This window comes from Rhizobium sp. FKY42, assembly GCF_005222835.1.
Classification (GTDB): Bacteria; Pseudomonadota; Alphaproteobacteria; order Rhizobiales; family Rhizobiaceae; genus Neorhizobium.
Window position 1 is genome coordinate 397,038 of the sequence record NZ_STGA01000029.1, and the last position, 112,752, is coordinate 509,789.

General features: G+C 59.0%; 110 protein-coding genes, 1 tRNA gene and 3 pseudogenes (2 of these 114 running past the window's edge). 64 read left to right on the forward strand and 50 right to left on the reverse strand.

The features are described 5' to 3' along the window. Together E8M78_RS12745 and E8M78_RS12750 are read right to left on the reverse strand one after the other, a co-directional pair. A protein-coding gene (locus E8M78_RS12745) for a type II toxin-antitoxin system prevent-host-death family antitoxin (protein ID WP_137135383.1) crosses the window boundary here: on the reverse strand, positions 1-79 show its beginning. Its footprint begins 176 nt before the window's first position; only the first 79 of its 255 coding nucleotides appear in the window; it begins with the start codon at positions 77-79; its stop codon lies beyond the left edge, outside the window. A gap of 48 nt (positions 80-127) precedes the next feature. Further along, positions 128-715, reverse strand: a complete 588-nt coding sequence (locus tag E8M78_RS12750) for a YqaA family protein (protein ID WP_137135384.1) — start codon at positions 713-715, stop codon at positions 128-130. A 134-nt stretch (positions 716-849) separates the two neighbouring features. Here E8M78_RS12750 and E8M78_RS12755 point away from each other — a divergent pair, with 134 nt between their 5' ends. Further along, positions 850-1,227, forward strand: a complete 378-nt coding sequence (locus tag E8M78_RS12755) for an MbcA/ParS/Xre antitoxin family protein (RefSeq protein WP_137135385.1) — start codon at positions 850-852, stop codon at positions 1,225-1,227. Next, the gene (locus E8M78_RS12760; protein WP_137135386.1) at positions 1,187-1,948 is read left to right on the forward strand and encodes an RES family NAD+ phosphorylase; all 762 of its coding nucleotides are present in this window, start codon (positions 1,187-1,189) and stop codon (positions 1,946-1,948) included. The genes E8M78_RS12755 and E8M78_RS12760 overlap by 41 nt, the downstream gene beginning before the upstream one ends. Here the strand turns inward: E8M78_RS12760 and E8M78_RS12765 are convergent. Continuing rightward, positions 1,941-2,258: pseudogene (locus E8M78_RS12765) on the reverse strand (MarR family transcriptional regulator); the annotation flags it as partial. The gene E8M78_RS12760 and the pseudogene E8M78_RS12765 sit on opposite strands and share 8 nt — an antisense overlap. Here E8M78_RS12765 and E8M78_RS12770 point away from each other — a divergent pair. Further along, a pseudogene (locus E8M78_RS12770) lies at positions 2,255-2,584 on the forward strand (DUF899 family protein); the annotation flags it as partial. The pseudogenes E8M78_RS12765 and E8M78_RS12770 sit on opposite strands and share 4 nt — an antisense overlap. Before the next feature lie 23 nt (positions 2,585-2,607). Next, a pseudogene (locus E8M78_RS12775) lies at positions 2,608-3,024 on the forward strand (VOC family protein); the annotation flags it as partial. Between the two features lie 18 nt (positions 3,025-3,042). On the opposite strand, the gene E8M78_RS12780 reads toward E8M78_RS12775, so the two are convergent. From E8M78_RS12780 to E8M78_RS12800, 5 genes are all read right to left on the reverse strand, one after another. Next, a complete protein-coding gene (locus tag E8M78_RS12780; protein ID WP_137135389.1) occupies positions 3,043-4,440 on the reverse strand; it encodes an ATP-binding cassette domain-containing protein in 1,398 nt (465 codons plus the stop codon). Further along, entirely contained in the window at positions 4,437-5,270 is an 834-nt protein-coding gene (locus tag E8M78_RS12785; protein ID WP_137135390.1) for an ABC transporter permease subunit, read from the reverse strand. Before E8M78_RS12785 ends, E8M78_RS12780 begins: the two co-directional genes overlap by 4 nt. After that, a complete protein-coding gene (locus E8M78_RS12790) occupies positions 5,267-6,199 on the reverse strand; it encodes an ABC transporter permease (RefSeq protein WP_348640117.1) in 933 nt (310 codons plus the stop codon). Before E8M78_RS12790 ends, E8M78_RS12785 begins: the two co-directional genes overlap by 4 nt. After that, on the reverse strand, positions 6,199-7,704 hold the full coding sequence (locus E8M78_RS12795) for an ABC transporter substrate-binding protein (RefSeq protein WP_246658308.1): 1,506 nt from the start codon (positions 7,702-7,704) through the stop codon (positions 6,199-6,201). Before E8M78_RS12795 ends, E8M78_RS12790 begins: the two co-directional genes overlap by 1 nt. Before the next feature lie 117 nt (positions 7,705-7,821). After that, on the reverse strand, positions 7,822-9,108 hold the full coding sequence (locus tag E8M78_RS12800) for an MFS transporter (RefSeq protein WP_170973414.1): 1,287 nt from the start codon (positions 9,106-9,108) through the stop codon (positions 7,822-7,824). Between the two features lie 152 nt (positions 9,109-9,260). On the opposite strand from E8M78_RS12800, the gene E8M78_RS12805 reads away from it, so the two are divergent. Together E8M78_RS12805 and E8M78_RS12810 are read left to right on the forward strand one after the other, a co-directional pair. Further along, on the forward strand, positions 9,261-9,611 hold the full coding sequence (locus E8M78_RS12805; protein WP_137135394.1) for an HNH endonuclease: 351 nt from the start codon (positions 9,261-9,263) through the stop codon (positions 9,609-9,611). Positions 9,612-9,739: 128 nt separating this feature from the next. Beyond that, complete coding sequence (locus tag E8M78_RS12810) at positions 9,740-10,042, forward strand: alkylphosphonate utilization protein (protein ID WP_062552930.1); 303 nt, start codon at positions 9,740-9,742, stop codon at positions 10,040-10,042. Here the strand turns inward: E8M78_RS12810 and E8M78_RS12815 are convergent, their stop codons facing one another. From E8M78_RS12815 to E8M78_RS12825, 3 genes are read right to left on the reverse strand one after another with little or no spacing between them, the layout of a single operon-like run. After that, positions 10,043-11,044, reverse strand: a complete 1,002-nt coding sequence (locus tag E8M78_RS12815; protein ID WP_137135395.1) for a hypothetical protein — start codon at positions 11,042-11,044, stop codon at positions 10,043-10,045. Beyond that, positions 11,041-11,292 (reverse strand): acyl carrier protein, encoded by a 252-nt coding sequence (locus tag E8M78_RS12820; protein ID WP_170973415.1) that lies wholly within the window; start codon positions 11,290-11,292, stop codon positions 11,041-11,043. The genes E8M78_RS12815 and E8M78_RS12820 overlap by 4 nt, the downstream gene beginning before the upstream one ends. A gap of 10 nt (positions 11,293-11,302) precedes the next feature. Continuing rightward, positions 11,303-12,886, reverse strand: a complete 1,584-nt coding sequence (locus E8M78_RS12825; RefSeq protein ID WP_137135397.1) for an AMP-binding protein — start codon at positions 12,884-12,886, stop codon at positions 11,303-11,305. Between the two features lie 277 nt (positions 12,887-13,163). Here E8M78_RS12825 and E8M78_RS12830 point away from each other — a divergent pair, with 277 nt between their 5' ends. Beyond that, positions 13,164-13,979, forward strand: coding sequence for a calcium-binding protein (locus tag E8M78_RS12830; protein ID WP_137135398.1), 816 nt, complete (start codon positions 13,164-13,166; stop codon positions 13,977-13,979). Between the two features lie 70 nt (positions 13,980-14,049). Here E8M78_RS12830 and E8M78_RS12835 read toward each other — a convergent pair whose 3' ends face one another. Then, positions 14,050-14,805 (reverse strand): hypothetical protein, encoded by a 756-nt coding sequence (locus tag E8M78_RS12835; protein WP_137135399.1) that lies wholly within the window; start codon positions 14,803-14,805, stop codon positions 14,050-14,052. A gap of 78 nt (positions 14,806-14,883) precedes the next feature. Continuing rightward, the gene (locus tag E8M78_RS12840; RefSeq protein WP_137135400.1) at positions 14,884-16,479 is read right to left on the reverse strand and encodes a helicase HerA-like C-terminal domain-containing protein; all 1,596 of its coding nucleotides are present in this window, start codon (positions 16,477-16,479) and stop codon (positions 14,884-14,886) included. A 132-nt stretch (positions 16,480-16,611) separates the two neighbouring features. Here E8M78_RS12840 and E8M78_RS12845 point away from each other — a divergent pair, with 132 nt between their 5' ends. From E8M78_RS12845 to E8M78_RS12855, 3 genes are all read left to right on the forward strand, one after another. Then, a complete protein-coding gene (locus E8M78_RS12845; RefSeq protein ID WP_246658309.1) occupies positions 16,612-17,583 on the forward strand; it encodes a YihY/virulence factor BrkB family protein in 972 nt (323 codons plus the stop codon). Positions 17,584-17,698: 115 nt separating this feature from the next. After that, entirely contained in the window at positions 17,699-18,088 is a 390-nt protein-coding gene (locus E8M78_RS12850; RefSeq protein ID WP_137135401.1) for a hypothetical protein, read from the forward strand. Positions 18,089-18,284: 196 nt separating this feature from the next. Further along, positions 18,285-19,724 carry a serine hydrolase gene (locus E8M78_RS12855; RefSeq protein WP_137135402.1) on the forward strand — a complete coding sequence of 480 codons (1,440 nt, stop codon included), beginning with the start codon at positions 18,285-18,287 and terminating at the stop codon, positions 19,722-19,724. A gap of 67 nt (positions 19,725-19,791) precedes the next feature. On the opposite strand, the gene E8M78_RS12860 is transcribed toward E8M78_RS12855, so the two are convergent. The 4 genes from E8M78_RS12860 to E8M78_RS12875 form a co-directional block, all read right to left on the reverse strand. Beyond that, the gene (locus E8M78_RS12860; protein ID WP_137135403.1) at positions 19,792-20,721 is read right to left on the reverse strand and encodes a pyridoxal-phosphate dependent enzyme; all 930 of its coding nucleotides are present in this window, start codon (positions 20,719-20,721) and stop codon (positions 19,792-19,794) included. 143 nt (positions 20,722-20,864) lie between these two features. Beyond that, entirely contained in the window at positions 20,865-21,578 is a 714-nt protein-coding gene (locus E8M78_RS12865) for a L,D-transpeptidase (RefSeq protein WP_137135404.1), read from the reverse strand. 192 nt (positions 21,579-21,770) lie between these two features. Then, a complete protein-coding gene (locus E8M78_RS12870; protein ID WP_137135405.1) occupies positions 21,771-22,589 on the reverse strand; it encodes a L,D-transpeptidase in 819 nt (272 codons plus the stop codon). 132 nt (positions 22,590-22,721) lie between these two features. After that, positions 22,722-23,675 carry a prolyl oligopeptidase family serine peptidase gene (locus E8M78_RS12875; protein WP_137135406.1) on the reverse strand — a complete coding sequence of 318 codons (954 nt, stop codon included), beginning with the start codon at positions 23,673-23,675 and terminating at the stop codon, positions 22,722-22,724. A 301-nt stretch (positions 23,676-23,976) separates the two neighbouring features. Between E8M78_RS12875 and E8M78_RS12880 the strand changes: the two genes are divergently transcribed. Continuing rightward, positions 23,977-26,202 (forward strand): methyl-accepting chemotaxis protein, encoded by a 2,226-nt coding sequence (locus E8M78_RS12880; protein ID WP_137135407.1) that lies wholly within the window; start codon positions 23,977-23,979, stop codon positions 26,200-26,202. 55 nt (positions 26,203-26,257) lie between these two features. On the opposite strand, the gene E8M78_RS12885 is transcribed toward E8M78_RS12880, so the two are convergent. The 3 genes from E8M78_RS12885 to E8M78_RS12895 all read right to left on the reverse strand — a co-directional run bounded on the left by E8M78_RS12885 (position 26,258) and on the right by E8M78_RS12895 (position 30,747). Then, positions 26,258-27,910: a cisplatin damage response ATP-dependent DNA ligase gene (locus E8M78_RS12885; RefSeq protein ID WP_137135408.1), complete on the reverse strand. Its 1,653-nt coding sequence runs from the start codon at positions 27,908-27,910 to the stop codon at positions 26,258-26,260. A 271-nt stretch (positions 27,911-28,181) separates the two neighbouring features. Then, positions 28,182-29,192, reverse strand: a complete 1,011-nt coding sequence (locus E8M78_RS12890) for a ligase-associated DNA damage response exonuclease (protein ID WP_137135409.1) — start codon at positions 29,190-29,192, stop codon at positions 28,182-28,184. Between the two features lie 40 nt (positions 29,193-29,232). Continuing rightward, entirely contained in the window at positions 29,233-30,747 is a 1,515-nt protein-coding gene (locus E8M78_RS12895; RefSeq protein WP_137135410.1) for an MDR family MFS transporter, read from the reverse strand. A gap of 114 nt (positions 30,748-30,861) precedes the next feature. Between E8M78_RS12895 and E8M78_RS12900 the strand changes: the two genes are divergently transcribed. After that, entirely contained in the window at positions 30,862-31,374 is a 513-nt protein-coding gene (locus tag E8M78_RS12900; protein ID WP_137135911.1) for a MarR family transcriptional regulator, read from the forward strand. 55 nt (positions 31,375-31,429) lie between these two features. Here E8M78_RS12900 and E8M78_RS12905 read toward each other — a convergent pair whose 3' ends face one another. Beyond that, positions 31,430-31,879: a GNAT family N-acetyltransferase gene (locus E8M78_RS12905; RefSeq protein ID WP_170973416.1), complete on the reverse strand. Its 450-nt coding sequence runs from the start codon at positions 31,877-31,879 to the stop codon at positions 31,430-31,432. 248 nt (positions 31,880-32,127) lie between these two features. On the opposite strand from E8M78_RS12905, the gene E8M78_RS23310 reads away from it, so the two are divergent. The 4 genes from E8M78_RS23310 (at position 32,128) to bioB (ending at position 34,973) form a co-directional block, all read left to right on the forward strand. Beyond that, the gene (locus E8M78_RS23310) at positions 32,128-32,301 is read left to right on the forward strand and encodes a hypothetical protein (RefSeq protein ID WP_170973417.1); all 174 of its coding nucleotides are present in this window, start codon (positions 32,128-32,130) and stop codon (positions 32,299-32,301) included. Between the two features lie 37 nt (positions 32,302-32,338). Then, positions 32,339-32,791, forward strand: coding sequence for a MarR family transcriptional regulator (locus E8M78_RS12910; RefSeq protein ID WP_137135412.1), 453 nt, complete (start codon positions 32,339-32,341; stop codon positions 32,789-32,791). Positions 32,792-32,825: 34 nt separating this feature from the next. Beyond that, positions 32,826-33,572, forward strand: a complete 747-nt coding sequence (locus E8M78_RS12915; RefSeq protein WP_205910237.1) for an alpha/beta hydrolase — start codon at positions 32,826-32,828, stop codon at positions 33,570-33,572. A 387-nt stretch (positions 33,573-33,959) separates the two neighbouring features. Continuing rightward, positions 33,960-34,973 (forward strand): biotin synthase BioB, encoded by a 1,014-nt coding sequence (gene bioB, locus E8M78_RS12920; protein WP_137135414.1) that lies wholly within the window; start codon positions 33,960-33,962, stop codon positions 34,971-34,973. Between the two features lie 35 nt (positions 34,974-35,008). Here the strand turns inward: bioB and E8M78_RS12925 are convergent, their stop codons facing one another. Next, on the reverse strand, positions 35,009-36,553 hold the full coding sequence (locus E8M78_RS12925) for a diguanylate cyclase (protein ID WP_137135415.1): 1,545 nt from the start codon (positions 36,551-36,553) through the stop codon (positions 35,009-35,011). A gap of 241 nt (positions 36,554-36,794) precedes the next feature. On the opposite strand from E8M78_RS12925, the gene E8M78_RS12930 reads away from it, so the two are divergent. Together E8M78_RS12930 and E8M78_RS12935 are read left to right on the forward strand one after the other, a co-directional pair. Further along, complete coding sequence (locus tag E8M78_RS12930) at positions 36,795-38,180, forward strand: TIGR03808 family TAT-translocated repetitive protein (RefSeq protein ID WP_281405063.1); 1,386 nt, start codon at positions 36,795-36,797, stop codon at positions 38,178-38,180. A gap of 98 nt (positions 38,181-38,278) precedes the next feature. Next, a complete protein-coding gene (locus E8M78_RS12935; protein WP_137135417.1) occupies positions 38,279-38,944 on the forward strand; it encodes a glutathione S-transferase family protein in 666 nt (221 codons plus the stop codon). Here E8M78_RS12935 and E8M78_RS12940 read toward each other — a convergent pair. The 3 genes from E8M78_RS12940 to E8M78_RS12950 all read right to left on the reverse strand — a co-directional run bounded on the left by E8M78_RS12940 (position 38,892) and on the right by E8M78_RS12950 (position 41,630). After that, positions 38,892-39,596, reverse strand: a complete 705-nt coding sequence (locus E8M78_RS12940; protein WP_137135418.1) for a DUF2087 domain-containing protein — start codon at positions 39,594-39,596, stop codon at positions 38,892-38,894. The genes E8M78_RS12935 and E8M78_RS12940 overlap by 53 nt on opposite strands. A gap of 165 nt (positions 39,597-39,761) precedes the next feature. Further along, positions 39,762-40,685, reverse strand: a complete 924-nt coding sequence (locus E8M78_RS12945) for a LysR substrate-binding domain-containing protein (protein ID WP_137135419.1) — start codon at positions 40,683-40,685, stop codon at positions 39,762-39,764. 324 nt (positions 40,686-41,009) lie between these two features. Further along, positions 41,010-41,630 carry a glutathione S-transferase N-terminal domain-containing protein gene (locus E8M78_RS12950; RefSeq protein ID WP_137135420.1) on the reverse strand — a complete coding sequence of 207 codons (621 nt, stop codon included), beginning with the start codon at positions 41,628-41,630 and terminating at the stop codon, positions 41,010-41,012. Between the two features lie 219 nt (positions 41,631-41,849). On the opposite strand from E8M78_RS12950, the gene E8M78_RS12955 reads away from it, so the two are divergent. After that, entirely contained in the window at positions 41,850-42,203 is a 354-nt protein-coding gene (locus tag E8M78_RS12955) for a hypothetical protein (protein WP_137135912.1), read from the forward strand. 15 nt (positions 42,204-42,218) lie between these two features. Here the strand turns inward: E8M78_RS12955 and E8M78_RS12960 are convergent, their stop codons facing one another. After that, entirely contained in the window at positions 42,219-43,226 is a 1,008-nt protein-coding gene (locus tag E8M78_RS12960; protein ID WP_137135421.1) for an asparaginase, read from the reverse strand. Between the two features lie 91 nt (positions 43,227-43,317). Between E8M78_RS12960 and E8M78_RS12965 the strand changes: the two genes are divergently transcribed. The 4 genes from E8M78_RS12965 (at position 43,318) to E8M78_RS12980 (ending at position 45,543) form a co-directional block, all read left to right on the forward strand. Next, the gene (locus tag E8M78_RS12965) at positions 43,318-44,064 is read left to right on the forward strand and encodes a DUF3750 domain-containing protein (protein WP_137135422.1); all 747 of its coding nucleotides are present in this window, start codon (positions 43,318-43,320) and stop codon (positions 44,062-44,064) included. A gap of 54 nt (positions 44,065-44,118) precedes the next feature. Then, entirely contained in the window at positions 44,119-44,346 is a 228-nt protein-coding gene (locus tag E8M78_RS12970; protein ID WP_137135423.1) for a CopG family transcriptional regulator, read from the forward strand. Beyond that, positions 44,330-44,599 carry a type II toxin-antitoxin system RelE/ParE family toxin gene (locus E8M78_RS12975; protein WP_137135424.1) on the forward strand — a complete coding sequence of 90 codons (270 nt, stop codon included), beginning with the start codon at positions 44,330-44,332 and terminating at the stop codon, positions 44,597-44,599. The genes E8M78_RS12970 and E8M78_RS12975 overlap by 17 nt, the downstream gene beginning before the upstream one ends. Before the next feature lie 440 nt (positions 44,600-45,039). Then, positions 45,040-45,543, forward strand: coding sequence for a hypothetical protein (locus tag E8M78_RS12980; RefSeq protein WP_137135425.1), 504 nt, complete (start codon positions 45,040-45,042; stop codon positions 45,541-45,543). Between the two features lie 72 nt (positions 45,544-45,615). Here the strand turns inward: E8M78_RS12980 and E8M78_RS12985 are convergent, their stop codons facing one another. Further along, positions 45,616-46,629, reverse strand: coding sequence for an NAD(P)H-quinone oxidoreductase (locus tag E8M78_RS12985; protein WP_170973420.1), 1,014 nt, complete (start codon positions 46,627-46,629; stop codon positions 45,616-45,618). 154 nt (positions 46,630-46,783) lie between these two features. After that, a complete protein-coding gene (locus E8M78_RS12990; RefSeq protein WP_246658310.1) occupies positions 46,784-48,589 on the reverse strand; it encodes an EAL domain-containing protein in 1,806 nt (601 codons plus the stop codon). Positions 48,590-48,817: 228 nt separating this feature from the next. Here E8M78_RS12990 and betI point away from each other — a divergent pair, with 228 nt between their 5' ends. The 3 genes from betI (at position 48,818) to betA (ending at position 53,021) form a co-directional block, all read left to right on the forward strand. Further along, a complete protein-coding gene (betI, locus tag E8M78_RS12995; RefSeq protein ID WP_137135427.1) occupies positions 48,818-49,429 on the forward strand; it encodes a transcriptional regulator BetI in 612 nt (203 codons plus the stop codon). Beyond that, positions 49,426-50,889 carry a betaine-aldehyde dehydrogenase gene (betB, locus tag E8M78_RS13000; protein WP_137135428.1) on the forward strand — a complete coding sequence of 488 codons (1,464 nt, stop codon included), beginning with the start codon at positions 49,426-49,428 and terminating at the stop codon, positions 50,887-50,889. Before betI ends, betB begins: the two co-directional genes overlap by 4 nt. A 479-nt stretch (positions 50,890-51,368) precedes the next feature. After that, the gene (gene betA / locus E8M78_RS13005; RefSeq protein ID WP_137135429.1) at positions 51,369-53,021 is read left to right on the forward strand and encodes a choline dehydrogenase; all 1,653 of its coding nucleotides are present in this window, start codon (positions 51,369-51,371) and stop codon (positions 53,019-53,021) included. Positions 53,022-53,025: 4 nt separating this feature from the next. On the opposite strand, the gene E8M78_RS13010 is transcribed toward betA, so the two are convergent. Then, positions 53,026-53,391, reverse strand: a complete 366-nt coding sequence (locus E8M78_RS13010) for a type II toxin-antitoxin system VapC family toxin (protein ID WP_137135430.1) — start codon at positions 53,389-53,391, stop codon at positions 53,026-53,028. Continuing rightward, positions 53,385-53,606 (reverse strand): CopG family transcriptional regulator, encoded by a 222-nt coding sequence (locus E8M78_RS13015; protein ID WP_137135431.1) that lies wholly within the window; start codon positions 53,604-53,606, stop codon positions 53,385-53,387. The genes E8M78_RS13010 and E8M78_RS13015 overlap by 7 nt, the downstream gene beginning before the upstream one ends. Positions 53,607-53,829: 223 nt before the next feature. Here E8M78_RS13015 and E8M78_RS13020 point away from each other — a divergent pair, with 223 nt between their 5' ends. From E8M78_RS13020 to E8M78_RS13055, 8 genes are all read left to right on the forward strand, one after another. Continuing rightward, entirely contained in the window at positions 53,830-54,381 is a 552-nt protein-coding gene (locus E8M78_RS13020) for an RNA polymerase sigma factor (RefSeq protein ID WP_137135432.1), read from the forward strand. Beyond that, positions 54,374-54,685, forward strand: coding sequence for a hypothetical protein (locus tag E8M78_RS13025; RefSeq protein WP_137135433.1), 312 nt, complete (start codon positions 54,374-54,376; stop codon positions 54,683-54,685). Before E8M78_RS13020 ends, E8M78_RS13025 begins: the two co-directional genes overlap by 8 nt. After that, positions 54,682-55,134, forward strand: a complete 453-nt coding sequence (locus E8M78_RS13030) for a periplasmic heavy metal sensor (RefSeq protein WP_137135434.1) — start codon at positions 54,682-54,684, stop codon at positions 55,132-55,134. Before E8M78_RS13025 ends, E8M78_RS13030 begins: the two co-directional genes overlap by 4 nt. Before the next feature lie 76 nt (positions 55,135-55,210). Continuing rightward, positions 55,211-56,731, forward strand: coding sequence for a DUF1800 family protein (locus E8M78_RS13035; RefSeq protein ID WP_137135435.1), 1,521 nt, complete (start codon positions 55,211-55,213; stop codon positions 56,729-56,731). Positions 56,732-56,733: 2 nt separating this feature from the next. Beyond that, positions 56,734-57,957 carry a DUF1501 domain-containing protein gene (locus E8M78_RS13040; RefSeq protein WP_137135436.1) on the forward strand — a complete coding sequence of 408 codons (1,224 nt, stop codon included), beginning with the start codon at positions 56,734-56,736 and terminating at the stop codon, positions 57,955-57,957. A gap of 602 nt (positions 57,958-58,559) precedes the next feature. After that, positions 58,560-59,594 (forward strand): TRAP transporter substrate-binding protein, encoded by a 1,035-nt coding sequence (locus E8M78_RS13045; RefSeq protein ID WP_137135437.1) that lies wholly within the window; start codon positions 58,560-58,562, stop codon positions 59,592-59,594. Between the two features lie 89 nt (positions 59,595-59,683). Then, positions 59,684-60,226, forward strand: a complete 543-nt coding sequence (locus tag E8M78_RS13050) for a TRAP transporter small permease (RefSeq protein ID WP_137135438.1) — start codon at positions 59,684-59,686, stop codon at positions 60,224-60,226. Continuing rightward, a complete protein-coding gene (locus E8M78_RS13055; RefSeq protein WP_137135439.1) occupies positions 60,226-61,536 on the forward strand; it encodes a TRAP transporter large permease in 1,311 nt (436 codons plus the stop codon). The genes E8M78_RS13050 and E8M78_RS13055 overlap by 1 nt, the downstream gene beginning before the upstream one ends. Before the next feature lie 681 nt (positions 61,537-62,217). On the opposite strand, the gene E8M78_RS13060 is transcribed toward E8M78_RS13055, so the two are convergent. Further along, positions 62,218-63,525 (reverse strand): phosphatidylglycerol lysyltransferase domain-containing protein, encoded by a 1,308-nt coding sequence (locus E8M78_RS13060; protein ID WP_246658334.1) that lies wholly within the window; start codon positions 63,523-63,525, stop codon positions 62,218-62,220. 175 nt (positions 63,526-63,700) lie between these two features. Further along, a complete protein-coding gene (locus tag E8M78_RS13065; protein ID WP_137135440.1) occupies positions 63,701-64,156 on the reverse strand; it encodes an Rrf2 family transcriptional regulator in 456 nt (151 codons plus the stop codon). A 301-nt stretch (positions 64,157-64,457) separates the two neighbouring features. Between E8M78_RS13065 and E8M78_RS13070 the strand changes: the two genes are divergently transcribed. From E8M78_RS13070 to E8M78_RS13085, 4 genes are all read left to right on the forward strand, one after another. Beyond that, positions 64,458-65,198, forward strand: a complete 741-nt coding sequence (locus E8M78_RS13070; protein ID WP_137135441.1) for a phosphoadenylyl-sulfate reductase — start codon at positions 64,458-64,460, stop codon at positions 65,196-65,198. Positions 65,199-65,301: 103 nt separating this feature from the next. Continuing rightward, positions 65,302-66,258, forward strand: coding sequence for a sulfate adenylyltransferase subunit CysD (cysD, locus tag E8M78_RS13075; protein ID WP_137135442.1), 957 nt, complete (start codon positions 65,302-65,304; stop codon positions 66,256-66,258). Between the two features lies 1 nt (position 66,259). Beyond that, positions 66,260-67,747 (forward strand): sulfate adenylyltransferase subunit CysN, encoded by a 1,488-nt coding sequence (gene cysN / locus E8M78_RS13080; RefSeq protein WP_137135443.1) that lies wholly within the window; start codon positions 66,260-66,262, stop codon positions 67,745-67,747. A gap of 208 nt (positions 67,748-67,955) precedes the next feature. Further along, positions 67,956-68,231 carry a hypothetical protein gene (locus E8M78_RS13085; protein ID WP_137135444.1) on the forward strand — a complete coding sequence of 92 codons (276 nt, stop codon included), beginning with the start codon at positions 67,956-67,958 and terminating at the stop codon, positions 68,229-68,231. A 66-nt stretch (positions 68,232-68,297) separates the two neighbouring features. On the opposite strand, the gene E8M78_RS13090 is transcribed toward E8M78_RS13085, so the two are convergent. Beyond that, entirely contained in the window at positions 68,298-69,317 is a 1,020-nt protein-coding gene (locus E8M78_RS13090; protein WP_137135445.1) for a LacI family DNA-binding transcriptional regulator, read from the reverse strand. Between the two features lie 427 nt (positions 69,318-69,744). On the opposite strand from E8M78_RS13090, the gene E8M78_RS13095 reads away from it, so the two are divergent. From E8M78_RS13095 to E8M78_RS24045, 5 genes are all read left to right on the forward strand, one after another. Beyond that, positions 69,745-70,098, forward strand: coding sequence for a hypothetical protein (locus E8M78_RS13095; RefSeq protein WP_137135446.1), 354 nt, complete (start codon positions 69,745-69,747; stop codon positions 70,096-70,098). A gap of 119 nt (positions 70,099-70,217) precedes the next feature. Continuing rightward, positions 70,218-71,129, forward strand: coding sequence for a CehA/McbA family metallohydrolase (locus E8M78_RS13100; protein ID WP_137135447.1), 912 nt, complete (start codon positions 70,218-70,220; stop codon positions 71,127-71,129). 83 nt (positions 71,130-71,212) lie between these two features. Further along, positions 71,213-71,428, forward strand: a complete 216-nt coding sequence (locus tag E8M78_RS13105; RefSeq protein WP_137135448.1) for a hypothetical protein — start codon at positions 71,213-71,215, stop codon at positions 71,426-71,428. A gap of 244 nt (positions 71,429-71,672) precedes the next feature. Continuing rightward, positions 71,673-71,906 (forward strand): hypothetical protein, encoded by a 234-nt coding sequence (locus E8M78_RS23815; protein WP_281405064.1) that lies wholly within the window; start codon positions 71,673-71,675, stop codon positions 71,904-71,906. Between the two features lie 16 nt (positions 71,907-71,922). Continuing rightward, positions 71,923-72,327 carry a hypothetical protein gene (locus E8M78_RS24045; protein ID WP_281405065.1) on the forward strand — a complete coding sequence of 135 codons (405 nt, stop codon included), beginning with the start codon at positions 71,923-71,925 and terminating at the stop codon, positions 72,325-72,327. A gap of 709 nt (positions 72,328-73,036) precedes the next feature. Here E8M78_RS24045 and E8M78_RS13120 read toward each other — a convergent pair. Continuing rightward, on the reverse strand, positions 73,037-75,292 hold the full coding sequence (locus E8M78_RS13120; RefSeq protein ID WP_137135451.1) for a heavy metal translocating P-type ATPase: 2,256 nt from the start codon (positions 75,290-75,292) through the stop codon (positions 73,037-73,039). Between the two features lie 247 nt (positions 75,293-75,539). On the opposite strand from E8M78_RS13120, the gene E8M78_RS13125 reads away from it, so the two are divergent. Continuing rightward, complete coding sequence (locus tag E8M78_RS13125; RefSeq protein ID WP_137135452.1) at positions 75,540-75,884, forward strand: hypothetical protein; 345 nt, start codon at positions 75,540-75,542, stop codon at positions 75,882-75,884. A gap of 35 nt (positions 75,885-75,919) precedes the next feature. Here E8M78_RS13125 and E8M78_RS13130 read toward each other — a convergent pair. Next, a tRNA-Gln gene (locus E8M78_RS13130) sits at positions 75,920-75,994 on the reverse strand. A gap of 173 nt (positions 75,995-76,167) precedes the next feature. On the opposite strand from E8M78_RS13130, the gene E8M78_RS13135 reads away from it, so the two are divergent. Then, positions 76,168-77,082, forward strand: coding sequence for an MBL fold metallo-hydrolase (locus tag E8M78_RS13135; protein WP_137135915.1), 915 nt, complete (start codon positions 76,168-76,170; stop codon positions 77,080-77,082). Between the two features lie 31 nt (positions 77,083-77,113). On the opposite strand, the gene E8M78_RS13140 is transcribed toward E8M78_RS13135, so the two are convergent. Further along, the gene (locus tag E8M78_RS13140) at positions 77,114-78,088 is read right to left on the reverse strand and encodes a DUF1499 domain-containing protein (RefSeq protein ID WP_137135453.1); all 975 of its coding nucleotides are present in this window, start codon (positions 78,086-78,088) and stop codon (positions 77,114-77,116) included. Positions 78,089-78,202: 114 nt separating this feature from the next. Here E8M78_RS13140 and E8M78_RS13145 point away from each other — a divergent pair, with 114 nt between their 5' ends. After that, the gene (locus E8M78_RS13145) at positions 78,203-78,394 is read left to right on the forward strand and encodes a hypothetical protein (RefSeq protein WP_137135454.1); all 192 of its coding nucleotides are present in this window, start codon (positions 78,203-78,205) and stop codon (positions 78,392-78,394) included. 93 nt (positions 78,395-78,487) lie between these two features. Continuing rightward, entirely contained in the window at positions 78,488-79,585 is a 1,098-nt protein-coding gene (locus tag E8M78_RS13150; protein WP_137135455.1) for a glycosyltransferase family 4 protein, read from the forward strand. 48 nt (positions 79,586-79,633) lie between these two features. Here E8M78_RS13150 and E8M78_RS13155 read toward each other — a convergent pair whose 3' ends face one another. The 5 genes from E8M78_RS13155 to E8M78_RS13175 all read right to left on the reverse strand — a co-directional run bounded on the left by E8M78_RS13155 (position 79,634) and on the right by E8M78_RS13175 (position 89,201). Further along, positions 79,634-80,878, reverse strand: a complete 1,245-nt coding sequence (locus tag E8M78_RS13155; RefSeq protein ID WP_137135456.1) for an MFS transporter — start codon at positions 80,876-80,878, stop codon at positions 79,634-79,636. Between the two features lie 337 nt (positions 80,879-81,215). Beyond that, positions 81,216-83,882 carry a pyruvate, phosphate dikinase gene (ppdK, locus tag E8M78_RS13160; protein WP_137135457.1) on the reverse strand — a complete coding sequence of 889 codons (2,667 nt, stop codon included), beginning with the start codon at positions 83,880-83,882 and terminating at the stop codon, positions 81,216-81,218. Positions 83,883-84,543: 661 nt separating this feature from the next. Next, positions 84,544-84,963 (reverse strand): Ivy family c-type lysozyme inhibitor, encoded by a 420-nt coding sequence (locus tag E8M78_RS13165; protein ID WP_137135458.1) that lies wholly within the window; start codon positions 84,961-84,963, stop codon positions 84,544-84,546. Continuing rightward, positions 84,963-88,424 (reverse strand): chromosome segregation protein SMC, encoded by a 3,462-nt coding sequence (gene smc, locus E8M78_RS13170; RefSeq protein WP_137135459.1) that lies wholly within the window; start codon positions 88,422-88,424, stop codon positions 84,963-84,965. Before smc ends, E8M78_RS13165 begins: the two co-directional genes overlap by 1 nt. 75 nt (positions 88,425-88,499) lie before the next feature. After that, on the reverse strand, positions 88,500-89,201 hold the full coding sequence (locus E8M78_RS13175; protein ID WP_137135460.1) for a DsbA family protein: 702 nt from the start codon (positions 89,199-89,201) through the stop codon (positions 88,500-88,502). 183 nt (positions 89,202-89,384) lie between these two features. Here E8M78_RS13175 and E8M78_RS24050 point away from each other — a divergent pair, with 183 nt between their 5' ends. Next, complete coding sequence (locus E8M78_RS24050; protein ID WP_281405066.1) at positions 89,385-89,513, forward strand: hypothetical protein; 129 nt, start codon at positions 89,385-89,387, stop codon at positions 89,511-89,513. 42 nt (positions 89,514-89,555) lie between these two features. Here the strand turns inward: E8M78_RS24050 and E8M78_RS13180 are convergent, their stop codons facing one another. From E8M78_RS13180 to E8M78_RS13190, 3 genes are all read right to left on the reverse strand, one after another. Continuing rightward, complete coding sequence (locus tag E8M78_RS13180) at positions 89,556-90,059, reverse strand: DUF721 domain-containing protein (RefSeq protein WP_137135461.1); 504 nt, start codon at positions 90,057-90,059, stop codon at positions 89,556-89,558. A gap of 3 nt (positions 90,060-90,062) precedes the next feature. Next, the gene (locus tag E8M78_RS13185; protein WP_137135462.1) at positions 90,063-91,295 is read right to left on the reverse strand and encodes an O-antigen ligase family protein; all 1,233 of its coding nucleotides are present in this window, start codon (positions 91,293-91,295) and stop codon (positions 90,063-90,065) included. Between the two features lie 79 nt (positions 91,296-91,374). After that, positions 91,375-92,112 carry a glycosyltransferase family 25 protein gene (locus tag E8M78_RS13190; protein ID WP_170973421.1) on the reverse strand — a complete coding sequence of 246 codons (738 nt, stop codon included), beginning with the start codon at positions 92,110-92,112 and terminating at the stop codon, positions 91,375-91,377. Positions 92,113-92,184: 72 nt separating this feature from the next. Here E8M78_RS13190 and mutY point away from each other — a divergent pair, with 72 nt between their 5' ends. Next, positions 92,185-93,264, forward strand: coding sequence for an A/G-specific adenine glycosylase (gene mutY, locus E8M78_RS13195; protein WP_137135464.1), 1,080 nt, complete (start codon positions 92,185-92,187; stop codon positions 93,262-93,264). Between the two features lie 32 nt (positions 93,265-93,296). After that, positions 93,297-93,911 (forward strand): HAD family phosphatase, encoded by a 615-nt coding sequence (locus E8M78_RS13200; protein ID WP_137135465.1) that lies wholly within the window; start codon positions 93,297-93,299, stop codon positions 93,909-93,911. 48 nt (positions 93,912-93,959) lie between these two features. Here E8M78_RS13200 and E8M78_RS13205 read toward each other — a convergent pair whose 3' ends face one another. Beyond that, positions 93,960-94,883 (reverse strand): LysR substrate-binding domain-containing protein, encoded by a 924-nt coding sequence (locus E8M78_RS13205; RefSeq protein WP_137135466.1) that lies wholly within the window; start codon positions 94,881-94,883, stop codon positions 93,960-93,962. A 79-nt stretch (positions 94,884-94,962) separates the two neighbouring features. Here E8M78_RS13205 and E8M78_RS13210 point away from each other — a divergent pair, with 79 nt between their 5' ends. Together E8M78_RS13210 and E8M78_RS13215 are read left to right on the forward strand one after the other, a co-directional pair. Continuing rightward, complete coding sequence (locus tag E8M78_RS13210; RefSeq protein ID WP_137135467.1) at positions 94,963-96,138, forward strand: MFS transporter; 1,176 nt, start codon at positions 94,963-94,965, stop codon at positions 96,136-96,138. A gap of 35 nt (positions 96,139-96,173) precedes the next feature. Continuing rightward, positions 96,174-96,458 carry a putative quinol monooxygenase gene (locus E8M78_RS13215; RefSeq protein ID WP_137135468.1) on the forward strand — a complete coding sequence of 95 codons (285 nt, stop codon included), beginning with the start codon at positions 96,174-96,176 and terminating at the stop codon, positions 96,456-96,458. A gap of 209 nt (positions 96,459-96,667) precedes the next feature. On the opposite strand, the gene E8M78_RS13220 is transcribed toward E8M78_RS13215, so the two are convergent. Beyond that, the gene (locus tag E8M78_RS13220; RefSeq protein ID WP_137135469.1) at positions 96,668-97,798 is read right to left on the reverse strand and encodes a site-specific DNA-methyltransferase; all 1,131 of its coding nucleotides are present in this window, start codon (positions 97,796-97,798) and stop codon (positions 96,668-96,670) included. 259 nt (positions 97,799-98,057) lie between these two features. Between E8M78_RS13220 and E8M78_RS13225 the strand changes: the two genes are divergently transcribed. Then, positions 98,058-98,747, forward strand: a complete 690-nt coding sequence (locus tag E8M78_RS13225; RefSeq protein ID WP_137135470.1) for an HAD family phosphatase — start codon at positions 98,058-98,060, stop codon at positions 98,745-98,747. A gap of 80 nt (positions 98,748-98,827) precedes the next feature. On the opposite strand, the gene E8M78_RS13230 is transcribed toward E8M78_RS13225, so the two are convergent. Further along, on the reverse strand, positions 98,828-99,454 hold the full coding sequence (locus E8M78_RS13230; RefSeq protein WP_246658313.1) for a PilZ domain-containing protein: 627 nt from the start codon (positions 99,452-99,454) through the stop codon (positions 98,828-98,830). Positions 99,455-99,656: 202 nt separating this feature from the next. On the opposite strand from E8M78_RS13230, the gene thrC reads away from it, so the two are divergent. From thrC to E8M78_RS13255, 5 genes are all read left to right on the forward strand, one after another. Then, the gene (gene thrC, locus E8M78_RS13235; protein WP_137135471.1) at positions 99,657-101,054 is read left to right on the forward strand and encodes a threonine synthase; all 1,398 of its coding nucleotides are present in this window, start codon (positions 99,657-99,659) and stop codon (positions 101,052-101,054) included. Between the two features lie 46 nt (positions 101,055-101,100). Further along, the gene (locus E8M78_RS13240; protein WP_137135472.1) at positions 101,101-102,399 is read left to right on the forward strand and encodes a pitrilysin family protein; all 1,299 of its coding nucleotides are present in this window, start codon (positions 101,101-101,103) and stop codon (positions 102,397-102,399) included. Between the two features lie 54 nt (positions 102,400-102,453). Then, positions 102,454-103,071 carry a GNAT family protein gene (locus tag E8M78_RS13245; RefSeq protein WP_137135473.1) on the forward strand — a complete coding sequence of 206 codons (618 nt, stop codon included), beginning with the start codon at positions 102,454-102,456 and terminating at the stop codon, positions 103,069-103,071. Beyond that, positions 103,068-105,974 (forward strand): EAL domain-containing protein, encoded by a 2,907-nt coding sequence (locus E8M78_RS13250; protein ID WP_137135474.1) that lies wholly within the window; start codon positions 103,068-103,070, stop codon positions 105,972-105,974. Before E8M78_RS13245 ends, E8M78_RS13250 begins: the two co-directional genes overlap by 4 nt. A gap of 177 nt (positions 105,975-106,151) precedes the next feature. Continuing rightward, positions 106,152-106,991 (forward strand): DUF1003 domain-containing protein, encoded by an 840-nt coding sequence (locus E8M78_RS13255; protein ID WP_246658335.1) that lies wholly within the window; start codon positions 106,152-106,154, stop codon positions 106,989-106,991. A gap of 6 nt (positions 106,992-106,997) precedes the next feature. Here the strand turns inward: E8M78_RS13255 and E8M78_RS13260 are convergent, their stop codons facing one another. From E8M78_RS13260 to E8M78_RS13270, 3 genes are all read right to left on the reverse strand, one after another. Continuing rightward, positions 106,998-108,059, reverse strand: coding sequence for a putative zinc-binding metallopeptidase (locus tag E8M78_RS13260; RefSeq protein ID WP_137135476.1), 1,062 nt, complete (start codon positions 108,057-108,059; stop codon positions 106,998-107,000). 95 nt (positions 108,060-108,154) lie between these two features. Next, the gene (locus E8M78_RS13265; RefSeq protein WP_137135477.1) at positions 108,155-108,346 is read right to left on the reverse strand and encodes a CsbD family protein; all 192 of its coding nucleotides are present in this window, start codon (positions 108,344-108,346) and stop codon (positions 108,155-108,157) included. Positions 108,347-108,467: 121 nt separating this feature from the next. Then, on the reverse strand, positions 108,468-109,070 hold the full coding sequence (locus E8M78_RS13270) for a YqgE/AlgH family protein (protein WP_137135917.1): 603 nt from the start codon (positions 109,068-109,070) through the stop codon (positions 108,468-108,470). Positions 109,071-109,243: 173 nt separating this feature from the next. On the opposite strand from E8M78_RS13270, the gene E8M78_RS13275 reads away from it, so the two are divergent. The 6 genes from E8M78_RS13275 to E8M78_RS13295 all read left to right on the forward strand — a co-directional run. Beyond that, on the forward strand, positions 109,244-110,083 hold the full coding sequence (locus E8M78_RS13275; protein WP_137135478.1) for a protein-disulfide reductase DsbD domain-containing protein: 840 nt from the start codon (positions 109,244-109,246) through the stop codon (positions 110,081-110,083). A gap of 53 nt (positions 110,084-110,136) precedes the next feature. Next, complete coding sequence (locus tag E8M78_RS13280; RefSeq protein ID WP_137135479.1) at positions 110,137-110,622, forward strand: peroxiredoxin; 486 nt, start codon at positions 110,137-110,139, stop codon at positions 110,620-110,622. 150 nt (positions 110,623-110,772) lie between these two features. Continuing rightward, positions 110,773-110,895, forward strand: a complete 123-nt coding sequence (locus E8M78_RS24055; protein ID WP_281405067.1) for a hypothetical protein — start codon at positions 110,773-110,775, stop codon at positions 110,893-110,895. After that, on the forward strand, positions 110,892-111,632 hold the full coding sequence (locus E8M78_RS13285; RefSeq protein ID WP_137135480.1) for an ABC transporter ATP-binding protein: 741 nt from the start codon (positions 110,892-110,894) through the stop codon (positions 111,630-111,632). Before E8M78_RS24055 ends, E8M78_RS13285 begins: the two co-directional genes overlap by 4 nt. Beyond that, on the forward strand, positions 111,629-112,501 hold the full coding sequence (locus tag E8M78_RS13290) for a metal ABC transporter permease (protein ID WP_137135481.1): 873 nt from the start codon (positions 111,629-111,631) through the stop codon (positions 112,499-112,501). The genes E8M78_RS13285 and E8M78_RS13290 overlap by 4 nt, the downstream gene beginning before the upstream one ends. Before the next feature lie 16 nt (positions 112,502-112,517). Beyond that, positions 112,518-112,752: the start of a metal ABC transporter substrate-binding protein gene (locus E8M78_RS13295; RefSeq protein WP_137135482.1), read on the forward strand. The gene runs 662 nt beyond the window's last position; 235 of the gene's 897 nt are visible here — the first part of the coding sequence; it begins with the start codon at positions 112,518-112,520; its stop codon lies off the right edge, out of view.

The window sequence follows — 112,752 nt, forward strand, 5'->3', positions numbered from 1 at the left end:
GCGGCGCACGCGATTCAAGAACCGCATCAAAATGCGAGGCGAAGTTCTGGCGAAATTCTGTAAAGCGAACGTGGGGCATAGATCACCTTTTATGTACAGAAATATGTACATAAAAGGCAGCTATACGTCAACGCAGGAAGTGGTAGGCCAGATACACCGCAATCAAAAGAATGGCCGCGATACCGGTGATGAGGCTGAGGCGTTTTTCGATGAAGTGGCGCATTTCCTCACCATAGCGGTTCAACAGCCATGCCAGCGCGAAGAAGCGCGCGCCACGGGCGACAACGGCCGAGACGGTGAACCAGAACAGGCTGAAGTTTGCTACGCCAGAGAGGATCGTCACCACTTTGATCGGCGGCAGGTGCGCTGCACCAGACGTGACCAGCAGCAGGAGGATGGTTTCCCAGTTTACCGATGCCGCAAGCTCATCAAACGTATCGAGCTTGCCATAGAGAGCGAGGACCGGCTTTGCCACAGTCTCAAAGGCATAATGGCCGATCATCCAGCCCAGAATACCACCCAGCACCGAGGCCACCGTTGCGATGGCCGCATAGAGAAAAGCACGCTTTGGCCTTGCCAGGACCATAGGCACGAAGAGCACATCTGCCGGTACGAGGAAGAAGGAACTTTCCACGAAGGCGATTATGGCGAGCCACCAGGCGGCAGCCTTGCGGGCAGCGAGCGCCATGGTCCAGGCATAGAGTTTGCGCAGCATGGAGGTTCCTTAAGAAGATGACCCCGCCGCATTAGAGGGTGATGAAGGGGGTTGCAAGGTGGTGGGGGCCAAGCCGGATGCACTTGCAAAGACCAAGGGACTGCATTATCTTTCATGTGAAAGGAACAGAAACTATGCTTTCACATGAAAGAGAGAATACGGCTGAAAGAGGCGCGGTGGTTTCCAAGGCGGCGCTGCGTGCCTGCGAACGGCTGGAGATACGCGGTCGTCTGCTGGGCCGCATTCTGGGCCTATCAGAGGCGTCCGTATCGCGGTTGAAGCGTGGCGACCTGACGCTTTCGCCCGATGAAAAACCATTTGAGCTGGCGCTGATGTTCATTCGCTTGTTCCGCTCGCTCGATGCGATTACCGGCGGCGACGAGACCGTGGCGCGCGCGTGGATGCGCAATGAAAACAGCGCGCTGGGTGGTGCGCCGATAGACCGAATTCTGACCATTGCAGGTTTGACCGATGTTCTTGCCTATCTGGACGCCCGACGCGCTCTCGTCTGAGGCCCGCCCGATAGAAGGGCGATTCTGGCGGCTGGTAGAAGCGCAACATCAGGTGTCCACCATGAAGCTGGTGGATACGGTGGATGAACAGGCGCTTCTGGAAAGCCTGCTGGAGGAAACCAAGCCCGCCCTGCCACCCGAAGCGCTTGGGCTGGATTATCTGCTGGCAACGCCTTTTCGCTATGGCGCGATCTATCCGCACGGTTCTCGCTTTCGTCGCGCAGGAAGAACACCAGGTGTTTTTTATGCTGCAAGGGCCGTCTCTACCGCCGTGGCCGAGATGGCGTTTTACCGGCTTCTGTTCTTTGCCGAGTCACCCCAGACTCCACTTCCCGCCAATGCGGCAGATTATACTGCCTTCGCCGCAGAGATCGGCACCGCAGCCGGTCTGGACCTGTCCGAGCCACCTTTGGTCAAGGATGATGCGGGTTGGACGCATCCAACCGATTACGGCGCCTGTCAGGCATTGGCAGAGGCTGCTCGCAGCGCCGGGATCGAGGCCATACTGTATCGATCGATCCGCGACCCGGCTGGCGGCATGAACATCGCGCTGCTGACGGCCAAGGGTTTCAAACGACGCGAGCCGGTGGAACGGCAGAGCTGGCGCATACATCTGGCCACCCGCCACGTTCAGGCACTATGCGACTTTCCCCGCCAGCGCATCGGCTTCCAGCTAGAGGATTTCGCGCAGGATCCGCGCATTGCCAGCCGCCTCACCTGATCCTTGCCATTCCCTCCCTCAATGCATCGGAACCGCCCTCGCCCAGCGCCTTGTCAATCTCCTCATGGGTTGCCGTCCAGATCGGCAGAGCACGCTTGAGGGTGAGAAGCCCGTCCTGCGTCAATTTCAGCAGACGGCTGCGGGCATCCTTCGGATCGGTCAGCACCTCGATCAACCCCCGTCGCTGAAGGGGTTTCAAGGCAGCGGTCAATGTGGTGCGGTCCATGTCAAGCACCGAGGTGACTGAACTCATCGTTGCCGGATGCGGCCTGTTGAGGGACATCAGCATGGAAAACTGGCCGTTCGTCAGCCTTCGGGTCGCACTTCAACTATGATTTCGGCGTTTCGTTTACGCCCGAACAGCTGGCATCGGGATCGGTGTTCTATAACTTCCGCGAGACGCCGACGGCGCAGGCGCATGATGAGCTGCCCGGTCAATCCGCCTTCTATCGGGATGGTCAGGGGCAGATTTTCCATACCTATTCCTCCTACGCGCGCGGCGGCGAGGAATGGCTGGCGACGATGATGATCCTCGATACGGCGCCGCTTGGCCGCAACGAAAGTTCCACCATGAACTTCATCAAGCGTCATGACGAGTATGAGACAGCGACGAAAACCAGTGGCTGCTGCCATTGAAACAAGAACGGGAGGAGAGTGACATGCCATCGACAACCCATGGAAAATTCATCTGGTGCGAATTGATGACCACCGACATGCAGGCCGCCAGCGACTTCTATTCGAAGGTCGTGGGCTGGAAAGCCAAGCGCATGCCGATGCCCGGCGCCGAGGGCTTCGACTATGGCATCTTCGACACGCGCGCAGGCGACGAGGATTGCGGCGTGGCCGGCTTCATGACCATTCCGCCGGAGATGGCAGGCCATATGCCGCCGAACTGGACCGGCTATGTGGGCGTGGACGACGTGGATAAGACCGTCCGGCAGTTCGAAGCGGAAGGCGGTTCCGTTCGTCGTCCAGCAGAAGATATTCCCGAAGTCGGTCGCTTTGCGGTGGTGGCCGATCCGCATGGAGCGGTGATCTGCATCATGACACCGACGCCGATGGACAACCCGCCGCCCATGGCGGCCATGGTTTTGTCAACCGATCGAGATCGTGCGATCGCAGGTCTTTTCAATCAGTGCCGTATCGTGGCTGACAAGCAGCAGCGCTGAGCTGCGCTCCCGCGCCAGCTCCACCAGAAGCGCGATGGTTTCCTGCTGGGTTATGAGATCGAGCCGCGATGTAGGCTCATCGGCAAACAGGAAGACGGGATCGAGCAGCAGTACCCGCAGAAGCGAGAAGCGTTGCAGTTCTCCACCTGAAACCTGATCCGGCCTGCGGTCCAGCAGGTGCTCCCCAAGGCGCAGCCGCCGCATGAGCGGCGCTATGCGGGCCTCCTCCAGCCGATGCAGGGCCAGAAGATCGGCAAGGCTTTGCTTGAGCGTGGCACGCGCCGGAAAGGCAGCGGGCGGATCCTGATAGAGCTTCTGGTAGCGGTGAACGGAAATGCCATCCGCGCGGCGTACTGTGCCCGTATCGGGTTTCAGGAGGCCCAGCAGGAGATCCCCCAGCGAGCTTTTCCCGGAGCCGCTTGGTCCCGTCACACCAATGATTTCGCCCGGATGGATGGCCAGATCAATATCGGCAAACAAGCGCTTGCCGCCGCGGGTCTTGCCGAGCCCTGTGGCGGAGAGGACGCAGGAGGCCGAGGTCGATGGTTCGGCTTCCAGCTTTTCCCAATTCTGCGGATCGGCGGCGATCAGGCGTTTTGTATATTCATGCTGAGGCTCTGCCAGAACGTCGGCAGCCTGCCCCTGCTCCACGATCCGGCCCTCCAGCATCACAGCAAGATCACCGCCCATCTGGCGGGCGAGCGCCAGATCATGGGTGATAACCAGCACGGTTCCGCCGGCCCTCACCTCCCGCATCAGAAGATCGATCACCTCATCGCGGCGGGCAATATCGAGCCCCTTGGTCGGCTCATCGGCAATGACGATGCGCGCACCGCCCGCACGCGCTGCCGCGAAGGCCACGCGCTGGGCCATGCCGCCGGACAGCTGGCCGGGAAGTTTGCGCGCCGCTTCGGCGACACCCAGATCCTGAAGATCGCGGTCGGCTGACTGTCGGGCCTGATTGGTCTTTTCGTTGCGCAGGAAGCGATAGCTTTCTTCCACTTGAGACGAGGCGGCCATGATGGGGTCCAGCGCTAGCCAGGGCTCCTGCGGCAGAATACTGACCTTGCGGCCCCAGAGGGGTTTCTGAACGCCGGGAACCGAAAGATCGAGCGTCTGCCCCTCGATGAACAGCTGGCCGCTTGCCGTCAGGCCATCGGGCAGAAGGCCCATCAGTGCCTGTGCCAGCAGGCTTTTTCCTGAACCGGTTTCACCGAGGATCGTGAATGGCCTGCCCGCCTCCAGCGAGAAGGAAAAGGGCTCGACAAGGCGCCCGCCCGACCCGTGCACGGCGGCACCCTGTACCTTCATCAGCGTGCTCATACCCTCTCCTTTCCGGGCTTTTCCCTTGCCGCAAGCAGTTGAAGGGCCAGAACCATCAGGAAGATCACGGCAATGGGTTGCAGCAGGGCGTGGGGTGCTTCCTCATAATAGGGCAGAAGCTCGATCATCATGAGCCCGAGTTCCGGAGTTGGCGGACGCACACCCACACTGACGAAGCCGAGCGCGGCAACGGCCATGATGGCGGAGGCTCCACCAAAGGCGCCGAGGCGCAACAGGATGGCGGCAATTTCCGGCCAGACATGGCGTTTGAGAATATAGACCGGACCAAAGCCCAAAAGGCGCGAGGCTTCTACCGCAGGCGACTGGAGAATGGGGCGTGCCAGTGCCCTCGTCACGCGGAAATACTCGATCCACAGCACCAGCGAAATGCCGAGATAGAGCATGGCCGGATTATCCGGCACGATGGCCGTCAGCATCAGAACCAGCAAGAGGCCGGGAAGCGCCAGAAGCGATTCCGATACGGCACCGATGGCGCGATCTATGAACCCGCCACGCCATGCGGCCAGCACGCCGAGCAGGATGCCGGGCACCATGGCCGTGACAACCGAGAGCAGCGCCAGCCCCAGCGAGAGACGCAGCGCCGCAGCAAGCCGCGCCGCCATGGAACGGCCCAGGTGATCGTAACCGAACCATGCGGCGGACGATGGCGGCTGAAGCGCGAGGCGCAGGCTCTGTTTCAGTGGATCGGCTCCGCCAATGACCAGCGGCAGAAAGGCGAAGACCACCAGCCCCGCCAGAATGGCAAGACCAAGCGTTTTGCGCGGGGAAAAGCGCACGGAAAATGGTTGCACGGAAACAAGGCTGGTCATGCATCTCTCCGGCGCGGATCGATGATATAGCAGAGGCCATCGACAGCCGCATTGAGGGCTACGAACATGAGGCCCATGACCAGCGCCGTACCTTGGATGACCGGCACATCACGCCCGAAAATAGCATGCACCAGCGCATGGCCAATGCCCGGCCAGGCAAACAGGCTTTCGACCACCACCACGCCTTCCACCAGATAGATGAACTGGACACCGAGATAGGTGACGATAGGCACTGCGACATTGCGCAATCCGTGACGGGTAAAGACCTGCCCTTCCGGGAGGCCCTTGGTGCGGGCAAAACGATAAAACTGCGATTGCTCCACATCCACCATGGCATCGCGCGCCACTTGAGCCGACACAGCCGCAAGACCAAGCGCCAGCGTGACGGCAGGCAGAATGAGGTGGCTGCCATGGGTGTGGCCTGCCGTTGGCAGCAGGTTGAGCATCAGCCCGAAGATGACGATGAGGCCAAGGCCCACGACGAATTGCGGCAGCGCCCGCAGTGCCGTGGAGACGAGCATCAAGCCACGATCCAGAAAGCCACCGCGATTGAGACCGGCGAGAATGCCAAGCGGCGGCCCAATCAGAAGCGACAGAAAGATAGCCGTCACCGCCAGTTGCAGCGTGTGGCCAAGCTGCATGACCAGCTCATCCCAGACCGGCTCGCCACTCACCAGCGAGGTGCCGAGATCCAGCCGCAACAGATCGTAGAGCCATAGGCCGAGCGCCTGAATGGCGGGCTTGTTGAGATCCAGTTCGGCGGCCACTTTCGCAGCCGCCGCACTATCCACCACATCATAACCATAGCGCCCTGCGGCAATGCGATAGGCCACATCGCCGGGCAGAAGGCGGATCATGATGAAAGTAAGCAGACCGACCGTGAAGGCAACCAAAACCGCCTGAAGCAGACGGTTGAGGATCATTCTCATCACTTGCCCCACCGCATGGTTTCAAGGCCGAAGGTGCGCTCGAATGGATCAATGCCTGCCTTTTCCAGCTTGGGCGAAACGGCGACCGTCTGCTGATACCAGGCGACCGGAATGACCGGCAGATCCGCCTGAATGGCCGCAACCGCCTGACGGCGCAGCGTTTCGCCCTGGCTGACGTCCGCAATGCGCGTCAGGCCATCCAGCGCCTGCTGGAAGCCAGGGTTCACCCAGTTCATGGCACCCCAGTCACCGCCGGCCGGGCCATAATCGGAGAGCATGGTGCCAATCGGGTCCGGCACCAGCGCGAAGTTGCGCGCCATCAGCGCCAGTTCCAGCGTGCCGTTCTGGTGCTTGGCCGGAATTTCGCTGGAATTGGTGGAGTTGATCGTCACCTCGACGCCGATCTCTTTCCACTGCTCCTGCAAGACAGCCGCCAGCAAAGGCAGTTCCGGGCGATCCGGATAGGTGGTCAGGGTCAGCGCAAAACGCTTGCCATCCTTGGTCAGAATGCCATCGGCACCCTTTTTCCAGCCAAGGCCGGTGAGCAAAGCCTCTGCCTTTTCCGGGTCATAGCTGAGTGGAGAGAGGGAGGCATCATGCCAGATGCCAAGGCTTGGCGGGAAAAGCTGGGTCGCGGCTGCCGGATAGCGCAGGATGGCAGTGGCCACACCTTCGCGATCAATGGCAAGGCTCAAGGCTTCACGCGCCTTCACATCGCTGAGCAGCGGATGACCTGCATTGAGCTTGATGAGAACGCTGCGGGGAATGGAAACCGAAATGAGCTTCACCTTGTCGCTCTTGGCAAGGCGGGTACGGCTGGCGGGATCGAGGTTGAACACGTAATCCGCATCGCCGCTTTCGGCCATCAGGGCGCGGGTTTCGGCGCGACCGACAGCGAGATAACGGGCCTGCTCGATCTCTGGCTTTGCGCCCCAATAGCCATCGAAGCGCTCCACCGCGAGGCTCTGCGGCGCTTCCAGCTTGGTGAGCTTAAAGGGGCCACTGCCGATGATGGATTTCACCTCCGCCCCTGCATAGGACGCAGGTGCCAGGATTTGTGCCCGACTTTCCGCCAGGAAGGCCAGAAGCGGCGCAAAGGGCTTCGACAGCGTGATCTTCACCACCGCATCACCATCGGCAGCAATCGCCTCAATCGGCGCTTTGCTCAGAAGACCCGGCTTGGCGCGCGCCACATTCAGCGCGGAGGCCACCGCCTCTGCCGTCAGGGCCGAGCCATCGTGAAAGCGCACATTCGGCTGAAGGGTGAAAAACCATTGCTTGCCGTCTTCCGAGACCGTCCACTGCTTTGCCAGTGCGGGGGCAGGCTTGCCTTGCGCATCCGCCTCGACCAGCGTCTCCACGATGCGCATGCGTAGGAAAACATCGCCGGATTTTGCCGGATCAAGTCCGGTGATCTCAAAGGGAGCGACCACATCCACAACGCGGTCTTCTGCTGCGGACGCCGGTGAACTTGCTAAAAGAAGACCGACCGCGACGCCTGCCATGAGGTTTCTAAACATGAGCCACCATAAATGTTATACAATTACGCCGCTCATAGACAGCAAATCAGGCGTTGTCCATGGGGTGAAATCCGGGAAAATGTGGATAGCGATTGCGGGTTGTCAGTCCTGGCGCAGTTTCACCGTCACGCCCTTGGCCGCAAGGAAGGCCAGACCGGAAAGGCAGGCGGACGCACCCCATAGGTAAAAGATGGCGGCTGTCGGGGTTTGCGCTGCCAGGAGCGATTGCGCGCCGAGGAGAGAGGCAAGCCCACCGATGACGCTGGAGCCGAAGACAAAGCCGCTGGTTTCCAGAGAGGGCAGAAGCGCACTCGTGGTCATGCGGTGTTCGGGATCGGCATCCTCGATCACCGCATGGCTGGCACTGGCGAAGGCCATGGCAAAGCCGACGCCATTGAACACCTGCCCGACCAGAACCAGCGGCAATATCAGAGTGTAGAGGCCCGTCGAGACAAGGGCCGCGCCGCAGATCTGCAAGAGCGGCCCAAGCCTCATGATCCGCTGGCGGATGGCCAGATTGTCGATCCCGCCAATGGGTATGGCCGCGACGCTCCAACTCATCGACAACGTGATGAGAACCAGCCCGACCTTGACCGGCACGAGCCCCAGCCGATGATGCAGCGTGTAGGCCAGGAACACGGTCGAGACGCTTTGCGCGCACATCATCAGAAACAGCAGCCAGCTGCCGCAGCCGACCGTAGACGAGACGGTGAACAGGCGCGGCGGAATGAGCCGGTGCGGCGTCGCAGGCTTCTCCGCCCGCTTCTCCTTCGGCAGGGCAAAGGGCATGACGATGAAGAAAAGCGCCACCACCGGAACACTGACGGCGAGAGCTGCACGCCAGCCGACGTGCTGTACCGTGAGCCCGCCCGCGAATGGCCCCAGCACGGCGGCTGCGGCCCAGAGCACGGCTTCCACGGCAAAGATGCGCGGCACGAGCTTCGGTGGAAAGAGATCGGCAATGAGAGAATAGGAGAGCGCAACGATCCAGCCATCGGCCAGACCCTGCGCCACGCGACCGGCCAGCAGCATGGGCGCATTGAGCGCGGAGAACTGGATGAGAATTCCGACCAGATAGATGATCCCCGCCCCGGACAAAGCAAGGCGCGCACCGAACCGGCGGCGCAAGGGCGAGGCTGATAGCCCGCCGACGATGACGAAGGCAAAGAAGGCCGCATAAACGAATGGCAGGTAGGCAATCCCGCCCAGCGCCTCCAGCGCAATGGGCAGAACCGGAGCAATGGCCACCTCGTTGAAGGCGTGCAGGCCGATGCCGGCTGAAATGGCCAGCAGCCGCAAACCATAGGGCGCGCCAAGGATCTGACGCCAGCCGGTTACGGTCGGCTCATCATCGTCAGACGCCGTTTGGTGAGGGGATTGCTGATCCATGCCTTGTCTCCACCCCTCAAGACTTAGAGCAAGGGGCATAAAGGTGTAGAGCGAGCTTATTGGAAGAGGTCAAGCGGCTTACGCTCGAATGCTTCATGGTTGCAAGGTCTCTCGCCCGAAACCATATATCCTGCACGAAGACAGGATCGACCATGGCACGCAAGCACAGGGAAAAGGTTCCCGAATGGTACAAGCCGCCCCAAGAGGTGATCTGCCCGATCTGTGGCCGTGACATTCCCGAGGACCAGCGCGACGAGCACCATCTGGTGCCGAAAAGCCGCGGCGGGCGGGTGACGCAGACACTGCACCGCATTTGTCATCGGCAAATCCATGCGCTGTTTTCCGAAGCGGAACTGGAAACCACCTATGCCAGTGCGGAAGCCCTGCTTTCCCACCCGGAAATGGCAAAATTTGCCGCCTGGGTTTCCAGGAAGCCGCCCGGTTTCTTTGACGGCACCCGCCGCAGCAATCGCCGCAAGGAAAAGGGCCATAACCGCTGGTGAGCACTTTGCAATTTGACAAAAGCCAGAAACAGGCTGCTTTTCCGGTCAATTCCCCGATGAAGTTTTGACAGCGAGGTCTGCCGCGGCTTAAGGCCCCTCATCGGGTTTACCAATGAAGGATGCGTGCCATGGCCGCCGATGACGATGAATATGTGTATGATGAGGCGACCGGCGACTGGCGTCCGGCCTCGGAACTGAAAGCCGAAGCGGCAAAGGCTTCAGAGGTGCGCGATGCCTCCGGCAATGTGCTGGCGGATGGCGACAGCGTCGTGCTGGTCAAGGACCTCAAGGTCAAGGGCGCCGGACAGACTTTGAAGCAAGGCACTGTGATCCGCTCCATCCGCTTGACGGACAATCCGGAAGAGATCGACTGCCGCCACGATGCCATCAAGGGCCTCGTTTTGCGCACGGAATTTGTGCGCAAGCGGTAATTACAGCCCAGCAATCTCCGCCACCTTCAAGGCAAAGCCGGTGGCGGGGTGGGCGACGGCGGCACTGGTGGCCTGAAGCGACAGGTTTTGCGCCTCGGCACGCACGCGACGCTCATAAATGCGTACTGCCGCTCTCAACCGCGTGGGCGGAATGAAGGCAAACTCGGAATAAGTATGGTCTATGATATCAACCGCGTGTTTGCGGGTGGATTGCACAGGCGCGACCAAGGGACGGAAGAGGCCGCCCGTGGGTACGTCTGCTTCTGTGCCTTCGAATTCGAGATAGGTTTTACCTGCCAGCACCAGAGAGCGGCTGAGCGGGCCCAGCACCGAGCGTAACAGAGCACGATCCCGTGCCAGCAGGACACGCATGCCGGGAATACCCTTGCGTGAGGTTGGCGCCAGAATGAGCGGATGGGCAATGCCCGCCTCCACCACAACATATGCGGCGCAACCCAGAGCCCGATGATCTTCCAGCACCTGCCGGTGCTGCAGCGCCAGGGAGAGGGGCTCTGCCTCACCCTCTTCCAGCGAGAGCAGCCGAATGCCGCTTGGCGCAGACTGAAGCGATGCCGCGGGCGTCGCAACGATAATCATACCTTCGCAATGATCGATGAAGCCCAGACGGCGGTTAATTTCCCGCATCGTGGCAGACGCCGTGAGATCGGTATATTCGACATCTGGATTGGCCATCAGCCGGCGCATGAAAAGCGTCGTCATCCACTCATGGCCCGGTGCCATATAGAAGGCCGAGAAATTGATCCGTTTGCCCGGCTTGGCACCATCAAACCGCTGATCATTGGCGATTGCGAGACAGATGCCAACATCCTGACCCTTCACCTCCGCGATCTGGCCAATCACGCCGTCGCTGCGCCCTGCTGCGTAATTCAGTAGTTTTTTCACCGTCTGCGCCCATTCAGAATGGGACAGAGACGGAAAACCGGATGAAAGCAGCGCGACAGCAGCAGAAGCCTCGGCCTGATCGATTGGGCGCAGTTTCATGCAGGTGTCCGGGAACCCACGAAGTGTTCAAGGCTTGCCATATTGTCGATCTGCGTAATGTCGAAATCCTCATCGGAAAGATCGACGCCGAAATCGGTTTCCAGTGCCAAAAGAACCTCCGTTGCGGCGACTGAATCCAGAAGGCCCGACGAGAAGAGCGGCTCTGTATCGGCAATTTCGGTGATGCCGCGCTCGCTGAGAAGGTTCATCACCATTGCCCGAATGGATGCGTTTGACGTTTGGTTCATGTCTTTTCCTTCATTCGGCTGCATTGGGTCTTACAGCCTTTACCGCCTCTTCCAACTGCTGGAAAAGCGCGCGGCGATCAACCTTTCCGTTGATATTGACCGGCAAGCTATCCTCGATGCGAATCTGTGAGGGCACCATGTAGCGCGGTAGTGACTGCAGCAGCGCCGCCTCGATTTCACTCACACTTTTATCGCTGCAGCAGAAGCCGACAAGCCCCTGGGCCGAGCCATCCACCACCGGCCAGGCGACAACCGCCACCACATCCGTTTCGGCAGCCTTTCGCAGATGCGCCTCCACCTCTTCCAGCTCGATGCGGTTGCCCTTCACCTTGACCTGATTGTCGGTGCGGCCAAGGTGATGATAGGTGCCTGCCTCATCCCGCAGGCCCAGATCGCCCGTCAGATACCAGCGCTTGCCGCGAATGGTTCGGAAACGATCCGCCGTCTGTTCCGCTGCGCCGAGATAGCCAATGGCCAGTTGCGGGCCGGAGAGCGCAATTTCACCCGCCATGCAATCCGGCAGCACCTTCTGCTCGCTGTCAAGAATCGCGATTTCCATGCTGTCATAGGGCTTGCCGATGGCCAGGATGCCGCGCCCCTTCGTTTCCACGGGCGGGTTCGTCAGCCGCTGGCGCATGCAGATGACGGTGCCTTCCGTCGGGCCATAAATGTTTTCCACCACGCCATTCGGCGTTGCTGCCGCCCAGGCTTCAGCCGCCGCCACGGGCAAAGGTTCGCCGCAGAAGATGGAGAGACGAAGGCTTGGAAAGATGCCGGGTTTCAGCGAGCCATTGCGCCGCATCATGGCAATCAAGGTAGGAACCGACATCCAGACGGTGATCTCGCGTGCACGCACGAAACGCCCCGGCGCCATCATTTCCAGCGATGAGAGAATGTGCAGCGATGCGCCTGCCTCCACGCAGAGAAACAGGTTGTGCACCGTCAGGTCAAAGGTCACGTCGCAGGTTTCGGCAAGACGATCCTGCGGCGTCAGATTGGTCCAGCTGCGGCTTTCGCGAAGGTAGTTCTCCAGCGATCCGGCAGAGATCATCACGCCCTTGGGCAGACCCGTCGTGCCGGATGTGAAGATGATATAGGCGAGATCATCCGCCGCCACGGGCAGCGGTTGCGAAAGCGGTTCGGCCGCAACCTCGTTGACATGCACGATGCTCTGGCTGTTGCGCACGGATGCGGGACGTTTCGCGGCATCGGCAATGACGATGCAATCGGGTGCGGCGGCCAGCACATCCGGCGTCAGCAGAGACGCTCCGTTGACATCCGCCACCAGCGCATCCAGCTCCATCAGGCCAAGCAGGGTGACGATGCGGCTTTCCGGCCATTTGAGGTTTATCGGCACATAGGCGGCACCGGCAAAGCCCGCCGCCAGAATGCCCGCATAGGCCTCGAAACTGCGGGTTGCGAGGATGCCGATCCGCTTCGGGCGTCGCGTCCGGGAGAAATAGCCCGCCAGCTGCCGAACGCTCTCGCCCATCTCGCCATAGGTTACGTTGCGGGAAGCGTCAGAATAGAACAGCCGGTCCGCATGCGCCAAGGTGGACCGAAAGAAACCGCTCGCAATATTGAAGCCCACCACCAGATCCGCCTCCGCCCAGAACCTTGTTTGCTATGAAGTTGTAAGCAGTTTTCTAGCGGGATTCCCTAAACATCACGTTTGCCAGATCAACCCGCGACACGGATAGCGGGATGAAGAATGCGTGTTCAGCGAGTGTGGTTAATGCAACTTTGACGCAACCCTCACCGCTTCAAACTGCCCAGAATGCCGCGCAGCAGGCAAAAGCCTGGACAGCAGACCTGCCACGCCCGCCAGAAACCGGCGAAATGGTTCGTCGGCAACATAAGGAGTGTAAACGATGCCCAGCTTCAATGGCAACAATAGTAACAACACTATGGATTATCGGACCTATTCAGAGGCTCCGCCTTCAATATGGCCCGCAAATCAGGTTTGGTTGAGCCTGAACGGCCTTGGTGGCAACGATACCATTCACGGAAGCGTCTATAATGACGGCCTCTATGGTGGTGAGGGCAATGACACACTCTATGGTTACAACGGTAATGACCTGCTCGATGGCGGAAACGGGGTCGATATCCTCTATGGAGGCGATGGAAACGATTCCCTCAATGGCGGAGCGGACGATGATACCTTGTACGGTGAAGCGGGCACCGATACGCTTGCGGGAGATGGCGGCAACGACATCATGTATGGTGGCGCTGGAAATGATGTCTTCATAGGCGGAGCTGGAAACGATCAGCTCTGGGGTGGCACTGGCAATGACATTTTTTATGGTGATCAAGGTGCCGATACCATTAGAGGCGAAGCTGGCGATGATCGGATGTGGGGCGGATCAGGGAATGACAAGTATTACTTTGACGGACAAGGCTTCGACCGCATAAACGATGGTGTGACGAATACCGGCGCTGCTCGGACAGATGGAGCTTTTGACACGGAAGACGTCTTATACGTTAGCTACGCGGCTAACGACCTCGGTCTGAATAGGATCGGCAATGACCTCGTAATTTTCTCTAACGCAGACGCAGTTGATAATATCCTCAACAGCTCTGTAGTGATTGAAAACTTCTTCCTCGGGAGCCACTACGTTGTCGAAGTGGTGGCTACCTCAAGTGGCGCTGGTCCAGCATATGATTTGACAGGCCTACTGGCAGCTTAAACAACCAATTTGAAAAAACAGAGATCGAGGAGACATCAGCTCTCCTCGATTTTTTCAGCAAATCAACTTTCTAGGCATCGCCGATTTGCATTTGCTCAAGATAGTCTTGTCGCTTTTGCTTCATCTCCTGAAGCTGGGCATATTCAGGATCCGCATACATGGCGTCATAGTCGATCCATGGCCTTGGTGTTTCCGGTTGGGGAAGTGCTTCGAATTGAGCCTGTGTCAATGCCGTCTCCTGTTTGACGACACGACCGCCGAGAGCCTTGGCGATGGCTTTTGCCGTTCTTTCAGCCAGATCCGGGCCAACAGTGCCATTCAAACTGCCCATGACATCCCTGTAACGCTCGCTCCAGGCAGGATCTTTCGAAACGGCAATTCCCTGATTGTCAATCGTGGCAACGACCTTGCCCTTCACGACGATCTCTGCATAGGGTCTTGTTCCACCCCATTGCGACGGGTCTGGCGGCTCCGGCATGTGGGTATATCGATGATTAAGACCTTCCTCAAAGCCTTTGAGCATTTGCTGAGAAAGACCTTCCGGATTTTCCCAATCAGGCTTTATTTCTTGCAGATCGCTTACGCTCCAAATGGACGAAATCCCAAATAGTTTTCCCTGAAAATTGGTTGTTGCCGTTGAAGGTGTGGTGTCGATTGGAACTCCAGAACCTGACGCGTCGACCGCAATCTTCGCCTCCGGTTTCGTTTCACGCTGCTGATTGCTGTACAAGGCATCATACGCGCTTTCAGAGGCTCTGTTCGATGAGCCAGGATTGGCACGGTATGAGAGTGAAGCATAATATGAAGTTGATGCTACTGAAGTCATGAAAACTCTCCTTCCTAATATGCCGGAAGGATAGTCTCCATGCCTTGCGTCAACCTATCCTTGCACAACCGTGGGCAGTCATTGCCGCTTCAAACTGCCCAGAATGCCGCGCACCAGCGCCCGACCAATCTGGTTTGCCACCTGGCTTGCCACGGAACGGGCAGCGCTTTTCATGGCTGCTTCGATGACCGTTTCCCGCTGATAGCCGGTTCGCCCTGACGCTGCCTTCTTGCGCGGCGCTTCTTCTTCCTCCGCCTCGTCATTGCCAAAGCCCGGAAGGGTCCAGCGGCCTGCGGCGCTATCTTCTCTCGGTGCTGCGTCCGCTTCCGGCTCCAGTTCAGCGCGTTTCGGCACAGGCGCCTTACCCGCCTTTTCGGCGCGTGCCATGAGAATTTCAAAAGCGGATTCGCGATCGATATCCTTGTCATACTGACCGGCAACCGGGCTTGTGTTCAGGAGCTTTCGGCGCTCATCATCCGTCAGCGGTCCGATGCGGGCTGCCGGGGGACGGATCAGCGTGCGCTCTACCATGGAGGGTGCGCCCTTGCCTTCCAGCGTGGAAATCAGCGCCTCGCCCGTGCCAAGCTGGGTGATGGCCTCATCCGTCTTGAACTCAGGATTGGCACGAAACGTATCGGCCGCCGTCTTCACCGCCTTCTGCTCGCGCGGGGTATAGGCGCGCAGCGCATGTTGCACACGATTGCCCAGCTGCGCGAGAACCGTTTCTGGCACATCCAGCGGGTTCTGCGTGATAAAATAGACGCCGACCCCCTTGGAGCGAATGAGGCGAACGACCTGCTCCACCCGTTCCAGCAGTACTTTCGGCGCTTCGGAAAACAGAAGATGCGCCTCATCGAAGAAGAAGACGAGACGCGGCTTTTCAGGATCGCCCACTTCCGGCAGTTCCTCGAACAGTTCCGACAGCAGCCATAGCAGGAAGGTGGCGTAAAGGCGCGGGTTCATCATGAGCCTGTCGGCAGCGAGCACCGAGATGACGCCGCGTCCATCCTGGCTCGTGCGCATGATATCGGTGATTTTCAGCGCCGGCTCGCCGAAGAAGTGTTCAGCGCCCTGCTGTTCCAGCACCAGCAGGCCACGCTGGAGAGAGCCGACCGATGCCTTGGACACGAAACCGTAACGCTGCGAAATCTCGCCCGCATGCTCTCCCATATAGGTGAGGAGCGCCTGAAGATCCTTGAGGTCCAGAAGCGGCAGACCGCCCTCATCGGCAATCTTGAAGGCGATGTTGAGAACGCCTTCCTGCGCATCCGTCGCATCCATCAGGCGGGCCAGAAGCAGCGGCCCCATTTCCGCAATGGTGGTTCTGACGCGATGGCCCTTTTCGCCATAGAGATCCCAGAAAATCGTCGGGAACGACGCGTTATCGTAGTCTGCAAACTGGATCTGCTCGGCGCGCTTCAGCAAAAAGTCTTTCGGCTCGCCCATGGCGGCGATGCCGGACAGATCTCCCTTGATATCGGAACAGAAGACGGGAACACCGGCGGCGGAAAAGCCTTCCGCCATGACCTGCAACGTCACCGTCTTGCCCGTTCCCGTGGCGCCGGTAACAAGGCCATGACGGTTGCCGAACTTCAGATGCAGGTATTCCGCCTTCTTCAGCGTGTCATCCGGTTTGCGGCTGCCGCCCAGAAAGAGTTTTCCCGCGTCATCCATGCAACTGCCTCCCGGTTATCAACGTTCAAGTGTTTGCAAATGTATAGGCTGCCGTTTGCGGAACGGCAACGCCTGAAGCAGAGCGGGCGGAGGGGTAAGGCGCGAAGGGGCAAGGCGCAAAGGGGTAAGGCGATGGTGGAGACAATGACGACAGCGGAACGTGAACATGGGCGGCATGCGGAGCATCCCGGCCAGATACCCTTCAAGGGCATGAAAGATGTGTTGTACCGCGTCTATGTCTCGCTGACGCAGGATCGCGTGATGCTGGTGGCGGCGGGCGTGACCTTCTACCTGCTGCTGGCGCTGTTTCCGGCCATGGGTGCGCTGGTTTCTGTCTACGGTTTCGTGGCCGACCCGACCACGATTGCCGACCGAATTCTGTTTCTCGCGCAGGTCATGCCTTCCGATGGGCTGAACATTTTCATAGACCAGTTGAAGGCCTTGGCGACAGAGCAGAAAAGCGCGCTGAGTTTCGGCCTTATCTTCGGTCTTCTTGTCGCGCTGTGGAGCGCGAACAACGGCATCAAGGCGCTGTTCGAGGCCATGAACATTGCCTATGGCGAGGAAGAAAAGCGCGGCTTTTTCAGGCTTAACCTGATCTCCCTGACGTTCACTTTCGGCGGCATTCTGGCCGCGATCATCATCATCGTTGCGCTGGGCGTGGTTCCGGCGATGATCGCGTTTCTGCATCTGGACCAGACAGCGGAAACACTGCTGAGCCTTCTGCGCTGGCCGCTTCTGCTCGTGCTGGCCACGATCGGCATCTGCATGCTCTACCGCTATGGCCCCAGCCGCGAACCAGCCAAAATGCGCTGGCTAACCTGGGGCGCTGCCTTCGCGGCGCTGTTCTGGCTGCTGGGCTCGCTGGGCGTGACCTTCTACCTTTCACATGTGGCCGATTACAACGCGACCTATGGCACACTGGGCGCGCTGATCGGCTTTCTGTTCTGGACGTGGATTTCAGCAATCATCGTCATCCTCGGTGCTGAACTGAACGCGGAACTGGAACACCAGACGGCGATGGATTCCACCACCGGCAGCCCGCAGCCACTTGGTCAACGGGGTGCCGTCATGGCGGATACGGTGGGTGAAACGCTGACTTGACGGATCCTTCCCTCCTCCCGCAAAACTGCTGTGGCACAACACCGTGCCCACCTTGCCAGCGACCGCGGATTTCTTTACTTTGACGTGAACGTCAAAAAACCTTGAGGAGAGTTTGATGAACGAGCTGGTCAGCCGCGTGGCGGACAATGTGGGCATTGCGCCGGATGTGGCCGAAAAGGCCGTGGGCATGATGCTGGGTTTCCTGCAGCGCGAAGCCGATGACGGTGCCGTTGCCCGCATGATCGAGGCCATTCCTGGCGCGCCGGAACTGGTGGCAAAGTTCAATGGCGAAGGCGCTGGTGGCGGCGGCCTTCTGGGTGGTCTGATGGCAAGCCTCGGCGGCGGTGTCATGGCGCTTGGCCAGCAGCTGATGGGCCTTGGCCTCGGCATGGGGGAGATCACGTCGCTCGCCCGCGAAACAATCGCCGTTGCCCGCGAACATGCCGGTTCCGAAACCGTGGATCAGGTCGTCGGTTCGGTTCCGGGCCTCAGCCAGTTCGTCTGATACGAGTTTCCTACCTGGATTCAAAACGCCGACTTGCCCGTGCAGGTCGGCGTTTTTGTTTCGTCCATGATTCATCGTCACTTTCTGCAGCCAAGCAACCACCCGTTAACCAGAATTTGAAAAACTAAAATTGTATCTAATTTTCCGCCGCTTTTTGCCCGATATGTAAAGCGGATTGGCAATTCGGGGGTTTTCGATGACAGGATGGGTGTGCACCACGTGGCGACGCGCGACACAGGCAGTTTTTGTGGTGCTGGCCTTCACGGTATCGACACCGGCATGGGCGGGTTATGCGCACTTCATCATGGATGCCAATAGCGGCAAGGTTCTGGATGCGCAGGACGCCGACACGCTGAACCATCCGGCATCGCTGACCAAGATGATGACGCTCTATATGGTGTTCGAGGCGCTGCATGACGGACGCCTTCGCTGGGACCAGCGCATTGTGATGTCGGCCAATGGCGCACGCACCACGCCTACCAAGCTGGGCCTCAGACAGGGCGAAACGTATACGGTGCGCGAGGCGGTTCTGGGCATGATCGTAAAATCCGCCAATGACGTGGCGGAAGGGATTGGCGATCATCTCTATGGTTCGGAAGACAAATTCGCAGCAGCCATGACGCGCAAGGCGCGCCAGCTCGGCATGAGCCGGACCGTGTTTCGCAATGGCTCCGGCCTGCCAGACAGCCAACAGGTGACGACGGCGCGCGACATGGCGCGGCTCGGGCTGGCGCTCATTCGCGATTTCCCGCAGGAATACCGCCTGTTTTCCACCCAGTCCTTTGCGTTTCGGGGCAGAACCATTCGCGGCCACAACAACCTGATGTATCGCTACAAGGGCATGGACGGTATCAAGACCGGCTATACCAATGCCAGCGGCTTCAACCTCGTCAGCGCCGTGAACGACAATGGCCGCCGCGTGATCGGCGTGGTGCTGGGCGGTCGTACTGCCCGCGCTCGCGATGCGCAGATGGCCTCGCTTCTGGACAAGGCCATGCCAAAGGCCGGCACACGCGCCGGTGCGGGCCTTGTGGCGGAAGCGCCTAGCGGCCCGACGCCTCTGTTTCCAACGCGCCTGCCGCGCAACAATGTACCGATGCCGGTGGTGGCGCAAGAAGTGGCAACGACGCAGCCTCCGCGACCCGCCTCCCCTGCCGTGACACCGGCCATGCCCGCACCGCCTGCGGCTGCAGTTGCACCGGCTCGCCCGGTTGTGGCCGAACGCTATCAGCCGGTGCCATCTGCACCTGTTCGCAGCCAGCCGGAACAGGCTCCGACACAGGTTGCGTCCGTTGCGCCCTCCTCTGCAAGCCTTGGCTATGCAGCACCGTCGAAATCGGATCTCTCGCCACCGGCGGACTTACCCTTCAAGACTGCCGCCGCTCCCGGCTGGCGCGTCCAGTTGGGGGCAACAGGCAGCGAAGGCGAGGCCATCAGCCTGCTTGGCCGCGCGATGGACAAGCTCGACGGCAAGTTCCAGAACCTGACGCCCTATACGGAAACGGTTCACAGCGGCTCTTCCACACTGCACCGCGCCCGCTTCTCCGGTTTCTCAAATCAGGCGGCGGCTCAATCGGCCTGCAAGCTTCTGTCATCCGCCAAGTTCGCCTGCCAGGTGGTGCCAGCGGGCGGTTGAGAACTGTGCTTTGTGTAAAGCAAGACATGAAGAAGGCGCCGGATCGGCGCCTTCTTCATGGTTTCGTTCAACTTTGATGCGGCAAATTCTCGACCAAGCCTTTTAGCTTGTCGATAGAGGTTGTTGCACCGCCGCAGACGATGACAAGCAAACGCTCGTAGCCCGCCACGTGCATCGGGGCTGAATAGGCGACTGCCAGTGCTGCGCCGCAAGCCGGTTCCACAACCACCCGATGATCATCCGCAAAGCGAAGGCAGGCCTCAACGGCTGCCCGATCATCTAGCACCACGCTTTGAACTGGCCTGTTCTGGCTGATCTGAAACGCGTGTTCGGAGACTCTGCGCGCGCCAAGAGAGGTTGCGATGCTGGTAATAGCAGGCAGCTCGACCAGCGCCCCCGCGTCAAGCGCCGCCGAAAGGGAGGCGGCGCCGTGCGTTTCAACCGCGACGATGGGAATATCGCCCAAGCCGTTGCGTGCCAGCCCTTCGGCAACACCGCACAGAAGGCCACCCCCGCCAACTGACAGGATGACCGCATCGAAAGCTGCTCCGGCCTGGACCACTTCATCGATCACGGTCGCATGCCCCTGCCACAGGAGCGGATCGTCAAAGGGGTGAATGAAGGCAGCGTCTTCTCCCATCGCCTGAAGCGCAAGTTCGTTGGCTTCCTGCCAGGAGGCCCCATGAACCACGAGCTCTGCACCTTCCAGACGAATGAGCGCCTTTGCCTGCTCTGTCGTCGTCTCCGGAACGTAGACAGTAACCGGCACTGACAGCATTCGACCGGCATAGGCAACGGCCAGACCGGCATTGCCGCCGGAGGATGAAATGAACCGCCGTTTGCCCTGCGCAACATGATGTTCGCAGGCCGCACCGACACCCCGGATCTTGAAGGAACCGGCTGGCTGCAGAGCATCCATCTTCAAAAGGACCGGACGTTCAGCGGCCAGCGACAGGGTGCGCGATTCAAGCAGAGGCGTACTGATGTGTAAGGGCATGGAGACCTTGCGGAAACGAGAGGATGGCCAACAAGCTGGTCGAGTTCGATAGAGATTATGGATACAGGCTTGTCGACAGGTCATTCAACAAAAAACCCCGGCGTCTGCCGAGGGTTTCAGTATGATTGCAATCGAGTTCCAGCTTACTGCCAGACGATGATGCGGGCCTTGTTGGGCACCCGCTCGTAGAGGTCGATGATGTCCTGGTTCATCAGGCGCACGCAGCCAGAGGAAACCGCCTTGCCGATGGAGTTCCACTCCGGATTTCCATGCAGGCGGTAAAGTGTGTCCTTGCCGTTCTGGAAAATGTAGAGCGCACGCGCGCCGAGCGGGTTCATAAGGCCTGGCTCCATGCCGCTGGTGCCGGGACCATATTTTGCAAGCTGCGGCTGACGTGCCACCATTTCCGAAGGCGGCGTCCATTTCGGCCATTTCTGACGCCACTGGATGACACCCTCGCCCTGCCAGGCAAAGCCTTCGCGGCCAATGCCCACCCCATAGCGCATGGCCGTCTGGCCGCCGGCTTCAACCAGATAGAGAAAGCGCTGCTGCGTATCCACCACCACGGTGCCTGCCGGTTCGCCGGTCTCGTTCGGCACGCGCTGGCGGTAGAAGCGCGACGGAATCTTCCAATAGGGAACCGCCGGAATGACGAAGCCGCCATCGACGATTTCGCCGTAGGTCGCATCGAGTTCCGGAGAACGGCCAGGCGGAAGAGAAGGCGCAAAGGCCGGCGACGCGGCGGCAATGGGGGTAAAACGCTGTGGACCTGAGGATGCGCAACCCGCAAGCGTAGATGCAGTGCCGACGGCGAGCAAGCTCAGGAGGCGGCGGCGGCTGAAAAGATCAGTGGTCATGAGATTGGATATACTTCTTCACTAGAACGGCGGTTGGAACACCGGGCGGTACTCCAAAAAACGCCAACCAACGGATGATCGCGACAATGGTTCCCTTATTGTGGCCAGAAGAAGTATAGAGCGCCTTAATTTAGGAGATAGTGTCGTATCCAGCACCTTAACGTGAAGGGGGTGTGATCCCAGGACCACAAATCAGAGGACGACGATCGGGCTGGAGGCTGGAACACGATCATAAAGGTCTATCACGTCCTGATTGAACATGCGCACGCAGCCGGACGAAGTTGCCTTGCCGATGGATTGCCAGTCAGGCGTTCCGTGCACCCGATAAAGCGTATCCTTGCCATCCTTGAAGATATAGAGCGCGCGCGCGCCAAGGGGATTGTTTAGACCCGGCAGAGCCCCGCCTTCAGCGGCGGCAAACTGGCGCAGTTCCGGCTGGCGGGCCACCATGTCCTGCGGCGGGGTCCAGCGTGGCCATTTTGCCTTCCACTGGATCATGCCCCTGCCCGTCCAGGCAAAGCCATCGCGGCCAAGACCGACACCGTAGCGGATAGCCTTGCCGCCGGGCTGAACCAGATAGAGGAAGCGCTGCTTCGTATCCACCACGATGGTGCCGGGCGCCTCCATCGTCTGATAATCGACTTCCTGCCGCAGGTAGCGGGCATCTACACGGCTGTAGGGAATAGCGGGAAGCGTGTGTCCATCATCGCGGATGCCGGCGTAATAGGTGCGATGCACAGGGTTGGAAACCGGCATGCCGTAGGTCTGGTGGAACTGGGTCTGGTAGAGCTGCCGCTTCTGCGGAATGGCCTGCTGCTTCTGGGTCGGCTGCGGCTGTGGCTGTGGCGGCGATGATGGATTGTAGAAGACGGGTGCGGTTTCCTGCACGAAGACATCCGGGTTCATGCGGCTGGTATCCGTGACGAGGATGCAGCCAGACAGCACCGTGGATGTTGCCAGAAGCACGGCAAGGGTGATCAGTGTTCGAGACTGGCGAGGAAAATGCGGCATGAGATCGCTTCCGGCAGATGACGTCGGTTACGATTTTGCCATTCTCAACTTTCGCGAGGCTGGCGTATCAGCGATTTCTTGAGCGCATGGCTTTGCCGCAAAACCGCGTCACACTTTTGCGTGGCCCATGCTTCAGGCCCCATATTCCTTGAAGAAGCGGATGCTTTCGACCACGGCACCGGGAACGACGCCGTTGTGATTGCCTGGCAGCAGCCGATGATCGACACGCTGGCCCGCCGCACGTCCACGCTCGATGGTCAGCTGTTGATTGCGGTCGAAGGGCCGTTCCTCCGTGCCGCGCAAGAGTAGCGTCGGACACTTCAGGCTATGCCCGAAGCAGACAGAGGAACGCATGACGAATTCCTGCGGGTTATGCATGTCGAAGCGGATCTCTTCATCGAAGCGACCGAAATAGCGCCATGCATCGACACCCGCAGACATGGGCACAGAAGCCTTAAACATGGGAACGGCCATGCTGGCCAACAGCGCTAGCGTGCCGCCATTGCTGTGACCGGCAAGATAGAGCCTATCCTTATCCACCCCCGGCAGACTTGCGAGGTGGCGCGCAGCGGCCAGAGCATCCGATGTCTCGTCGTAGAAGCCGGAATAATTCCCCGCCTGCCCGTTCTCTCCCCGGAAGGAGGGCAGCATCACGACAAAGCCTGCATCGGCATAGGGTTTCATCAGTTCCCAATGGCCGTCGCCTGTTGCATTGCCCCCGTGCAGGAACAGAACGCCGGGCTTCAACACCTTATCAGGCTTATATTCATTGACCCAGGCAATCAGTTGCAGCGTTTCGTCGGGGCCGCCAGCATACGTGATGCGCTGCGCACCCGGCGGTTTGCCGAGCGCAGAAGAGACTTCCGGCGAGGGTCCTTTCACCACGAGATGCGTGCGAAAATACTTTCGCGCCTCGGCATAATCCATCCGCTCCAGCGGCGGAACTTCAGGGATGGGAAATTCGGGCTTGTGTTCCGGACCGGTGGCTTGCCCTGCGGGTGCTGTGACCGCCTGCGCCCGCGCCAGATAGGGTGCGGAGAGGGTCAAGCCTAAACCTGAAAGCAGGACACGACGATGAAGGAGCATGAAGCGAGATCCCGGCGGTTGTACCTGCTACAATAGGTATCATCGCATCAGGCAAGAACAAGGCAAAGCGCCATCAAACTTTCTCGATCAGCAGCCCATCTCAAAGGCCGCCGCATCGTTGGCTGCCGAGCATAGGAATCACAAAGAAAATAAATAATATCAATGCCATAGCCTTGCGGCTGAAATATTCATATTACATAAATTCGTGATATTTGATGATGCATCATCCCATTCATGAGAGTTAAATAATAAATTACCAATTTACTCTATTTCTTGCATGGATTTGAGGTGGGGCTTTACCATGCTAAAAAATATGTCAATTCGATCGAAAATATACGGCGGCTTCAGTATCGTTCTCGCGATACTTTCTGTAATCGCCGCGCTCTCGGTATTCTCCAACATTTCCAGCAAGAGGGATTTCGGCGACTATCGATCCGTTGCGCGCATGACAAATGAGGCGGGCCGGATACAATCGAACATGCTCGAAGCCCGCCTTGCATTCTACCGCTATCAGGTTGTCCAGACAGACGCAGGCAAGCAAGACCTGAATGATCGCCTGACCGCTACACGCGAGATTGCCAAGGCCATGGCCGATCTGGCGCGCACTGATCAGGAAAAGGCCGCGGCCACCAACTTCGCTCAGCAGGCCCAGACTTATGGGGATGCTTTCGCAAAGGTGGCAAGTCTGCAAGAGAGCGTCAACAAGTTGACCGCGGAACAGCTGAACAGGCTCGGGCCCAAGCTTTCCGCAGATCTGACCGAACTGGCGGAAGCCTTAGAAAATGCTGGAAACACGCAAGCGGCGTTTCAGACCTCTGCCTTGCAAAACGATGTCTATGGCATGCGTCTGGCTATGAACAAATTCCTGCTTGCCAATGCCGAAGAAGATTTTACGCGCGCCACGGAAGCCGCCGCCAATGCCAAGGCGCAGACCGACGTGGTGTTGAAACTGATCGTCGATGCTGGTCGCCGTGAACGCATGATGGGCAGTGTTGGTGATCTGGCCGCCTATAGCGAAGCCATGAAGACTGCCTACAAGACGATCGTCGAGAAGAACGCCATCATTGAAAACACCATGAACAGGATTGGCCCGGCAGTTTCCAGCGCTGTCGAAGAGCTGAAAATTGCGATGAAGAAAGAGCAGGACACGCTTGGCCCGGAAATTCAGAACTCCATGGAAGCGGGTATTTTGAATTCGAGCATTCTGGGCGTCCTGGCTGTGCTGATTGCCGTGTGTGTGGCCTATCTCATAGCGCGCAGCCTGACGGTGCCGATCTCGGCTCTGACCCGTGCCATGGGCGATCTGGCAGCGAACCGCCTGGAGACGGACATTCCGGGCATGGAGATGAAGAACGAAATCGGCTCCATGGCCAAGGCGGTGGATGTGTTCAAGCAGAATGCCATCCGGGTGCGCGAGTTGACAGCGCAGGAAGCGGCACTGCAGGAAAAGAATGCCGACCTGCAATCCAATATTGCGGTCGTCGTCGACGCAGCCGTCGCCGGAAACTTCAGCCGACGGATTACCAAGCGATACGACAATCCTGCGCTGGATAGCTTTGCGACAAACGTAAACACTCTGGTGGAGTCGGTTGATAGTGGCATTACCGAAACAAGCCGGGTGGTTGCAGCCCTGGCCCAGGGCGATTTGACGGCCGCCATGAGCGGCCGCTTCCAGGGAGCCTTCGCCGATCTTCAGACCAACGTGAACCAGACCATGAAGACCCTGCGGGAACTGATGCAGGAGGTTCGTCAATCCGCCGATGCCATCAATGGTGGCGCGGGCGAAATGCGAAACGCTTCGAACGACCTGTCCCGCCGCACGGAAACGCAGGCCGCCTCGCTGGAAGAAACCTCTTCCGCGCTGGAGGAAATTACAGTGGCCGTTCGCACCTCTACCGAGCGGGCGCAGGAATCCAGCAAGATGGTGACCGAAGCCCGCCAGTTCGCCGAACGCTCTGCTGGCGTGGTGGAAGAAGCGACCTCCGCCATGAGCCGCATTGAACAGGCATCCAACGAGATCACACAGATCATCAACGTAATCGACGAGATTGCTTTCCAGACCAATCTTCTGGCGCTAAATGCAGGCGTTGAAGCTGCCCGCGCAGGAGAAGCAGGCAAGGGCTTTGCAGTCGTCGCACAGGAAGTACGCGAACTGGCGCAGCGCTCCGCAACCGCTGCCAAGGATATCAAGGCGCTGATCACGAAGTCCTCGCATGAGGTGGAAACCGGCGTTCAACTGGTAACCACCACAGGCGACGCGCTTCGCGAAATCCAGCAGAAGGTCATCGGCATTGCCGGTCAGATGGCGTCCATCGTCACCGCCGCACAGGAGCAATCCACAGGCCTGATGGAGGTCAGCACCGCCGTGAACCAGATGGATCAGGTAACCCAGCAAAATGCTGCCATGGTGGAAGAGGCTGCCGCCAGCACCTCACGCCTAGCAGAAGAAACGGCACACCTGAAATCGCTGATTTCCCGCTTCCGCATTCATGCTGAAGGCATGGCCGTCCACAGCCGCGCTGCATAAACGCCCGATCCCCATGATCACGCAAGCCGCCGCTTCCCCGGCGGCTTGTTTCGTTTCAGGCCCCGATATCCTGCTCACGCCCCTCCACCATGGCGGTCAGCGTGGAAAGCCTGTCCGCATCACGCGGCAGCTTGTCCATTCTAAGCCTTGAAATACGGGGAAACCGCATGGCAACACCGGATTTGTGTCGCGTTGAGCGGTTGATACCCTCAAAGGCTACTTCCAGCACGAAACCGAAACCCGGTTCTGCCCGGACCGAACGGACCGGACCGAAGCGTTCCACCGTATTGTCGCGCACAAACTTGTCCAGAACCTCCAGTTCCGCATCGGTGAAACCGAAATAGGCCTTGCCAACCGGCACCAGTTGCTCGCCGCCCTCTCCTTCCGCCCAGACGCCGAAAGTGAAATCGGAATAGTAGCTGGAGCGTTTGCCGTGGCCGCGCTGGGCATACATCATCACCGCATCCACATTGAAGGGATCACGCTTCCACTTGAACCACGGACCCTTGAGGCGACCGGCCTGATAGACGCTATCCTTGCGCTTGATCATCACGCCTTCGACGACCGGATCGGGGGGAGCCAGTCTTAGCTGATCGAGTTGCAGCCAGCTTTGGAAGTCGATCAGCGGTGAAATGTCGAACCGGTCATGCGGCGCTTTTTCGATGACCTCTGACAGTTCCTCGCGCCGCCGAAGATAGCTGCGTGCCCGGATATCCTCGTCGCGATCGAACAACAGGTCATAGGCGCGCACGAAGGCCGGATAATCCGCAATCATCTTCGCGGACACCGTCTTGCGGTTCAGCCGCTGCTGCAGATCGGAAAAAGTGCGGGTCGCGCTGTTGGAGCGGGCCGTGCCCCCCACCAGCAGTTCGCCATCGATGACGCCCTCGAAATTGATCGCATCGATGACATCGGGAAAGGCGCCGGAAATATCATCACCGGAGCGGGAATAGAGCTTTTTTGTGCCACCAAAGCTCGACATCTGCACGCGGATGCCATCCCATTTCCACTCGGCGGCGTAGTCCTCAGGGTTCAGCTTGTCGAGATCGCCCTCTTCCACGGGATTGGCCAGCATGACCGAATGGAAGATGGCAGGCGTTGCGAGAACCGGCTTCTCGGCTTTGCCCTCCAGCCAGGCAAACAGCGGCTCATAGGGCGGCTCAAGTCCGTGCCACAAGGTTTCGATTTCGGTCACGTCTTTCTTCATGCCATCGGGACCGCTCATCTCCGCCAGCGCCTGCTTGGCAAGCCGTGCCGAGACACCGATACGCAGCGAACCGGTGGCGAGCTTCAGGAAAGCGAAGCGGCTGGAGTGATCGAGATGATCCAGCAGATCGCGCACGGCAGAACGAACCTCCGTGCGGCCCAGCGCATTCATGCGGGCCACGACCTCACCAAGGCGTGGCTGCTCGCCTTCGCTTACATGCTCCTTTTCGCCACCGTCCCAGATCAGCGATATCGTCTCGGCCAGATCGCCGACATAATCATAGGAATACTGGAAGAGCACCGGATCGAGCTTTTCCAGCGCCAGCTCTTTCAGCAGTGCAGGCTTGATGGCCTTGAGATCCAGCGCTCCGGCCAGAGCCGCCAACCCGTATCCACGGTCGGGATCAGGGGTGGAGCGGAAATAATCGGTCAGCAGCGTCAGCTTGCCATTGCGCGATGGGGTGAGAACCAGACGGTCGAGAAGCGTTGCGAAGGGTTTCATGGGTGAAGCCTCCGCGATGGGGCATGACGGAAGCCGCACACTCCCACCTCCCCTTGAGGGGGAGGTCGGCGCGCCGCGCCGGGTGGGGTGACAAGCGGTACGGCATGAGGAGGCCGGAGAGAACAAAGCGCTAGAGCAAGAAGGCGGACAGGCCGCACTCTAAAGAAGGTGTTGCTATCACCCCACCCGCAGCTGCGCTGCGACCTCCCCCTCAAGGGGAGGTGGGAACGGGTAGCGCCGTTGCAATCCTTCGCCATCGAAAGCGCCCTCATCAATCCCCCTCGTCCTCATAGCCAACGAGATGCAGTGGTTTGGCAGGCAGGCCCTGAAGCTCGCACCAGCGCACCAGCGCCTCCTCCCGCCCATGGGTGACCCAGACTTCCTGCGGGGAGATCTCCCGGATTGTTTCCAGAAGCTCCGGCCAGTCGCAGTGATCGGAAATAACCAGCGGCAGTTCCACCCCGCCCTGCTTGGCGCGCTGGCGCACCATCATCCAGCCGGAGGCAAAGGCAATCAACGGCTCGTTGAAGCGCCGTGCCCAGCGATCCTGAAAGGCCGAGGGCGGGCCGACGACAATCGCGCCGTGGAAGGCAGAAGGGTCCTTCTTTTCGATGGTGGCAGGGCGCAGTTCCCCAAGCTCGATGCCCTGGCTCACATAGTAATCGCAGAGCCTGGCCAGCGCGCCATGGATGAAGATGGGCTTGTCATAGCCGCAGTCCCGGATGAGACGAATGACGCGCTGCGCCTTGCCGAGCGAATAGGCTCCGACCAGATGCGTGCGCTCCGGGAACTGGCGGATGGACGCCAGCAGCTTGCGCGTTTCGGCCTTCGGGTCCGGGTGGTGAAAGACCGGCAGGCCAAAGGTGGCTTCGGTGATGAAGACATCGCAAGGCACCGGCTGGAAGGCATCACAGGTGGGATCGACACCACGCTTGTAATCGCCGGAGACGACGATGCGCATTCCATCCTTTTCGATGGCGATCTGGGCCGAGCCCAGCACATGGCCGGCGGGATGGAAATGCACGCTCACGCCATCCACATCGATCACCTCGCCCCACTCGGCCACCTGCTGGCTTCGGGTGAAATCCTCGCCATAGCGCAGCGCCATGATATCCAGCGTCTGGCGGGTGGCCAGCACCTTGCCGTGGCCTGCACGGGCATGATCGGAATGACCGTGGGTGATGAGCGCCCGTTCCACAGGGCGCACAGGATCGACATGGAAATTGCCGAGCGGGCAATAGAGCCCGGCAGGTGTGGGATGCAGCAGCGCCTCTGGTTTCATGCGCTTGAAGATAGGCGTTTGCGAAGCGTTTAAAAGGCCTTCAGTTCGCCTTCTCTGCCACCGGCAGACGGACGGGCTTCAACATCAAAGCGGCAATGAGACCGACAACGGCAAAGCCGACCGCAGTAAGGAACATGGGCTCGAAAGCATTCGCATAGGCATTGGCAATGGCCATGCGGGTGGCTTCCGGCAGTTTTGCCATCTGGTCCGGCGAAATGGCGGCAGCATTCTCGACACCGGGAATGCTGATGCCGTGCATATGCGAGGCAATGACGGCGCCATAGACCGAGATGGCAATGGCCGCGCCGCCCATGCGCGTGAGCGTGACGGCGCCGGTGGCAGAACCGACATCGGCGCGCGGCGTGGCATTTTGCACCCCGATGATCGGCCCCTGCTGGCCAAGGCCCACAGAAAGCCCCTGCAGCAGCATGACGAGGGCAACCAGCACCAAGGAGCTTCCCGCATGCAGCTGGGAGAACAGAAGCAGCGTGACAATATTCAGCACCAATCCCGCCACCACGAAGGGCTTGTAGCGACCAGTTTTCGAAATAAGACGTCCGGCTGTCAAAGAACCGATGACGATGCCGCCGGTGACGGCAATAAAGAACAGCCCGGCTTGCGTTGGCGAAAGGCCCGTCGTCATCTGCAGGAAGAGTGCGAAGTAATTGACCATGCCGATGGCAACGCCGCCGGTCATAAGGGAGATGATGAGGAAGAGCGAAAAGGTGGAATCCTTGAACAAGCGAAGCGGAACGATGGGTTCCGGCACGCGACGTTCCACCATGACCCAGGCCACGGCGGCAAAGGTGCCAAGCGCGAAGACGGCCAGACTGCCGAGCGAGAAGATCGACCCGAACAGCGTAATACCATCCGTCAGCAGCACCACGCAGGTGCTGGCAGCGGCCAGCAGGATTGCACCGAGATAATCAATCTTCGGCTGACGGCTGGGGCGGCGGTTGGGCAGCAGAAAGATGAGGCCCGCCAGCACGAAGATGCCGATGGGCAGATTGATGAGGAAGATGGAGCGCCAACCGAAGAGATCGCTCATCGTGCCACCGATCAGCGGGCCGACGCTTCCCGAGGCCATGATGACAAGGCTGGAATAGCTTTGGTAACGCGCCCTCTCGCGCGGCTCGAAGAGATCCGCATTGATGGCAAAGATTGACACCATGATGCCACCGCCGCCAAGGCCCTGGAAGACGCGCGCGGCGATGAGCGAATTCATCGACCAGGCCAGACCGCACAGCAAAGAGCCCAGGGTGAAGAGAGTGACGGCACCGATGATGACGTATTTTCTGCCGAACAGATCGCCCAGCTTGCCATAGACAGGCATGACCGCGCTCATGGCCAGAAGGAAGGCAGAGCCCACCCAGCCGAACCTCTCCAGCTCACCAAACTCGCTGACGATCGTTGGCAGGGCGGTGGAAACGATCTGGTTATCGAGCGTGGCCATGAACATGGCCGTGAGCAGGAAGAGAAAGATGACGAGCCGCCGGGTGTGACTGGTCACCAGGGGAGGCAGCGGCAATTCGGCTGGGCGGGAAGACATGTCCATGAAGCATTCCTGAATTTTGGGAATTCATGTGCTAAACGCACATAATTGTCAACGTCAAACGCGTGCCTTCAGCAGAAGCTTGAACGAAACATGCAGTTGATATACGGGTTCCACATGCAGAAGGATCAGGCCACAATTCAGGGTGAGCAGAAACCGAACGCCGATGCTCTAAGGATCGGCGATACGATGACGCGTATGCGCCTGATGATGGGTCGCCGGGTGATCAGCCGCATTGCCATTGCGCGCGTTGCGCCGGGTCTTGATCTTTCGCAACTGGATATTCTGGATGTGGTGCATCGGCTTCGGGCGGAACAACAGACCGTGACGGTGGGGGCCATTGCCGACGCCATGCGGCTTGATGCCTCCCGCGGCAGCCGGCTTGTGGCAGAACTGGTTGCCCGCGGCATCTTGCGGCGGGACGCCTGCCAGGAAGACGGACGTCGCTCGCTGATCCAGATCACGCAGGCGGGCGAAGCGCTGCTTTCGGAGTTGCGCAATGTCAAACAGGACATGATCGAAAGCGTTCTGGAAGATTGGAGCCCGCAGGAGCGCCACGCCTTCGGCACACTCTTCGAACGCTTTATCGACCGCTTCGACCAGATTTCGCATATTCCCGAACAAGACTGAACAACAGGCGGGCGAGGCTCTTCAGCGACACATGCGGACATAAAGGTCGAACACCCTAGGGCAGCCGCACGTATCGCTGGCGGACGACTTTACCCTCTGTCCATATGTCGCGCGGTGTGAAACCGCAGTTCTCGTAAAATTTCCTAGCTGGAACCGCTCCCGGACTACCTGCAACGAAGGTGTCCACATAAATGCAAGCCTGCGCGGGTATTTTGGCAATGGCAGCATTTACAAGTGAATTGCCTACACCGAGGCGCTGAAAGGATGAACGAACCGCGAGCCAGCGGATGGCATAGGTGTCGCCGCCACCCCCTATGATGACACCTCCCGCAAATTCGCGATCCCCATCATTTGTTCTTGCGCAGTAGGCCTGCTGCTGCGCAATCTTCCGGATCAGGACAGCATCGAAATCCGGCATGAGACCGAAGAGAGGCGCGACTTCCTCAGCCAGCCCAAGCCAAGGCTCTAAATCATCATGTACCGCCAAGTTGATTTGGATTTGCATCCACGGCCTCGCCATATGCTCAGGTATTCTTAACAGACAGCGATGAGTTTGTCCGCAAAGGACCAAGCCCGGACGTCAACATTTCACCCGCTGAAGTCCGTTCTGGCCGTCGGCCATCCCAGCATGAGACATTCCGTTTGCCGCGCCCATTCCAGCCGCCAACCTGAAGAGCTCATCTGCCCCGCTCTCGCTTTGCCGCCGACATACCTGCTCGCTGCAAGGTTCGTCAGCTTCCTTGAAGAGTGCGCGTGGTCCTCAAGGTCCGTTCGCGGCTTGTGCTTCTGCTAATTGCCAGGCTGAGGCAAGGACTTCTCCTGACAGAGACGGGCAAGTTCATTGCCGCTGTTGGCTCTTTTACCGACAACTTCATCCCAAGCGAGCCGAAAAAGAACCCGCTCAACATTGACAACCAGGTTGTCTAAATGACAATCTGGTTGTCAATTGAGGCTGGAGATCGCGATGGGACGTGAGAAAGACATCAAGGCGATCACCGACCTGATACGACCGGTGTTCCACGGGCTTTATAAAGCAGCCGAGCTGAACCTGAGGACGCGGTCGATTTCCGTACCACAACGCGGAATGCTTCAATGCTTGTTCGAACACGGCGCGCAAACCGTGCCAACGCTGGCCCAACGCCTGCTTGTCCAAAGGCAATTTGCTCTTCGTTTGGCCAATGAACTGGAACACCTGAAACTGGTGGAGCGGGAAACAAATCCGGCTCACAAACGATCGGATCGATTTGGGGTGTCGGAAGAAGGCGTACGCCTGATTACCGAAGTGCTGGCGATGGAGGCCAACGTATCTTCGCAGGCACTACAGCAAACAACCGATGAGGAACTCGCCGCAGCGGTCAGGGTTCTCTCCGCGCTCCGGTCGTATTTTGGTGCGGAGCGGTCGGGTGAAGCTGACTAGAATAACAACAGTATCTGGCCCATGCGATTACTGGATGGGAGGCCAAGGCTCGCCCGTGTTGCTCGTCCATGGCGGCTGGGCGGGAGCCGAGGCGCACTGGGGTGCAGTATGGTTGGACCTGGCCAAGCAGCATACGGTGATTGCAATCGAACTGCCAGGCATATGGAGAGATTTTGAGACATCGCTGGTCAACTACAACGACTATGCCAGCATCTGTGCGGACCTATTGGCTGCGCTCAAACTCCATGATGTAGCGGTTGTTGGAAATTCGCTTGGCGCAAGTATTGGATGGCAACTCGCATCGGACCGTCCTGACCTCGTTCGGCATCTGATCATGGTCGACGGTTTTCCTCCGAGAAAGCTTCCGATACGGAAAGTCCTCGGGGCTGTGCCTTTCCGTTCACTCGCCCTCAGGAGCCTTATTGCCAATTTCTATAGCCCCGCGGTGCTCAAGACCGCGTTTTGCGATCCAGCCAATGTACCGGATGCAATCCGAGCCAATCTCTCGCAATCGGGTTCCGACATGGCAAACATAATGTTTCGCCTCCTCTACTCCGTAACGAGCTCCCCCGACCTGCTGTCGACCAAGATAGACTTCATCTGGGGCGAACAGGATGGTTTGCCGCAGCTAGGACTGGCCAGTGGCCGCAAGCTATGCTCTGCCAACCCGTCTTCTCGTATTTTCCCGATTGCACAGGCTGGGCATTTGCCACAGGTCGAGAACCCGATCGCCTTCATTACCGCAATACAACAGGTGCTCTCAGATGATGGAGAGGAATGAGAAACAATGCACCTCGAAGCAGCACCCACTCCCGCGCAAGACAGGACGGGAACGCACTAAAAGTCGCCGTTGCCTGCTCATCATCTATCGACCTGGCCTTCCCTATAGGGACTCGAAACCAAGCAAAGCTGAAGATCCAATTTTCGAAGGGAACCCGATCCAAGCGCCGCAATCGACGCTATGCAGCCGAGATCATTACTCGGCTGCAGGATGGGCACCCGCCTGGGCAGCAAGGTCAACGTCTTCCGGCTGGCGGGATTTTTATCTATAAAAATTTGCGGCTGAGATAATGATTCACCGCAAGTCTCCGCGCCGAGGTTGCGATTCCGGCGGAGTTGTGCACTTATGCGCTCCTTCGTTCAAAATTATAGATAAAATGGTAAAGCTATGGATCACGGCATCGTCAAGGCGGCAGAAGGAAGAACACAGGTGGCTGTCGGCAGCGTGAGGCTGGACTGGACGGTGGATGAAATCCTGGCGGTGCATCAACTGCCGTTGCTGGAGCTGGTCGGTCGCGCCAATGCCATTCACCGCGAGCATCACGATCCCAACAAGGTGCAGAAGGCGAGCCTGCTTTCCATCAAGACCGGCGGTTGCCCAGAAAACTGTGCCTATTGTCCGCAGTCCGCGCATCATCGAGAAGTGGACCTGACGAAGGACCGGCTGATGGATCCGGCCAAGGTGATCAGTCTCGCAGCCAAGGCCAAGGCGGCGGGTGCTGAACGATTCTGCATGGGGGCTGCCTGGCGCGAGGTGCGCGATGGCAAGGATTTCGATGCCGTGGTGCAGATGGTGGAAGGCGTGAGGGATCTCGGAATGGAGGCCTGCGTCACGCTGGGCATGCTGAAGCCCCACCATGCGGCACGGCTGGCGGCGGCAGGACTGACCGCCTATAACCACAATCTTGATACAAGCCCGGAATTCTATAGCGAGATCATCACGACCCGCACCTATGAGGATCGGCTGGAGACACTGGCGACCGTTCGCTCCTACGGCATCGATCTCTGCTGCGGCGGCATTATCGGCATGGGGGAAAGCCTGCGCGACCGCGCCTCTATGCTGCATGTTCTCTCAACGATGAATCCGCATCCGGAAAGCGTTCCGATCAATGCGCTGGTGCCGGTCGAGGGAACACCGCTCGGGCATCACACGCCCATTGATCCGCTGGAACTGGTGCGCATGGTGGCGACGGCGCGGATCGTGATGCCCACGTCCACGGTCCGCCTGTCGGCGGGTCGCTCCAGCCTGAACCGGGAGGCGCAGATCCTCTGCCTGATCGCCGGGGCGAATTCGGTATTCTATGGCGATAAGCTGCTGACCACGCCCAATGCCGAGCTTGGCGAGGATGCAGCCCTTTTCGGTGCTATTGGCGCACAAGTTCGGGATAATGCTTCGGCCTGAGACCATATGGCGGGAGAGCGGCCAAGGGAAGCCACTCACTCGGCGGGACATGCCTCTGCCGGGAGCGAGCGACCGGAGACGATACGGGTCATCGGGGCGACCGCCAGCTTGTCGCGCCCTCCGGCCTTGGCCTCGTACATGGCCGCATCGGCGCATGCGAGAAGCTCCTCGGGCGTTGTTCCGTCTTTCGGGAAGAAGGCCACGCCCATGCTGGATGTAGCATGAATGCTGTGGCCCTCGAATTCGATAGGCGCCGCCATCAACCGGCGGATATCATCCAGGCGACGCAGGACATGCGCCTCATCCTGCATCGGATTGCTGAAGACGATGGCGAATTCATCGCCGCCCAGGCGCACGGCAAGGTCCGTCGAGCGGATGGATTCGATCAGCCGGTGCGAAATCACTTTCAGGACCTCGTCGCCCACGGCATGGCCGAGCCCGTCATTGATCTGCTTGAAATTATCGAGGTCGATATAGGCGACCGTGATCTTGCGGCTTTCGCGCGCAGCCTGGGCAAGCGCCCGGCTGAACTGCGGCCAGAAGAGAGCGCGATTCGGGAGGCCGGTCAGCGGATCGTGATGGGCCATATAGCGAATTTTCTGCTCGTTGCGCGCCCGCTCAATGGCGATGCCCGCCAGATCGGAGGCAAGGCTCGTCATTCTGAGTTCCGCCTCGCTCGGCTCGCGCACGGTTTCCGAATAGAGCGCCAAGGTGCCGAGCACCGTTCCATCAGCCGCCAGCAGCGGCGTGGACCAACAGGAGCGGAGATTGAAGGCCCCGGCGATCTCCTTGAAATCATCCCACAGGGGATCGCTCTGAATATCGCGCACCATCACCGCCGCTCGGCGCCAGGCTGCGGTTCCGCAAGAGCCCACTTTCGGGCCAATCTGCACACCATCGATGATCCGTACATAGGCATCCGGCAGGCTGGGAGCCGCACCATGCCTCAGGCAAGCAGCCTCTTCCTCGAAAAGAAGAATGGAGGCGTAGATGCCGGTCAAAGGTTGCTGCACCATCAGACAGATACGATCGAGAATGTCGCGCAGCGGCTTTCCGCGCGCAACCATTTCCAGCGCCTGCGCATAGGCTTGCCTGATCTCTTCGTGCTGCTTGCGTTCGGTTATATCGCGGGACATCACCATCAGGCCCACCACCTGGCCATCATCGCCTCGCAAAGGGGTGCGCGTCATGAGAAGCCAGGTCTTGCGACCATCCGGCCCCTCCACCACCTCTTCGCGCTCGTCCACCATGCCAAGCGCCATCAACTGCTGCTCCAGCAGGAAACGCGCCTCAACCTCCTCGCTGTAAATATTATCGGGCGTGAGGGTGAGCGGCGCACCGTGACGGATGCGCGCCATGGCCGCCGAATTGGCAAAGACCAGCCGGCCCAGACGATCCGTCATGTAGACTTCTTCGGAAAACTGATCCAGCAGCGCGCGGGCATCGAGCGTCTGGATGACGGTCGAGTGACCGTCCTCTGCGGAAAACAAAGTCGAAATCCGGATCAGGCGCTGGCGCAAATCCTGGAGCGAATCATCCGGCAACAGTGAGGAACCGCCGCCAGCCATAGCATCTGTCATAAGCAATCTCTCCCCGCGCACATTCGACACATCCGGGCTCTGCCACTGTCCCGCCGCTGGCAGAGATAACTCCCGAACTATGCACGCGTAGGCGCAACGGTGTGAATAATGGGGCACAATCCCTTACCCTTACTTAACTTGCACAGCACAAAGTGAAACGTTTTTCACGCAAGCCAAGCCGGGGTGAATCCGGTGCTTCAATCCGATACACTGGCGGATGCCAAACAGTGAGCGCATCAGGATGAACTTAATTAAGTCTTTGTCACGTCGAGACTTTTTCATGCTCACCGGGGCAGCAGCGGCCGCGTCGATTCGGCCCGACAGCCCCCTTGCCGCATCACGCCAGGAACCACAGGCGGATCTCCGCGGCTCCATCGACCCGGGACGCTTTGGTCTGGTAGCGGACGCTTCCAAAGCCAATACCGCCTATCTTGCCGATCTCATGCGCAAGGCAGCGGCTCGCGACATGCCGGTCTTCCTGCCGCCTGGCACCTATCCCCTGTCACAGTTCGATCTTCCGGAGAACACCCGCCTGACCGGCATTGCCGGTGCCAGCCGTATCGCCTTCACCGGCGGCAGTCATTTTCTGCGCGCGCGCGGACTGAAGCGTCTCAGCCTGTCCGGCCTTGTCATCGATGGTGCCAACCTGCCGCTTGGCGCCGAGGCGAAGGCCCTGTTTTCCGCGCAGTCAGTCAACGAGCTGACGATTGAGGATTGCGAGTTTACCGGATCTCGCCTGAGCGGCCTTCATCTGGAGGGATGCCGCGCCACGCTTCGTCGCAACCGGATCGGAAACGTGGCTGAATACGGTGTTTTGGCAGTCGATGGCATCAACAGTGCCGTGACGGACAACGAGGTGGCGAACTGTGGCAATGGCGGCATTCTGGTTCACCGCACGGTCAAAGGGTCCGACAGAACAATGGTGACCGGCAACCGCATTTCGCGCACACGAGCCGATTATGGCGGCACCGGCCCCTTTGGCAATGCGATCAACCTCTATCGTGCCGATGATGCGCTCGTCAGCGGCAACCACATTGCAGACAGCGCCTTCACCGCCATTCGCGCCAATGCCGCCTCCAATGTGCAGATCACCAATAACCAATGCCTGAATTCCGGCGAGACGGCCATCTATTCCGAATTCGGCTTCCAAGGGGCATTGGTGAGCGGCAATCTGGTGGATGGCGGGGCGAACGGCATTTCCGTCGTGAACTTCGATTCCGGCGGTAGGCTGGGCGTGATTTCTAACAACATCGTGCGCAATATCCGCGACAGCGGCCCTTACGTGCATGACAGCGTCGGCTTCGGCTATGGCATTGCGGCGGAGGCGGACGCCGCGATTTCCGCGAATGTGGTGGAGCGCGTGGCGCGCTTCGGCCTTCTGGCCGGCTGGGGGCCCTATCTTCGCAATGTGCTGGTGACCGGCAATATCATCCGTGAAGCGCAGACAGGCATGGCTGTCTCCGTGGTTGAAGAGGCCGGGCAAGTCACCATCGCCAACAACATCTTCGAACGCACGCCAAAGGGTGCGATCATTGGCTATCGCTGGCATGATGCCGCGACGGCAGATCTTGTCTTCGGCAGCAGCGCCTACAAACATCTGACCATCGCGGATAACCGCAGCCGTTGATCAAAAACATTCATGGCCAGTTCACGCGGACGGATCTTTCCTCCTGCCCCTGCCCTCCCTACTGTTCCGTCACCACGATCAGAAGGGACTGACAGACCATGGTAAAACTTTACGGTGCCTATCGCTCACGAGCCACGCGGCCGCTCTGGCTTCTGGCGGAAATGGGTATTCCGTTCGAGCATGTTCCGGTGGTGCAGGCGAAGCGCCTTGAAAACCCGCTTGCCCCCGATGCGCCGATCAATACGCAATCCGCAGCCTTTCTCGCGGTGAACCCGATGGGCACCATTCCCTCCATGGACGACGATGGGGTCAAGGTTCATGAATCGCTTGCCATTACCCTCTATCTCGCCAAGAAATACGGTGGCGAACTTGGCCCGCGCGATCTGGCGGAAGATGCGGCGATGATGCAATGGTCGCTGTTCGTTGCAACGGAAGTGGAAGCGACAGCCCTGAAAATCTCTTTCGCTTCGCTCTCTGAACAGACCGATGAGGTGAAGGCCGCGATCGAAGCATCGGCCAAAGCCTTGATCCGTTCTTTCGACGTGCTGGAAAAGCACCTGAAAGCCAAGACCTGGATGGTGGGCGATCGCTTTACCGTGGCAGACATCAACGTGGCGGAAATCGTGCGCTATGCCCAGTCTTACGCGCCACTCTTCGATGCCCGTCCGGCGCTGAAAGGCTGGCTGGAGCGGGCGCAGGCCCGCCCCGCCTTCAAGCAGATGTGGGAGAAGCGGCTGGCGGAACCTGCATCCGGGCCAGTCTGAACTGCTCGCGGCCGGAAGGCCGTGGCAAAACGTTTGCCCGCTTGCGCTGCTGCAGGCGGGCAATCACGCTTGCCGCTTCTGCTGGCGGTTTGGTCTCCACCCGCCGATAGACCTTGCAGTCCAGCGAGCGGGTCATCATGCCCCAGTCGATCATCTCACGACGCATGAGAACGTGATCGCCAAAGTCATTCATCCGTTTAAGAACCGCATTGACCTCCGGCTCCGTCAGATCGCGCCTGGACGGCATTGCGGCCCAGCACCACCAGAGCGCCAGTCTTTGATGCGAGGTCTTTTTCGACCAGCGCAAAAGAACGCCGCTCTCATCGAAGCATCGCAGAACCTGCTCGATCTTGCGGTGATCGATGGGGTCTGGCTCTGGCGTCTCGCGCGCATCAAAACGGGACTCGGCGGCACCACAAGCTGCTTGTTCATCGCATCGGATTGACCGAAAACCGGTCTCCACTTTTCGGTCCGATGCTTTCAAATGCTGGAAATTCCGGAAGCCCGCGCTGCGGGCCAGGATGTTGAGAAGCTCCAGATGGCTGACCGGCTTATCACCAGTTCCGGTCTCGCGGGCCAGAAGCTCTTTGCGAATGGATTTGGCGAAAGCGGAGACATCCGTCACCACCAGGCCCGATACAGTTTTCGACATCGTCATTATCCTCGATATCGTGCCGTGGAATACTGTCGGTGGTCACCGTCTTCCGACTCGGCACGAAGGACAACCTGTCGTGTAAACGGGGATGATGGCAGGTTTAGCTCCCGTCAAGAACGGGCGGTGACGCCTGGGTGAACTGCGGACCCTATGTGTCAAGGATTAGCGCCCACGCATTCGTTCGTCAAGAACCTCCCACTCGGCCATAGCTTCGTCCAGTTCATGGCGTAGCCATGCTTCAAACATTTGGACCTTGGGAGGACGCGGCGCACCAGCGCGTGTCACAAGGTAATGCCCCATACCTGTCGCGGCTTCTATTGGGAATGGCATAACAAGACAATCACGACTCAAGGCTGAGATGGCAAGAAGCCGCCATGCAAGCATGACACCCTGACCCGCAATCGCCGCCTCCAATGCAAGGGATGCTTCACTGAATACATGATGAGGCCGAATGCTGACATTCGAGAGACCGGCCTTCTCCAGCCAGACCTCCCATGAAAACATCGCGTGACCATCAATCAAGATGGGCATGTCGACAAGGTCGGCAGGCTCTCGCAGTTGTTGCGCAAGTGCGGGTGAGCACACTGGAAAAACCGTCTGCGGAAGAAGAAGGTGCGCATCCACGCCGGACCAACGACCGCGACCAATCCGAATCCCGACATCAACCTCATCGCGGGAAAAATCGGCAAGCTGCGTCGTTGCATCAAGTCGGAGGCGAATTTCCGGGTGTCGAGCTGTGAAACGATCGATGCGCGGCAGGATGAACCGTGACGCAAATACCGGGGCAATAGAGACGACCAGCAAAGTATCATCCGCTTGATGAAGAGATGAAACCGCCTCCGACAGTGTCTGAAATCCTTGCTCCAACCGTGCGATCAACTCAGCGGCGCCCTGCATGGGAACGAGCCCCTTTGGTGTACGGGCAAAGACCGCACGTCCCAATTGCGTTTCTGCTTTGAGAACCTGCTGGCTGACGGCACCTACTGTGACACCCAGTTCCTCGGCAGCTGCTTGCAATGAACCGAGGCGGGCGACGCATTCCAGCGCACGCAGCCCATTAAGATGTATACGATTGAGATTACGCATATAGATTTTCTATAGCATCCCGCTGATATTCTCAATTGAAACCCAGGGAGATTTACTGGAAATAAAGCTTGCAAATGAAACTATTTGCGAGATAACTCCCATGGTAATTTTAGATTTTCTAAAGTTAATGATCGCTTGGGCAGTCAAGCAGGACCCGACAACGTCAGAAGATCCTCTACAACACCCGGATATCCGGCGTATGGACGCCAGAGCCAAGGCCGATCTGCCAATGGACAGCTTTGGCAGGGCAAGCATAGCAAACACGGCAGATATCGTAAGGGACCGCGACGCCTAACGATATCGCTGCGCCTGACTGCCCCTTGGTTAACCCACCGCCTCTGCCGCCAGCGCCTCACGCACGGAGGGCCGCTCCTGCATCCGCTCGAAATGCGCCTTGACTCTGGGGAACTCGGATATCTCTACGGCATCGCCCTTCAACCAGCTGGACATGGTGAAAAGATAGGGGTCAGCGATGGTGAACGTGTCGCCCATCACGAAGTCGCCGGTCAACTCCTGCTCGATCAGGCGGAAGCCATCCCGCATGGTTTCCGGTACCTTGCGCCGCATATCCTCCAGCGAGGTGGGCTCGTTCGCCCAGCGGGAGCCGCGCGGTCCATGGGCATGGGCCACGTGCACGGTGGACGCGATGAAGCTGTTGAAGGCCTGAAGCCTTGCCAATTCGAACGGATTGTCGAGCGGCGCGAGTTTCTTGTCCGGCGCGATCTGCGCGATGTAGAACAGGATGGCCGGGGTTTCGGTAATGGTGCCGTCTGGCGTGACGAGCGCCGGCACCCGGCCTTTCGGATTGACCTTCAGATAGTCCGGTGAACGCTGCTGGCCTTCAGCAAATTTCAGCCGTTTCAGCTCGAAGGGAAGGCCGGCCTCTCGAAGCGCGATGTGAGAGGCGAGCGAGCAGGCGCCGGGCGAGAAAAACAATTGATACACTTGGCGAATCCTCCAATTTCAGCCGGGCAGTTTTTCGATGTTTGTGCAGTTGCGCAAGCCATGAATACGGCCCTTCGGTCAGGAAGCGGTGATCCGGTTCGGCACAGGCTACGTTACTTCCGCATGTGTGCACGTAACAGGAGAACGACCTTGAAAACGCTGCTTCCCGTGCTGCGGGCCAAACTTTTTTCTGCCGTTATCGTTTCAACGGGCCTCGCATTGCCGCTGAGCGCGCAGGCTTCAGAGCAGGCCTATTCCGCGCAGGACATTCAGTCGATGATTATCGGCAAGCGCATCTATCTGGCAACGCCCATGGGGGGCGAGTTTCCGCTGAACTATCGCAAGAATGGCGTCGTAGACGGTTCTGGCGAGGCGCTGGGGCTTGGCCGTTTCATCAAACCCGAGGACACCGGCAAATGGTGGATCAGGGGCGACCGCCTCTGCCAGCAGTTCCAGACCTGGTACAAGGGCGCGCCCATGTGCTTCGAGCTGTACAAAACAGGCTCAAAGACGCTGCGCTGGGTGCGCGACAATGGTCAGGTTGGCACGGCCCGGATTGGCGAAGGTATCTGATCGACCCGAGAAAGGTCAGGCGAACATCACGTCGGTCGCCCGGATCTCGCCAACCGTGATGCCGTTCCAGTTCTTCATGGTGCGGTTTGCGAGCGCCATCAGCGCCTCGCGCTCCGGGCTGCCGGGTTCGAAATAGCGCGCGACGAGAGCAAAGATCATGCTTTCCGCCGCGCGCGTCGTGCCATCCTCGCACTTCACCGCCATTGCCACGCCGTGATCCGGCAGTGCTGCGACGAACACGCCTTCCGCCCCCGTCTTGGCAAAAATCTTGCCCGGAGCAATCTGCATCAGCTTCGTGCAGGCGCGCCCAGTGCCCGCCACATAGAAGGGTTCCGCCATGCAGGCTTCCATCAGTCGGTGCGAGGCTTTTGCGCGAGTTTGCGATATGCCCGTTCCCGTCAGCATCTTCGCAAAACCGTGGGCGAGACCTTTCAGCGGTGCGGCATAGGTGGGAATGGAACATCCATCGACGCCGCAATTATCGGTTCCGAGCGCTGCCCCCGTCAGATCCTCCAACACGGCGCGGATCTCTGCCTGTAGCGGGTGATCGTAACCAATATAGCCAGCATGGTCCCATCCGGACTGGACGCAGGTGCAGATGAAGCCCGAATGCTTGCCGGAGCAATTGTTATGCAGGGCATTGGGCGCCTCCAGCGTGCGGGCCTGATGGATGAGCGTTTTCTGGTCGGAGGACCAATGCGCGCCGCATTCCAATGCGCTGACATCGCGCCCGGCTTTCGCCAGCATGCCCGCTGCCGTCGAAACATGCTCGTCTTCACCGGAATGGGAGGAGCAGGCAAGCGCCAGTTCCTTCGCCGTCAGGCCAAAGGCATCCGCCGCGCCGCTCTCAATCAGGGGAATAGCCTGCATGGCCTTGCAGGCCGAACGGGGAAACACGGCGGCTTCGATATCGCCTGCCTGAAACAGCACCTTGCCCGCGCCATCCACCACGACGGCCATGCCGCGATGACGGCTTTCGACCAGCGAACCACGGGTTACTTCAACGGTCACGGGATTTTGCATGGGCCTGCCTCGAAGATGATGCTTTGCTGATCTTCATAGCGAGAGAACAGGACGACAACCAGCCAGATTTTGACGAGCACCCGTATTCTTCATGACGACCTTCATCTTCCTCAAGCGACTACTGCTGGCGATCTTCGCCATATACCTTCTGCCCACCTTTGCCTCTGCCGGATGGTGGGCGCTGCAGGACCGCCCTGCCCGCTGGAGTGAGGCCAACTGGGGGTCAGCGGGCATTCTGCCGGAGGCTTCCCAAAGCGACGAGGCAGCGGTCTACGTATTTTCCGCCAAGACCGGAGGACTGAAAGGCGCGGTCGCCAGCCACGCCTGGATCGTGACGAAGGAAAAGGGTGCAAGGACGTACACACGCTATGACAAGGTGGGCTGGGGCTCGCCCATCCGCCGCAATCACCGTCCAGCAGATGCCTTCTGGTATTCCAACCGTCCGGAACTGGTGACGAAGATAACGGGCGAAGATGCGCAGGCGCTCATTCCCAAGGTGGAAGCGGCAATTGCCGCCTACCCCTATGCCGAGCCCGGCGGCTATACCATCTGGCCGGGGCCGAACTCCAACACCTTCGTGGCGCATGTGCTGCGCAGCGTGCCGGAACTGGGCGCAGTCCTGCCGCCGCATGCGGTGGGCCGCGACTATCTCCCGGACGGCGCGTTCGTACATCTGGATGATGACGGGAAAGATCTGCACCTGACGATCCGCGGATTGATCGGCCTGTCTGCCGGCGTGCGCAGCGGCTTCGAGGTGCATTTTCTGGGGCTGGTGGCCGGTCTAGACGTGATGCGACCGGGCATCAAGATCCCTGCCTTCGGCCGGATCGGGGTGTGACAGCCGCCGCTTCTTCGCTATAATGTTGACCTGGAGAGCGCGGAGTTAGACAAAATGACGGAAACAATCGAACTTTCTGCAGATCTGGATCGACGATTGACCGATCTTGCAAAACGCATTGGCATGAACCGGAATGAGTTCCTGTTCCGAGTGATCGAAGACGGCATTCTGGATGCGGAAGCAGATCTGCGCGCAGACGCTGTGGAAGCGAGAATTGCTTCCGGCGAAGAAAAGACCATGACCTCTACCGATGTAAGGCGAGCACTTGGTCTGGAACATTAATTATTCGGATACTGCCTTCAAAATTTTAACCAAAATCGATAAAGCGACAGCAAAATCAATCATCGATTACATGGATCACAGAATAAGTCCCTCTGATGATCCCCGGCAATTCGGGAAGCCTCTGACCGGGTCGTTGAAGGGCCGCTGGCGCTATCGGGTCGGCGATCACCGAATCATCTGCCGCATTACCGATAGTTCATTCGACATCCTTGTGATCGAGATCGGTCATCGCCGGGAAGTCTACAGAAAATAAAAAAGGGTCGCACGACCGGCGACCCTTCCATGAGTATTGGTCCGAAACGAACCCGGTTCAGCACCACCGAAGCGGCTTGAACCTGCAGGAGGCGTGGATCAGGCCGAGGGCTGCCCCGTCGTCACCAAAACCTTTCCCATGTCCATTTCGCTAACCGCAATCTCACTAGACATCGGATCACCTCCTTTCGTTTCGTTAAACATGAGAAGGAGGTAGGCTCGACCTACCGTTATTTCAAGGCACGAAATGTATCATGCCGACGCTCATTTTGAACGGGTGGAGGGTGATCCAGTCACTCCTCATTTAAAGCCGCCTCATGCATCAGTTCCGTTGAAAGTATCAGATAAATTTTTCATCCAAAGATTGTATTTCGTGCCTGTTGCGGAAGAAGGTTCAGGATTATGGAGGATTTGCAGATCGCATAGATGCGGAGATTATTAATGCGTATTTCCTTTATTTCGGGTATTATTTTTCTTTCGACATTCGCCTTCCCCAGTATCCTGGGAAATATTGCCAATGCCGCAGAACAGGCAAGAACGGACATCGGCTTCTGCCTCAAGGACGAAGGCTCTATCGACCTGACAGCCTTGACCAAAAATGAAGTAGGCGTCGTCGTCACCAATGTCGGCGCCTCCGCCACCAACCCGAAGGGACAGATCGCCATCACGGCCAACAACTATTTCGGCAAATCTGGAGCTGCCCCCTTCTTCAAGTCAGGCATGGGCCTGCACCGGCTTGCGGGGGGAAGCTGCTACAATATTGCCATCATGACCAAACCAACCCCGCCGGATGGCAGTGCGGCATGGTCATGCGTGGGCGGAAATCTGAATGTGACAGGTAAAGTTCTGCTTTTCAGCGCCGGAGTAGTTTCGGGACAAGTTACAGGCGTGGTGCACGCCAGCGAAAATGCACCAGTTATCAACTGCCCACCGACTGGCAATTGAGCCCTTCCGTTTCAGCCTCCCTGCAAATGGGAGGCTGAAACATCTTGGCGTGTATTCGGATACGGGCCTGAGTTACTCAAGCGTCAGGACGATCTTGCCAATATGGCTGCTGCTTTCCATCAGGCGATGCGCTTCGACCACCTGATCGAAGGGCAGCACGGAGTGAATGACCGGAGAGACCGATCCAGCTTCCAGCAGGGGCCAGACCTGGCTCACCAGTTCGTCGCGGATTGCACGCTTTTCCTCTGCCGTGCGCGGACGCATGGTCGAACCGGTAACGGTCAGGCGTTTGACCATGATGGGCCGCAGGTCCACCTTTTCCGCAAGGTTACCGCCCAGAAACGCGATAATGGACAGGCAGCCATCCTTGGCGAGCACGTTCAGGTTCTTTTCGAAATAGGCCGCACCGATCATGTCCAGCACGACATCGACACCCTTGCCGCCGGTCACTTCCTTGATGACGGCGGCGAAATCCTCCGACTTGTAATTGATGGAACGGGTGGCGCCCAGCTTTTCACAGGCCTCGCATTTCTCCACAGAGCCTGCCGTTGTGTAGACGGTGGCGCCAAACGCCTTGGCAAGCTGGATCGCAGTCGTGCCGATGCCTGACGTGCCGCCATGGATGAGCACGCTTTCGCCCTCGGTCAGGCCCGCCATCTGGAAGAGGTTGGCCCAGACGGTGAAAAAGGTTTCAGGAACCGCTGCCGCCTTGACCGCATCATATCCCTTGGGGAAAGGCAGCGCCTGGCCCACGGGCAGGATGCAGTACTCTGCATAGCCTCCGCCATTGGCGAGACCGCAGACCTGATCACCCACCGCGAAATCCGTGACCCCTGCTCCCACCGCGGCAACCGTTCCGGCCACTTCGAGGCCAAGGATGGGGCTTGCATCCTTCGGTGGCGGATAATGTCCCTGACGCTGGGCCACATCGGGCCGGTTGATGCCCGTCGCCTGCACCTTCACCAGAACTTCCCCCCGCCCCGGCTGCGGCACTGGACCGGTCGTAAAGCTCATGACGTCCGGCGCACCGAAGGAGGGAAGATCGACGTGACGCATGGTTGTTGGCAGGCTTGAGACCGGGGACATGAGCAACTTCTCCTGAACATCCTGACGATCCACCGGCCAAAAGGATCCGGCGGATGCGCGGCGAAGTTAGGGCAGCTTTCGTACCGTGGAAAGATCGGATCTCGACGGAGAGACGATTTGCCTCGTTCCCGTTTCGCCGTTCAGCAGAGGCCCTTCAGCACTGGAGGCAAAAGCAGCGAACGGCGAGCCCCGCCTCGCTATCCTTTGCCTGCGCCTTGACGTTGGCAATGGCTGCGCCGATGCGGCCGACATCGTCCAGCAGCAGCCCCTTTGGCAGCTCGACGACACCGATCGAGCATCGCAATAACGGGAAATCCCGCTCGATACCGTTGCGATCATGGCCGCGAATGCGACCGGAGGCGCGATCCTCGCTGGAATAGAGCTCTACGACATCATCATGAAAATCCGACAGCAGGCGACCCAGAATTTCCTGAGCCTCCTCCCATGTCCAGTCGCGAAGGCCGATGAAAAAATCATCGCCGCCGACATGACCAAGGAAATCGCCCTGCGAGAAGAAGTAGCGCTTCATCAATGCGGCAAACAAAGTAATGGCATGATCGCCCATCTGGAAGCCGTAATGATCGTTGAACGGCTTGAAGAAGTCGAAATCGCAATAGCAGAAGAAGCGGGTCTGGTCGTCATCGCGTCCGGCTTCCAGCATGAAATCCCGGATCGCCCGATTGCCCGGAAGACCTGTCAGCGGGTTTTGGTCCTGCGCGATCTGCAATTGTTTCTCGTTGATGACGCGGATGAGCGACGCAGCTGACACCACGCCCGCATAGCGCATGTTTTCCGTCAGGATGACGCAATCGCTGCCATCCATGTTGGCGAAAATGGTCATCAGCCTCTCGGCATTGGCATCAAGCCCGATGATCGGCGCGCCTTCGACGAAATGGGCGATGGAACGCTCATAGAGCTTGTTCTTCAACAGGTCACGACCGAAGGGGCGGTAGATGAATTCCTTCAGGTGATGTTCGCTGATGATGCCACGCGGCTCGCCATTGGCATTCAGAACCGGAAAAAAGGCCTGACGCGGATTGGCGCGAAACAGTTCGAAGACTGTTTCGATACCTTCATGCTCGAACACTGTGGGTAGCCGCTCGATCTGCCTGCGGATCAGGATCTCGTCCAGTGACTTGCTGGTTCGGCGCGCACGCCCAAGATCCGCAAGCGAGGGATAGGCAGGCTGTAATTCATTCACGAAGGTCGTGGGGCGGGCGATGAGCCAGCCCTGCACCATGTCCACCCCCGCCTCGCGGCAGGCCAGGCATTCCGCCTCCTGCTCGACGCCCTCGGCAATGACCCGGATGCCCAGCACATGGGCAATGTTGACCAAATTGCGCACGAGGTGACGCTTGCGCGGGCTGGCGTCCAGACCGGCGATGAAGTGGCGATCGATCTTCAGGTAATCGACCGGGAAGTCGCACAAGAGCTTGATCTCGGCATGGCCAACGCCGAAATCATCAATCGCCAGCTTGAAGCCTGCCTGGCGCATGCGCGTCATCAAAGCCGCAAATTCCGGTGCGCTGGTATTGTCGAAACGCTCGGTCAGTTCGAAGCAGACGGAGGATGGCGGGATTTCGGCCTGTCGCAGTTGTTGCAACATCCGATCTACGATCTGCTCCCCGGAACGAATAAGGCGGCCATCCAGATTGATGAACAGGGTTGCATGGGCAAAGTCCGGAACAGTCGCGAACTTCGCAAGCGCGCGGGCAGACAACATCTGCTCCAGACCTAGAAGCTGGCCCGCCTCTTCCGCCGTATCCAGAAGCTCCAGCGGGGAAGCAAAACCCAGCCGGTCATGGCCGCGCAGAAGCGTCTCGTAGCCGAAGACCTTGCCTGTCGAAAGCTCGACAATGGGCTGCAAGGCGCTTTCGATGACAAGCTTGCTGAGGTTCAGCAATTGCCCGTCGGCAAAACGCCGCAGCACAGGAGTTTTAACGGACACGGCCCCGGACATCACGACGTCTCCCTGACGCATTACTTATTGCGAGAGACAATCACATCGCAGTCCTCAACAGATGGTTGATGTTGTGTGATAGTTTTGTGAAAAAGCAAACCTTAAACAACCGGAATATCAGGCCTTTTAAGTTCGACTCGAGCGCCTCGGAGCGAGCAGCTGTATTTTCGATTTTTTATTGATTGATCAGTCAATCAAAAATATAATCTCCTTTAACAGGAGATCGAAATGCCCAAACTTGGAATGGAGCCGGTTCGCCGCAAGGCGCTGGTAGACGCAGCCCTGAAGACGATCGGCAGCCATGGTTCGCTGGATGTCACCATGTCTGACATCGCGCGTGAGGCAGGTGTTTCTCCAGCGCTGGCGCACCATTACTTCGGCAGCAAGCAGCAATTGCTGATCGCCACAATCCGGAGTCTTTTGAGAGAGTTGCGCCGCGATGCTGTGACGGCGATTCATCAGGCTCACACACCGCGTGAACGGCTGTCGGCCATTATCCGTATTTCGTTCCAGGCGAACCAGTTCACACCGGAAACGGTGGCAGCATGGCTTGCCTTTTATGTGGAAGCGCAGCGCTCGGAAGAAACCCGTCGCCTTCTGGTGCTCTATGCCCGTCGCCTGCATTCCAACCTGCTACATGCGTTGAAGCAGCTTGCCCCTGCCTCGCAGGCCGCCCGCATTGCCGAAGGCGCCGCAGCCCTGATCGACGGGCTCTACATTCGCCAATCCTTGCGGGCTGCACCGCTGTCCATCGAAGCCTCCATCACGCTGGTGGAAGACTATGTGTCGGCGCAGCTTGCCCAGTTTCCTCAGATATCCGCCGCCGGAGAACAATCATGAAAGCCCAGCCTCAAGCCTCTCACTTCATTGATGGCGAATATGTCGAGGATGCCGCAGGTACGGTCATCGAAAGCATCTTCCCGGCCACCGGCGAGGTGATTGCGCGCCTGCACGCAGCAACGCCTGCCATCGTCGAAAAGGCGGTTCAATCCGCCAAGCGGGCGCAGAAGGAATGGGCGGCACTTTCACCCACAGCGCGTGGCCGAATTCTGCGCCGCGCGGCCGACATCATGCGCGAGCGCAACCGCGCGCTTTCGGAACTGGAAACGCTGGATACCGGCAAGCCCATTCAGGAAACCATCGTGGCTGACCCGACGTCTGGCGCCGACAGCCTCGAATTCTTCGGCGGCATCATCGCCACCGCGCTCAACGGATCGCAGATCCCGCTGGGCGGAGACTTTGCCTATACCAAGCGGGTGCCGCTTGGCGTCGTGGTCGGCATCGGGGCCTGGAACTATCCGCAGCAGATTGCCTGCTGGAAGGCGGCACCGGCGCTGGCGGCTGGCAATGCCATGGTGTTCAAGCCGTCGGAAGTCACACCGCTCGGGGCGCTGAAGATCGCTGAGATACTCGTTGAGGCGGGCCTGCCGAAAGGCGTTTTCAACGTCATTCAGGGGGACCGCGATACGGGACCGCTGCTCGTTTCGCACCCCGATGTCGCCAAGGTTTCTCTGACCGGTTCGGTTCCGACAGGCCGCAAGGTGGCAGGTGCCGCAGCCGCCCAACTGAAGCATGTGACGATGGAGCTTGGCGGAAAATCGCCGCTGATCGTCTTCGACGATGCCGATATCGAGAGCGCGATTTCCGGCGCGATGCTAGGCAATTTCTATTCGACCGGTCAGGTGTGCTCCAACGGCACACGCGTTTTTGTACATACGGCGCTGAAAGAGCGTTTCCTTGCAAGGCTGAAGGAGCGCACGGAAGCCATCGTGCTGGGCGATCCGCGCGACGAGGCGACACAGATGGGGCCAATGGTATCGCTTGCCCAACGGGAAAAGGTTCTCTCCTACATCGAAAAGGGTAAGGCCGAAGGGGCTCGCCTCATCACCGGCGGCGGCATTCCCAATGCAGTGTCCGACGAAGGTTTCTACGTGCAACCGACTGTGTTTGCCGATGTGACCGACGACATGGTGATTGCCCGCGAAGAGATTTTCGGACCGGTGATGTGCGTGCTGGATTTCGATGATGAGGCGGATGTGGTGGCCCGCGCCAATGCCACCGAGTTCGGTCTGGCCGCTGGGGTGTTTACCGCCGACATCAGCCGCGCACACCGCGTGGTGGATCAGCTGGAAGCGGGCACGCTGTGGATCAACACCTACAATCTCTGCCCGGTGGAAATTCCCTTCGGCGGCTCCAAGCAATCCGGCTTCGGGCGTGAAAACTCGGCAGCGGCGCTGGAGCACTATAGCGAACTCAAGACCGTCTATGTCGGCATGGGCAAGTGCGAAGCGCCGTATTGAGAAGCAAGCTCAGATGCAATTAACGCCAAGGAAATCTCAAGAGAACAGCTGTCAACCATACAACTAAACCCGAGAGAAAGATCAGATCAAGGATGGAAATGATGCGATATGGATGAAGTTGAAGATCCAATAAAAAGCCGACCACCAGGATATGCGCTAGCACCAGCATACTGATAATAAGTCTGCGTCTCAATACACGCTGCGACGATTGCCTGACTTCTCGCCAGACAACCCAGAAGCTGCCCTCCGCAGGTAGAGCATTATTTTGGCGTTCGATGTCCTGCGCGACGCGTTTCTGTTCAGTGTCCCTCAGCTTCGCTGTCAGCCGCTCCTCAAATCTTTTTGAACTCATAAAACACCTTAAAAAAGCATCCCTAGGTTACCAAACAAGCGGAAGGCGAATGGCAAATCAATGGGCTACCGCCACCCAAAATTGAAAATCCTCAACCAGCCTTAAAGTAGTCTAAGCGGATCACGCCATGAACAACGCAGATTTCGTCATCATCGGTTCCGGCTCGGCGGGGTCTGCCATGGCTTACCGCCTTTCGGAGGATGGTAAGCACACCGTCATCGTGCTGGAATTCGGCGGCTCCGACATCGGGCCGTTCGTACAGATGCCGGCGGCGCTTGCCTTTCCCATGAACATGGACCGCTATAACTGGGGCTATCTCTCCGAGCCAGAGCCGCATCTCAACAATCGCCGCATGATTGCGCCACGCGGCAAGGTGATCGGCGGCTCCTCCTCCATCAACGGCATGGTCTATGTGCGCGGGCATGCGGAAGACTTCAACCGCTGGGACGAGATGGGCGCGACAGGCTGGGCCTATGCCGATGTGCTGCCCTACTTCAAGCGCATGGAGCATTCCCACGGCGGCGAGGACGGCTGGCGCGGCACGGACGGCCCCTTGCATGTGCGCCGTGGCGAGATGAAAAACCCGCTCTACCGCGCTTTCATCGAGGCCGGTCGCCAGGCCGGTTTTCCGGTGACGGAAGATTACAACGGACGCCAACAGGAAGGCTTTGGCCTGATGGAGCAGACGAGCTGGGCCGGTCGCCGCTGGTCTGCCGCCAATGCCTATCTGAAGCCTGCGCTGAAGCGCCCGAACTGCCGCCTCATTCGCTGCTATGCACGGCGCGTGGTGTTCGAGGGCCTTAAGGCGGTCGGCGTTGAAGTAGAGATCGATGGTCGCATCGAGGTGGTGCGTGCGAACCGCGAGGTCATTGTTGCGGCATCGGCCTTCAACTCCCCAAAGATCCTGATGCTGTCGGGTGTCGGTCCAGCGGCGCATCTCAACGAGATGGGCATCGAGGTGGTGGCGGATCGTCCGGGCGTTGGCCAGAACCTGCAGGATCATCTGGAATATTACCACCAGTTCAAATCGAAGCTGCCGATCACGCTGCATTCAAAGAACAACTGGTTCTGGAAGGGTGTCGTCGGCGCGCAGTGGCTGTTCTTCAAGACGGGGCTCGGCACCTCAAACCAGTTCGAGGCGGCGGCCTTCATCCGGTCTGCTGCAGGCGTGAAGTGGCCAGATATTCAATATCACTTCCTGCCGATCGCCGTATCCTATGACGGGAAATCAGCGGCGGAAGGCCACGGATTCCAGGCCCATGTGGGCTATAATATGTCAAAGTCGCGCGGCTCGGTGACGCTGCGCTCGCCGGACATGAAGGACGCGCCGGTGCTGCGCTTCAACTATATGAGCGATCCGGAAGACTGGGTGAAGTTCCGCCATGCCGTGCGGATCACACGCGAGATCTTCTCGCAACCGGCCTTCGCGCCATACGTGGACAGCGAGATCCAGCCGGGCGCCAAAGTCCAGAGCGACGACGAAATCGACGCCTTCCTGCGCGAGCATCTGGAAGGTGCCTACCACCCCTGCGGCACAGCCAAAATGGGCCGTGCAAGCGACCCGATGGCCGTGGTGGACCCGACGACGAAGGTCATCGGCGTCGAAGGTCTTCGCGTGGCGGATAGTTCCATCTTCCCGCATGTGACCTATGGCAACCTCAACGCGCCTTCGATCATGACCGGCGAAAAGGCGGCCGATCATATTTTGGGCCGCGCCCCCCTGCCCCGCAGCAATCAGGAACCGTGGGTAAGCCCGAACTGGCAGGTGAGCGACCGGTAGGACATTACAGGCGATAAGGAATGCGCACGCCGGGATCGTCGGCAGGAAGATCCTTGGCGTCTCGTGTCACCAGCAGGCAATCACCCACACGGGCGCTCGCCCAAACAATGGCGTCCGGAAGCTTGAGACGATGCTGCCGGCGCAGGCGTACGGCTTCCTCCGCCACGGGCTTATCGATGTCGACCAACTGAAAGCTGGCCAGAAATGATTCCGTCGCCTGCCGATGCTCATCGGCGGTGCCAACCATGACCTCCATCCATGAAACCATGCTGATGGCGCGCTGACGATAAAGACCCATCTCGCTCCGCGCAGCGTCGATACCGTTCAAATAGTCAATCAGGATATTGGTGTCGAAAAGCGCTTTCACCATTCCTCCCGTAGCAATCGCTGATACTCTACGCCATCCTGACAGGCAGACGACTTGGACCACAGGCCAAAGGCATCCTGCATATCGGAACTGTGGCGCTTTTTGAGAAGATCCGCCACCGCCTCACGGATGAGAGCGCTTCGGGAGACATTCTCGTCCCTCGCGATGCGATCCAGAGCCGAGATGGCCTTGTCTTCAATGTCAACAAGCGTACGCATGTTTCACCCGATATCGGTTATTGATATATGATATATCCGCTTTGAGATTCCGTTTCAACCCCGACCGACGGATCTGCCTTTCCCGCCCGTTCAAGGCTCAAAACGAACCTGAATCGTGTCATCTGCCGGGAGAACATTGATCCGCATGCCATTGAACCTGAATCATTTTGCCAGCATCATCGACATGGCGCAGCGATAGGCGCGTCAGCGATAGCGGCAAGCCATGAACCTTGATCCCGATGCAGAACTGGTGCGACGCGTGGCGCTGGGCGAGCCATCCGCCATGCGGGACATGGTGTCGGCCAAGCTGCCGCGTCTTCTGGCGCTTGCACAGCGCATGCTGGGTGACAGGACCGAGGCGGAGGATGTGGCGCAGGAAACCTTTCTGCGCATCTGGAAGCATGCCGGAACGTGGCGGCAGGGCGGTGCAAAGTTCGATACCTGGGCGCATCGCGTGGCGCTGAACCTGTGTTACGACCGGCTTCGCAGGAAGCGCGAGGTGCTGACGGATGCCCTGCCGGAGCAGATCGACACCGGGCCACTTCCAGATGCGGGCCTGATGGCGGCGGAAAGCAATGCTTTGCGGGTAGAGCGCGCCTTACAAAGCCTTGCCCCCCGGCAGCGGGAAGCCATTATTCTGGTCTATTATCAGGACATGTCGAACCGCGAGGCAGCCGATGTTCTGAAAATCAGCGTCGATGCGCTGGAAAGCCTGCTTGCGCGCGGCAAGCGGGCATTGCAAACCATCCTGCTGGGAGATGACGACAATGCCTGAAACACACAACCTTGATGAGGATCTGAAAGCTCTGCTTTCGACCTATCGCGTTGCTCCGCCGGATGCAGCATTGGTAGGCCGCATTCTGGAAGGCGGGCAACAGCGGCTTACGGTTCGAAACCGCCTGACACGATGGCTGGTCGGCGCGGGTCTTGTCGGTCTGGGCCTTGCGGGCGGCCTGACAGGTGCGGCAACGGTTGCCATCGTGCTGCCCAGCCAATCCATCATCAGGACCGATTATGACACGGCATTCGGCAGCATCCAGCCGGATGGCGACACCAGCCATATGCAGGAGGTCCAATGACAGAGCAGGGCTATCGCAGGCTGATCATCGGGCTGCTGGCGTTCAACACATTTCTGATTGCCGCAATCTTTGGCGGCGCTCTGTTCTACCTCTATGGCGGTTCGCGACAGGCCCCTGCCCGCCTGCCGCTGGCGGGCGAGCAACTGCCGGGTAAGCAGCGCGGCGAATTGCAGAAGGCGCTGGCCGAAGCACGCCGGGATGTGCGGTCCGTTTCGCTGGAGGCGAGGCAGGCGCGCGTGGAGGCTGCAGCCCTGATGGGCAAGCCGGATCTCGATGCAAGCGCCCTTCGCGATGCTTTGAAGCGGGCGCGGGAGGCAGAGTTTGCGGTTCGCGCCGCGACAGAAGAGCGGGCCGTTTCTTTCGCCGCAGGTCTGTCCCTGGATGAGCGTCGACGTCTGGCCGATGGTCTGGTGCAGCGTGAGGCACCGCGACCGCCTGCCGCGAAATAATCACAAGTTCGAACCGACGGATTTTCGAAAGCACCTCCGTTGAAGAGCCGATGACGAAACGGAGTTCGTATCGGCCATGGCAAATAATCCCGGCCTTTCAAAGGATCTGGAAGCGGCACTGACGCTCTGGCGTTTTGGCCTCGGCGCACAGGAAGGCAGCATTTCTGCAATCAAGGACGATCCGCGTGACCTGCTTTTGCAGGAGGTGACGGAGCAGGCGGTGCCGCACCCGGTGGGCGGCAACCTTCGCTCGACGCAGGATCTGCTGGTTTCCCTCTACGACTTTCAGGCCGAGGTAAAGGCAGAGCGCGAGCGCCCCCTTGCCCCCGCCAATGCAGCCAGTGCGATGGCCGCCACGGCCATGGCACCCGATGGCGGCAAACCAGCCGACATGAAAGACGGCATGGCTGGCAGCAGCATGGGCGGCCCGATGGCCCCGAACGGCAAGGACAACAGGCCGGATGCCGCACCTTCCAAGCGCCCCTATCTGCCGCAGCAGATCCTGCTGGCAGAGGCCGACGCCCGTTTCAACGGTACGATCCACCAGCCGCTGATCGGTTTTGGCGAAAGGCTGGCGATGTTCTGGGCCAATCACTTCGCCATCGCAACGGGAAAGAATGGCGAACTCCATATTTCAGCCGGTGCCTTTGAACGGGAGGCAATCCGCCCGCACATCTTCGGGCGCTTCGAGGATCTGCTGACGGCGGTGGAGACGCATCCGGCCATGCTGGTCTTCCTCGACAATCGCCAGTCCATCGGACCCAATTCGCCCGCCAACAAGAATGGCAAGCGGGGCCTCAACGAGAACCTCGCACGCGAGATTCTGGAACTGCACACACTCGGCGTCGGCACCGGCTATAGCCAAGCCGATGTCACCTCCTTCGCCAAGATCATTACTGGCTGGGCGGTGTACCGCGATGAAAAGAAGCCGGGGCCGCAGGGTGCCTTCACCTTCAACGCCAAGGCACATGAGCCAGGCGACCATACGGTGATGGGCATTACCTATCCGGAAGGAGGCATGGAACAGGGCCGCGCGGTGCTGCGCGATCTTTCGCGCCATCCGGCGACCGCGCGGCATCTGGCATTCAAGCTTGCCCGCCACTTCATTGCGGATGACCCGCCACCCTCTCTCGTGAGCAAGATGACGGCGGCCTACACCAAATCGCAGGGCAACCTCTCTGCCGTCTACAAGGCGATGCTGAACGCGGACGAGGCGTGGGCTCCGCAGATGAAAAAGATGCGCCCGCCGCTGCAATATGTGACGGCGCTTCTGCGCAGCACGGGCATCAAGCCCAAGCCGCAGCAGATCCTCTCCACCCTGAAAGCACTGGGGCAACCGCTCTGGGATCCTTCCGGACCGAATGGCTTTTCGGACGTCATCGATGGCTGGGCTTCTTCGGAAGGGCTTGCCACCCGAATCGACGCAGCCAACCTGTTTGCGCGGCAGGCGCACAGTTCGATCGATCCACGCGCCTTTGCCGCAGACCGGCTCGGTCCGCTGCTGACAGCAGAGACGCTGCAGGCGGTATCCCGCGCCGAAACGCGGCCGCAAGGGCTTTCGATCGCCTTTCTCTCCCCCGAATTCCAGAGGTGCTGATCATGCTGTGCGAAAACCTCAACCCCACCCGCCGCGCGATCCTTGGCGCATCCGGCGCTCTGTTCGCCTGGGCTTTCATGCCGAAATTTGCGCATGCCGCGCAGGGTCGAGACCCACGCTTCGTCACCATTATCCTGCGCGGTGCGCTGGATGGACTAACCGCAGTGCCGCCGGTGGGTGACCCCGATTACGAAGGCCTGCGCCAGCAGATGACCATGCACACCGCTGGCGTAAACGCAGCCCTGCCGCTTGATGGTTTTTTTGCACTGCACCCCTCGCTCGCAAATTTCCAACGAATGTTTCAGGCAAAGCAGGCCGCCGTGGTGCATGCCAGCGCCACGGCCTATCGCGAGCGCTCTCACTTCGACGGGCAGGATGTGCTGGAAAGTGGATATTCCACCCCCGGCCATGTGGAAACAGGCTGGCTGAACCGTTTGCTGGAAGGGTTACCGCAGGGCGAGCGCATTGCGCCAGGCCCTTCGGAGCGGGTGCGCGGCCTGTCAGTCGGCTCCACGGCACCGCTGGTCATTCGCGGCAAGGCACCCGTACTGGGCTGGGCGCCTTCCATTCTGAAGGCCGCCGATGGCGATCTCGCCCCGCGTCTGACCGACCTCTACGGTAAGACAGACCCGCTCTTGGCGAAGCTTCTGAAAGAAGGCATCGAAACGGGGCGCATCGCCTCTGGCCTCGATGTCAAGGCCAAGGGTGGCGCGGGCGATCCGGACGGCATGGAACAGATGGCGCGCGGCGCAGCACGCCTGATTGCGCAGGAAGATGGTCCACGCGTTGCAGCGCTTGCCTTCGAGGGCTGGGACACCCACGCGCAGGAAACCGAACGGCTGGCCAAGCTTTTGCGCGGGCTGGACAATTCGCTTCTTGCCTTCCAGCAGGAACTGGGATCGGCCTGGAAGGATACGGCCATTGTGGTTGCCACAGAATTTGGACGGACCGCGCGCATCAACGGCACGGAAGGCACCGACCATGGCACCGGCACGGTCGCCTTCCTGGCGGGAGGCGCAATTCGCGGAGGTCGCGTGATCACCGATTGGCCGGGCCTGAAGGAAAAACAGCTTTTCGAAGCCAGAGACCTGAACCCGACGACCGATCTTCGCTCTGTCATCAAGGGCGTCGCGGTCGATCTTCTTGGAGCAAGCGCCGCGCATCTTGCAGAGGCTGTCTTCCCCGGCAGCCAGGCGGTGGCTCCCATGAAGGGGCTGATTGCCTGAACCCTGAAGGCAGCCCCTTGACCCGGACCGGTCGCAGCCTCCGCGACCGGTCCGTTTTCATTTCGTCTAACCTGTATCGCAGGCCCGATCCCGCGGCATCCATGGCCGGTTATATTACGACTTCAACGATTTACCAGAACCTGCTCGTCATAATTGTCAAAGGCCAGGTAAGCCATAGCATGCCACGGCGGACGGTGCAGGCAACCAGGGCTGATATTCAAAGGCATATACTTTAGCCGGTATCGGGCTACCCGTGGCGGAGACGAAAACACTGAAACGATACAGAGGCGTAAGCAAAGGCTTCCATAGCCACGGCACTGCTCCCTTTGCCTTTCTGAGCCAGGAAAGCCATAGTGGGAATATCATTCTGCTATCCTGGCAAAGGTGCAACCGGAGCATTTCCGTGAAAATATATCAAAACGGTTATATAATTGGCGACAATTTTTATTTGCGGCAAACGTCGGCACCTGTACGATAAGATCAGGAGGAGCCGCTTGGGAGGGCTGGCGAGGAGCAACTGCGGGATCAATTCTCAAGCTTGTAAACTCGTATTGCACAAAACACGATGCGGCACTGACGGCTACCACTCTGGGAGGAGAACCATGTTGCGCAAACTTATGCTCGCGGGCCTGTCGGCTTCCGCGCTTTCGATGACCGCACTGTCTGCGATGGCTGCAGACATAACTCTGAAGTTGCATCAATTCCTGCCACCGCAGGCCACCATTCCGGCCAAGGTGCTTGCACCATGGGCAGAGAAGATCAAGACAGACTCGGGCGGCAAGATCGAGGTTCAGCTCTATCCAGCCATGCAGCTGGGCGGCAAGCCCTCCGATCTCATCGATCAGGCAAAGGATGGCGTGGTCGATATCGTCTGGACACTGGTTGGTTATACACCGGGTCGCTTCCCGAAGTCGGAAGCATTCGAGCTGCCCTTCATGGTCACGAGCGGTGAGGCAACCTCGGTCGCCTTTTATGATTTCTATGAGAAGAACCTGAAGAGCGAGTTCAAGGATTATCACGTCCTGGCCGTCCACACCCACGGGCCGGGACTGCTGCACACGATCGGCTCCAAGCCCATCAAGTCTCTGGCCGACATGAAGGGCCTGAAGCTGCGCGGCACCTCCAAGGTGGTGAACCAGATGCTGGAAGCCATGGGCGCTTCTGCCGTGGGCATGCCGGTGACAGCCGTGCCGGAATCGCTTTCCAAGAGCGTGATCGACGGAACGGTCGTGCCGTGGGAAGTCACGCCTTCGATCAAGATTGCGGAGCTTGCACCCAACCACACGCAGTTCTCGGGCAAGACGGGCCTCTACACGGCTGCCTTCGTCTTCGCGATGAACAAGGACAGCTACAACGCGCTTACGCCAGAACTGAAAAAGGTTATCGATGCCAACTCTGGCAAGGAACTGGCTCGCAAGTTCGGTCAGGCGATGGATCAGGGTGACATCGCAGGCAAGGCGCTTGCAGACAAGGCCGGCAACACGACCTTTACACTTGACGAGGCGGAAACCGCCAAGTGGAAGGAACAGGGCGAAAAGGTGACCAAGAACTGGATCGCCGAGATGGACAAGAAGGGCCTCGACGGCACAGGTCTTTACAAAGACGCCGTCGCGCTCATCCAGCAGAACACGAAATAGTCCTCCCTCAACTGCCGGGCAGGAGCAGCCAATTCTCCTGCCCGGGCTCTTTTCATCCTTTCAACTGAAAGCAATTTTGAGGGCTTCTGATGCAACCCCATGATTCCGGGACCGCATTCCAGAAACTGGAAAAAGCTGTAACCATACTGGCTGCCGTTATGGTCGGCTTCGGCGGGCTGTGTCTCGTTGCGGCGTGCGCCCTGACAGGTCTTTCCATCATCGGCGCACTGACCATTCGCCCCATACCGGGCGAGATCGAGGTCGTGGAACTGCTCTGCGGGCTTGCGGTGTTCGGCTTCCTGCCCTTCTGCCAGCTGAAGCGCGGCCATGTGGGCGTCGACCTGCTGATTGCCGCTTTCGGCCAGAAGGCCATGAACGTGACGCAGCTGATTGGCGACATCATTATCGCAGGTCTTTTCGCCCTGATCACGTGGCGTCACTACATCGGCTTTCTCGACAAACTGGAAAACGGCGAAACGAGCCCGCTGCTTCTGTGGCCAATCTGGTGGGGCTATCTGGCGGCGCTGATCCTTCTGATCGCCAACGTTCTCGTCTGTCTTTTCATCCTCCTCGCCGACCTGCGTGACATACGTAACAAGAAGGCAATCGTTGCGGCCATGGGAGCACACTGATGTCCGGCATTGAAATTGGCCTCTGGTCCTTTCCGGTTTTGATTCTTCTCATCTTCCTGCGCGTGCCAATTGGCGCCGCCATGCTGGGCTGTGGCGTCGTGGGCACCTGGATGGTGCTCGGAAAATGGACGCCCATCCTGTCGCAACTGAAGTCGGTCATCTGGTCGACAAACGTCAACTACTCGCTATCGATCATTCCGCTATTCCTGCTCATGGGACAATTCGCAGCGCGCGGCGGAATGAGCCAATCCCTGTTCAATGCGGCTGCCGCTTTTCTCGGGCATCGCAAGGGCGGCGTTGCCATGGCGGCTGTCGGCGCCTGTGCGGGCTTCGGCTCCATCTGCGGCTCGTCTCTGGCAACCGCTGCCACCATGGCACAGGTCGCCCTGCCGGAACTGCGACGTCACGGCTATTCCGGTGGCCTTTCAACCGCGACACTTGCCGCTGGCGGCACGCTGGGCATCCTTATCCCGCCATCCGTTGTGCTGGTTATCTATGCCATTCTGGCGGAACAGAACATCGCCAAGCTCTTCCTTGCCGCTTTCGTACCCGGCATCATTGCCGCGCTTTCCTATCTGACGGTCATAGCCATCTATGTGCGACTGAAGCCGGAAAGCGCCGGTCAGGCCCCTCGCCTGCCCTGGGCCGATCGCATTCCGGCGCTGATTGCCGTATGGCCGGTGGTGCTGATCTTCTTCCTCGTTGTTGGCGGCATCTATCTCGGCTGGTTCACACCCACACAGGCAGCTGCAGTCGGTGCCGCCGGAACGGGACTGGTTGCCTGGAAAAACGGTGGGCTTGACCGCAAATCACTCACCGCATGCTTCAAGGAAACAGCCGTTTCTACGGGCATGATCTTCTTCATCGTGCTGGGCGCAACCGTCTTCAACTCGTTCCTCGCCTTTTCCCGACTGCCGCAGGTTGGCGCGGAATGGGTGACCGCGCAGGGCTTTGCGCCCATGACGGTGCTGATCATCATCCTCGTGCTCTACATCATCTTCGGCTGCATCATGGATAGCCTGTCCATGATCGTCCTGACGATCCCGATCTTCTTCCCGATCGTGACAGCCATGGACTTCGGCATGAGCCCTGAACACTTTGCCATCTGGTTCGGGATTCTGGTGCTGATGGTGGCGGAGATCGGCATGATCACCCCGCCGGTGGGCCTCAACCTGTTCATCATATCGGCCATGTCGAGAGAAGTGCCGGTGCGCGACACCTATCGGGGTATCGTTCCCTTTGTCACCGCGGATCTCCTTCGCATCATCCTACTGACAGCGTTCCCGATCATATCGATCTTTCTCGTCTGACCGGATTGATCCGACACTTCGGACTGAGGCCTGTTGTCAACGACAGGCCTCCTTTCTTTTGAAGGCAAGACGCAAGAAGGCGCGGGCAACGCGAAAACCGCACGACACCGGCTATGAGAAAAGGTTGTATTTCTCATAAATTAAATATCGGTGCGTGCATTTTTTAACTGGACACGCGCGGTCTGGAGCTCTAGTTTCCCCTTGCCAGCAAACAGGAGCTGGCAAATTAAAGCAAATGAATAAGTGATCGATTTGTTTTCATCTTGGGCATCATATTGCGCCCAGGCAATTTATTACAAGAATTTTTAGAATTATTACTTGCAATATCATTTGAAGCATCGACAGCAGATTTGGTTTTCTTTACGGTCCCCGCCGTAACAGAAGCAAGCAATTCAAGAACCGGTCTGTGCATTTTCGAGGAAGGATTGGCCTTCCTCGAAACCTTACGCTTGGCTGGCCGCAGCTAGAGCGTTCAAACAGGTGAAGTCCCTGCTTCGCTTGTCGCCGACGTCTTCGCCAAAGAAGGCGTCGGCGGCTGACAATCGGACTCTTCCGATTGGATCGCGGATGGGCAACTGATAGGCCACTGACTGACCACTGAGTAGCCCTTGATGCAGACAGCCTCGCGCGCTCTGCTATGGCATGCGCAATAGGCTTAGTTAGCAGATCTGTGCGAACTGGTTAGCGCGACTTGCGTAGAATGCCCTTCAACCCCCCTCCAATCAGGAGCGTCACATCATAGATGGAGGAGAGCGGCAGGCTGCGCCCCGAAACCACAAGATATCGCGGTTGCCAATCCGGATCGAATTTGGTCTTGAAGGTCTGGACGCCCTTGAAGTTGTAGAAGCGTTCTCCGGTCTCGTAGATGAAACGGCAGAGTTGGTGCCACAGAGGAGCGCAGCTGTGGGTCGATAGGCCCGCAAGCGGCGCCATGCCCAGATTGAGGGTCCGGAAGCCATCCGCCTTCAGATGTTCCATGATGCGCACGAACAGGAGATCCATCAGACCGCGATGCGTGCCCGGAATGTGGCGCATCAGATCGATAAACGCATCCTGCTCTGCTGTGGCGGTCGGGATTGAGGCAAAGGCAACGATTCGCCCTTCCTGTCGGATCAAGGCAACCGGCGAACGGCAAACATAATCCTCCCGGAACGTACCGAGCGAGAAACCTTTCTCCGCAGCATTGTGAGCGGTCAACCAGGCATCCGACACTCTGCGCAGTTCCGCCAGCACGTCCGGCACGCGCTCGGTGGGGAGGAACTCGAACGTCAGGCCATCGCGTTCCGCGCGGTTGACGGACCGGCGGAGCTTCATCCACTGCCCGCCCTTGAGATCGAAATGCTGAAGATCGACGATGGCCTGCTCGCCAAGCTTGTGAGCTGTCATCCCCGCTTCAATGGCAACCGGCAGGAAGTGCGGCGATACCTGGTAGAACACAGGACGGCATCGGGCAGCGCGCGCGCCTGCCATGAAATCCCGAACGAGGCCCGCCCATTCATCACGCGGCCCCACAGGATCGAACAGCGCGACCTGCGAGCGTCCCTGACGGGCATACATGATGAAAGCACGCCCGCTTTCGGAGAACAGCACCTGCTTGTCGCCAAGCCGCACCAATGCTGCCGTGGCGCTGCCGGTCTCCTGCAGAATGCGTTCTGCCTGATCGAGATCCTGCCGCACGGCCCTTGGCTGAAGCAGGCGAAAAGAATGCAGACCGCGCCGGCCAGCCCAGGCTCCGGCAAGGAGGGTAAAGGAGAAGGTCACACCGGTTTCGGGATCGACATTCGATCCGGACCACATGGGCAGCATCATGAGGCTCTCATCCAGGAAGAGATAAACGAAAAGCCCCATGGTCAATGCCAGCGTCGCCATGAAACCGACAACCGGACCGTACCAAACATGACGGAGACGCCTCGCCCACAGCACCTGCCAACCGGGCGCCATGTGCCTATCGTCAGGACGGGGTGTGATCGCCAGATGATCAGCGGCCATGTGATCCACGAGAGTTTTCCAACAATTCTGAGAAAGCCAAGAATAGATGCCCTGTATAGCGTGAAGCTTATCTCACGGACGCGTGAAGGAAGGCATAAACGGTACGGTTTCGGAGAGGTGAAGAAAATCTCTTCTATTCGTGCTCAGTCTTGACGAAATCTAAGTTTACTTGAACTCAGACATCTTCCAGCGAGGCGAGCGTTTCCGATGTGTTGCGTGTGCCGCTGACTGCATCGGCAATCGTGGTGGAGAACAGAACATCGCGGCTGGCATCGGCAACGCGGGCGAAGACATGCCGGATTTCGCATTGTTTTTCGCCATCGCAATCTTCGCAAGCCCGATAGGCTGTCAGCGAGAGGCAGGGCAAGGGCGCAATCGGCCCGTCGATCAGCCGCAACACTTCGCCGAAGGTGATTTCATTGGCAGTGCGCTGCAGCAGGTATCCGCCAAGCTTGCCGCGGCGGCTTTCCACAATGCCGCTCCGCTTCAGTTCCAGCAGGATCTGTTCGAGAAACTTCTTCGGAATGGCCTGCTGCACTGCGATTTCACTGATCAGCAGAGGACGCTGCCCATCCGCCTGGGCAAGGGCAGTCAGTGCGCGTAATGCGTATTTGGCCTTCTGGGAAATCATCAGCGACACTATGAATGGAGATGCCTGAACCGCAGCTGTACAGGCGATGCTCAAAGTCAAAACCGTATTTTTGCGGGCGGCATCCAGTAACGCAACCAAATGCAAAATACAAATGGCTTCATCGGGAGTGGTGGACGTTTTGGAACCACTGCGCGTTTCTGCGAGAGTGGGAGCGGATTTTTTCGTCAAGCGCCGACTGAGAGACTCATTTGCTCTGGGCACGCTGCGAACAGGAAGGGCATTGCTCGCAGTTTCCGCTGAAAGCCGCCATAATGATATCTATCAGAATTGGACAGTTTTCATGGAACAGACAGATTTCTCGGGTCAGGCCGCTCAACTGGATGCACAGTTGGCGGAGCTTGATCTCACAGACCGGCTGGCGCTTGCAGCGCGGCTGGGCAATGCCGTTTTTACAACGAGCCTCGGCATCGAGGATCAGGTCATCACTGCTGCCATTGGTCTGGCGCGACTGCCGATCGAGGTCTCTACGCTGGAGACAGGCCGTCTTTTTGCCGAAACAGTTGCTCTGATTGCCGAAACGGAAGAGCGGTTCTATCTGTCCATCAAGCGCTATGTGCCGGAGCAGGACGATATCGATGCCTATGCGGCGAAGTATGGTCTGAACGGTTTCTATGAAAGTGTCGAGGCACGTCACGCCTGCTGTCATGTGCGCAAGCTGAAGCCCCTGGCCAAGGCTCTGGAAGGCGCTGAGATCTGGATCACCGGCCTTCGCCGTGGCCAGTCGGGCAATCGCGCAACGACGCCTTTCGCGGAGTATGACGCGGACCGCAACCTGCTGAAGATCAATCCGCTGGCAGATTGGTCTCTTGACCAGATCAACGCCTATGTGGAGCGTGAGGCCGTGCCTGTGAACCCGCTGCATGCGCGCGGCTATCCTTCCATTGGCTGCGAACCCTGTACCCGCGCCATAAAGCCCGGCGAGCCGGAGCGTGCCGGTCGCTGGTGGTGGGAAAACGACGAGAAGCGCGAATGCGGCCTTCACGTTCACGAAGCGGCAAGCTCCATTCCCCAGCCAGCCTGATTTTCCCGAACACGCAATGAAGGGCAGCCGGCAAGCCGCCGAACAGCCTATCGACCATTCAAAGACGCACAGCCGGAGCAACCGGTAGGAAAGCCGAGACCACATGCACAAGCACACATCGGAATTCGATCCGCATCTGAAGGATCCCGTCACCAAGCCGCCGCTCGATCCGCATCTCAAGGCACTGGAAAACGAGGCCATCCATATTTTCCGCGAAGTGGCGGCCGAGTTCGAAAACCCGGTGATGCTTTACTCGATCGGCAAGGATTCCTCCGTTCTGCTGCATCTCGCCCGCAAGGCCTTCTTCCCCGGTCGCGTGCCCTTCCCGCTTCTGCACATCGACACCGGCTGGAAATTTCCGGAAATGATTGCCTTCCGTGACGAGATGGCAGAGCGCTTCGATCTCGATCTGGTCGTCTACACCAATCCGCGCGGTCAGGAAGAGGGCATCGGCCCGTTCAGCCACGGTTCCGCATACCATACGGACGTCATGAAGACCGAAGCCCTGCGCCAGGCGCTGGACGCTGGGAAGTATGATGCAGCCTTTGGCGGCGCACGCCGCGACGAGGAAGCCTCCCGCGCCAAGGAGCGCATCTATTCCTTCCGCACGCCGGACCATAAGTGGGATCCGCGCAACCAGCGCCCGGAACTCTGGAACATCTACAACGGCAATATTCGTCGCGGTGAAAGCGTGCGCGCCTTCCCGCTGTCCAACTGGACGGAAGTGGACATCTGGCGCTATATCCAGGCGGAAAACATTCCGCTGCCGCCGCTGTATTATGCCAAGAACCGCAAGTTCGTGGAGCGTGACGGCATGCTGATGTGGGCGGAAGATCCGCGTTTCCAGCCGCTGCAGGGCGAGCAGATCCAGGAAGGCATGCTGCGCTTCCGCACGCTGGGCTGCTGGCCGCTGACGGGGGGCATTCGCTCTACCGCGACCACGCTGGACGAAGTGATTGCCGAACTTGAAATCGCCACCGTCTCCGAACGCCAGGGTCGCGCCATCGACCGCGACCAGGCCGGATCGATGGAAAAGAAGAAGCGTGAAGGATATTTCTGAGATGACTGCTCCCGCAAACACAGCCGCTCTCGCCGAAGTTCAGGAACTGCCAGAAGCAGAGGCCGCGAAGGCAGTGAGGGATAGCCGACCCCTTCGCCTCATCACCTGCGGGTCCGTGGATGACGGAAAATCCACGCTGATCGGCCGTCTGCTCTGGGATACCAAGGCGGTCAAGGAAGATCAGGCCGCTGCCCTCTCGCGCGATAGTGGTAAGCAGAACGATCTCGGCCTGCCCGATTTCGCGCTGCTGCTGGATGGTCTTCAGGCCGAACGCGAACAGGGCATCACCATCGATGTTGCCTATCGCTACTTCTCGACCGATCGCCGGTCCTTTATCGTCGCCGATACGCCCGGCCACGAACAATATACCCGCAACATGGCAACCGGCGCCTCCACTGCGGACCTCGCCGTTTTGCTGGTCGACGCCCGTGCAGGCCTTCTGGAACAGACGCGCCGCCATGCAACCATCGCCTCGCTGATGGGCATCAAGCAGTTTGTTCTGGCCGTGAACAAATTCGACCTCGTCTCCTACGACAAGTCTGTGTTCGACCGTATCTCGCACGAGTTCAAGGAACTGGCCCTGTCGCTTGGTGTGCGCCAGATCACGGCGATCCCGATGTCGGCCCTCAAGGGTGAAAACGTTGTCTATGGCGCAGGCACCATCATGCCGTGGTATGACGGTCCGACGCTTGTGCAGGCGCTGGAACTGGCGACAATTCGCACAGCAACAGCCGGGGGTTTCCGCCTGCCCGTCCAACGCGTATCGCGCCCTGGCGAAAGCTTCCGCGGCTATCAGGGTACCGTTGCGGGCGGCTCGATCAAGCCGGGCGATTCCGTTGCCATCCTGCCGTCGGGCATGGTGGCAAACGTCAAGCAGATCGTCACCTTCGATCTGGTGCGCAATGCCGCCGTTGCGGGCGATGCGATCACATTGGTTCTCGACCGGCAGGTGGATGTCTCGCGCGGCGACATGATCGTTTCGCTGGATGGCCAGCCGATGACCGGCCTCGGCTTTGATGCACAGCTCGTCGCCCTGCAGCCCGGCGGCATCGAACCCGGCAAGCGCTACTGGCTGAAGGCAGGTTCGCGCCGTCAGCGTGTTGTCGTACAGCCGGTTTCCCAGCTTGAGCTTTCCAGCGGCAAGTGGAAGCCGCATGCGGAAACGCTGGCCATGAACGCCATCGGCAAGGTGCGCCTGAGCTTTGATGAGCAGGCGATTTTCGACGCCTATGAACAAAACCGCGCAACGGGCGCCTTCATCCTGATCGATCCGGATACCAACAATACGGTTGCGGGCGGCATGGTGACGGCAAAGCGCTCCGATCTTGGCGGCATTCACCGCGAAGGCGAGCGTGTTCTCCTGTCGCTGCCGGCTGATCTGGCGGAAGAGTTGATGGCGAGCGAGGCTTTCGCCGCGCGCCGTGATGACGTGGATATCCGCCGCATCAGCGGCCAGCGTTCGAACGAGATTTTCGAAACGCTGGAATAACCGAAAAGAAGGCCGGTTTCGCTGAGAGACCGGCCTTCTGCTCATTCTGCCCAGATCACGATGGCTTTGCTGCCAAAGGCGTTTCATCAACCAAGGTTGAAATCCGGCACAAAAAAGCCAATCGGTGGAGCTGAACGCAAGACAGACGCCGCCCGTCGACGTACTCTCCGACCGACTGCGTAGGCTCGATCAGAGGGGTGAAAAGCGCATGCCCAAATATACACTGAACATTGATTTGGGGCAGAATCCCCAGCTGGAATCGTTAAAACCATCGTACGTCATCATAACGGCGAAACCGTGCCATCAATCAACCCTCTGGCAAACACTGTCGCGCCCAGTTGATCTCAGAAATGTTACCTGGCAGGAACTTGACGCATCCTGGGTTGGAACGCCCGACAGTTCGCCCTCTGGAACCAAACTCATTGATGAGTTGTTTCGCGACGTCGACAGCCTGCCGATAGCTATCGGCAAAATTACTGACTGATTTTGACTAACTGATTTTGCGAGAAGGCAATTCTCTCTGTGCGCCGCCCCAGGCTCCAATCGCGCATCATAGCGTTCTCGTCGTGCCCCGCTTCATCAGCCGGAAACCGAGATCGACCATGGTTTCGCGTGGCATGTTGCCGACGACACCGCGGATCACCATATCCGCGGCACGATATCCCATATCGAAGAGCGGAACCTTGATTGTGGTCAGCGGCGGCTCCATCATCGTTGCAAAATCGAGATCGTTATAGCCGCAGATGCCGAAATCATTCGGCACGCTTTTGCCAATACGCTGGGCTTCGAACAATACGCCAAGCGCAAGGTCGTCCATCTGGCAAAACACGGCGTCGAGATCCGGATGACGCTGCAGGGTGATTCGCAGAAGTTCTGCCCCGATCTGGGCTCCGGTTGCAGGTCCCGAATGGCAAACGAGATCTTCGTCATAGAGACCGGCTTCCTGCATGACTTTGCTGTATCCCGCCAGACGCCGCCTGCCCCTTTCGTCTCCAACCGGGCCGAAAATCGCGACCTTCCGATAGCCACAGTTCAAGAGATGGCGGGTTGCCGCCGCCGCCGCGCTTGCATGATCGATGGCAATGGACGTTCCACCTGTCTGAAGGTGAATGTCGACGACCTGCACGACCGGACAGGCTGCGTTTTTCAGCAGCGTCCTGACCTGATCAACCCCTTCCAGCCCGGCAAGGATCATTCCGGCCGTGTTCTGCGACAGCAACAGCTTGACCTGACGGCTTTCCTCCTGAAGGCAGAGATGCGTATTGGCGTATTGCACGCGAAAATTCGTTTCGCGAACACGCTCCTCGACCCCTTGCATGAACCTGACGAAAGCCGGGTTCGTGAGCGATGAGACCAACACGCCGAAAGTAGAATTATGCCGGCTGGCCAGCGCCCGCGCTGCCTGATCCGGCACGTAACCCATATCCTCGATCAGCCCCAGGATTCGTCCCCGCAGCTGTTCTGATACTTTTTCAGGCTCTCGCAGAACCCGCGAGACGGTGATCGGGCTGACACCTGCGCGTGTTGCGACGTCCAGGAGGGTGGTCCGTTCGGATCTACCGCGTTTCAATCGTTCACCTGTATTGCATTCCAGATATGTGCCCGAAACATCCGACGGCCAGGGCCTGACAATCTTGCTGATCTGCACCCCGGGCACTGTGACCGTTGTTTAGACGCAGTGCACCATGGACAGTCGGGTTTTCTCTGGTGGCCAGAGTATCCGTACCTTTTTATTCTCGCAAGTTTTTAGATAGCAGTGGCTTGAATACAGGTCCAAGGGTACGGGAAGTCCTGATTTCAGGCCTGCTGCAATTGGCGTGGCAGAAATCGCACTTTCACGAGGATTTTTGTGGGCGGTGCGGGATCGCGCTTACGATGCTGATGAAAAATCTGCTAGTCCGCGCAAGGTAAGGCGCGCGCGCAAGCGCTCGGGCTGCTGAATTTCATTGCGGAGCCCAGGCCACTGGGACGGCAATCTTTCGAAGGGTCAGGATATTATGAATTATCGCTTGGTTGCGTTGGCACTCGTTGCCGGCGTCGTTTCCGGATGCACCACGGTCGGTCCCGTCTCGAACCCCATCGAGGCGCGCTGGGTCGGCAAATCGGCCGGTTCGTTCTTTGCCCGCTACGCACCGCCCTACAGCGATTCTTCGGAAGGTTCGCAGACCATCTACAACTGGCGCGGCGGCTTCAATCGCATCAAGGACGAGAAGGGCCGTTCTATCAGCGTCAGCTGCAGCGCGACCATTCGCGCCGACTCCGAATACCGTATCAGCTCCATCACGATCACGTCCGATCGCCCAGGCGCCAAGGGCCCCAGCTACTGCACGGAACTGCTGACGGCCGATTAAGGTACACGTCCGGCAGGCGGTCGGCGGCCTGCCGGAATTTTCCCCGGTTCGTGATCCGGGCGGTTTGAAGTCATCAAATTCCGCTATGAATTGGATCAGCATCTGATTCGGAGGACAGGATGACCCTCATCACCGCATTCGCAGCGCCCGGACATTTCTATCGCGGCAATATCCATACGCATTCCACACGCTCCGACGGTGTGCGCTCTCCTGAGGAGGTCTGCCGGGCCTATCGGGAGGGAGGCTATGATTTCCTGTGCCTCTCCGATCATTTCGTGCCTCACTTCGATTTTCCAATCGTCGATACCACGCCCTACCGTACGGACACCTTCACCACGATCTTCGGTGCCGAAATCCACGCGCCTGCCAATAGCCATGGCGAAATCTGGCACCTGCTTGCCTGTGGACTGCCGCTCGATTTTCCGCCTCTTGGCGAGAACGAAGATGCGGTGAACCTTGCGCGTCGCGCCGTGGAGGCCGGGGCCTTTCTCGGCATCGCCCATCCGCAATGGTCCGGTCTGTCGATCGAGGATGGACGCTCGATGGCAAATATCGCTCACAGCGTGGAAATCTGGAACACGGGTTGCGCGCGCGAATGCGACCGTGGCGACGGCACGGCGCTGCTGGATGCGCTTCTCAGCGAAGGTTACCGGCTCTCCGGCTATGCCGCCGATGACGCGCATTTCAAGATCAAAGACTGGATGGGCGGCTGGATGATGGTGAAGGCCGAAGCCAATACTCCGCAAGCCCTTCTCGCCGCCATGAAGCGCGGCGACTATTACTCGTCTCGCGGCCCCATTCTTCATTCTGTTGCTGTCGAAGGAGGCGAGATCGTCGTCGAGTGTTCGGCAGTGCGCGGAATTTCCGTGGTCGGTCGCGGTTCGCGCGCCGAATACCTGGAGCAGTCCGAGGCAGCACCGCTGACGCAAGGACGGCTTTCGCTGAAGCGCTTTGCGGGCGATTGGTGCCGCGTTGTGGTGATGGACGAGCATGATCGTCAGGCCTGGACCAATCCCATCTGGCTTGATTGATCATCCACAGGCTTCGTCCACCTGCCGCGTAAATCCGATGGCGCAACCTTGCCTCTGTTCATGTTATGTTCGATTATGCGGACATGACGATAGACATCGATACCCTAGGCAAGGCGTCCCGCCATCGGATGGTGCTGCACATGACCTGCCGTCATTGCGGCCACAAGGGCCAGATCAAAGCGCGCGACCTTGCCCGCACCCACGGTTTTGGCACCGATCCACGGACGTGGTCCTTTCGCTGCTCCCGCTGCGACATGCGCAACTGCATCGTGCGGGTGATGGAAGAGATCCGTCGCTAGAGCAGGTCGTCGCTAAAAGTGTACCGCGGTTTTGCGATGACGACATGCGATAAAACAAAGAGTTAAAGCGTCAGGAGCGAATCTGAAAGATCGCGACACCGCCTAGAGCGCAGTTCAGAAATCAGTAATGCAATCGTATTTTTACCTTCTGGTTGCAACTGCGCCATTAACGATTTGAGAACCATATTGGCGCCTCACGCTCCCGCGTTCTGCGGTGACGCTTTCCGCGACATTGATGGTTCAAATGGTAAGTATTCTGACGAATTCTGGCGCAATTGCTGCTCTACAGACACTGCGTTCCCTGACGTCCCACCTCGACGAAACACAGCAGAACATCAGTTCTGGCCTGCGCATTGGCGAAGCCGCGGATAACGCCGCCTACTGGTCGATCGCAACCACCATGCGCTCTGACAACAAGTCGCTGTCTGCCGTGCACGATGCGCTGGGCCTGAGTGCCGCAATCATCGATACGGCCTAATGCCGGTCTCAATTCGGTGATCGATATTCTGGGCGAGTTTTCAGCCAAGCTCGCTGCGTCCAAGCAGGATGGGGTCGACAAGGGCAAGGTTCAAAAGGAGCTGGACCAGCTGAAGCAGGCCGTGACCGGCATTGCCAATTCTGCCAGTTTCAATGGCCAGAACTGGCTGAAGACAGATCTTTCGGACATCTTCGACCCGGACGTGACACGCGCCAGCCTTGTCGCATCAACCACGCGCAATGGCGCGGGCGACTTTGCAACCCAGATGCTGGATTTCTCGCTGGCGGATGTTTCGCTGTTCAACTCCACCGGCGGCGGCCTGCTTCAGCGTGACCCGCGCGATGTTCGACCGTGCGGTGGGATAAGCCCAGCTGCAGACCTATTTCCTTTGCGGTGCGTCCTTCCACCAGAAGCTGAATGATGGCATCCTCATCCAGATCAAACGCGCCGAAATTCTGGGGCTGTGCCAGCATGAAGCGGCCATAGCTGGAGGAGATGATCCATTCCGGCCCTTTGCTGTTTCGTTGCGGAATGAGAACCCGATCATAGCCGATATTGATGCCGAAGAGCTTGGTCTTGACCAGCTCGATCACCGGCTGCTGCGTTTGTGCCACTTGCTTCAACCGGGGGATGACGGACTGCGCCATATAGTTCCGGTCCTTGAAATCCCGCAGCTTTTGCTCGCGAAAAGCGTGGTTGATATCAAGAAGGCTGGAGGTGAAGCCGGAATGCCTTACCGGGATCAGGTGCCAGTCCCAAGGATCCTGACTGACGAGACGGATGACCGTCAGGCGCATCTTGATCGACAGCATTTCAAGGACATGCCGATAGATGTAATCTGGCTCCAACGGATTGTCTGCGTCGGTGGTTATCCAGGAATCCAGCATCTTCTGGGTTACTGAGAAAAAAGGGGTATGCTTCGGCAAGGCACTTCACGATATTGATTAAATTCCTACCTCCTAATCTGATATATTATAAATATTTCAAACATAATTTCACTATCGCGCGAGGTTATCCCCAATGTTCAGCCGGGTTCCAGACGGCCAGCACACCGACGATGCTGAAGACAACAGACAGCGCCACCAGCACGAGGATTGCTCCAAAAACGATCTTTCTCAGCATCACTTCTCTCAACGAATTGGGCGCAGCAGGCGCAGGGCATTCATTGTAACCAGCACGGTTGCTCCCGTATCAGCGAGAATCGCCGGCCACAGACCGGTGATACCGATGATCGTGGTGACAAGGAAGACCGCCTTCAGCCCTAGCGCAATCGTGATGTTCTGGACGATGTTCTTCATCGTGCGCCGTGACAACTCAATCATCAGGGCAATATCGCCCACGCGCCCGTGAAGAACGGCGGCATCGGCGGTTTCCAGCGCCACGTCCGTAGCCCCGCCCATGGCAATGCCGATATCGGCAGCGGCAAGCGCCGGTGCATCATTGATGCCATCACCAATCTTGCCGGTGATAAAGCCCTGCGATTGCAGTTCCCGCACGATCCGCTGCTTGTCTTCCGGCATCAGTTCGGCATGCACCTCGATGCCGAGCCTCGCGGCGATGGCGCCCGCAGTCCGCCGGTTGTCGCCGGTCAGCATAACGGTCTTGATGCCCGCTTGTTTAAGGCTTTCGAGACCCGCGACAGCATCGGCGCGGGGCTCATCCCGCATGGCAATTGCGCCAGCCAGGAGATTTCCCACCAGAAGCACCGAGACCGTCTTGCCGTCATCATTCAGCGCGGCAATCGCTCTTGAATGCGCAAGAGGCAGGTTTACGCGCTCGGCGGCAGATTTGGGGGAGCCGAGGAAGACCTCCACCCCGTCGATGAGGGCGCTCACGCCCTTGCCGCCCAGCGCCCGAAGCTCGGTCGCAGAAGGAATCTCTACCGCATCCTCCTTCGCCCTTTCGAGAATTGCCAGAGCCAGCGGATGACTTGACCCCACTTCCAATGCCGCCGAAAGGGCCAATACCTCGTAGCCGGTCTTGCCGAAGGGCAGGATATCCGTAACGACCGGCTTTCCTTGGGTCAGCGTTCCGGTCTTGTCGAAGGCGATGGCCGTCAACTTGCCGAGGCCTTCCAGAACGGCGCCACCCTTCATCAGCAGACCACGGCGCGCACCGGATGACAGGGCTGCGGCAATGGCAGCGGGTGTGGAGATGACCAGCGCGCATGGGCAGCCGATCAGCAGGATTGCCAGCCCCTTGTAGATCCATTCGTTCCAGTCTGCGCCCGCGAGGAGCGGCGGAATGACTGCGACCAGAGCCGCCACCAGCACGACAGCCGGGGTATAATATCGGGAGAAGCTGTCGATAAAGCGCTCTGTCGGCGCCTTCGATTCCTGCGCCTCTTCCACCAGACGAACTACACGCGCAATCGTATTGTCTTCGGCCTGCGCCGTCACGCGGATGCGCAGCGCCGCATCCCCATTGATGGTGCCCGCAAACACCGGATCTCCCGCCGCCTTGCGCACCGGAACGCTCTCGCCCGTCACAGGCGCTTCATCGATCGTCGCATCCCCGGACAGAATGACGCCATCCGCAGAAATCCGATCACCCGGACGCACGAGAATGACCGAGCCGACGGCAAGGGAATTGGCGGCAACCTCACGTGTCTTGCCGCCCTCTTCCAGAACGGCAGTCTTGGGCACCAGCGCGCTCAGCGAACGAATGCTTTCGCGTGCCCTGCCTGCTGCCACGCCTTCCAGCAATTCGCCGACGAGAAAGAGAAACACCACGGCGGCGGCCTCTTCCGTCGCGTTGATGAAAAGCGCGCCAAGGGCCGCGATCGTCATCAGCATTTCGATCGAGAAAGGCGTTCCGGCAAGCGCCGCCATCACGGCGCGGCGGCCAATCGGCAGAAGGCCGACCAGCAATGCCGCGATAAAGGCATAGGTTTCGATGGCAGGAACGAGATGGCCGAGCGCATAGGCGGCGGCAAGGGCCGCGCCGGAGACGATGGTGAGCCTGCCTTTGCGGCTCTTCCACCAAGGACCTTCCGCAGGTCCGTGATCATGACCGTGCAGCCCCTCCCCAACCGCCGCATCCTGATCACCATGGGTATGAGCGTGATCGTGTCCGTGAGGTCCATGGTCGTGACCGGAGTGATGTTCATGATTGCAGTCGGGACCATGCCGATGCCCGGCGGTAGACGTGCTCGCCTCCTGCGCTGATTTCACCTCGCGCGCGGGATAGCCAAGGCCGGAGAGTTTTTGCCCGATGGCATCAAGATCGGTCGTCCCGTCGTGGAGGATGGTCATCGTGCCGGTGGTGACGGAAACTGACACATCGGCAATGCCCGGCATCCGCCGCACCGCTGTATCAATCTTGTTTGCACAGGATGCGCAGTCCATCCCATCCACCCTGAATCTCGTCTTCACCGCATTATCCATGACTGTTTTTCCTTTCGATGAAGACAGTCTGCGACCTCTAGCCACTAGAGGTGCAAGCGAAAACTCGCCGGGCAGGTGAATTTTTTCCGTGCTGAATGACGCGGCGAAAGAGATCGAATTTCGGAGGGCAGATTGATTCTTATCAGATTGATTTGCCTCATCCTCAGCCAATATAGGATAGAATGGTCACCGGCTGCGAACCTTGACGCTCGTCATTCGTTTTGCACCCGTGCAGCAAAGGCAGGGAATGACCGGATACCAGATCGCACTCTTTGTTCGCCCTGATGTCGTGACGCCGGAGATCCGGCAGGCCTGGCAACGGGAAGGGTGCGAACTGATTGTGCGAAGCGATTATCCGCCCATCGAGGAAGCCGCAAACCAGCGCTATGCGGGCGCCCTTCTGGATATCAAGCTGCAGGCGAGCTATCTGTTCGATCTTTCCGAACTCCTGACGCTACGCGCAATACCGCATGTCTTCGTCGTGACAGACGAAGCGCAGCAATCCCATTATGCCCTGAATGGCGGTCCCGATTCGATCCGCATGATTCTCGACGAACTGCTCTACCAGGATGACGAAGGCCACCGGCATTGAGTGTGTGGTGTGGCTCAGGCGAGAGAGTGAGACTGTGGCTGGGGCGCCTGGATTCGAACCAGGGGATGGCGGTACCAAAAACCGCTGCCTTACCGCTTGGCTACGCCCCAACAGCACTGGCCTTGTTGCTTCGGGCGAAGCACCAGTTGCGTCGGGGATTGCGTTTAGCAAAGCTCATGCCTTACCGCAATCAGCTTCGATCTCTTTTTTGACATTTTGGTCGAATGCGTCCACATGCACCTGATCAGATTGAATATTGCAAGGAATGGACATGGCCGCAGATCTGCCCGGCCCCGCTTTTACCCTCGATTTCGAGGCCTCGCACGGGCATGCCGTACCGGTGGCGGAAGGGGTCTGGCGGCTGACCTGCAACAATCCATCGCCCTTCACCTTCCATGGCACGAATTCCTACATCATCGGCCAGGGCAAGACGGTCGCCGTACTCGATCCCGGCCCGGAGAGTGATGCGCATTTCGAGGCGCTGATGCGAGCGCTGAAGGGCAAGACGGTCAGCCACATCTTCATCAGCCACACCCATCGCGACCATTCGCCGCTTGCCCGTCGCCTTCAGGCGGAGACCGGAGCGCTGACGGTCGCGGAAGGCCCGCACAGGGCAGCCCGCCCACTGCACGAGGGTGAGACGAACCCGTTTGCCGAAAGTTCCGACATGGAATTCATGCCGGACATCGTGCTTGCCGATGGCGGCGTGATCGAGGCCGATGGCTTTGCGCTGCGCGCCATCCATACACCCGGACACACGGCAAACCACTCAGCCTTTTCGCTGGAGGAAACCGGCATTGTTTTCTCCGCAGATCACGTCATGGCCTGGGCGACCACCATTGTGGCGCCGCCGGATGGCTCCATGAGCGATTTCATGGCGTCGGTCGACAAGATGATGGAGCGCACGGGCGACCGGATCTATTTTCCTGGCCATGGCGGCCCGATTGCGGAGCCTGCTTCCTTCCTGCGGGCCTTGCGCACGCACCGGCGGATGCGCGAACGCGCCGTGCTGGAGCGTATCCGAAACGGCGACCGGACGATCGCTGCGATGGTGGACGCGATCTACGCCAAGACAGACAAGCGGCTGCACGGTGCAGCCGCGCTTTCGGTTCTGGCGCATCTGGAAGATCTGGTCGAGCGAGGCGAGGTTCTGACGGAAGGCCCACCTGCCCTTTCGGGTCGATACTGGCCCGCCTGAGCCGGTCTCCTGGACTTATTCCGGCTCCGAACTATTCGGGCGCGATGCCCAGCAGTTCGGCATCCAGCGCGCGCAGGTAGGTTTGCGCGATACCGGCGCTCAAGCCCAGATCATGCGAGCCGTAGCGGCTGGCCACGCGCATATCCACAAGCACCGTCTTCTCCTCTTCCCGAAGGCGAATCACCACATCGAAAGGCAGGCCGAGAATGAAAGTGCGCATCGATCCCTGAAGCGAAAGGTCGCCCTTTGCCTGCGCCTGCGGCAAGAGGGAGGCGAGCGCGGGCGACGGGCGAGGCAGCGGAATCGGCACCACATCCGGCACGGGCGGCGCGGCATCCGTTGCCGGAGGATTGACTGCCGGATTTGCAGCCGAGCTGGCCGCACCGTTGGCACCGGCTCCAGACTGGGGCGTTCTGGAAGCGGCCGGTTTGGCTTTCTGGCTCTGCCCCTTGGCGAGCTTGTCCTTGTCGAACTTGATGCGATTTGCCGCCGCGACCTTGATGACGGCATCATAGACACGGTCCAGTGCGCCTTCGTAACGGCGGCTGGTAATGCCCGGATAGGTTTCTTCCTGCAATTCTCGCGATGCCGGACTGACGAATGTGGGCTGGGAAAGCCACAGCTGATCGGCCACTGGCTGCTTCTGCCAAGCAGGTGGATCGGCAATATCCGTCGTCACATCAAAAAGCGGGGGGCGCGTTTCCGAGAGATACATGCCGACAGCAAGGAGCGCGATCGCGGGCAAAGCCAGCAGCATGGCCCTGGCAGAGGCCACCCCGCCCTGCGCGCCCATGGTCCACAATTGCACCAGCCCATGCAGTGCAAGCGGTATGCTGAGGAAACCCAAGACCGCGCAAAGGATCACCACGGCCAGGAAGCTCGGCGTCGTCAACGGGCCGAAGCGGTGTGCCGCGAAAGCAATGGCCAGCAGCAACAGCGAGCTCCACGCCATTTTCTTTGCCAGATAGGCCGAAGAGGACACCGGACGAACGAAACGCACCGTCATTGAGAAATTTTTCCTTTTCGAGCCTTCTGCTGAACTGTTCGTGCTGCTTTTGCTCGACATGGGCATGTCTTCTATTAAGACATTCATCAAAGCACGTCATCCGGAAGCCGCATCATGAAACCGCAAATGCAGAAAATGTTTCGTCTGGTTCAAGCCCTGTGCCTGGGGCTGACGCTGAGCCTTGCCGCAAGCTGCCAGAGCCTGAGCCCCGAGGCACGCCGCGCGGCGGCGGAGCGCACCTGCCTCGGCTACGGTTTCGAGCCGGGCAGTCCGGCCTTGCTGCGCTGCATGCAAAACCAGAACTGACCACCGCGCCGGATAAATATTTGACAAGTGGTTGATCGTGGCGCCTCCTTCTAACGTAAGACGCAGCAGGAAACACGAAAAGTGGACAGCGCCATGGCCAGACCTGTGCTCTACATCACCAGTTCGGATTACGCGGTCAGAACGGGGGGATATGTCTACAATTCCCGCCTTGTACAGGTGCTGCGCGAACAGGGCGTTGACCTTGAGACGCATTGCCTTGAGCAGGGGTTCCCCATGGTTCCCGAAGATGAGCGCGCAGCCCTGGCAAGGCGGCTTGCCGCGCTTCCCGCCCACACGCTTCTTCTGATGGACCATGTGTATCTCGGGCGCCTGCTGGAACTGTTTCGCCAGATGCCGCATCCGATTGTCGCCATTTTTCACCATTCTGATGTCATGGAACATGGAACAGGCAGCGACGAAAAGGGTCGACGCCTGTTCGAGGCGGAACGGGCAAGCCTGGGCAGGGCCGATGCGCTTCTCGTGAGTTCGGATGAAACAGCGCGGTACGTTCAGCAGCAGTATGGTTTTTCAGCGCACCATATTCATGCGGCAGTGCCGGGCAATGATCCCGTGATGCGGACGGCCATTGGCGACTATGCCGCCAATGGCGGACCGCGCATTCTTTCCATTGGCGCCGTCATCCCGCGCAAGCGCTACGACTATATTCTGGACGTTGCCAGCCACCTGAAAACCCCCGGCTGGACCTGGAATGTAGCGGGCGATCCTTCCCGCTATCCGGGCCATCTGCTGCGGCTGCAGGAAAAGGCGGACGCGCTGGGACTGGCTGATCGATTCCACTTCCTGGGCAATGTCGGTGATACAGAACTCGAACAGTTGTGGCACAAGACCGACCTCTATGTGGCGGCATCCCATTATGAAGGCTATGGCATGGCCATTGCCGAAGCCCTGCGCCACGGCGTGCCGGTGGTGAGCACTGCATCGGGTGCCGTATCCACCTGGGCCAAGGCAGGGATTATGCAGGCACCGGCAGAGGATGCATCAAGGATGGCCGACCACATCGACCACCTGTTTTCCACGGCTTGCGCCCTGAAGGATCTTGGCGAACGCGCCTGGAACTTCGGCCAGACGCTGCCGACCTGGGCCGCAAGTTTCCACGGGATGACTGCATGGCTGGACGGTATCCATAGCATACACGCCTTTGGTCAGGGACGAGCCGTCAACCGAGACTGACACTGAGACTGGCACTGGCAAATATTGAACCTTGCCAAGGCCAGGTTTTCAGCGCGCACCGGCCAGGAATATTCGCCTGAAGTTCCAGACACGCTGTGTGAAGCGAGCCGAGCGGAGGCGGAGGCGCAGAAACCAGAGGCACACTGTGAGCAATGCCAGCCAGGCTATGACAGTCAGGCTTGCGAAGCCACTTGTCAGGGGCTTCTGGTCCAGCAGATGTCCATAGGCTGAGGCGCCGAGGCAAAACGGCATCAGCGAAATACTGGCCTGGAACGCGAGAACCGTGCTGCGCATTCGTGCATCGGGTACGCTGCTATTGCTGACGATGCGAATGATCGGCTCTGCCAATCCATAGAAGATGTAAAAGGCGCCGTAGATGGAAATGGATGCATAGCTGACGGGAACAATCGTCAGTGCGAAGGCCAATCCAAAGGCGGAGGATGCCAAAAGCAGGTTACTGCCGATCTGGCCGAAACGCCGCATGACAAAAGGAGCGAGGCAGGATGAGCCCGCCCAGAGCGCGGAACCGACGGCAGGCAGAACTCCATACAGATGGAATGGAAAGGATAATGCGATCAGCAGCGGCTGCTCCGTCAAATAGTTCAACTCACGGATCAGCACGAAGGCGCAGCTGAGAATGGTTGCAAACAGAAGCGTATCCGAGCGCAGGATGATACCTGTCACGGTGCGGAACGAACCCAGCATTTGGGCAAGGTGAACTGGGACGGGCTGCCTGACTTCTCCGGCTGTCGAGCATTCACGCCCTTCCGGCAGAGTGAGCGCCACAGCTGTAGCGACGAAAAGCGTGATCGCGCTCAGGATGTATGGCAGGTTCAAGGCAATCGATGCGAAGGGGCCACTCAGAAGAAAGACGACAATCAGAGTGCCATTGACGACGGAGTAATTCAGCGATTCGAGCCATTCGTACTCAGCGCGTCGGCCCGCACGTTCCAATTCGTCAAACAGATAGGCCGATTCCGGACCTGCCAGAAACGCACGACCAATGCCCGCCAATATTTCCATGGCCGCAAAGAAGGCGAACCCGCTTCCAATCCCTATGCCGAAATAGCTGATAGCAACCAGAAACGCGCCAATAGCCAGCGCGGACTTGCGCCGGTACCGATCCGCAAACATGCCCGCCGGAATGCTCGCCAGAAGCTTGCCAACGTAATGCAGCCCCTGAATCAAAAAAATTTGCTTAAATGTCAGCCCGTGCGAAAGATAGAAGACATCGATAATAGGACCATGAAACATTCCGACCTGAAGCCCGGAAAACAGAAAAAATTTGAACATGAAATATAATTCATTTTTTGATTTGATAATTTTCAAATATAAATCAGAAATTCAGAAAATATAAATTAATGAATGCATATCGAAGAATGATTATATTCTACTTTTCTCTGCGCTTTCGACAGCCTACTGATTAAAAATTCGAATACATCTTTCAGAAGTCGTCAGCAACTGGAAGTTTGCGAATGGCTTGATACCAAATGTCGATGATATGAAGCCTATCGAGTACGCGTATCGCGTAATACCTCAGCCTTGCGCAACAACTTAATGTTGCATTATGAAGAAATAATAAGCTTGGCGGGATCGTCCCGCTTCGCTCCTGACGCTTTAAGCCCTTGTTTTAGCGCTGTTCTATAGCTGCCTGTGCCGCCGCCAGCCGGGCAATTGGTACGCGGAAGGGTGAGCATGAGACATAATCGAGACCCATCTGCTCGCAGAAGCGGATGGAGGCCGGGTCACCGCCGTGTTCGCCACAGATGCCCAGTTTCAGGTCGGCCCTTGTCTTGCGACCCCGCTCGGCGGCAAGGCCGATCAACTCGCCCACACCATCGAAATCCAGCGAAATGAAGGGGTCCTGTTCGATGATGCCCTTGCGCTGGTAGGTCGGGATGAAGCTTGCGGCGTCATCACGCGAAATACCAAAGGTGGTTTGCGTCAGGTCATTGGTCCCGAAGGAGAAGAACTGCGCCGTTTCGGCAATCACATGGGCGCGCAGAGCAGCACGAGGAAGCTCGATCATGGTGCCGGCCAGATAGCCAATATCAAGGCCCGTCTCTTTCGAAACGTCGGCCGCGACCTTGTCGATACAGGCTTTTACATAATCCAGTTCAGAGCGAAGCCCGACAAGCGGCACCATGATTTCCAGCTCGACCGGCGCACCGGTTTCGCGTGCCGCAGCAGCCGCAGCCTCGAAAATCGCGCGCGCCTGCATTTCCGCGATTTCCGGATAGGATATGGCGAGGCGACAGCCGCGATGGCCCAGCATCGGGTTGAATTCGTGCAGCGCCTCCACCCTGCGCGATAGAAGCGCCGGTTCCATATCCATTGCCGCGGCCACTTCGATAATCTCCTCCGCGCTTTTTGGCAGAAACTCGTGGAGGGGCGGATCCAGCAGGCGGATGGTAACCGGCAGGCCGGACATGATGGTGAAGAGTTCCGTGAAGTCGGAACGCTGCATGGGCAGCAGCTTGTCCAGCGCTGCGCGGCGTCCGGCCTCGTCCTCGGCGAGAATCATCTCGCGCATCACATGAATGCGGCCACCTTCGAAGAACATGTGTTCGGTGCGGCACAGACCAATGCCCTCGGCACCGTAGGAGCGGGCCGCGCGCGCATCCTGCGGCGTATCGGCATTGGTGCGCACCGCCATGCGCCGGGTTTCATCTGCCCAGGCCATCAACCGGCCGAAATCGCCGGAGAGCTCCGGCTGGATCATTGGCACCAGGCCTTTCAGCAACTGGCCGGAAGAACCGTCGACCGTGATCACATCGCCCTTTTTCAAGGTGAAGCCGGGGCCGATCAGAAGTTCATTGCGCAAATCGACGCGCAGGCCACCTGCACCGACCACGCAAGGGATGCCCATGCCGCGCGCAACGACTGCCGCATGGCTCGTCATGCCGCCACGCGTCGTCAGGATTGCTTCCGCCGCATGCATTCCGTGAATATCTTCCGGGCTGGTTTCGATGCGCACCAACACGACCTTGCGGCCTTCCGCTTCGGCATCCACCGCATCTTCAGCCGTAAAGACGATCTCGCCGCTTGCCGCCCCCGGAGAGGCCGGAAGGCCAGAGCCGAGCACCACGCGCTCAACGCGCGGATCAATGGTCGGGTGCAGCAGTTGATCGAGAGAGGGTGGATCGATGCGGCAGATGGCCTGCTCGCGTGTTATGACGCCTTCATCCACCAGATCCACGGCAATCTTCATCGCGGCCCGTGTGGTGCGCTTGCCGCTTCGGGTTTGCAACATCCAGAGCTTGCCGCGTTCCACCGTGAACTCGACATCCTGCATGTCGCCATAATGCGCTTCCAACCGATGACAAATGTCCCGAAATTCGGCGAACGCCTCGGGCATCAGCTTTTCCATGGAGGGCTTTTCAGAACCGCTGGCAATGCGCCCCTCCTCCGTCAGGCTTTGAGGCGTGCGGATGCCGGCGACCACATCTTCACCTTGCGCATTCACCAGGAATTCGCCGTAGAGACTGTTATCACCCGTGGACGGATTGCGCGTGAAGGCAACGCCCGTTGCCGAGGTGGAACCCAGATTGCCGAACACCATGGCCTGCACATTGACCGCGGTTCCCCAGTCATGCGGGATCTTGTGGAGGGTGCGATAGGTGACCGCGCGCGTGTTCGTCCAGGAGGAAAACACCGCCTTGATGGTGTTCCAGAGCTGAACATGACAATCCTGCGGGAAGGCTTCGCCGAGTTCCTCCTCGATGACCTGCTTGTAGAGGGAAACGATATGCTGCCACTCTACGGCAGAAAGCTCCGTATCGTAATCGTGACCGAGGCGCGCCTTCTCGTCCTCCAGCACCTCCTCGAAGACCTCGTGATCCAGCCCCATGACGACATCGCCATACATCTGGATGAAACGGCGATAGCTGTCCCAGGCAAAGCGCGCATCGCCGCTATCGTGGCCGAGCGCCTGCACCGTCTGGTCGTTCAGACCCAGGTTCAGCACCGTATCCATCATGCCGGGCATCGACGCCCGTGCACCGGAACGGACAGACAAGAGAAGCGGATGGGACCCCTGACCGAAGGTGCGACCCGTGATCCTTTCCATGTCGGAAAGCGCCGAGAGAACCTGGCTCTGCAGGTCTTGTGGAAGCGTCTTGCCTTTCGAAAAGAAGAAGAGACAGGCTTCCGTGGTGATCGTCATTCCGGGCGGCACAGGCAGCCCGAGCGATGCCATTTCGGCAAGGTTTGCCCCTTTGCCGCCCAGCAATGCGACATCGGCCGCGCCGCCTTCTGCCGCGCCATCTCCAAACCGGTAAACCCACTTCGTCGCCATGTTCTCCTCCAGCCCCGAGCATGAACTGCTTCTTTTTTCCCAAGCATTTACCGCAGTTACGGTGACTTGGAAACGGGGGAATGGCAGCATCATGCTGCATTGCAGCAATATTGCGACAGATCTTACGGATTTTTGGGCATCGGCAGGGCGGCACACGTAATTCTAAAGTATAAGTTTCTGGGATGCATGAAATTTAAATATTAGCAGACTTTGCGGGGCCGCCTGCTCCGGCCCCGCAAAGTCTTCCGGCTGGTACAGGAAACCGGCCGGGGGGTCTTTATCCGGATAATGATCCGGGTAGACTTGAACCCATTCAACTGAAAACAAGAATATGCAATTCAATCATTATGGAAAGTATCTAATTCACACGGGCCGTTAGATTTTGCTGATAACCTTAATTGCAAATCATGTTTTGCGTTCCAGAGGTTAGCTTATTGTCGCACATTGTCGATACGAAATGATAGCGTTATCAGATCACAGCGGGATTATCGCAATCCAAAGCGCAGTTCGACCTGACGATCTGTTTGTGAGGCACAATCTTTTTGATCCTCGTTCCACTCTGATCGGTTTCATTCGACACAATCCTGCACTGTCGTCTCTTGACGACGAAGCTGACACCGGCCTGATGACTGTGGATCTCCGACTGCACGGATTTCGCCGATCAAATTCCCGGTTTTGACAGTTGCAGCAATTGATCGGCATCGGGCTCACCCATAATAATCTCGCCCATCTTTTCATCGACAACACGCATGGAGACGATCTTTCCCTGCGGCGTGAACAGGATGCGCAGATGGCTTTGTGGACAAAGTCTCACCAGACAGGCGCCAAAGAGTTCGAAAGGTTTTTCGGCAATCGTCACCGCTGTGGACGCGCCAGACACATAAAGCGGGTTTGTAATCATGTTGCGCACCCAGGGCGGAAGCCGTTGTGTCTTGCGCAGCATTTGCTGAAGGCTTTCCCGATGGGCTTGAGAAGAAGCAACGACCTCATGCAGGAAACGGCCTGACTTTACTTCCTCGGCTTCCGAGGGCTGTGAGACGGCAAGGATCAATGCGCAAAGGGCAAGACCGAAGCGCTTCATCAGACAGCCTCCCGAAGACGCTCCGCCGTCTGCAAATCAACCGATACCAGTTGCGATACGCCCTGCTCCGCCATGGTGACGCCGAAAAGCCGGTTCATGCGCGCCATGGTGATGGGGTTATGGGTAATGATGACGAAGCGGGTTTGCGTCGATGCGGCCATCTCGTCCATCAGGTTGCAGTAGCGCTCGACATTGTGGTCGTCGAGAGGTGCATCCACCTCGTCCAGCACGCAGATGGGTGCCGGGTTGGTGAGGAAGACCGCGAAGATCAGCGCCATGGCGGTCAACGCCTGCTCGCCACCAGATAGCAGCGTCATCGTCTGTGGCTTCTTGCCCGGCGGACGGGCCAGAATTTCGAGGCCTGCTTCCAGCGGGTCATCGCTTTCGATGAGCTGAAGTTCCGCCGTGCCGCCGTTGAACAGGTGCGTGAAGAGGCGCTGGAACTGGCCGTTGACCACATCGAAAGCGGCAATCAGGCGTTCGCGTCCCTCGCGGTTCAGGCTCTGGATGGCAGATCGCAGCTTGCGGATGGCATCGATGATGTCGTCGCGCTCCTTGACCAGCGCGGAAAGCTTGTCCGACAGTTCCTTCTGCTCCTCCTCGGCCCGCAGGTTGACGGCGCCCAGCCGCTCGCGCTCCATCTTCAGGCGATCCACCTCACGCTCCACGGCATTCATGTCCGGCAGGGCGGAACCCGGCTGGATGCCTGCAAGACGGAATGCCTCATGCGGCTCGACGGACAGGGCCTGGCGAATTGCATTTTCCGCATCGTGACGACGCTCTGCCGCGGAAACGAGGCGCTCTTCCGCACGGCCGCGTTTTTCACGCACCTCGGCCAGGGCCGCAAGCGCGGTTGCGGCACGCTGGTCCGCCTCACGCTGGCGGGTTTCCGCCTCAGCCAAAGCGTCTCCAGCGGTGCGACGCGCCTCTTCCGCCTTCTGCAACTCACTCATCAGGGCGCGGCGCTTGTCCTCGAACTCCTCTGGAGCGAGATCCAGTTCGGCCATTTCTTCGCGGGCTTCGTCCTCACGTTCCCGCAGTGTCGCGACATGACCTTCAGCGCTGGCAACGCGGCCCTGCCAGTTCGTGCGCTCCGCGGAAATAGCCGACAGACGGCGGCGGCGCGCATCCGCATCACGCGACAGACCCTCATAGCGGGCGCGCGCTTCCGCAAGCTCTGCCCGATGCTGCGCCACGGTCAACTGATGTTGCGCCAGACGGCTATCGAGATCGGCAAGATCCGGCGCGTCCTGTCTTTCGGCACGGGCGGCCTCGTCCTGCGCGGCCAGTTCCTCTATCTGCTCGCTCACCTGGGCAAGGGCGTTTTCGGCGACGGCGCGGCGGCGCATCAGGTCGCCCGCAGCCCGTTCTGCCTGCGCCAGAGCCTCGCGCGCTTCCGAAACACTGCGTTGAAGATGCCGCAGGCGTTCGCGCGCCTCGCCAAGCCGCGCCTCTTCAGTCTTGATGGCCTCCCCTGCCTGAAGGCTCAGGCTTTCTGCCTCCGACAGCTCGATGCGCGCATCGTCGATCTCGGTTTCCAGTTCGGAGAGCCGGTTTTTCTGCGCAAGCCGAAGAGCTGCAGCACTCGGCGCTTCCGAGCCAGTGACATGCCCGTCCCAGCGATAGACGGCCCCTTGCTTCGTCACGAGGCGTTGGCCGGGTTTCAGGCTCGCCTGCAAAGCCTTCGCAGTCGGCTGGTCTACGACGCCGATCTGGGCAAGTCGACGCCCCAGTTCCGGCGGCGCGGTCACGTGGCGGGCAATGGGTTCTGCACCATCCGGCAGCGCCGGTGCCTCGACGGCGTTTGTCAGGCGCAGCCAGTGCGACGGTGCGGCCTCTTCGAGTGCGCTATCGAGATCGTCGCCGAGTGCAGCGCCAAGAGCGACCTCAAAGCCGCGGTCGACCCGGATCATTTCCGCCACCGAGGTAAACGCACCGCTTGCCTCACTGGCGCTCAGCATGCGGCGGATGGTACGGGCTTCCGTCTCAAGTCCATTCAGGTGCGCGCGCGCCTGCTCGACCGGCTGGCGGGACACCATTTCCCGCTGGCGGGCCTGAGACAGCGCCACTTCGATCTCTTCGATAGAGGCTGCCGCCTCCTCCAGCGCATACTCCGCCGCCTCTACCGCTTCGCGGCGTTCCGCCGGGTCGCTGAGTTCGGACAGTCTGTCATCGAGTGTTTCAAGCTCGCTCGCTGCATCGCTGCGCTGGCGGTCGAGACGAAGGCGGCGATCGGCGATCTCGCGGATGGTCCTTTCCAGCTGCGCAACCTCTGCGGCCACTTGCGCACGCTCGGCGGTAACGGCCGCGAATTCGCTTTCGCTTTCGGCCAGACGTGCGTTTGCGTCCTCATAGGCCAGCCGGAGTTCTTCCGCCTCCTCGCCGGATTGCGCCAGAAGCTCCGTCAGTTCCTGCTCTTCCGCATCAAGGCGCTCGATCACCGCGGCATTTTCCGCCATCAGCTGCTCTTCGCGACGGATATCCTCGGCAAGCTGCGCAAGGCGGCGCATGAGATCGTCCTTGCGGCGAAGAAGACGGCCCGCTTCTTCCTCCAACTGGCTGCGCGCGATCTGCAGGCGTTGAAGCGCGGCACCGGCCTTGGCCTCCATCTCGCGCAATTCCGGCAGCTTCAGCGCGGCAATCGCCTGTTCCTTCGCAGCCTCCATCTGGCTCTGGGCGCGTTCAGCAACAACAGAGGTCGCGGCATTCAGCGCCTGCGTTGCCTCGTTTTCCGCATCCCGCGCCTGCACGAAGCGGATGTAGAGGAGCTTGGCCTCCCGCTCGCGGATATCGGCAGACAGCATCTTGAAACGACTGGCCTGACGGGCCTGACGCTTGAGGCTTTCGATCTGGCTGCTGAACTGGGTTGTGACATCCTCCAGCCGCTCCAGATTCGTCTCGGCAGCACGCAGCCGAAGCTCGGCCTCATGGCGCCTTGAATGCAGGCCGGAAATGCCTGCTGCCTCTTCCAGCAATTGCCGACGCGCCTGCGGCTTTGCCTGAATAAGCTCGCCGATCCGGCCCTGCCCCACCATGGAGGGCGAGCGGGCGCCCGTGGAGGCATCGGCAAACAGAAGCTGCACATCCTTGGCGCGGGCTTCCTTGCCGTTGATCCGGTAGACGGAGCCGTTTTCGCGCTCGATCCGTCGCGAGACCTGGATCTCATCGGCATCGTTGAAAGCGGCGGGCGCGGTGCGATCGCTATTGTCGAGGTAGAGACCCACTTCCGCCGAATTGCGCGCGGGGCGATTTCCCGATCCGGAAAAGATAACGTCGTCCATGCCGGAGGCACGCATGTTCTTGTAGGAATTTTCACCCATCACCCAGCGGAGCGCTTCCACCAGGTTGGACTTGCCGCATCCATTGGGACCGACGACGCCGGTGAGGCCCGGTTCGATGATGAATTCGGTCGGCTCGACGAAGGATTTGAAGCCGACAAGGCGCAGTTTGGTGAACTTCATGCACCACCTGCGGGCAGACAGAAAAAAGCGGACACGGATGAGCGATCCGTATCCGCTTTAGAAATTGCGATCGGATCAGAGCAGGCTATCGATGAGCGCCGACATGGCTTCAACCGACATGTCTCCGGAGTAACGGTTGCCGTTGATCAGGAAGGTTGGCGTTGAATTCACGCCGAATTCTTCCGCACCGCGCTTCATGGTGGCGTTCACTTGATCGAGAAGCTTCTGGTTCGTCAAGCAGGCCTCGAAGCCTTCCTGTGAATAACCGGCCATCTTGGACATTTGCAGCAGGGCATTGCGAACATTGCCATCGGCCGGAGCCGCCCAGGCGCGTTGCTGCTTGAACAGCATGGAAACCATGGCGTAGTAGCTCTTGGCATCCGCCATTTCCTGCGGCTTGGCCGGGTTGCAGCGGGCCAGCATGAAGGCAGCGGTCGCGACCGGATCGAACGGGAACTCGCGCAGGATGAAGCGCGCCTTGCCGGTATCGATATACTTCTGCTTGATCGGCTCGAAGGTTGTGGTGTGGAAATGCGCGCAGTGCGGGCATGTCATCGACATGTATTCAACGATGGTGACCTTGGCCTTTTCATCGCCCAGCGCCATTTCCGGCAATGCGCCGGGCTGCAGAACCTTTGCCATGTCCACCTTGCCGGAGGATTCCGGCAGATTGACCGCAAATGCGGCAGACGCGCCCAGAAGCGGCACACCGATTGCGGTTGCGGCAACGCCGCCCATAAGCTGGCGACGGGTGGTTTGCGGTAGGCTGAACGGCATCATAGCACCTATTGAAGATAAACACACTTTGTTGCTTCACGTATCGCGCCCTTGCTGCAAGAACAAGGCGGCGCGCAAGGCGAATGTTCTTTTCTCAACCAAACGTGACAGAGAAAAGATGAACCGAAGCTGAGTGTTAGAGTGCATCCGGTAAACTCAGGGTCAGTCTGACGGAGCGATTTTGTGACGAGATCAAGCCGAGACACGAAGGGCATATCCTTTGATACGGTCGAGTGGCTCGGCGCCGGTATCGGCGCAAAAAGCGCCCGTTTCACCACCGGATCGCACGCGCCAATCGAGAAACAGAACTGACCCGGAGTTTGCCGGAAATGCTCTGGATCTGCAGGCAAACATCTATCGCCGCGTTGCCTTTTTCGGCTGCAGGACTGCAGTGCCAAGCCTCTCCACCGCCTTGCGCAAGGCTTCGTTCTCGATCCCGTCCATCATGTCGTTCAGGCGTCTGGCGGCATCGCCGCGCAATGGCTGCGGCTTGCGGCGGTAACGTGTGGCAACCGAGACCGGCTTCTGCACGATCCGGATCTGGCGGATGGCAGGAAACCCGAAAAAACCGTTGATGCGGTCGATCAGTTCGCCCTGCGCATGGCTGAGAAACAAAGCACGGGCGCCTTCGCAGGCAATGGTCAGGACGCCTGCCTTGTGGCCGCCCTCACCTTCCGAGCCATCGCGGCGCGGCCAAGCGATCTTTTCCGGCCGCGTGCATTCGGCAAACTCCTCACCGGCAATTTCATCCCAAGATCCCAGCAGTGCCGTAGAAATGCCGGCGCGCCGCGCCAGGACAGGGTCCATGAGGCTGTTGGCAATTTCAGCAATCTGCAAGGGTACGGGTTTGCGGGCCATGGCTCAGATGGCCCTTCGGGCAGCGGGCGTGAGCAGGTTCCAGCGGCGGAACTGCACGATGAGGACCGCGAGGAACAGCATTGAGGTTGCCAGGCACTGCTCGTGATAGAAGGGATCATGCAACATGCCAAATGCCATGACCGTTCCATAGAAATAGAACACGGATCGCTTCACCGCCGAACTGCAATTCTGGCGAAGCGTCATATAGAAGACGCTGGCAAAGCTGGCGACGAGAAAGAACAGTCCCAGAAAACCGTTGGCCAGCAATTCCTGCAGTAGGAAATTGTGTACGTGCTTGCCACCGGCGATGTAATGCAGATCCGGCCCTGCGACGCGCTCCAGGTTGGCAAAGGTATCCCGCAGGCCAACACCGGCGAGTGGATGTTCCCTGATGACGATTGCAGAAGCTTTCCAAAGCGCCAGGCGGATATTGCCGGAATCCATGTTGTGTGCCTTGTCGCCGCCCACATAATATTCATAGACCGTCGCAAAGCGATCGATCAGCATACTGTGGACAGGCGGCGCCATGAAGAGCGCCACAAGGCCAAGTGCTGCTGCCGCATAGGCTCTGTTGCGCCAGCGAGGTCGCCATTTCAGGGAACAGATCGCAAATTCGACGAGGAAAAGGACCGGCAGGATAAGAACGATGGCACGCGTTTGCGACAGGAAGACCGGAACAATCGCGAGGAGCAGGTAGAAGGGTCCGTTGGGCAGGTAGCGCCAGGGTCTTTCCACCGGAATGGTTGCGACAATGCCCGCCAGCGCGACGAGCAATGCCACGATGGCCGCGTTTCCACCGCCGTCATAGCGATCCGCCGCCGTCTGCAAGGACAGGCTTGCAAAGAGCGCTGCAACCAGCGCGACCCAGGTGCCAACGCGACCGCCCAGCACCAGCCAACGTAGAGGCTGACGCACCAGGCAGAGACCGGATGCAATAAAGCTGAAGCCGAGCAGAAGCCCCATGAAGCCGAGCTGGCGGTTGTCCAGTTGCCACTCGCCACGCACGCCCAGAAGCAGGACGACCCAGAAGATGTAGAGAAAGATCACGCCAAGGGGACTACCCAGATAAGCGCGCAGTCGCCTTTGGTTGGACAGTGCAACATAGATGCCAGTTGCCCCGAACAGCGCGCACATGGCAACCGCCGTCGGCAGATAAAGAGCGACGGAAAACATCGCAAAGGCCAGGACCCATGGATCGATGCGACGGCGCGCCAGCAATATGCGTTTGAACGTCATTCGATCCGATCAATCCTCATGTTCGATCAAGGTTTTTGGCCGCTTTCAGGTCTCTTGTACCCTATTGCCATCGCTTCGATTAGAAAAGTGTTTGCATTGCGCGAAGGACGGCTTCCTTAACACGAAATACATGCGTTGGTATCTTTGCGAGACCCTTTTGCTTTTGCTGCTTATAGTCTGCGCGGCTTGCAATAAAGGTCTGCGATCGCAGGTCGCCGAACTCCAGAAATGACTCTTCTGCTGTATAGACCGGCACCCGATGGTGCCAGACTCGCTCAAGCGCCATATCGAACGGCAAGGATTGCACCCGGAGCGGCTCCAGCAGTTTTTGCGCCGCGCCTTTCGTCAGCAGGTAGCAAGCCGCAGAACCTTGCGGTCCGAACCGGGACAGGCCGATACGATCTCCCATCGGCGTGGTAAAAAGGTGGCGAAAGGCGAGCGTTCGGTGATTGACCAGTTTCACGACGCAACCATCCTCGACCGTCGCTGCCACGGACTGAGCTCGCAGAATAAGGTCTTCGCTGAGAGCCACATCATCCTCGATGATGAGGGCAGCGGGCGCTCCGCTTTCCACAAGCTGCTGGAACGCCTTCAGATGACTTTTGTAGCAGCCATATTCGCCCGTCATCAGTGGGCGACCGTTGCGCTTTAGAAACAGATCACGGTCGGCATCCACCCATTGTTCCGGCGAAACCTTGGCTCCGTCGATGCCAGCAACACGCTCCAGCCTGATGCCAAGCTTCTCCGCCTGCCCTTCGATCAACAGCCTGCGCTCGATCGCACGGTCGATATTGATGAGGAGGACCGGTAAATCCATCTGCTCCGCCATTGGCTTCAAACTCGATGCACCTTATCTCTGAGGTCGAACAGGATGGATAGTCCCGCCGATATGCACTCCACAGCCGACACGTCTCTCTCCGACAAACTGCTTTCCTGGTATGATCGCCATCATCGCGAACTGCCTTGGCGCGTTACCCCCCGCGAAAGCCTGACAGGCAAGCGAGCAGACCCTTACCATATCTGGCTGTCGGAAGTGATGCTCCAGCAGACAACCGTGCAGGCGGTCAAGCCTTATTTCCTGAAGTTCCTGGCAAAGTGGCCAACTGTGGGTGATCTGGCCAGCGCTCCCAGCGACGATGTCATGGCTGCCTGGGCAGGCCTTGGCTATTACGCACGGGCCAGAAACCTCAAGAAATGCGCGGAAACCGTTGCCAGAGAGCATGACGGCACGTTTCCGGATACCGAAGAGGGACTTCGCGCGCTGCCGGGAATTGGCGATTATACATCCGCCGCTGTTGCCGCCATTGCTTTCAACCGTCCGGCGGCCGTCATGGACGGCAATGTGGAACGTGTCATCTCTCGCCTCTACGCCATTTCTGATCCGCTGCCCGGCTCGAAGCCGTTGATGAAGGCGAAGGTGAAGGACCTGACTCCGCTTGGCCGACCAGGCGATTTCGCCCAGGCCATGATGGATCTCGGCGCCACGATCTGCACACCCAAGCGCCCAGCCTGTGCGCTCTGTCCGTTCAATGCGGACTGTCTAGCCTTGAAGGCGCATGATCCGGAGCACTTCCCGGTGAAGGCCGCCAAGAAGGAAAAGCCGATCCGCCAGGGTGCCGCCTTCGTGGCGGTGACGGCAGGTGGCGAGATCCTGCTGCGGCGGCGCGTGGAAAGCGGCCTGCTGGGCGGCATGACCGAGGTTCCAACCACCGCGTGGACAGCACGGCTGGATGGCGGCACGACGCCGGAGCATGCGCCCTTCCCCGGCGAATGGCAGCAGGCTGGTGTCGTGACCCACGTCTTCACACATTTCGAACTGCGGCTGACCGTGTATCGGGCTAAGACGAAAAAGCAGCCGGACACTCACGGATGGTGGGAGAAGGTCGATAAGCTTGAAACGCAGGCGCTTCCTACGGTTATGAAAAAAGTCATCGCAACAGCCCTTCCGAACGCATTCAAATCGATTTAAATAGACCGATTTGATTTCAGGAGGAAGAATCTATGACCACGCCCATCGACCACATCGTTTTTGACATCGGCAAGGTGTTGATCCACTGGGATCCGACGATTCCGTACCAGCGGATCATTCCCGATGCGGACGAGCGGCGCTGGTTCTTCGAAAATGTCTGCACCCATGACTGGAACATGGAACAGGACCGTGGCCGCGAATGGCCAGAGGCCGAAGCGGAACTGATCGAGAAGTTTCCGGACCATGCGGACAATATCCGCGCCTTCCGAAAGAACTGGCATGAAATGGTGGCTCCCGCCTATCATGACAGCGTTGCGGTGATGGAGAGCCTGATCGAGCAGGGCCACGACGTGACGATGCTGACCAATTTCGCCGCCGACACCTTTCGCCACGCGCGCGAGATGTATCCGTTTCTCAACAGACCGCGCGGTGTGACCGTTTCGGGCGAAGTGCGGCTCATCAAGCCGGACATCGAGATCTACAGGCTGCACACCGCGACATTCGGGCTTGTTCCGGAAAGAACGCTGTTCATTGACGATACGGCGATCAATGTGGAAGGTGCGAAAAAGGCCGGTTGGCAGGCGGTGCAATTTATTGGCATCGACACGCTCAGGGCCGATCTGCAGCGATATGGCTTCAGTGTTTGAGGGAAAGGGCCACTGTTCCGACGTGTACGAGACCCGGCATTTGCAAAGTCAGAGACCTAGTCTATCATTGTCTTGAAAAGGCATCGGTGCAATCGAGGCTTCATCTAGGATCCACTGCCTGAATGCAGCGATTTTGGGCACGGCGACCCTGCCCGATTGCGCCACCACAAAATACTTGGCTTGCGTCGGCACTGCAGCGTTGACAGCCAGCACAAGACTTCCGGCTTCAAGAGCGCAGGCGGCATAGACATCACGCACGATAGCGAGGCCCTGCCCGGCAATGGCGCCTTGGATCAACAATGCGTCGTCGGCGTAGGTGAGTCCTTTCATCGCGTACTTGGTGGGTTTCACGCCATGCGCTGCAAACCACGCCGACCAGTCTGCCCGGTCGCGATCCTGCAGGAGCGGATATCGCAGGCAGTCGGCCGGGGATGGCAAAGGGCAATCGTCAAGGAGCAATGGGCTTGCAACTGCCACGAGCCGCGGCGTGAACAGCAACGCCGCATCGAGCCCGGGATACGTCCCGCAGCCGTGTCGTATCGCTACGTCCACCATGCCGCTTGTCATGTCCGCGAGCTGCGCCGAAGTCTCAAGCCGGATATCAATATCGGGATGTTGGTTGGCGAAGCGGCCAAGGCGCGGCGTTAACCAGCAGGAGGCAAAGGATGGCGTCGTACTGACCACGAGCGATCTGGATCGAGGCCCTCTAACCTCGAACATCTGCAAGGCAGCCTCGATCTGCTCGAAGCCCGATTTGAGTTTGTCGAAAAGTCGCAAGCCCTGCGTCGACAATTTCACTTCGCGATTTCTCCGTTCAAAGAGCTGGACGCCGAAGCGCGCTTCCAAGGCCTTCATCTGCTGACTTACGGCTCCGGGCGTTACATTCAATTGTTGCGCAGCGCGTTTGATACTGCCCTGACGGCCCACTTCAATGAAGGTGCGCACCGCACCAAGAGAAACATTCAAAGTCATGAGGTGACTTTAGTTGAACTAAACCATTCGGCAAGAGATATGGTTTGTATCAGCCAGCTCGCAATGTTCGTTTGCTGGCATGCAAACAAATCATTCCCAATCAGATTTCGTTTCTCCTGCCCTCGTGCGCCTTCTGGCGATAGCTGCGGGTGCGGGCGTCGCCAACAGCTATTACAATCAGGCGCTCCTCGCCCATTTGACAGCCGATTTCGCACTGACTGCGGGCACTGTCACGCTCGTGCCGGTGCTGACTCAGATCGGCAACGCACTCGGAGTTCTGTTCCTTGCTCCATTGGGGGATCGGATCGAGCGCAAGTCTCTCATTCTCTTCACCATCGGCGCCCTGGTCATCGCACTCATAGGAGCCGCTCTAGCCTCGAGCTTTATTTGGCTTGCAATAGCCAGTCTGGCGATTGGCTTATTTGCCACGGTGGCGCAACAAATCGTTCCTTTGGCCGTTCATCTGGCGCCACCGACCGAGCGCGGACGTATTCTCGGCAAAGTAACAGGCGGCATTCTGTTCGGCATCCTTATCGCCCGCACGATAAGCGGTACAATATCCGACCTTTGGGGTTGGTCCTTCGTGTTCTGGTTCGCAGCGGCAATCATGATCGTCATAGGTGGCGCGCTGGCAATGTGGCTACCCAAAGTTCCACCGACGACCACTTTGACTTACCCACGTCTGCTAGGATCCCTTTGGACACTGGTAAAAACACATAGTGTCCTCCGGCGAGCCGTCGCAGTCCAATTTCTTATCTTTGCAGCCTTCATAGCCTTCTGGTCAAATCTCGCTTTGCTACTGGCCGAGCCGCGCTACCAGTTAGGCGGCACCGCTGTGGGCGTTCTGGCGCTGGTCGGCGTGGCGGGTGCTCTTGCTGCACCGATTGTGGGAGGGTTCGCGGATCGGCGCGGGCCAGCCGCGGTGATCTCTGTCAGCGCTACGTCCGTGATCCTCGCCTTCATCATCTTCGCATTTTCCCGCCAGTCTATCCCCAGTTTGATGGTCGGCATTCTGATCTTGGACCTTGCAGTGCAATCCTCGCAGGTCGCAAGTCAGGCACGCGTCTATGCGCTCGACCCCGCCGCGAGAAGTCGACTGAATACCGTCTTCATGGCAACAATGCTGCTTGGGGGCGCGGTTGGCGCTGGTATTGGGGGCGCGGCATATGCATTGTGGGGCTGGGCAGGTACTTGCGGCTTCGGTGTGGCTTCAGCCTTTCTGGCGGTAATCGTGTCGCGAAAAAGGTTGAGCTGACACCAAATGGCTTCAGTGTTTGAGGGAGTGGCGAAGTGAGCGCAGCCAAAATCTATCTCGATGGCTATCTGGATATACCGCCCGACCGGCGGGAAGATGTGCTGTCCGCACTGCCGAAGCATGTGGAACTCACGCTGGCCGAACCCGGCTGCCTCAAGTTCGAAGTTGTAGAGTGCACAGAGATTGCCGGACGGCTGCTCGTTTCGGAAATCTTTGTTGATCAGGCCGCTTTCGAAGCGCACCAGACCCGTAACCGTGCATCCGACTGGTTTCGGATCACAGCCGGTATTGAGCGACATTTCGATATTCGCGAAAGATAATTGCACAAACAATAAACGCCCGGTCCTTGAGGGAAAAGGACCGGGCGTTTTGTTCCTTCCTCCGGCTGGAGGTCAATCCCAGGAAGAAGGGCTCATCAACGAGGCGGTGGATCGGTCTTCGTCAATGAGGTCAGTTGACCTAAAAACGACAATACGGCGAAATTGGTTCCCGAACTCTTTTCAAGACGCTCGGGAGCCATGTGATTTTTTCAATCCAGACGCGCCATATTGCTGCGGATCACAGAGCGGAGATCGTCGATAGGCCGCAGACGCCCTTCTTCCTCGTAGTGCCAGAAGGTCCAGCCATTGCAGGTATCAAACCCTTGTACCTTGGCGCCCAGGCGGTGGATGGAGCCAGCCTCTCCACCTGACACCAGCGTGCCATCGGCGCGGACAATTGCGCTGACGCGGCGCTTGGCATCGGTGAGAACCTGACCGGGCTTGATAAGGCCGCTTTCCACCAGCGTGTTGAAGGCTACGCGCGGTTCCGCCTTCTTGCCGGTCATGACGGTCAGTTCGACCTTGCCCAGCGGCTCTACTTCGGCAATGCGCGCGGAGGCCGCGTCGATGTAATCCTGCTCGCGCTCGATGCCGACGAAGTTACGGCCCAGGCGCTTGGCGACAGCGCCTGTCGTTCCCGAACCAAAGAAGGGATCGAGGATAATATCACCCGGCTTGGTGGAGGCGAGGATCACACGGGCGAGCAGTGCTTCCGGCTTTTGGGTCGGATGGATCTTCTTGCCATCATCGCCCTTCAGGCGCTCGCCACCGCTGCAGATGGGGAACAGCCAGTCGGAGCGCATCTGCACATCGTCGTTCGAGGCCTTCAACGCATCATAGTTGAAAGTGTAGGCCTTGGCCTTGGCATCGCGGCTGGCCCAGATCATGGTTTCATGCGCGTTCTGGAACCGGCGGCCCTTGAAGTTCGGCATCGGGTTCGTCTTGCGCCAGACGATGTCGTTCAGCAGCCAGAAGTTCAGGTCCTGCAGCATGGAGCCGACGCGGAAAATGTTGTGATAGGAGCCGATGACCCAGATCGTGCCGTTCGGCTTCAGCACGCGACGGCAGGCCAGAAGCCAGGCGCGGGTGAAGGCATCATAGGCCCCAAAGCTTTCGAACTGATCCCATTCGTCATCAACCGCATCGACCAGGGACTGGTCGGGACGATGCAGCATGCCACCGAGCTGAAGATTATAGGGCGGATCGGCGAAAATAACATCGACCGAATGGTCCGGCAGAGCTTCGAGTGCGGCAACGCAATCGCCCTTGATGATGCTGTTGATCCAGGAATCGGGACGAACCTGCTGCTTCAGGTCCACAAGCGGAAGAACGGATGCCATCTGATACTCGCTAACGCTTACTCGGATACATTTACTGACTGTTATGGTTACCCAGTTTGGTTACCAAACACTGAAGAAGATCCGAAAATTGCGAGAAATGCGTCTGCCTGCGGACGACACATGGTAAATGGTCGCGACCAACAGAACCTGATTTTCGTCAAGCACGCGTGATTGGCAGCTATGCGCAGGGCCGGATTGTTATCCTCCTGGTGCTCGTGTAGGAGGACGACACCCCCGGAAATTTTGAGCAAAGACTGACATGAGTGGATTCGATCTTATCATCTTCGACTGCGACGGCGTTCTGGTCGATTCGGAAATCATCGCGGCGCAGGTCGAATCCCGTCTGCTGACGGAAGCAGGCTATCCGATCTCAGTCGAGGAGATGGGCGAACGCTTCGCGGGCATGACCTGGAAGAACATTCTTCTGGCCATAGAGAAGGAAGTGGACATTCCCCTCTCCGCCTCGCTGCTCGACAAGTCGGAAAAGCTGCTCGACCAGCGGCTGGAGCGGGATGTGAAGGTGATCGAAGGCGTGAAGCTGGCGCTGTCGCGGATTTCGACCCAGGCCTGCATCTGCTCCAACTCCTCCAGCCACCGGCTGGACATGATGCTGACCAAGGTTGGCCTGAAACCCTACTTCGCCCCGCACATCTTTTCCGCCAAGGATCTTGGACCGGACAAGGTGAAGCCTCGGCCCGACATTTTCCTGCATGCGCTGGACACGTTCAAGGTCTCCCCTTCCCGCGCCGTGGTGGTGGAAGATTCCGTGCATGGCATTCACGGTGCCATTACCGCGGGCTGCCGGGTGATTGGCTTCACCGGCGCATCGCACACCTATCCGAGCCATGCTGACCGGCTGACGGATGCCGGCGCCGAAACGGTGATTTCCCGCATGAGCGACCTGCCTGCAACCATTGCCGCGCTTGGCGAATGGGCGGGTGCCATCTGAATTCGACCTTTATGACACCGAAAACAAAAACGGGTTCGATTGCCTGAGGCGATCGAACCCGTTTTCACATGTGCAAGACCTTACCGCTTGTTGCGGCCGGACTTCTTGACCGTGGCATCCTCGAAGCCGATGCGAACGCGGGTAAAGGTGGAAACGCCGCCCAACTGGTTCGGAATGGAGACATCCGCCTTGTCGAACAGGAACTGCGCGACACCTTCCGCCGGGACATCGACCGGGGTGCTCTGCGTTTGCGAATACAGAACCTTGTCGCCTTCGCCGATGACCTCGACATTGATCGGCAGGGAAATGCGGCCAGGCTTGCCGGCGGGGCCGATAACCACGCGCCCTTGTGCCTGTACGCGAATAGTCAGCGTGGTGTCATTGGCGGTGCAGGCGCGCGTGGCTTCTGACAGCGAAGCGCGATAGATGAGCTTGGCCGGATCATCCTTGGCATTGCCCGCATAGGCGTTCTTGATCGCCGATTGCTCCAGCATGACGACCTGCGGGCAATAGGCCTGCACGACAACGGGCCCTGTAGCAGCTGCGGCGGGCGGCGCAGAGGAGCCCAGCGAAAGGCCCGATACCGGTGAAGACGAATTGCAGCCTGCGAGGATTGCGAGAAGCGCGAGCGGGAGAAACTTGAGCGATTGCTTGCCAGACACGTGACTGCGACCCTTTTCTTCTGAACGGTCCCGAATACGCTGCATGAATACGCATTCCGGGCTTTCACGGCAAATTTTGATGGTCTATACCAGCGCCCAACGGAAAAATCGATTGGCATTCCAGCTGAATTTTACTTGTCGCAGATGAGTTTGCGGCGGATGAGGTGAGAAGGCGGTAGTGACAACGATATTTCCAAGCCATGCCGGTCTCTCCGGCGCCTCTTGGATTGTGCTCAGGAATACGGTCTTGAAATATATTTCTACACGTGGTGATGCGCCCGCTCTTGGTTTTCGCGATGCCCTGCTGGCAGGCCTTGCCCGCGACGGCGGCCTTTATCTGCCGGAAACCTGGCCACAGCTTTCCAAAAAGGAAATCCGCAATTTGCGGGGCAAGAGCTATCAGGATGTGGCCTTCGCGGTTCTTTCCCATTTCACCGGCGACGAAATCCCCGCTGAAGCGCTGAAGACGATGATTAACGAGGCCTATGCCACTTTCCGGCATCCGGCCATAGTGCCGCTCGTGCAGGTGGGACCGAACGATTACGTGCTGGAACTGTTCCACGGCACGACGCTCGCCTTCAAGGATGTGGCCATGCAGCTTCTGGCCCGGCTGATGGACTATGTACTGGCCGAACGGGGCGAGCGCGCGACAATCGTCGGCGCGACCTCGGGTGATACGGGCGGCGCGGCCATCGACGCCTTTGCCGGACGCGAGCGTACGGACGTCTTCATTCTGTTCCCACATGGCAAGGTTTCGCCTGTTCAGCAGCGGCAGATGACGACCTCGGGACACGCCAACGTGCATGCCGTTGCCGTTCACGGCAATTTCGACGATTGCCAGGATCTGGTGAAGGCGATGTTCAACGACGTGCCTTTCCGCGAAAGCGTGCAGCTGTCAGGCGTCAACTCCATCAACTGGGCGCGCATAATGGCGCAGGTGGTCTACTACTTCACCTCCGCCATCTCGCTGGGCGCGCCGGACCGCAAGGTTTCATTCACGGTTCCGACCGGCAATTTCGGCGATATCTTCGCCGGTTATGTCGCCAAGCGCATGGGTCTGCCGATCGATCGGCTGGTAATCGCCACCAACGATAACGACATTCTGGCACGCACGCTGAAGACGGGCCGCTATGAAATGAAGCCGGTGGTCGCCACCACCTCGCCCTCCATGGACATCCAGATCTCGTCGAACTTCGAGCGGCTTTTGTTCGAATCCTACGGTCGCGATTCGGCAGCGGTTCGTTCGGCCATGTCGGGCCTGCGTCAATCAGGTGCCTTCGAGATTCAGCCGGAGGCGCTGAAAACCATCCGCCGCGAATTCAAGGCCGGTCGGGCGACGCAGAAACAGGTAGCCGAGACCATTCGCGCCACGCTTGCCGAGACCGGATACCTGCTCGATCCGCACACGGCGACGGGAATTTTCGTAGCCTCCAAGAATGCCAAGGGCACCAGCCCCATGGTGACACTAGCAACCGCGCACCCGGCCAAGTTCCAGGCAGCCGTAGAATCTGCTTGCGGAATTCATCCGGCGCTTCCATCATGGATGGGAGATCTGATGAGTAGGGAGGAGCACTTCGACCTGTTGGAACCCGAGCTGAAGGCGGTGGAAGCATTCATCAGCCAGCATGCGCGGGCCAAGGCTTGAACCATCGCTCTTGGGTAGACAGGTCAGAGTGCCGGAAAGACCAACGATGAATGTTGAAATCACCCGGCTTGCCTCCGGGTTGACCGTAGTGACGCAGAACATGCCGCATCTGGAAAGCGTGGCACTCGGCGTCTGGATCAAATCGGGCTCGCGCAATGAAACCGTAGACGAACACGGCATTGCGCATCTCCTGGAGCACATGGCCTTCAAGGGCACCGCACGGCGCAGCGCCCGCGACATCGCCGAGGAGATCGAGAATGTGGGCGGCGAACTCAATGCCGCCACGTCCACGGAAACCACCTCCTATTATGCGCGCGTGCTGAAGGACCATGTGCCGCTGGCGATCGACATTCTGGCGGACATCCTGACGGAATCCTCTTTCGACGAGGAAGAACTGGAGCGCGAAAAGCACGTTATCCTGCAGGAAATCGGTGCTGCGAACGACACGCCGGACGATGTGGTGTTCGACCGCTTCTCGGAGGTTGCCTATCGCGGACAAACCATTGGTCGGCCCATTCTGGGCACGCCGGAAACGGTGCAAGGTTTCCAGCCGGATCAGATCCGCGCCTATCTTTCCCGCAATTACACCACGGACCGCATGTTCATCGTAGCGGCAGGTGCAGTTGACCACGATACGCTGGTCAAGCAGGTGGAAGACCGCTTCGCCCTGCTGCCCACCAAACCCTCGGCACCGCCGGTCTTTGAGGCGGCGCGTTATCTGGGCGGTGAAGTGCGCGAGATGCGTGACCTGATGGATACGCAGCTGCTTCTCGGTTTCGAGGGGAAGGCCTATCACGCACGCGACTTCTACTGCTCGCAGATCCTGGCAAACATTCTGGGCGGCGGCATGTCGTCACGCCTGTTCCAGGAGATCCGCGAACATCGCGGCCTTTGCTATTCGGTCTATGCCTTCCATTGGGGCTTTTCCGATACGGGCGTCTTCGGCGTGCATGCGGCAACCGGCGGCGAAGACCTGCCGGAACTGGTGCCTGTCATCCTGCAGGAGCTTCGCAAGTCCTCGGAATTCATCGACAGCCAGGAAATCGATCGCGCCCGCGCCCAGATCCGCGCCCAACTTCTGATGGGTCAGGAAAGCCCTGCTGCCCGCGCAGGCCAGATCGCCCGGCAGATGATCCTGCACGGCCGCATCATTCCGAACAATGAAATGATGGAGCGTCTTGCCGGGATCACGACTTCCCGACTGACGGATCTTGCCGGACGCCTGTTTTTCGATACAGTCCCCACATTGTCTGCCATCGGCCCGGTGGAAAAACTGGCGCCGTTGTCGGACATCACGGCGGCACTTTCCTCGCCGCAGATCAGGTCTCAGATCGCAGCCGGTTGATGGCGGTGGCTTCTCCTGCGCCCGTTCCACGCAAAACGGGCGTAACGAGTCAGAATGGGGTGGTTTTTGGTGTTTCGGTTTCTGTCGCGCCAGCCGGAGTACCCAGAACTCTACGGAGATCATATTCTCCTGCGTCTTCCGCGCTATCAGGATTACGCCGCCTGGTATGCGCTGCGCTCGGAAAGCCGCGCCTTTCTGCAGCCATGGGAGCCAAGCTGGCGGCATGACGAACTGACGGAAGCCGCGTTTCGGGCGCGCGTTACCCGTAATTCACAGGAATTCTCGTCCGGCCTTGCGGTGCCCCTTTTTGTCTTCCGACGTGAAGACAAGGCCCTGCTGGGCGGCATTACAATCGGTTACATCCGCAGGGGGGCGGCGCAAAGCTGCATGGTTGGGTACTGGATGGGTGAACGGCATGCCGCAAAGGGTCATATGTTTGCCGCAGTCCAGCTGGTAGTACCCTACATCTTCTCCGGGCTTCAGTTGCACCGTATCGAGGCAGCCTGTATTCCGGAGAACTGGAAGAGCATACGGCTTCTGGAAAAAGCCGGTTTCGAACGGGAAGGCGTGTTGCGGAAATATCTGAAAATCAACGGCGAGTGGCGCGATCACATTCTTTATTCGCTGATCGAGGGCGATACGGCCGAGCGCGGGAAGCAGTTGACCCTATGAGACGCGATCGCCTCATAGCAGCGGCAGTGTCGCGCGTGCTCGGACTGGTTCTGGCGATCATCATCTCGCTTTCGACCGTCACGCAATCCTTCGCCTTCGAGCCCGTGAAGATTTCGCGCGACGACCGCGCACTGAACCTGACGGCCACAACGGATATCTATGCCAACCAGGGAGAAGCCTTCCAGGTGTCGACCGCCCCCGGAAGCGATGGGATTCGCCGCCGGATCGAGGTTCAGGCCAGCACACCGAACCATCAGGGCGACTGGGCGGTCTTCGCGCTCGCCAATGTGTCCGAAGAGCAGCTGGAGCGCGTGATCGTTGCGCCGCATTTCCGGCTGGTGAACTCGAAGGTCATCTGGCCGGATCTCGGCTCGCAGCGCATCGACGCCATCACGCCATCGGAAGGCTTTGCGCTGGACCGGGTACCAAGCCCGGATGCCGATGTTTTCCGTATCACGCTGAACCCCGGCTCCGTGGTTACCTTCGTGGCTGAGCTTGCGACCCCTTCCCTGCCGCAGATCTATCTGTGGGAGCCGGATGCCTACAAGGATACGATCAACTCCTTCACGCTCTATCGCGGCATCGTTCTGGGCATTGCGGGCCTGCTGGCCGTTTTCCTCACCATTCTCTTCGTGGTGAAGGGCACCTCCATGCTGCCTGCCGCCGCAGCGCTCGCCTGGGCGGTTCTCGCCTATATCTGTGTGGACTTCGGGTTCCTGGAAAAGCTGATCAGCATTACCTCCAGCGACGTGCGAATATGGCGGGCCTGCGCCGAGGTTGCGCTCGCATCATCGCTCGTCATTTTCCTGTTTACCTATCTCAACCTCAATCGCTGGCACGTTCATCTTGGACACGCCACCTTTGCCTGGGTCATTGGCCTGGTGCTTCTTTACGGGGTTGCGATCTACGATCCTTCCATTGCGTCGGGCATTGCACGGATCTCGCTTTCTCTCACAGCAACGGCCGGCATTCTTCTGATCGTCTATCTCGGCCTCAGCCGCTACGACCGCGCCATCCTGCTTGTGCCGACATGGGCTCTGTTCATGGTATGGCTGTTCGGCGGCTGGCTGACGGTATCCGGTCAGCTGGACAATGACATCATCCAGCCGGCACTCGGCGGCGGCCTCGTTCTTATCGTCCTTCTCATAGGCTTCACGGTCATGCAGCACGCCTTTGCGGGTGGCGCCTATCAGCAGGGCCTGTTCTCCGATCTGGAACGGCAGTCGCTGGCCCTGATGGGCAGTGGCGATACCGTGTGGGACTGGGATGTGGCGCGTGACCGTCTGGTGACGACGCCGGATGTGGCCGTGCGCCTTGGCATGCAGCTTGGCAGCATGCATGGGGCCGTGCGAAACTGGATACCCCGGCTTCACCCGGACGACCGCGACCGCTTCAAGGCAACGCTCGATGTTCTGCTGGAGCAGCGCAGAGGGCGACTTCACCACGAATTCCGCGTTCGGGCTGAAGACGGCCATTATCATTGGCTGCAGATCCGCGCTCGGCCCGTGCTTGGCTCGAATGGCGAAATCATCCGCTGCGTCGGCACGATCGTGGACGTGACGGAACCGAAGAATTCCGTTGAGCGCCTGCTCTCCGACGCGCTGCACGACAATCTGACCGGCCTGCCGAACCGCCAGCTTTTCCTCGACCGGCTGCAATCGATCCTGTCCATCGCGTCCGGAAGCGACAGTGTCAGGCCGACTGTCATGGCCATCGATATCGACCGCTACAAGCAGGTGAACGATGCGCTGGGAATTGCCGCCGGCGACAATATTCTCATTGCGCTGACACGGCGGTTGCGGCGACTTCTCAAACCGCAGGATACTCTGGCGCGCATTTCCGGTGACCAGTTCGGCATCATTCTCGTTTCGGAGCGCGACCCGGCAAAGGTTGCGGATTTCGCCGATGCCGTTGCCCAGGCAATCATGGTGCCGATCAATTTTGCCCAGCGCGAGGTCATTCTCACTGCCTCGGTAGGCCTATCTTCGTGGGTCGACCAGCAGGAAAATGCCATCAGCATGCTGGGCGATGCGGAGCTTGCCATGTACCGGGCAAAGCGCGGCGGCGGCAACAAGGTGGAACCCTTCCGCCCCGCCTTCCGCGGCAATGATACGCCGGACCGGCTGCAGGTGGAGACGGACCTGCGCCGTGCGCTGGAACGTCGCGAACTGTCCATGGCCTATCAGCCGATCATCCAGCTTTCGGACGGCGAGATCGTCGGCTTCGAGGCGCTGATGCGCTGGGAGCACCCAAAGCGCGGCCTTATTCCCCCTAGCGAGTTCATTCCGATTGCCGAGACCTGCGATCTCATCGAGCCGCTCGGCATCTTCGCGCTCGAATGCGCAACCTCGGATCTCGGTGCCTGGGAAAAGGTAACCGGCGAACTGCCGATCTTCATGTCGGTTAACCTGTCGAGCGCCCAGCTTTTGAACGCCGATCTCTATAACGAAATCCGCGCGCTTCTGAACCGCACGGGTTGCGATCCGCACCGGCTCAAGCTGGAGCTGACGGAATCCATGATGATGGATAATCCCGAGCAGGCGCGGCTGATCCTCGACAAGCTGAAGGATCTCGGCGTCAGTCTCGCGCTGGACGATTTTGGAACGGGCTATTCATCGCTCGGCTATCTGACCCAGTTCCCGTTCGACACGATCAAGATCGACAAATCGCTGGTGCTCGATCATTCCGAGCGGGGCGAAGTTCTGCTGCGCTCCATCATCAACATGGTGCGCTCCATGGATATGGCAGTCGTTGCGGAAGGTATCGGCACCGACGAGGACGCTGCAGAACTGGCGCGTCTGGGATGCCCTTACGGTCAGAGCTATCTCTTTGGCGCCCCCATGCCAGCCGATGCCGTGCAAAGGCTTTTGCGCGAGCGTTTCCCCCTCACCCGCCGGGCTTGATGGCAAAGGTTCGGAAACGGTCCTTGCAGGGGGAAAAATCCTCTTCACAATCCTGCCTTGATTGAGGTGATATGAGGCGCGTGCGATGATCACGCGCCTGCCTTACCGATCACCTCCTTCATAATGAGGCTGCCTATGGCCGAAACGGACGCTTCCATGACCTCCGACGACGAGGACATGCCAACAGCCGCTACCATGGAAACCGATCCCGATACGGGCGTCGTGACGATAAAGCGCAAGCTGATCCGCGATGCCGTCACGGGCCAGCAGTTGAAGCGTCGCGATGCGGTCAACATCGAGAACATGCGCCCGGCTCTGGTGGATTTCATCCGGCAGGACCACCCGAATATTCCCAATCGCGGCTTTCTCAGTCGCAAGCTGATAGAGAAGTATCGAAGCCGCTTCATCTCGGAGCTGCTGCGGGAGGAGCGCGGCGAGCTTTCCGTCCTCGAAAACGAAGTTATCGAAAGTCTTGAAAGCCACGATACGCTGACTGAGAACATCGAGGATGATTACGAGGAAAAACGCTCTCTGGGTGACCGTGTTGCCGATGGCGTGGCCAGTTTCGGCGGAAGCTGGACCTTCATCATCTCCTTCTGCGCCTTTCTGGCCGTCTGGATGATGATAAACCTGGTCCTTGGCGCCAACGAGGCCTTCGACGCCTATCCCTTCATTCTGCTCAATCTTGTGCTCTCCACCATTGCCGCGCTGCAGGCACCGGTGATCATGATGAGCCAGCGGCGACAGGAACAGAAAGACCGGTTGCGGGCGCTGAACGACTACAAGGTGAACCTGAAGGCCGAACTGGAAATCCGCCACCTGCATGAAAAGGTGGATCATCTCCTCAACCGGCAATGGGAACGCCTAACCGAGATCCAGCAGATCCAGATCGAGATGATGCGCGATCAGGCCAAGAAGACCGAGCGCGCCCTCAAGGCGGTGAAAAACGTCAAGCCACCTCAGAAAAAGACAAAGGCCCCGGTCGCAATGCCGGAGCCTTCGGGAACATCTGATTAAGCGGCTTCAGTGTTTCCCGTGCACGAGACCGTGGATGAACTCCAGCTTGGCCACGACCGTTGGCGTGAGGATGAACGGATAGAGATCCGGCACGCCCATGGATCGGTGAATGCTGTTGAGTGCCACTGAAAAGGGAATCCAGACGTCCACCAGTTGTGCCGCATCTCTCGCCTTGTAGGGATTGAAGGCAACCTCTGACGCAAGATCCTCGTGGCCGCGCGGTTCAATGGCAATACCGAAGGAACGCGCTGTCTCCAGCGTGTCCACGATGTGCAGATAGTGCGCGAAGCTCTCGGCGAAATCTTCCCACGGGTGGGTGCTGGCATAGGTGCTTATAAAGCTTTCCTGCCAGTTTGGCGGTGGGCCCTCTTCATAGTTACGGCGCAGAGCTTCTCCGTAATCCTGCGTCTCATCGCCGAAGGCCAGCCGGAACGGCCCGAGCCGGCCGCGATCGCGCACGAGCTTGTCCCAGATGTAATGGCCCGTCTCGTGGCGGAAGTGGCCGAGCATGGTGCGATAGGGCTCGTTCATGGAGACCCGGACCTGCTCGCGCGTCGCATCATCGGCTTCCGCTGCCCGAATTGCGATCAACCCATCCTCGTGGCCCGTCATGGCAGGAACCACCGTTCCGTCCGGCTGGACTTCATCGACGAGGAAATCGAAAACAAGCCCGCCTTCCGAATCTTCCTCGCGGGTCGTGCGGGGAAGGTCCCACTTCAACATCGAATAGAACAGATGCCGTTGAGCCTGGCTGATCGTGCGCCACTGCCGCAACCCTTCTTCGGTCGAGGCATCCGGGACCAGACGATTATGGCGACAGGTGACGCAGAATGTCTCCGTCCCCTCCGCTGGCACGGTCCAATTGCAGATGTCATTCACTTCGTTCGTGCAAAGACGCACCTTGTGGTCTGGGCGCGCGATGAGGCGCCAGACCCCATTACCCTCCTCTTCCAGAGCATGCATGGCCATGCGCTCCGGCACGAATGCAAGCCGATGGCCGCAGTTTACACAAACCCTGTTGTCGAAATGGATCGACTGGCCGCAATGATCGCATTCGAAAAGGCGCATCTTTGTTTTCCAATGATGTGATGAGGTATTCTCATAGTAAAAACCTGCTCCGAGGGGACGCGGAACAGGCTTTTACGAATTATTTCAGAAAAGGATCAGGCGCGATCTACGACGTTCTTGACCGCATCCTTGGCTTTACCCTTGGCAACCTGCGTCTTGCCCTTGGCTTCCTGGGCTGCGCCCTTCGCTTCAAGCGAGCGGTTGTCAGTCATGTCGCCGACAGCCTGCTTTGTCTTGCCAGCCATTTCGTTAGCCTTGCCGGAAATCTTGTCGCTCATGCTACCCATGGTGCTTTCTCCTTGATTGGCCCGAACTTTTTCTTCATCAGGCTTCGGTGGGATAACGTAGCTGGGGCGGGTTTGTTCCGGATTATTTTGAAATCATTTCTCTATACTTCAGGCACGGACTTCACGCATGTCCGGCATTGGGAGACAAAAGCTCGGGGCTAACACCCATCGTCGCGAGCGCCCGTTCATATTTCGCATCGAGAGAACGATCAAAGATGAGACTGTCGGTCGCCGGGCAATTGAGCCAGACATTGTTGCCGATCTCCGCCTCCAATTGACCTGGACCCCAGCCGGCATAGCCAAGCAGCATCGTCGCCTTCCGCGGGCCGCGGCCATCATAGATGGCGCGCACGATATCCAGCGTCGCGGTCAGTGAGATATCTTCGCTGACGGGGATGGTACTTTCACTGACATAATCATCCGAGTGGAGCACAAAACCCCGCCCCGCTTCCACCGGACCGCCGCTCAGCACCGGAAAATCGCGCGTAGCGGTGGGGAGCATGATTGCATCACCGGCTTCGATGATCTTGACGTGCTGGAGAAGTTCCGTGAACGACACCGCCTGCGCGCGGTTGATGATGAAGCCCATGGCACCCGCCGAAGAATGCGCGCAGATGTAGACCACCGTACGGGTGAAATTCCCATCTGCCAGGCACGGCATGGCAATCAGGAACTGACCGTCCAGAAAACCGCGCTCCCGCTTGTCCTTGATATGCGAAATCATTGACATGATGCCTCCAGTGTTCGGTTAAACCGGCCCTCGGGGCGGGCGGCGGATGTTTAGTTTACACCCTCTCCACCAAGATGGGGCAGGCTGCACTTTCAATCAACCGAAAATGAACAGCCTTGTGACGTTGTGACTGGCAAGGCATCAAGTGCTCGACTAAATCTCCGATCATGGCTTCAATACTGAATACCGGTCTGCGGTTCCAAACTCTCTGTCTCGGCCTGCTTGCCACGCTCGCAAGCTCGCCTACGCCTGTCCATGCCGAGATGTCGGACTGGGCGGTGAACGATGGCGGGCGTATGCGCATCGTGGCTCTGCCACCGGAGCCGGACGGGACCGTGCGCGGCGCCCTGCAGATCGAACCGCGCGACGGCTGGATTACCTATTGGAAGCAACCGGGACAAGCGGGTATTCCACCCCAGCTTTCGCTGGCGCCGGACAGCGGTCTGACCCTGACTGACATGAAGTTTCCTGTGCCCAAGCAATTCGTGGATGGCGACATCCGGGATCTTGGCTACGACCATCCCGTAACCCTGCCTTTCACGGTCAAGATCACCGATGCCAGCCGTCCGGCGGTCTTCAAGGCTTCCGCGTTCATAGGGCTCTGCCGCAATATCTGCGTTCCGTTCCAGGCGGAGTTTCAGGTTAACCTGCTCTCCAATAAACTTCCGCTCGAAGAAAACCTGATCCTTGATGAGGCGACGCGCCATCTGCCGGAATCACCCTCTCCTGATTTTACCGTTGCGGAGTCGAAACTGGGTACGGATCACAAGAAGCTGAAGCTCGCGCTGAGACTACCCGAAGGCTCTCCACGCCCCGATATCGTGGTGGTGGGACCAGATGGTCATGTGCTGCTCGATCAGGAGCATGCCAAAACCTCCGGCGGCATCTATTCTGTGGATATGCCACTCGGCAAAATGGCCAATAAGCCAATGCAAACCGGGACGGACTGGAGCCTTCTGGTGATCGCGGGCAACAGAGCCATGGAGACCCCGCTTGCCATAGAATAGCTGGGCTCTATAGTGCGGCGCATTCCTATCAACCGCACCGAAGGACAAGAGCTATGACGATTGCTGAAGGCGATACCCTGCCGCAGGCCAAGTTCAAGGAAAAGACCGCTGATGGCCCAATCGAGGTCACGACAGACGAGCTGTTCAAGGGCAAGAAGGTCGTCCTTTTCGCGGTTCCGGGCGCCTTTACCCCCACCTGCTCGCTCAATCATCTGCCGGGCTACCTCGAAAACCGCGATGCGATTCTTGAACGCGGCGTAGACGAGATTGCCGTCGTTGCCGTCAATGACTTCTTTGTCATGGGCGCTTGGGCGGAAAAGACCGGCGGCACCGGCAAGATCCGCTTCCTGTCGGATTGGGATGCAAGCTTCACCAAGGCGATCGGCCTCGAGCTGGATGCATCCGGCGCTGGCCTTGGCATTCGTTCCAAGCGTTATTCCATGCTGGTTGAAGACGGCGTCGTGAAGTCGCTCAACATCGAAGAGTCTCCCGGCCAGGCGATCACCTCGGGCGCTGCGGCGATGCTGGAGCGCCTGTAATCTTTCCCCAGTTTTCCTTTGCAAGCGGCCTCCCCCGGAGGCCGCTTTTTTATTGGGGTCACGCCACCCGGTTCGTCACACACACCTTGCCCTTATTCTGCCATTTTTGTTATAACATAACTGTAATATCATAACATTCATGAGGCGCTGATGCGCAACTCCCTGTTTTTCATGGATCTCCTCCAACGCTCCGCACCTGTGCGTCTGCTCGGCGTCGGTGCCATACTGGTCCTGCTGTGGCTGGCAATCCAGTGGGCGATTTCACTACCATGAGAACGCACGCCATTTCACTTTCGAACCTGACAGTCACCTATGACCGGCATCCGGCGGTTCATCATGTGAACGGTCAGATTGCCAGAGGCAGCCTGACTGCCATTGCGGGGCCGAATGGAGCGGGAAAATCCACGCTTCTCAAGGCGATCATCGGCGAGTTGCGGCCCGCTGAGGGGCGGATCGAGCATGGGCTTCAACGAACCGATATCGGCTATCTGCCACAGGCCGCCGAGATCAACCGCCGCTTTCCCATCTGCGTTCTGGATACGGTTCTGCTGGGTGCCTGGAAGAATACCGGTGCCTTTGGCGGCGTAAGCCCCAAGGATCGAACGGATGCGATGGAGGCCTTGCAGGCGGTCGGTCTTCAGGGTTTTGAGCGCCGTTCGATTGGCTCGCTTTCGGCAGGGCAATTCCAGCGCGTGCTGTTTGCGCGCCTGCTGGTGCAGGATGCAAAGGTCATTCTGCTGGATGAGCCTTTTACTGCCATCGATGCGCGCACCACCCGCGATCTTCTGGAAATCGTGCGCAACTGGCATGGCGAGGGCCGAACCGTAGTCGCCGTGCTTCATGATTTCGAGCAGGTGCGACAGCACTTTCCCGAAACGCTGTTGATTGCCCGCGAACTGATCGCGTGGGGGCCGACCGCCGAGGTGATGTCGGCCGCCAATCTTTCGCGCGCACGCGCCATGGCCGAGCGTTGGGATGAAAACGCCCAAATTTGCGAGGACGCCGCATGAGCGCCTATGACATCTTCATCGCGCCGATGATGGATTACGGCTTCATGCGTCGTGCGCTGGTGGCATGTCTTTGTCTTGCGCTTGGATCCGGCCCCATCGGCGTCTTTCTCATGATGCGCCGCATGAGCCTGATGGGGGATGCACTCAGCCACGCTGTGCTGCCCGGCGCTGCCGTTGGCTATCTGGTTGCCGGATCCCTTTCGCTGACGGCCATGGGGCTCGGCGGGTTGATTGCGGGGCTCTCCGTCGCGGTTCTGGCGGGGGTCGTCAGCCGTTTCACGAACCTGGCGGAAGATGCGAGCTTTGCCAGTTTCTACCTCACCTCGCTGGCGCTGGGCGTGCTGATCGTTTCCCTGCGCGGCTCCAACATCGATCTTCTGCACGTGCTGTTCGGCACCATTCTCGCCATCGACGAAGAGGCGCTGATCCAGATCGGCCTGATCACCTCGCTGACGCTGGTCGTGATCGCGGCGATCTATCGCCCGCTGGTGGCGGAATGCTTCGATCCCGGCTTCCTGAAGGCGGTCGGCGGGCGCGGCCCGCTCTATCACTACATCTTCCTGTTGATGGTGGTGCTGAACCTCGTCGCCAGCTTCCAGGCGCTCGGCACCCTGATGGCAGTTGGCCTGATGATGCTGCCCGCCGCAACGGCCCAGCTCTGGGCGCGCACCCTGTCCACCATGCTTCTCGTCGCCTTCGGCTCGGCACTGGTTTCGGGATATGTGGGGCTGATCGCCTCCTATCATCTGGAACTGGCATCCGGCCCGACCATCATCATGACGGCCGCCTGTCTCTACGGCTGCTCCATTCTTGTTGCGCCCTCCGGCATCATGCGGCGCTTCCTTCCCCTCCCTCACCTCAAAGGCTAACCCAGGAGCATTTTTCATGTCTTCCCGCCTGTTGTTTCTCTCTGCTGCCATTCCGGCCATTATTGCATTCACCGCACCTGTTTCCGCGGCCGAACTGAAGGCCGTTGCCAGCTTCACGGTTCTTGCCGACATCGTTCATCAGGTTGGTGGCGACAAGGTGCAGGTTTCCACCCTTGTCGGCCCTGATGGCGACCCCCACGAATTCGAGCCAACACCTGCCAATGCCAAAGCACTGAAGGCGGCGGATGTTG

Excerpts from the sequence above, each read along its gene's own strand:
- E8M78_RS12945 (WP_137135419.1), bottom strand. The coding sequence starts at position 40,685 with ATGCGTAATCTCAATCGTATACATCTTAATGGGCTGCGTGCGCTGGAA.
- E8M78_RS12890 (WP_137135409.1), bottom strand. The coding sequence starts at position 29,192 with ATGAAACCAGAGGCGCTGCTGCATCCCACACCTGCCGGGCTCTATTGC.
- E8M78_RS12860 (WP_137135403.1), bottom strand. The coding sequence starts at position 20,721 with ATGCCCTTACACATCAGTACGCCTCTGCTTGAATCGCGCACCCTGTCG.
- E8M78_RS12830 (WP_137135398.1), top strand. The coding sequence starts at position 13,164 with ATGCCCAGCTTCAATGGCAACAATAGTAACAACACTATGGATTATCGG.
- E8M78_RS24055 (WP_281405067.1), top strand. The coding sequence starts at position 110,773 with ATGCGCAACTCCCTGTTTTTCATGGATCTCCTCCAACGCTCCGCACCT.
- mutY (WP_137135464.1), top strand. The coding sequence starts at position 92,185 with ATGCACTCCACAGCCGACACGTCTCTCTCCGACAAACTGCTTTCCTGG.
- E8M78_RS12885 (WP_137135408.1), bottom strand. The coding sequence starts at position 27,910 with ATGAAACCCTTCGCAACGCTTCTCGACCGTCTGGTTCTCACCCCATCG.
- E8M78_RS12755 (WP_137135385.1), top strand. The coding sequence starts at position 850 with ATGCTTTCACATGAAAGAGAGAATACGGCTGAAAGAGGCGCGGTGGTT.
- E8M78_RS12790 (WP_348640117.1), bottom strand. The coding sequence starts at position 6,199 with ATGAGAATGATCCTCAACCGTCTGCTTCAGGCGGTTTTGGTTGCCTTC.
- E8M78_RS13070 (WP_137135441.1), top strand. The coding sequence starts at position 64,458 with ATGGAACAGACAGATTTCTCGGGTCAGGCCGCTCAACTGGATGCACAG.
- E8M78_RS12965 (WP_137135422.1), top strand. The coding sequence starts at position 43,318 with ATGACGACCTTCATCTTCCTCAAGCGACTACTGCTGGCGATCTTCGCC.
- E8M78_RS12910 (WP_137135412.1), top strand. The coding sequence starts at position 32,339 with ATGGGACGTGAGAAAGACATCAAGGCGATCACCGACCTGATACGACCG.
- E8M78_RS12750 (WP_137135384.1), bottom strand. The coding sequence starts at position 715 with ATGCTGCGCAAACTCTATGCCTGGACCATGGCGCTCGCTGCCCGCAAG.
- E8M78_RS12780 (WP_137135389.1), bottom strand. The coding sequence starts at position 4,440 with ATGAGCACGCTGATGAAGGTACAGGGTGCCGCCGTGCACGGGTCGGGC.
- E8M78_RS12895 (WP_137135410.1), bottom strand. The coding sequence starts at position 30,747 with ATGGACATGTCTTCCCGCCCAGCCGAATTGCCGCTGCCTCCCCTGGTG.
- E8M78_RS13190 (WP_170973421.1), bottom strand. The coding sequence starts at position 92,112 with ATGGATTTACCGGTCCTCCTCATCAATATCGACCGTGCGATCGAGCGC.
- E8M78_RS13030 (WP_137135434.1), top strand. The coding sequence starts at position 54,682 with ATGACAGAGCAGGGCTATCGCAGGCTGATCATCGGGCTGCTGGCGTTC.
- E8M78_RS13165 (WP_137135458.1), bottom strand. The coding sequence starts at position 84,963 with ATGAAGCGCTTCGGTCTTGCCCTTTGCGCATTGATCCTTGCCGTCTCA.
- E8M78_RS13265 (WP_137135477.1), bottom strand. The coding sequence starts at position 108,346 with ATGGGTAGCATGAGCGACAAGATTTCCGGCAAGGCTAACGAAATGGCT.
- E8M78_RS13155 (WP_137135456.1), bottom strand. The coding sequence starts at position 80,878 with ATGTTCAAATTTTTTCTGTTTTCCGGGCTTCAGGTCGGAATGTTTCAT.
- E8M78_RS12870 (WP_137135405.1), bottom strand. The coding sequence starts at position 22,589 with ATGCCGCATTTTCCTCGCCAGTCTCGAACACTGATCACCCTTGCCGTG.
- E8M78_RS12940 (WP_137135418.1), bottom strand. The coding sequence starts at position 39,596 with ATGTCGAAAACTGTATCGGGCCTGGTGGTGACGGATGTCTCCGCTTTC.
- E8M78_RS12835 (WP_137135399.1), bottom strand. The coding sequence starts at position 14,805 with ATGACTTCAGTAGCATCAACTTCATATTATGCTTCACTCTCATACCGT.
- cysD (WP_137135442.1), top strand. The coding sequence starts at position 65,302 with ATGCACAAGCACACATCGGAATTCGATCCGCATCTGAAGGATCCCGTC.
- E8M78_RS13095 (WP_137135446.1), top strand. The coding sequence starts at position 69,745 with ATGAATTATCGCTTGGTTGCGTTGGCACTCGTTGCCGGCGTCGTTTCC.
- E8M78_RS12800 (WP_170973414.1), bottom strand. The coding sequence starts at position 9,108 with ATGGATCAGCAATCCCCTCACCAAACGGCGTCTGACGATGATGAGCCG.
- E8M78_RS12915 (WP_205910237.1), top strand. The coding sequence starts at position 32,826 with ATGGGAGGCCAAGGCTCGCCCGTGTTGCTCGTCCATGGCGGCTGGGCG.
- E8M78_RS13105 (WP_137135448.1), top strand. The coding sequence starts at position 71,213 with ATGACGATAGACATCGATACCCTAGGCAAGGCGTCCCGCCATCGGATG.
- E8M78_RS13270 (WP_137135917.1), bottom strand. The coding sequence starts at position 109,070 with ATGATTTCGCATATCAAGGACAAGCGGGAGCGCGGTTTTCTGGACGGT.
- betI (WP_137135427.1), top strand. The coding sequence starts at position 48,818 with ATGCCCAAACTTGGAATGGAGCCGGTTCGCCGCAAGGCGCTGGTAGAC.
- E8M78_RS13185 (WP_137135462.1), bottom strand. The coding sequence starts at position 91,295 with ATGACGTTCAAACGCATATTGCTGGCGCGCCGTCGCATCGATCCATGG.
- E8M78_RS12930 (WP_281405063.1), top strand. The coding sequence starts at position 36,795 with ATGAACTTAATTAAGTCTTTGTCACGTCGAGACTTTTTCATGCTCACC.
- E8M78_RS13150 (WP_137135455.1), top strand. The coding sequence starts at position 78,488 with ATGGCCAGACCTGTGCTCTACATCACCAGTTCGGATTACGCGGTCAGA.
- E8M78_RS13290 (WP_137135481.1), top strand. The coding sequence starts at position 111,629 with ATGAGCGCCTATGACATCTTCATCGCGCCGATGATGGATTACGGCTTC.
- E8M78_RS13060 (WP_246658334.1), bottom strand. The coding sequence starts at position 63,525 with ATGGCCGCTGATCATCTGGCGATCACACCCCGTCCTGACGATAGGCAC.
- E8M78_RS12900 (WP_137135911.1), top strand. The coding sequence starts at position 30,862 with ATGCAGAAGGATCAGGCCACAATTCAGGGTGAGCAGAAACCGAACGCC.
- E8M78_RS12845 (WP_246658309.1), top strand. The coding sequence starts at position 16,612 with ATGGTGGAGACAATGACGACAGCGGAACGTGAACATGGGCGGCATGCG.
- E8M78_RS13260 (WP_137135476.1), bottom strand. The coding sequence starts at position 108,059 with ATGCGCCTTTTCGAATGCGATCATTGCGGCCAGTCGATCCATTTCGAC.
- E8M78_RS12865 (WP_137135404.1), bottom strand. The coding sequence starts at position 21,578 with ATGACCACTGATCTTTTCAGCCGCCGCCGCCTCCTGAGCTTGCTCGCC.
- E8M78_RS13065 (WP_137135440.1), bottom strand. The coding sequence starts at position 64,156 with ATGATTTCCCAGAAGGCCAAATACGCATTACGCGCACTGACTGCCCTT.
- E8M78_RS13045 (WP_137135437.1), top strand. The coding sequence starts at position 58,560 with ATGTTGCGCAAACTTATGCTCGCGGGCCTGTCGGCTTCCGCGCTTTCG.
- E8M78_RS13100 (WP_137135447.1), top strand. The coding sequence starts at position 70,218 with ATGACCCTCATCACCGCATTCGCAGCGCCCGGACATTTCTATCGCGGC.
- E8M78_RS12985 (WP_170973420.1), bottom strand. The coding sequence starts at position 46,629 with ATGTCCCCGGTCTCAAGCCTGCCAACAACCATGCGTCACGTCGATCTT.
- E8M78_RS12855 (WP_137135402.1), top strand. The coding sequence starts at position 18,285 with ATGACAGGATGGGTGTGCACCACGTGGCGACGCGCGACACAGGCAGTT.
- betB (WP_137135428.1), top strand. The coding sequence starts at position 49,426 with ATGAAAGCCCAGCCTCAAGCCTCTCACTTCATTGATGGCGAATATGTC.
- E8M78_RS13280 (WP_137135479.1), top strand. The coding sequence starts at position 110,137 with ATGACGATTGCTGAAGGCGATACCCTGCCGCAGGCCAAGTTCAAGGAA.
- E8M78_RS13020 (WP_137135432.1), top strand. The coding sequence starts at position 53,830 with ATGAACCTTGATCCCGATGCAGAACTGGTGCGACGCGTGGCGCTGGGC.
- E8M78_RS13180 (WP_137135461.1), bottom strand. The coding sequence starts at position 90,059 with ATGGCCCGCAAACCCGTACCCTTGCAGATTGCTGAAATTGCCAACAGC.
- E8M78_RS13230 (WP_246658313.1), bottom strand. The coding sequence starts at position 99,454 with ATGCAGCGTATTCGGGACCGTTCAGAAGAAAAGGGTCGCAGTCACGTG.
- E8M78_RS13210 (WP_137135467.1), top strand. The coding sequence starts at position 94,963 with ATGCAAACAAATCATTCCCAATCAGATTTCGTTTCTCCTGCCCTCGTG.
- cysN (WP_137135443.1), top strand. The coding sequence starts at position 66,260 with ATGACTGCTCCCGCAAACACAGCCGCTCTCGCCGAAGTTCAGGAACTG.
- E8M78_RS13040 (WP_137135436.1), top strand. The coding sequence starts at position 56,734 with ATGCTGTGCGAAAACCTCAACCCCACCCGCCGCGCGATCCTTGGCGCA.
- E8M78_RS12875 (WP_137135406.1), bottom strand. The coding sequence starts at position 23,675 with ATGCTCCTTCATCGTCGTGTCCTGCTTTCAGGTTTAGGCTTGACCCTC.
- E8M78_RS12990 (WP_246658310.1), bottom strand. The coding sequence starts at position 48,589 with ATGTCCGGGGCCGTGTCCGTTAAAACTCCTGTGCTGCGGCGTTTTGCC.
- E8M78_RS12925 (WP_137135415.1), bottom strand. The coding sequence starts at position 36,553 with ATGACAGATGCTATGGCTGGCGGCGGTTCCTCACTGTTGCCGGATGAT.
- E8M78_RS13140 (WP_137135453.1), bottom strand. The coding sequence starts at position 78,088 with ATGACGGTGCGTTTCGTTCGTCCGGTGTCCTCTTCGGCCTATCTGGCA.
- E8M78_RS13145 (WP_137135454.1), top strand. The coding sequence starts at position 78,203 with ATGAAACCGCAAATGCAGAAAATGTTTCGTCTGGTTCAAGCCCTGTGC.
- E8M78_RS13205 (WP_137135466.1), bottom strand. The coding sequence starts at position 94,883 with ATGACTTTGAATGTTTCTCTTGGTGCGGTGCGCACCTTCATTGAAGTG.
- E8M78_RS12820 (WP_170973415.1), bottom strand. The coding sequence starts at position 11,292 with ATGAACCAAACGTCAAACGCATCCATTCGGGCAATGGTGATGAACCTT.
- E8M78_RS13055 (WP_137135439.1), top strand. The coding sequence starts at position 60,226 with ATGTCCGGCATTGAAATTGGCCTCTGGTCCTTTCCGGTTTTGATTCTT.
- E8M78_RS12805 (WP_137135394.1), top strand. The coding sequence starts at position 9,261 with ATGGCACGCAAGCACAGGGAAAAGGTTCCCGAATGGTACAAGCCGCCC.
- E8M78_RS12935 (WP_137135417.1), top strand. The coding sequence starts at position 38,279 with ATGGTAAAACTTTACGGTGCCTATCGCTCACGAGCCACGCGGCCGCTC.
- E8M78_RS13245 (WP_137135473.1), top strand. The coding sequence starts at position 102,454 with ATGGGGTGGTTTTTGGTGTTTCGGTTTCTGTCGCGCCAGCCGGAGTAC.
- betA (WP_137135429.1), top strand. The coding sequence starts at position 51,369 with ATGAACAACGCAGATTTCGTCATCATCGGTTCCGGCTCGGCGGGGTCT.
- E8M78_RS13275 (WP_137135478.1), top strand. The coding sequence starts at position 109,244 with ATGGCTTCAATACTGAATACCGGTCTGCGGTTCCAAACTCTCTGTCTC.
- E8M78_RS12980 (WP_137135425.1), top strand. The coding sequence starts at position 45,040 with ATGCGTATTTCCTTTATTTCGGGTATTATTTTTCTTTCGACATTCGCC.
- E8M78_RS13200 (WP_137135465.1), top strand. The coding sequence starts at position 93,297 with ATGACCACGCCCATCGACCACATCGTTTTTGACATCGGCAAGGTGTTG.
- E8M78_RS13285 (WP_137135480.1), top strand. The coding sequence starts at position 110,892 with ATGAGAACGCACGCCATTTCACTTTCGAACCTGACAGTCACCTATGAC.
- E8M78_RS13025 (WP_137135433.1), top strand. The coding sequence starts at position 54,374 with ATGCCTGAAACACACAACCTTGATGAGGATCTGAAAGCTCTGCTTTCG.
- E8M78_RS13175 (WP_137135460.1), bottom strand. The coding sequence starts at position 89,201 with ATGCCGTTCAGCCTACCGCAAACCACCCGTCGCCAGCTTATGGGCGGC.
- ppdK (WP_137135457.1), bottom strand. The coding sequence starts at position 83,882 with ATGGCGACGAAGTGGGTTTACCGGTTTGGAGATGGCGCGGCAGAAGGC.
- E8M78_RS12785 (WP_137135390.1), bottom strand. The coding sequence starts at position 5,270 with ATGACCAGCCTTGTTTCCGTGCAACCATTTTCCGTGCGCTTTTCCCCG.
- E8M78_RS12880 (WP_137135407.1), top strand. The coding sequence starts at position 23,977 with ATGCTAAAAAATATGTCAATTCGATCGAAAATATACGGCGGCTTCAGT.
- E8M78_RS13035 (WP_137135435.1), top strand. The coding sequence starts at position 55,211 with ATGGCAAATAATCCCGGCCTTTCAAAGGATCTGGAAGCGGCACTGACG.
- E8M78_RS13225 (WP_137135470.1), top strand. The coding sequence starts at position 98,058 with ATGAGTGGATTCGATCTTATCATCTTCGACTGCGACGGCGTTCTGGTC.
- E8M78_RS13250 (WP_137135474.1), top strand. The coding sequence starts at position 103,068 with ATGAGACGCGATCGCCTCATAGCAGCGGCAGTGTCGCGCGTGCTCGGA.
- E8M78_RS12960 (WP_137135421.1), bottom strand. The coding sequence starts at position 43,226 with ATGCAAAATCCCGTGACCGTTGAAGTAACCCGTGGTTCGCTGGTCGAA.
- bioB (WP_137135414.1), top strand. The coding sequence starts at position 33,960 with ATGGATCACGGCATCGTCAAGGCGGCAGAAGGAAGAACACAGGTGGCT.
- E8M78_RS13010 (WP_137135430.1), bottom strand. The coding sequence starts at position 53,391 with ATGGTGAAAGCGCTTTTCGACACCAATATCCTGATTGACTATTTGAAC.
- E8M78_RS12905 (WP_170973416.1), bottom strand. The coding sequence starts at position 31,879 with ATGCAAATCCAAATCAACTTGGCGGTACATGATGATTTAGAGCCTTGG.
- E8M78_RS13240 (WP_137135472.1), top strand. The coding sequence starts at position 101,101 with ATGAATGTTGAAATCACCCGGCTTGCCTCCGGGTTGACCGTAGTGACG.
- E8M78_RS12810 (WP_062552930.1), top strand. The coding sequence starts at position 9,740 with ATGGCCGCCGATGACGATGAATATGTGTATGATGAGGCGACCGGCGAC.
- E8M78_RS12850 (WP_137135401.1), top strand. The coding sequence starts at position 17,699 with ATGAACGAGCTGGTCAGCCGCGTGGCGGACAATGTGGGCATTGCGCCG.
- E8M78_RS13125 (WP_137135452.1), top strand. The coding sequence starts at position 75,540 with ATGACCGGATACCAGATCGCACTCTTTGTTCGCCCTGATGTCGTGACG.
- E8M78_RS13220 (WP_137135469.1), bottom strand. The coding sequence starts at position 97,798 with ATGGCATCCGTTCTTCCGCTTGTGGACCTGAAGCAGCAGGTTCGTCCC.
- E8M78_RS12840 (WP_137135400.1), bottom strand. The coding sequence starts at position 16,479 with ATGGATGACGCGGGAAAACTCTTTCTGGGCGGCAGCCGCAAACCGGAT.
- E8M78_RS12970 (WP_137135423.1), top strand. The coding sequence starts at position 44,119 with ATGACGGAAACAATCGAACTTTCTGCAGATCTGGATCGACGATTGACC.
- E8M78_RS13120 (WP_137135451.1), bottom strand. The coding sequence starts at position 75,292 with ATGGATAATGCGGTGAAGACGAGATTCAGGGTGGATGGGATGGACTGC.
- E8M78_RS23815 (WP_281405064.1), top strand. The coding sequence starts at position 71,673 with ATGGTAAGTATTCTGACGAATTCTGGCGCAATTGCTGCTCTACAGACA.
- E8M78_RS13050 (WP_137135438.1), top strand. The coding sequence starts at position 59,684 with ATGCAACCCCATGATTCCGGGACCGCATTCCAGAAACTGGAAAAAGCT.
- smc (WP_137135459.1), bottom strand. The coding sequence starts at position 88,424 with ATGAAGTTCACCAAACTGCGCCTTGTCGGCTTCAAATCCTTCGTCGAG.
- E8M78_RS13085 (WP_137135444.1), top strand. The coding sequence starts at position 67,956 with ATGCCCAAATATACACTGAACATTGATTTGGGGCAGAATCCCCAGCTG.
- E8M78_RS12760 (WP_137135386.1), top strand. The coding sequence starts at position 1,187 with ATGTTCTTGCCTATCTGGACGCCCGACGCGCTCTCGTCTGAGGCCCGC.
- E8M78_RS12815 (WP_137135395.1), bottom strand. The coding sequence starts at position 11,044 with ATGAAACTGCGCCCAATCGATCAGGCCGAGGCTTCTGCTGCTGTCGCG.
- E8M78_RS13255 (WP_246658335.1), top strand. The coding sequence starts at position 106,152 with ATGCCAACAGCCGCTACCATGGAAACCGATCCCGATACGGGCGTCGTG.
- E8M78_RS12795 (WP_246658308.1), bottom strand. The coding sequence starts at position 7,704 with ATGGCAGGCGTCGCGGTCGGTCTTCTTTTAGCAAGTTCACCGGCGTCC.
- E8M78_RS13015 (WP_137135431.1), bottom strand. The coding sequence starts at position 53,606 with ATGCGTACGCTTGTTGACATTGAAGACAAGGCCATCTCGGCTCTGGAT.